Genomic DNA, 115,343 nt, shown 5'->3' on the forward strand with positions numbered 1-115,343 from the left:
CCGGCGCCCGCGGCTGCTCAAACCGTCCAAAATCAAACCGCAGGACTGAGATTGCACAAACGCAAGGCGTTGTTCAGCAGCCTGCTAGAGCCCTTGAACGAAGGCATCCAGAACAAATCCGATAAACAGGATCCAGCCGTATTTCCCGTTGGAACGGAACAGCTTCAGGCATTCATCCGGCTGGTCAATATCGAGCACCGCGATCTGCCAGTAGAGATGCGCCGCACCCAGTGCGATCCCGGCAAAGGCAAACGGCCCTGCATCAGCCAAAACCGCAGCAAGACCAAAGAGAAGCGTTGCCGCGAGGTAGAGCAGGACCAGCGCAATCTTCGTATGACCGCCAAACAGCAATGCCGTCGATTTTACCCCGACAAGAGCGTCGTCCTCCTTGTCCTGATGGGCGTAGATCGTGTCGTAGCCGATCGTCCAGCAGATGCCACCAATGTAGAGAAGAACGGGTGCCCAGCTGAGGGAACCGAATACGGCAGCCCATCCCATGAGCGCGCCCCAGGAAAAGGCGAGCCCGAGGAACAGCTGCGGCCAGTTCGTCACGCGCTTCATGAAGGGATAAATGGCAACCGGCAACAGCGACAGGACACCAAGTCCGATGGTGAACATGTTGAACTGCAGCAAAACTACCAAGCCAACCAGCGCCTGAAGGATCAGGAATATCTTCGCCTGCGAGCGGGTCACCTGCCCGGCAGGAATTGGCCGTGAGCGGGTGCGTTCCACCTTGCCGTCGATATCCTCGTCGACGATGTCATTGTAGGTACAGCCAGCCCCCCGCATAGCGACGGCCCCGATGAAGAAGAGCAGAAGGTGCCAAGGGTTGGGCCATGGCGCGCCTGAGGCAATGGCGGCAAGTGCCGCAGACCACAGGCAGGGCCAAAGCAAAAGCCACCAGCCGATCGGGCGTTCCCAGCGGGCAAGCCGCGCATAGGGTCTCGCCCATGCAGGCAGCCGCGTATCTACCCAATGACGCTTCACCGCGTCGGCGACTGGTCCGGTATCTTTCGTCGTGAACAGCATGTCTGCTCTTTACCGTGTCGTTTGTCCGGGTGCGAGTGTTTTTCGCGATATCCTGCCCGGACAGTCAAAGAGAGCATTCAGGCAAGCGCTATCGAAACCCGCCGGGTAATTGTCTCACACGGACCGGCATGCTAGACCGCGCGAGATCTTTCGGGGCCAAGCCCCGTCTCCTCTGACCCCAAGACATGATGGATCGAGAGAACCCCTGCCCATGAACATTCTTCTCATTGGCTCTGGTGGCCGCGAACATGCCCTTGCCTGGGCGCTGGCCAACTCCCCGCTGCTGACAAAACTCTATGTGGCTCCGGGCAATGCCGGCATGTCTGAGCTGGCGGAGCTTGTGTCGCTTGATGCCGCAGACCATGGCGGCGTCATAGACTTCTGCCAGACCAAGGGAATCGATTTTGTTGTTGTCGGGCCGGAAGCCCCGCTTGTGGCCGGTCTGGTGGACGACCTGACAGCTGCCGGAATCAAGGCATTTGGTCCTTCAAAGACCGCAGCTCAACTGGAAGGCTCGAAGTCCTTCACCAAGGCGATCTGCGATGCTGCAAACATTCCGACCGCGAAATACGGTCATTTCAAAAATGCGGCGGATGCCAAGGCGCATGTTGAGGCGCATGGTGCTCCGATTGTCGTGAAGGCTGATGGTCTGGCTGCCGGAAAAGGCGTTGTCGTCGCCATGGCCAAGGACGAGGCCCTTGCAGCCATTGATGCCTGTTTTGACGGCAGCTTTGGCGATGCAGGCGCCGAGGTTGTTCTGGAAGAATTTCTGGAAGGCGAGGAAGCAAGCTTCTTTGTCCTTGCCGACGGCAAAAACATTCTGCCATTGGCAACCGCACAGGACCACAAGCGCGCCTTCGATGGTGATCAGGGCCCCAATACCGGCGGGATGGGGGCCTACTCCCCTGCCCCGGTGATGACGGACGCACTCGTCGAGCAGACGCTGGAAGAGATCATCCGCCCGACCGTGGCCGAAATGGCCAGACGCGGAATGCCGTTCAAGGGCGTTCTATTTGCAGGTCTGATGATCACCGATGAAGGTCCGAAACTGATCGAATACAACACCCGCTTCGGGGATCCGGAATGCCAGGTTCTGATGATGCGCCTGAGGGACGATCTTCTGACACTGCTGATGGCCAGTGCCGATGGCACGCTCGACAAGGTCAGCGCCCGTTGGCGGCCCGAGACCGCCATGACCGTCGTACTTGCGGCGAACGGCTACCCCGGATCCTATGAAAAGGGAACGGAGATCAAGGGACTGAAGACGGCCTCCTCTGCGGATGGCGTTGAAATCTTCCATGCCGGAACCCGCAGCGACGGCGGCAGGCTCCTTGCAAATGGTGGCCGGGTCCTGAATGTGACTGCACTTGGTTCAACCGTCGCCGAGGCCCGAGACAAGGCCTATGACGCTGTTGCAAAGGTTGACTGGCCAGAAGGCTTCTGCCGGAAGGACATTGGCTGGCGAGCCCTGGCCCGCTGAGGGACAGCCTTGCGCATATGCTTTTTCCCATGCAACTCTCCGGGGCATCGCTTCGGGGAGTTTTTTCATGTCGACCGGACCACTGCCGGATCTCTTTCCCGGCTTTGAGAGCCACAGCATCGAGCTATCAGGAGGAAAACTCTATTGCCGAACGGTCGGTAACGGCCCCGCGCTTCTCCTGCTGCATGGCTATCCGCAATCCCATGTCATGTGGCACAAGGTGGCCGCGCCACTCGCCGAACATTTCACGCTTTATCTGGTGGATCTTCCCGGCTACGGACAGTCGGATATCCCGCCCCTTTCCGCCGATCATCACGCCTACTCAAAAAGGGCGATGGCAAAGGCGATGGTCGAGCTGATGCACCATTTCGGGCATGACGCTTTCTTTGTCGCAGGTCATGACAGAGGAGGACGTGTCGCCTACAGAATGGCGCTCGATTTCCCGGAAACTGTGCGACGCGTTGCCGTTATGGATATTTTGCCCACCTATGACTACTGGCAGAAGATGGATCGCACATTCGCCCTGAAGGTATATCACTGGGCCTTTTTGGCGCAGCCCGCTCCCTTTCCGGAAGGCCTCATCTCGGCCTCTCCGCGTCGTTATCTCGATCACACGCTTGCCAGCTGGACCGCGACCCGTGATCTTTCGGCGTTTTCAAACGAGGCGCTTGCGCATTACCGGCAGAATTTCTCCAGACCGGAGAGAGTTGCCGCGACCTGCGAGGACTATCGGGCCGGCGCAACCGTTGACTATGAAGATGATCGGGCTGATTTCGAAGCCGGTCGGAAAATTACGGCCCCGCTTTTGGCACTCTGGGGCGCCGCCGGCATAGCAAGCTCTGCCTCTACCCCGCTTGATACTTGGGCGAAATGGGCAATTTCTGTGGAAGGCACCGGAATTGACAGTGGCCACTTCCTGCCGGAAGAGGCACCAAGAGAAACGCTCTTAAATATGAAAAAGTTTTTTATTTCCAATACTTAGCAACACATGGCTGGAATGCGACACGTGATCCGCGGGCTTTGAGGATACCGGTTTGCGCGCGCATCGCTCCATTCCTCGGCAGAACCATCAATATCAAACCCTACGTTATTTCGTATAATCCGTCGCTCAGAACAAGAATATTCAAACGGTCCGGCCCCTCATCAAACAAGCGAATGGCACAACACTCCCTTTATTGATTCTCGATTTCTTATAGCGACACGATGGGCACCGCCCCTGAAGCGCAAGACACCCGGTTTACATGGAAGTATTATTCGCCATTTGTGAAACTAGCGTTGGACACTGAGTTTTACTGTTCTTGAAAGTGCAAAGTGATCAGTCGGCATATGGACAGTATGAACGTATTGGACAAGAACAAGGACCCCATCCGCAAACCCAATCGGGGGTTCAGCGAGCGACTGGACGCCGTTTTTGCCAGCTGGAGTGCCGACGGGCGCCAGATTTCCAAACCCTTGAAGGTAACCTTCATTGCCTTTCTGGTGGTCACGGTTCTGACCCTGACAGCGCAAAATGCGCTGAACGAATATCGCAACCTGTCCAAGCCGATCATAGCGACAACCTCTTCGGCCAAAACGCTTCTTGCGCATCAAAAACAGGTAGCAGCCCTCGGACTGGAGCAGGCCCTTCTGGGAATCTCGTCCGGCGGAACGCTGAAACAGGCCATGCTGACTGGCAACAGGATTGCGCTGACCGAAGCGGCCAACGTGCTCTACCGGGAACTTGCGATCTTTCACTCCATCTCGGAGCTATCGATCTACAATCCCGACCTGAACGTCGTCTACAGGGCCCACGAGCTTGATCTGGATGTGCGAGACAAGCCGGGATACCTGCTCAATCTGGCAAAGAAAATCGGCGTCACGACACGTGGCTTTGCCTTCGATGACAATGGCTTCCTGTCAATCACAGCCGTACGCCCCTGGATCGTGGATGGGCACATCATCGGCTACCTGAAACTTTCGCGAAAGGTTGACGAGGTTCTTGCGTTTATCGGCACCACCCTCAAGGCCCAGGTGATCAAGGTCTATCGTGAAGACAGTTTTCCTTTCGGAAGCGCTGCAGCCCTCGCGAAGGTTGGGTGGGCTCAGGCCGGACCTTATGTCTACAAGAACACCAGCCACCAGAGTCTGGCAGATGGTTTTGCAAGCTACCTTGCCAATTCCGATACCGAGAAAAGTCTCTTCGACCGGATCATGATCGATGATGGCCGCCTGAAGATTGCGCACCGACTGATCATTCCCCATGCTGACCGGACACAGCAGACCGCTGTTGTTTTGCTTCAGGACATGACCGAGGAGTTTGCCGCTTTTCTGCGCAGCTCTGCGCTGTCTCTGGCCGTCGGTTTCGTGCTTGCCTACGGGTTCTGGCTGATTTTCAATCGCCTGATCCTTGCCCTGCAGCAGCTGGTCGTCTCAACCCGTGCCCGACTGGAGCGGGAGGTGGAAGAAAACACCGAAGAACTTCAAGCCAGCCGAAACCGTTTGCAGGCCGCCCAGAAGATCGCGTCCATCGGTAGTTGGGAACTCGATCTCGTCAGCAAGCAGGTTCACTGGTCCGACGAGATGTACCAGATCGCCGGTCTGGACCCGAGGATGGACGGTAACACGGCTCAAATGCGGCTGTTCTCGCTGCTGCCCAAAGATACTGTCGAGCTGATCGAAACCTCGTTGAAACAGGCTGCAGACACATCCCGCGGGTTCGATTTCGAGCATGAGATCATCCGCCCGGATGGGTCCACCCGGCATATTCATGTTCGCGGGAATATACTCTCCGGAGAGTTTGGGGAGGCCACCAAGGTCTTTGCAACTTCGCACGACATAACCGAGTGGCACCGGGCCCAGCAACAAAACCTGATGCTCGCCGACATTCTGGAAGCCTCCATGAACGAGGTGTACCTGATTGATGCGGAAACCCTGACGATCGAATACGCCAATGCGTGCGGCCGCGAGAACCTTGGGTACACCATGGAAGAACTGGCCGAATGCACGGTTCAGGACATCAGCCCCGAAATGGGCCTCAACGACTTCAAGGCCCTTGTCCGGCCTCTGAGGGAAGGCAAGGACACCTATCTGAAGCACGAAGGTCATCAGCTGAGGAAGGATGGAAGCACCTATCCGGTCGAAGTCCGCTTCCAGAACTATCTCGAACATGACCGCGACCTCTTCGTGGCGATCGCCATTGATGTGACTGAACGCGCGGCCCGAGAGCAGGAAATTCGCCAAGCAAAGGAAGAGGCGGAACATATCGCCTACTACGATACGCTGACCCAACTGGCGAACAGGGCCTGTTGCCATAAGCAGGCAGCGGAGGTGTTCGCGCCTGGCCGCAAGGACAAGCCTGCCTTTCTCATCCACATGGATCTCGACAACTTCAAGCGGATCAACGACACGCTCGGGCATCTGGCCGGAGACCATTGCCTCGAACAATCCGGGCAGCGTTTGCGCGAAGTCTGCGAGGGATTGGCAACTGCCTATCGATGGGGCGGCGATGAGTTCGTGATCATTGCCAACAGTCCGGATGTCGACCCCGAGACTCTGTGCGAGCGAGCGCAATCCATCATGCGAGCTCCGATGGAGTTCGAGGGCAACCAGATCTGGCCGTCGGTCAGCATGGGCATAGCACGTTGCCCGGATGATGGAGACACATTCCCCACACTGCTCGTTCATGCCGACCTCGCGCTCTACAGCTCCAAGGAAAAGGGCAAAGATCGCTGGAGCTATTTCTCCAGTCACATGAAGATCCACAGTGATGCAGTGGCCGAAACGGAAAAGGAGCTGCGCCAGGCGATCAGCAACGACGAGTTCTTCCTCGTTTTCCAGCCGCAGGTGAACATCCGAACCCAAAGTGTCACCGGCGTGGAGGCGCTTGTGCGCTGGCGTCATCCGACAAAAGGGATTGTTGCTCCTGGCGCCTTCCTGCCGGTTGTCGAGAAGACCAATCTTGCGGCCCAGTTGGGTCAAGTGGTTCTGGACAAGGCTCTCTCAGCCGCGCGTGCCTGGACGGACCTTGGACACCGCTATGGCCGCATCGCAGTCAATATCTCGCCGTCCTATCTGGCTTCTGGCTCCCTGCTGGACGATTTTGCAAGCGCCATGAAAAAATATGGCATTGCACCTGCTCAAATAACGGCAGAAGTGTTGGAATCCGTGTTTCTGGATGACAAGAGTTCCGACAATTCCAAGGTTCTTGAAGAACTCCACAAGATGGGGGTTCATATCGAGCTGGATGACTTCGGCACGGGCTTCGCCTCACTCTCTCATGTGGCGGATCTGCCCATCAATGCCCTGAAGATCGACCGCACCTTTACCGCCCGGCTGCTCAACGATTTCAAGAAAGAGATCGTCGTGAACCAGCTGATCCACCTGGCGCGCGCACTTGATATCGGCGTGATTTGTGAGGGCGTGGAAACAGAGGCGCAGTTCCAACGCCTGCGCATGATGGGCAACTTCTCGGTACAGGGTTACCTGATCGCTCGCCCCATGGAATTTGACTCCATGTCCGATTGGCTGAAAGCCTCCTCAAGAAACGCCCTGTTTGTCATTTGAATTGCCGCAACGCCAACCTTATGTCAGGAACTGACCAACAGTTCCGCTTCAGCGCGCCACACCTTTTCCGGCGACGTTGAGGGATACCCACAAGGGGAGACATCTGGATGACAGCACCTCGTATCGGCTTGGCTCTGGGCGGAGGGGGTGCGCGCGGGATGTCTCACATTCCGGTTCTGGAGGCCTTTGACCAGCTTGGCATTCGCCCGCACGCCATTACCGGTACGTCCATCGGCTCGATCCTCGGCGCTGCCTATGCTGCCGGGCGCAGCGGTCAGGAGGTGCGCGAGATCGCGCTTGAACTCTTTGCAGATCGCAACGCTGTTCTTGCGTCCCTTTGGAAACTGCGCCCCAAGAAACTGACCGACATCTTCACTGGCAGCACCGTCACCTTCGACCCGCTGAAGGTGCTGGAGGCCTTTGTTGCCCATCACCTTCCCGAAACCTTTGAAGACCTCGAAGTTCCCTTCAAAGCCATCGCCACAGACTTTTATGGCTGTGAGGAGGTGGTGTTGGAGTCCGGCCCGTTGCTCCCGGCCATTGCGGCATCGATTGCCATTCCGGCGGTTTTTCGTCCGGTGAAGCGAAATGACCGGATCCTGATCGACGGAGGCGTGGCGAATCCTCTACCCTTCGACCGTCTTCCCGCAGACTGCGATATCATTGTCGCTGTGGATGTTGTTGGCGGGCCTGTTCCTCGGGCGGACCGTGAGGCACCGACGTCGCTCGACACCATTTTCGGTTCTTCCCAGATCCTGATGCAGAGCATTACACAACAAAAACTCAAGCAATCTGCCCCTGCCCTATTGCTGCGACCAGAAAATGACAATGTCCGCGTGCTGGATTTCCTGAAAACCCGACAGGTTCTGGAGAAGGCGGAAGACCTTCGACTCCTTACGATTCAACGACTTACCCAGCTCATCGCAGAGCTAGAAAAAAACAACTAGTAGAAAATAGTCATACCAGTATTTTTGTCTAATTCCTGAACGGTTATTAGTTGGATACTAGGAATTAAGTAAAATTTAATCATATGGAGTCAAAATCCATACATAAGAACGATGCGTGGATTTACTCATGACCAAAGGTTCGATTGACATCGAAGGGTGTCCGGTACCTGAGGAAGTCCTCGGTCAACTGATAAATGAAACACTTTCATCCGTGACCGAGAAGACCCGCAACATGCCGGAACACCAACGCAGTCGGCTCGCTGTATTTTGTTATCGCCGATCGCATCTCCGCCGCCTTGGCCTGGCCGTCGCGGCGAATTGCACACGAAGTGGCCTGATTGCTGAAGCAGGCCATGCCGGAGAAGTCCTGTACCAACAGGCTGCGAACCCTGAAGGAACGCTGGCAAGCGACACTTATCTGGGTAGCAGACACTACAAGAAACCGGTCTCCTTGCGACAGGTTTGACAGAATTGTTTCCCGGGACAGGATCCTCCTCCCACCTGTCCCCACCTGGCAACCGTTCCTGATTTAACGTATCGGATCGGTTGCCAATTCTTTATCTGCCGGTGAAACGACTGCGTTCTCCGCATTACTCTCCCAAACGTTTTCCCTTGCCAGCTCCCGTTTCCGCGCTACCCTTCTTCCGATTGGAAGCAAGTGGGAGGGATACCTCATGTCACTGCCGATTATGGACAGGCACTTTCGTCGCCTTGGCCTGCAATCTCTTCTGGCGATCGCCTTCGTTCTCCTCAGCCTACCAGCCCAGGCCGTGTGCCAACTGGTCGCCTCCCCCAATGAGCCCGTTCGCACACGTGTCTTCCTTGCGCCCAACGAAGTTCAAATCCGCTATATCGGGCATTCGACTTTCGAGCTGACCGCACCCGGCAACGTTCGCATTGCCACCGACTACAACGACACACACCGACCGCTGGAAACGCCGACTGTCGCGACGATGAATGGGGCACACAGCACCCATTTCAGTTTCAATCCGGAGGACGGCATCGAGCATGTTCTGCTCGGCTGGAACCCGGCGGGCGGTCCAATGGACCACGACCTCACTGTCGCAGATGTGCGTATTCGCAACATCCAGACCAACACCCGAAACTGGGAAGGCGAGACCCGGCGGCTTGGAAATTCGATCTTCATTTTTGAGGTTGCGGATTTGTGCATCGCCCATCTTGGGCACCTGCACCATCGGCTGACGCAGGAAGATCTGACCCGGCTCGGCCAGATCGACATCGTTTTTGCCGCCATCGACAATTCGTCAACCCTGCGGCTGGAGAGCCTGATCTCCGTTTTGGCGGACATTCGGCCCGCCATGGTCATTCCGATGCATTTCCATTTTCACGGGGCTCTGGAAGCCTTCACAGCCCGGACCGCTTCTGAAGGCTACAAGGTGGAAATGGCAAACGACTCAAGCGTCGTGGTTCGTCGGGATCGGCTCCCAACGGAAAAGACCGTCTACATCATGATGCCCAGGGGCGGGTGACAACCGAACGGTTTTCTATCCGCGCCAGCGAATGAACCGGACTTCACTGTCTCCGGCCTTGCGATCATCAACGATCTCGAATCCCTCGGGAAGTTCGACACTCACATCGGCCCGTTCTTCCAACACGCACAGCGCATTCGGCTTCAGCCAGTTTCCGGCAGCTGCGGAGGTGAGAGCCTTTTCTCCCATCCCCTTGCCATAGGGCGGGTCGGCGAAAACGAGATCAAAGGGCTCGATGGTTCCGGCACTGCCCATACGGGTCGCATCGCGGCGGAAGATCTTGGCGGCCCCGTTCAGGCCCAGCGTTTCCATATTACGACGGATTGCACCCCGAGCCTCGGTGCCTTCTTCAATGAAGGTGCAATGGCGCGCACCGCGGCTGACGGCTTCAAAGCCGAGAGCACCGCTTCCGGCGAAAAGATCAAGAACCCGAACGCCATCAAGATCAAAATCCAGCCCGTGGGCAAGGATGTTGAAGATCGTTTCGCGCAACCGGTCGCTGGTCGGGCGGGTGTCCTGTGTCTTGGGCGCGACGATTGCCGCGCCCTTGAATTGACCTGCAACTATTCTCACGAACGCCCCCGCGGACGCGATCCCCTTTCAGGGCGACCTTTGTCCGGGCGTCCCTTATCTGGACGTCCTTTGTCTGGGCGGCCCTTGCCGGGCCTGTCCGAGGACGACCGATCCCTTTGCGGGCGATCACCGGAAGGACGTCCGCCACCGGAGAATCCTCCAGCCGACCGACCGCCGCCCGGACCGTTCCTTTGTTCCCGACGCTCCGCGTCGCGCTTGTCCTGCTGCTTGTCCTCAACGAGGCCATCCTCGCTCCAGATCCGGCGAGCCGGGCGGCTGCGGAACGACCTCTCCTCGCCGCCAAAGCTACGGGTGTCTTCCCGGTCCCGGCGGAAGCCTGTTCCGGTACCACCATCGCGGCGGGGTTTGCCTGCGCCACCTTGACCGCCTGGCTTCTTGCGATTGACAGCGGCTTCGCCGTCGCGCTTGTCCAGCCAGCGCGCTTCAGAACTCTTGCCACCGCGATCATCCCGCGCTCCGGCAGGCTTCTTGCTGCGAGCCGGCTCTTCGGCCTTGGGCTGATGCAAAATCGGCGCATCGAAATCCGCGCCAGATTCTTCGGCCAACTTTTCACCCAACTGGTCGCGAAGGACACGGCCTCGGATTTCGCGGACATGGCCTTCCCCCAGATCCTGAAGCTGGAACGGGCCGAAGGACAGACGGATGAGGCGGTTCACAGTCAGCCCCAGATGTTCCAGAACCTTCTTGACCTCGCGGTTCTTGCCTTCGCGAAGGCCAACCGTCAGCCAGCAATTGTCGCCCTGCTCCTTGTCGAGCGTGGCTTCAATACCGGCATACAGAATGCCTTCGATTGCAACGCCGTCTGCCAACGTATCAAGATCAGCCTGCGTGACCTTGCCGAATGCCCGCACGCGATAACGACGCAACCATCCGGTCGCCGGCAATTCCAGCACACGGGCAAGCCCACCGTCATTGGTCAGCAGGAGCAAGCCTTCGGTATTGATGTCGAGACGACCGACTGTCAGAACCCGAGGCAGATCATCCGGCAACCGGTCAAAGACGGTCGGGCGGCCTTCAGGGTCCTTGTTCGTCGTCACCAGACCGCGCGGCTTGTGGTACAGCCACAGACGGGTGCGCTCACGCATCGGCAGCGGTGTTCCATCGACAAGCACAGTGTCTGTCGCACTTACAGTGACGGCGGGCGTGTCCAGTGTCTTTCCGTTGAGCACGACCCGCCCGGCCAGAACCCATGCCTCGGCCTCTCGGCGGGAACACAGCCCAACACGTGCCATTACCTTGGCAATACGCTCGCCCTCAAAGGCGCTGCCGGTATCAACCTGCGCGCCAGCCCGTGCCTCTTCGGCATACTGAGGCCGAGGGCCTGAACCCGTTGAGCGCTTCGGTTTGCCAGCAGGTTTGCCACCTGGGCGTCCACCCGGTTTTGCACCGGGCTTTCCGGCGAACTTCGAGCCGGGCTTGCCACCAGGGCGGCTGTCGGATTTCGGGCCTGCCTTGAAACCGGACCGGGGGCCGGATTTCGAACCGGAACCGCCTTCGGGTCGACGGCCTTTGGATGCAGGATCGGAGGAGCGCCCGCCAGCCCGCCGGGCCCGGTCGCCATTATTATTGTGCGATTTGGTCATGGGTAGCCTCATAGCAGAGGTAACGGGCCACGGGAATTGCGAAAAAACGGGAAAGAGCGCTTTGTTACGCCTCAAACGCATAACTGTGATATGGGACATCAGTTCCGACAACCTTGAGCCGATGTCCTGTCCTGAAATTCCATGCCGCGCGAAACTGAACAATTCGGCCAGTCCTTCATGGATTTGGCGCTTGAAGAGGCAAGGCTTGCCGCAGCTCGCGGAGAAGTTCCGGTTGGCGCAGTTCTGGTGAAAAACGGCCAGATTCTGGCGCGAGACGGCAACCGGACCCTGGAACTGAACGATCCCACTGCCCATGCGGAAGTGCAGGTCATTCGGTCGGCCTGCAAGGCGCTCGGATCCCAGCGGCTTCCGGATTGCGACCTTTATGTCACGCTGGAGCCCTGCCCGATGTGCGCAGGCGCCATCTCCTTCGCCCGAATCCGGCGGCTTTATTATGGTGCACGGGACGAGAAAGGCGGCGCGGTTGAGAATGGGACGCGGTTCTTCTGCCAGCCCACCTGTCACCATGCCCCCGATGTCTATTCCGGCTTCAGCGAACAGGCTGCAGGCGAGATTCTGAAGTCGTTCTTTTTGCAACGTCGATAGAAACGATAGGCGGCACCCCGCTTGACGATGCACTCACGCAACAGGTGTCCTGCATTCGTTCTGCAAACGGTGTGAATTGCTTGGGCGCACAGCAACTCCGGATCTATAAAACTCCATCGCACCCGTGACGCATCCCGTGGCGAAACCGACTGCACCTGGAGACAAGAATGCGCAAAATCTTACTGTCCCTTGCCCTTTGCCCGGTTCTCGTCACAACACCCGCCTCGGCAGCGGACCTTGCGCCGGAAGCAACTCCAATTGAGAATGTTCAGCTGTGCGATGCCTATGGCGATCGGTTCTACAAGCTGCCCGGGTCAGACACATGCCTGCGGGTTGGTGGCCGCCTTCGCACAGACTACCGGATCCGGAACTTCGGCAACAGGAACAGCGACTGGGGCACCCGCAGTCGAAACAATATTGAGCTGCGCGCCCGCGGATACCTTTATCTCGATAGCAGAACCCAGACAGAGTTCGGCTTGCTGCGGACCTTCACCAGCTTCTTCAGCACGGTCAATACAGGACAGCCGACCACCTCGACTGTCGAGTTCGCGTATATCCAGTTCGGAGGTCTGACGGCTGGCCGCATCCAGTCGCTCTTCGACTTCTGGACGGGTTTTGCTCCCAATGCGCAGCTGGAAACCTATTCGGATCGAAAGACCGATGTTCTTGCCTACACCCAGAGCCTCGGGAACGGATTTTCTGCAACGCTCTCTCTTGAAGACGCTCGCGGCCGCCGACAAGGGATCGCGGCGACCGGCACCGTGACCAGTGCATCTTATGCGGGGCTTCGGTTTCCCGATCTCGTTGGCACCATAAACCTCAAGCGCGACTGGGGTAGCGCGCAGATCATGGGTGTGTTGCATGATGTCTATCCCGAGAACTCGGGTGGCATCGGCGCAGATAGTCAACTGGGATGGGTGATCGGCGCTGGTATCAATCTTCAGGCAGGACAGCTGCTGAATGCAGGCAAAACTCGTGTTGTCCTTCAGGGCAGCTATACAGATGGCGCAAGTGGCTATGGCACGACAGGTTGGTACAGCCGCATCACCGATGCCGTCATCGTGGATGGCTCGGATCTGAAAACCACACGGACATGGAACATCTTCGGCGGTATCCGCCAACCGCTCACCAAGACGGTCACGCTCAATCTTGAAGCTGGCTATCATGACGTGGATGGTGGCACTGCAGCCTATGATTTCACCCAGTTTGACCTGACGCCAAACCTTGCATGGGAGCCTGTAAGTGGCCTTTATGTCGGAGCTGAGTTCCAGTATCGCGAACTTGACTTTGGCGCCGCCTCAGGCCTGCAAGATCGTAACGAGATGGTCGGGACGTTTCGGCTGCAACGAAACTTTTGACCTGCTAACTCCTTGAAACATGTGGCCCTTGCGCTGCTCCTCGCTTCAACTACGGCTGGAGACCTCTGACCAATAGGCCTTGACCCTGCTCCACAGGTCCCGTTTCCAGAGATCCTTGTGAGTTGCGCCGTCCATGATGACCAGTTTCTTCGGCTCGTTCGCGAATTCAAACAGGGCGCGTCCATGGGAAACCGGAATGACCTTGTCTTGCGTTCCATGCAGGATCAAGACCGGGCTTTTCACCGACCCAATGCGCTCACGGCTCAGGAACGGGTCCTTGATCATCAGGTCGACGGGCAGCCAGAAATAGCTCTGCTTTGCCATGTCGGAAACGGCCGTATACGGCGCTTCAAGAACAAGCAGGTCCACGTTCGCCCGCGCGGCAGCCACAGCCGTGGCAACTCCGGTTCCAAGGGATTCGCCATGTACGATCACCGGCCCACCCTTCGCCTTGAGCTGATCGTAAACCTCCAGTCCATCTTGAATGAAGGCCGCTTCAGAAGGGGCCCCCTCACTTCCCGGAAAGCCGCGATAGCCGACTGCCATCAGCCCATATCCATCGGCGAGGATCTGTGCAAATCGCCAGTCCCGCGTGGTCATGTTTTGCGCATTCCCGTGAAAGTAGAGAACGGTCGGCAGGCCTTCCGCCTGCGGCGGGGCCGACCAGATCATGAGCTTCGTTCCGTCGGAGGCGGTAAAGGTTCCAACTTCGACCGTCGCCAGCTCCGTTCCCTGCGGCGTCCCAACGTCACCAGACGGTTTGAAAATGAAGCTGCGCTGGAACGTATACATGTATCCGGCGGCCATGCCGTATCCAATCAGCAGCACAATCAGGAGAGACCGCAAGAAGCGCGGCATGAACCCGCCTGCGGAAGTATTGGCTGAGTTTGCAGTCATGGTTCTATCTTCTTCATGTCAATCGCAGGCACGGCATTGCCTCGTGGGTCTACTTCCGGCCAAACAGTTTCTCGATATCGTCCAGCTTCAACTCCACCCAGGTCGGGCGACCATGATTGCACTGTCCGGAAAGCGGTGTTGCCTCCATGTCGCGCAGGAGCTTGTCCATTTCTTCGACCCGCATGCGCCGTCCTGCGCGGATGGACCCGTGGCAGGCCATCGTAGCCGCAACATGATCCAGCTTTTCCTTCAACCCGCTTGCGGTCTCCCACTCGGCCAGCTCGTCAGCAAGGTTCAGCACCATGCCCCTGATATCCATGTCACCTAGGATGGCGGGCGTTTCGCGCACGGCAACTGCACCGGGCCCGAAAGCTTCCAGAACAAGCCCGACCTCTTCCAGTTCCCCGGCATGCTCGGTCAGCCGACCGACATCCTCTTCCGGCATCTCGATGATCTCGGGAATGAGAAGAAGCTGACGGGCAACCTCCCTTTTCGCGAGGCTCTCCTTCAGCTTTTCATAGACAAGCCGCTCATGGGCCGCATGCTGATCGACGATGACAACACCGTCCTCGGTCTGGGCGATGATGTAGGTCTCATGTACCTGGGCTCGAGCTGCACCAAGCGGCAGAGCCATTTTTTCAGGAGCCGCGTCACTAAGATGTGCGCGGGCATCGGCAGACGGAGAAACCAACCCCGCCAGCCCGTCCGCATAGGCAGGAGGCTCAAGGGTCGCCTGACCAGCCTCGCCAAACCCTGCCGGCACATGAGAAGAGCGATCAATGGGTCGGAAAGCGTCTTGTGACCAGGCTGAGCCACTGGTCGGCTGACGATAGGATGAGGTGGAGTATCCGGCTCCGGCAGCGGGCGGGCGCGGTGCAAACCCTTGAGCCCGGATGACATCCATCGCAGCAGCAGCATTGGACGTTGAGGATCGGTGTCCTGCCTGAACCAGCGCCTGCTTGATGGAGCCGACGAGAAGCCCACGCACCAGCTGACCGTCCCGGAAGCGGACGTCAGCCTTGGCCGGATGCACGTTCACATCCACAAGGGCAGGATCAAGATCCAGAAACAGAACCACGACCGGATGGCGGTCGCGCGCCAGAACATCAGCATAGGCTCCGCGCAATCCGGACAGCAGGAGCTTGTCTTTCACCGGACGCCCGTTGACGAAAAAGAACTGGTGCTGGGCATTGCCGCGATGGAATGTCGGCAGACCGGCAAAACCGGAGAGGCGCACCCCTTCCCGCTCCGCGTCGATTTCCATGGCATTGTCGACGAATTCCTTGCCAAGCACCTGAGCAATGCGAGCAAGATGCGGTTCATCACCCCGTGCAGCAGGCCAACTGGACGCCTGCCGATCACTTCCCGACAACGCAAATCCTATATGGGGATAGGCGAGTGCAATCCGGCGAACAATTTCGGTAATGGCTGCGGCTTCCGCGCGGTCGGATTTCAGAAATTTCAGGCGGGCGGGCGTTGCGAAAAAGAGGTCACGAACCTCGACCTGTGTCCCCTTGGTCCGTGCAGCTGGAATAACCGAGCTCTCCTTTCCGCCCTCAACACCAATTGCCCATGCATTGGTCTCGTCGGCATGCCTCGTCTGGATTGCAAGACGGGCAACGGAGCCGATGGACGGTAGCGCCTCACCGCGAAAGCCGAGCGTGCGGATATCAAAAAGGTCGTCATCGGAAATCTTGGAGGTGCAATGACGACGAATGGCCAGCTCCAGATCTTCCCGGCGCATGCCATTGCCATTGTCGGAAACCCGCATCAGGGTCTTGCCTCCGGCAGCGGTCACGATCTCGATGGAGGTGGCCCCTGCATCGACTGCGTTCTCGACAAGCTCCTTGATCACGCTCGCCGGGCGTTCGATCACCTCGCCCGCCGCAATCCGGTTGATGATGGCTTCGCCGAGTTGCCTGACCTGCATTTCCCGTCCTTCGGAGTTTCCCGGCGCTGATGTTTCCGTTATGGTCCGCCGCGTCGCAAGACGAATCTGACCCATCCTAACAGAACGACCGCCGCGAGTGTTCCCTTCATGACTGTCCAGACACCGCTCCTGATATCGGGGCTCAACGAAATCGCTTCCCAGTATTCCGCCGTTTTGTGCGACGTCTGGGGCGTGCTCCACAATGGTGTCGCGGCAATTCCGGGAGCCCATGAGGCGCTGACGGCATTCCGGCAGGAAACCGGTGGAAAGGTCGTTCTGATCACCAACGCGCCGCGTCCGGCACCGGAAATCCGCGAACAGCTGGCCCGTCTCGGGGTCGCTGATACGGCCTATGACGACATTGTCACCTCCGGCGACGTGACGCAGGAATTGCTGGCAGGTCAGGTGGGAAAATCGATGTATCACATCGGCCCTGATCGCGACTTGCCGCTTTATGACGGCATGGGCTTGAGCTTTTCGGGTGACACCGACGCGGAAGTCGTCAGCTGCACGGGTCTCTTTAACGACGAAAGCGAAACCCCGGACGACTATCGCGACCAGCTCGCCGCCCTCGTCAAACGGGGTGTTCCGATGATTTGCGCGAACCCGGACATTGTCGTGGAGCGCGGCGACAAGCTGATCTGGTGTGCCGGGGCTCTGGCACGCCTCTATGAAGATCTCGGCGGGACTGTTTCAATCCTCGGAAAGCCGCACGCCCCGATCTACGACGCCGCCCAGCGCCGATTGGCGAAGCTTGCGGGTGAGCCGGTCGATCCCACGAAGATTTTGGCAATTGGCGACGGCCTGCCCACAGATATTCGCGGCGCGGTGTCTCAGGATCTCGATGTGCTGTTCATCACCGCTGGCATTCATGCCTCGGACTTCGGCCCGACAGATGCTCCGGACGAGGCTCTCGTTAGACGCCGTCTTCTGGAGGAAGGACTAAGGGCCCGAGCCGCGATACCGCGCCTGGTCTGGTAGGAATACAAAAAGAAAAGCCGCCCAAATGGCGGCTTTTCCGTCCTCTGGACGACTGTGCGGGGTGGTCAGTCGAACAGTTTGTCGATGTCGTCCTGGGCGCTGCCCATAAGATCGTCCACGTCGTTCTGAGACACGCCCTCGCCGGAATGCTGCGGCCCGTGAAGAATGAGTTCGCGTTTGCGAACATCTTCCGCCGTTTCTTCCAGGTCTGCCTCGAACTCTTCCGGAATCCGCAAGCGGCTTACAAAAGCGGACACACGCTCATCAATGAAATTCAGCGTAGAAACCACTTTCGAAATCCGCTGGCCGGTGATGTCCTGGAACGTACAGGCCTCGAAAATCTCGATCATCTTGCCGCTGACAAGGGTCTGATAGGCTTCATGATCGCTCGTATCGGCGCTCATGATCTCCTCGGCAGCTTCCATGATTGTGTTGGTCGCGTCTTCGGTTGCCTCGACGATTGCGTCCAGCTCCCGCCCCGCGTCAGGAATTCGGTTGGACGTCATGTCATTGGCGCGAAGCTGGCAGATTTCCTCTTTCATGCTGGAAATCTCGCGCGCAATCGCCGTCAGCTCTTCGGTAACCGCAGGCTGCACCTTGGAGAGCAAATCATGCATCGAGCCTGACATGACTTCTGCCAGGTGCATCACGTCGGTGAGCGACACATCGCCACCGCGTTTCTTGTTTTCCTCCAGGAAATCAATCACGCGTGACACGCTGTTCTTGCTTATTTGGGCCACAGGCAACCCTTCCTTGCTGCAGGACATCCGCTCGGGATGCCGAACCATCGAATGGCTTGGGCGGAATAACCACCCATGTGTTCAAACGCCATCGAGAGACAGGCCGGGAGAAAGCGGACAGCCAGGCCCGCTTTGTACAAGGCCCGTTTGGTCTCTTAGTCGGAGAACACTGCTTCGATCTTGCCCTTCAGCGTCTGTGCATTGAACGGCTTCACGATGTAGTTGTTCACGCCGGCCTTCTTGGCGGCGATCACGTTCTCCGTCTTGGATTCGGCAGTCACCATGATGAACGGTGTCTTGCTCAATCCGGAATCTGCACGAACCTGCTTGAGCAGCTCGTATCCGGTCATTGGTTCCATGTTCCAATCGGAAATCACCAGACCGTATTTACGCTGTTTCATTTTTTCCAGCGCTTCAGTGCCGTCCGCCGCATCATCGATATCCTCAAAACCAAGCTGCTTGAGCAGGTTGCGGATAATCCGAATCATCGTCTTGTAGTCATCGACCACGAGGACCGGCATTTGAAGATCAAGGGCCATCGTCTACTCCATACTGTCAAGTTGCGCGGCCCTTGGCCTCGGGCCGTGGAGACGCGTTATGACTTTCAAAGGAGAGAGACACTTTCGTGTCCTCACCTCCCCACACTTGAAGCACACTACGCCCAGCACCTGAAAAGACCGTTAATAGCGAATTTTTTTTATTCACCCAAAGCACACTTGCTGATGAAGAACGCGTTGTTTAGCCTTCGCAGCGTCAGGAACAGGGGGATTAATACCAATGGCGATACTCGAATTGAGGAAACTTTGCTTTGAAGATCTTGAAGTCGGAATGAGCGAAAGAATCGTCAAACATGTAAGCTCCTCGGATGTAGTCGGCTTTGCGGAAGTATCCGGCGACAGAAACCCCATACATTTGTCCGAGCATTTCGCCGCGCGCACCCCGTTTAAAACTCGGATTGCCCACGGACTTTACACAGCCAGCCTCATTTCTGCTGTGCTCGGGACACGTCTTCCGGGCCCTGGAGCGATTTATCTCTCGCAAACACTCAACTTCAAGGCGCCTGTCAAGATTGGCGATGACGTAACGGTTGTGGTGCAAGTCGAAGAGCTAATGGAAAAAGGAAATCGCGCGCGTCTTTCCTGTATTTGCAGTGTTGAAGACACGCTTGTCCTTGAAGGCGAGGCGCTGGTTAAGGTGCCACGACGCGATGAAGACCGATCCGGCCTCTGATTCGAACGGGCATGGCTGCCGCTTTGTCGCGCAGCCATGCTTGACCTTTTGGTGTTGAGACGGCAGTTTCCCGGCGTTGAAAAAGAATGGGCCTCTGCCGGATCCCTTCCCCGCCGGGAAAGAATGCCTCAGGCAAGGGCCTTGCTGCCGACAAGGTCCACTTGATGCCGTTTTCCGCCCCGACCGACTTTCTCCATATCACCAGCCTCGACGACATGCCGAGCGAGCTCAAGGGTGGTGTGGTGGCCATCGGCAACTTCGATGGAGTGCATCGCGGCCATCAGGCAGTCCTCAACACGGCGCTGGAGACAGGCAGCACACTTGATGCGCCCGTCTACGCGATGAGCTTCGAGCCTCATCCGCGGAGCTTCTTCAACCCTGCCAATCCCGTATTCCGATTGACGCCTTCAGCACAAAAGGCTTCGGTTCTTGCTGCCTGCGGGCTGAACGGCATTGTGGAGCTGCCGTTTACAAAAGAATTTGCATCCATCGAAGCTGATCACTTCGTCGAGGATATCCTTCTTTCCAAGATGGGCATCCGACATGCCGTGACAGGATATGACTTTCATTTTGGCAAGGCTCGGGCAGGAACGCCCGATTTCCTGCGTCAGGCCGGACAAACTCATGATTTCGGCGTAACCATCGTTGCTCAGGAGACTGACGAAGGCACAGAAACGATTTCCTCGTCCCGCATCAGGGATTGTCTGAAAGCGGGAGAGATCACCCTCGCCAACGCGCTCCTCGGCTATCGCTGGTTCTTTGAATCCAAAGTCCAGCACGGCGACAAGCGCGGGCGCGATCTGGGTTATCCGACCGCCAACCTTCAGCTTGCCGAGAACTGCCCGCTGAAGCACGGCGTCTACGCCGTGCGGGTCGTCCTTGATGACGGCACCGTTTGTGACGGAGTTGCCAGCTACGGACGTCGGCCGATGTTCGACAATGGCGCACCGTTGTTCGAGGTGTTCCTTTTCGACTTCACCGGCGATCTTTATGGGCGCACACTCAAGGTTCACGTCGTTTCGCACTTGCGCGGCGAAGAAACCTTCGACAGCGTGGAAGCCCTGATTGCACAGATGAATCGGGACAGCGATGAGGCACGGGCAATTCTCGCCTCGCTCCACCCGCTCTCTGCGCTTGACCACACGCTGTTTCCGCAGTCCCTTGGCTGACCTGTAACCGGTTCGGGCGCATCGGGATCGCGACATCCGGAACCCGACACCATGCAAGCGCAAAAGATCGAACAAAACAATCTTGCTGCCGTTGGCTTGATGTCCGGCGCGATGCTGTTCATTCCCCTGATGGACATCATCGCCAAGTACCTGTCCACCAGCCTGCCGCCGCTTGAGATCACCTTCGGGCGATTTCTCTTTCAGCTGATTTTTGCGTCGATTGCAATTCTCGTTGTCGGCAATCGCAGCAAGCTGCTCGGCAACCGGCCGGTGATCAATCTCCTGCGCGGCACGCTTCTGGCTCTTGCCTCGCTGTTTTTCTTCACAGCCGTGAAATACATGTCCGTCGCAACCGCGATCTCGATCTTTTTCGTCGAACCCATGATCCTGACGGTTCTGGCCGTTGTGTTTTTGAAGGAGAAGATTGGTGCCCGCCGGATCGGCGCGATCCTTGTCGGGTTCATGGGCGCCTTGATCATTCTGCGCCCCAGCTTTGCAGAAGTAGGCCTGGTCAGTCTCATGCCACTTGTGACGGCGACCCTGTTTTCGGGCTACCTCCTGTTGAGCCGGATGTATGCCAGCTCTGATGGCCTTCTTCCCATTCAGTTCAGCGCCGGACTTGCCGGAACCGTGATCCTGGGGACGGCGCTCATGGTAACGACGTCTTTGGGATTGGAGGGTGCCGAGTTCCTATTGCCTGATCCTTGGCAGCTCGGTTTGCTCTGCATGATCGGAGCCATCTCCTATGTCGGACATGGCCTCGTGGTTCTGGCCTTCCAGCGCGGTGAGGCCGGCTTGCTTGCGCCGCTTCAATATCTTGAGATCGTCAGCGCAACGCTCTTCGGCTATCTCGTCTTTTCCGACTTTCCCGACGGTCTCACCTGGTTCGGCATCGGCTTGATCATCGCAAGCGGGCTTTATATTGCGCATCGCGAGCGGAAACAGTCTGACGCCTGATCAAAGCTCCGCTTGCGAATTGAAAAGGTGCAGCCGACGTTTTCAACCGGCGGCCAATCGCCCCTTTTGGAACAGCACCCGCTGCACCCCGATATAGGCGACAGCGCAAATCGCCAGGAATCCAACCGGAACACCTGTCCATTTTGTAGCACTGCTTCCTGCCGCCGTCAGAAGGACGCAAATGACCAGAAGAGACTTCTCATAGGGCCGCGCACCCTGTTTTTCTGTTTCCGCAAGCCAAAAGGCGATAGGCACAACCAAGAGCGTCAGATCATAAGAGAGCGCAAATGGCGTTGCGAGCAGGCTGAAAGGCACAAGCACCATGACCTTGTCCGCGTAGGAAGCCGAGCTGCGCCAAGCCCAGAAAACCAGAATGCCGGCACCAATTGCAACAAGCCCTTGAAGGATTTGGGCGGGGGCATGCGCAACACCCATGGTGCGCAATCCGGCATAGAAAGAGATCATTTTCTCCCACGGTACCCAGCCTTCCTGCAGCGTCTGCCCGGCCATAGGGATTTGTTCGATAAATGCCAGCCAGGTCTCCTGCCCGAAAACAAGATAGGACAGCCCGGCCAGCGCGAGTGTCGTGACGCCTGCCGATAAAATGGTTATCCAGCGCCGGTCTGCCAACAGGGCGATCGGTATCAGGACGCCCAACTGCGGCTTGACGGTCATCAGACCTATCAAGATGCCTGCAATGACGGCATGCCCCTGCCTGAGGCACAGAAGCGCAAAGCCCAGCAAAGCTGCAAGAAACATCGCATTCTGGCCATGGAACACGCAGTTCATTACGGGAGGAAAGGCGCAGAGCATCAATGCGATGAACCCACTTCCTGTCACCGCCCGGATCATCGCCCACAGGCACACGAGACCCAGACCATTGAACAGGAGAAAACTGACCGAAAAATCAGCCAGACCGAACGGCAAAATCCCCAGCAGGAAGGTCGGGGGATAGAAGAATGAGAAAAAGCTATCCGTCCCGGTCAGCTGATTTTGCAGCCTCTGAAACTCGGCCGTGTCAAAGGGAAGTTCCGGCCGCCCGGCAACGGCTTCTGCTGCTGCGGCCCAAAAGCTTAGGAAATCCGTCAACAACGGCTTTCCCGCACCCGGATTGAACGAGTTGGGAACGAGGAACAGCGCGGCCACGAACAGTCCGCTGGCAAAGAGGTAAAACAGGCTGGCAAAGCGAATGTGGCGCGCGGAAACCCAGTCCCCGGTTTTGAAAGTACTTTGCAGTCGCTGCGAGAAGTTGGATGAATTCATGAGAGGTGTTGGCTCGTAAAATTTTCCGATCTTCGTAGCGGAATGTCGTTACGAAAGGGTCAAGGACCTGCTTTCGGTGATAGTCAAACCTTGTCACACCAGCACCGCAGATCAGGCGTATCTGGAACTGCTGTCATTTCAGGTGCCTGACAGCGTTGGACGGCAGAAAGAGTGTTCGAACCATGTATCGACGGACTTTGCCGAAGGTAAGGGCTTTATTCCATCGCGCGACACTGCTAGTAAACGCGCCATGGATCGCTTCGATACACAGCTGAGCCTGCGAATTCTTGCAGGCATTCGAATTATCGGCCCGGCCGTCGGATAAGGCGCAGCTCATGCGCGCCGCCGAACGACCGGGACCCTTTCTGATGCCTGATGGGCTCCAGCCCATCCTCCTAATTCTTGATGATTGCGCGCCAGTTCGCGCCCACCTGAACGGATCCATTAAGCGATGACCGAGACGACGACCCGCGATTATTCCGAAACGTTGAACCTGCCCAAGACCGAGTTTCCGATGCGGGCTGGCCTACCCAAGAAAGAGCCGGAAATCCTCGCCAAATGGCAGGAGATGGATCTTTACAAGAAGCTGCGCGAGCAATCTGCAGGCCGAGACAAGTTCCTGCTGCATGATGGCCCTCCGTATGCCAATGGCAACATCCATATCGGCCATGCGCTGAACAAGACGCTCAAGAACATGGTCACCCGTTCCATGCAGATGCTGGGTTATGACAGCAACTATGTTCCGGGCTGGGATTGCCATGGCCTTCCAATCGAGTGGAAGATCGAGGAGCAATACCGCGCCAAGGGCAAGAACAAGGACGAAGTGCCGATCAACGAGTTCCGCAAGGAATGCCGTGAGTTCGCCGAGCACTGGATCAATGTTCAGCGCGAAGAGTTCAAGCGTCTGGGCATCGAAGGCGACTGGGACAACCCGTATCTGACCATGCGCTTTGAAAGCGAGGCGATCATCGCCAACGAGCTGATGAAGTTTGCCATGTCAGGCCAGCTTTATCGTGGCTCCAAGCCGGTCATGTGGTCGGTTGTCGAAAAGACCGCACTGGCTGAAGCCGAAATCGAGTATCACGATTACCAGTCCGACCAGATCTGGGTGAAATTCCCGATCGTGGAAGCAGGTGGCACCGATGAAGCTTCCACAGAGCAGCTTCTCGATGCGTCCGTGGTGATCTGGACGACCACACCGTGGACGATCCCCGGCAACCGCGCCGTCTGCTTCTCTTCCAGGATCAACTACGGACTTTATGAAGTCACGCAGGACGGCCTTCCGGAGGATAACTGGGTGCAGAAGGGCGACCTACTGATCCTCGCCGATGCGCTGGCCGCAGACGTGTTCAAGAACGCCCGCATCGAGGACTTCAGGCTTGTTCGGGCCGTTTCGGCCGATGAACTGGGCGCGGCCACCCTTGCCCACCCTTATCGGGAGCTGGACCTTGGCGGCTATCAGTTCGACGTGCCGCTGCTTGATGGTGACCATGTGACGGATGATGCAGGTACCGGCTTCGTTCACACGGCTCCGAGCCATGGCGCGGACGACTTTGAAATCTGGCTGTCCAGCACACGGCTTCTGGAAGACCGTGGCATCGATACGGCCATCCCCTTCACGGTTGCTGACGACGGCTTCTACACCAAGGACGCGCCCGGCCTTGAAGGCAATCAGGTCATCACCCACAAGGGTGAAAAAGGCAAGGCGAACAAGGCGAACATCGATCTTCTCAAGGATGCCGGTGCGCTTATCGGCCTTGGCCGCCTGAAACACCAGTATCCGCATTCCTGGCGTTCCAAGAAACCGATCATCTTCCGCAACACACCACAGTGGTTCGTTTATATGGACCGCGATCTTGCCAAGGATGGAGACACGCTACGCACCCGTGCGCTGAACGCCATCGACAACACGCGCTTCGTGCCGGCAGGTGGACAGAACCGCCTGCGATCCATGATCGAGAACCGTCCGGACTGGGTGCTGTCGCGCCAGCGTGCCTGGGGCGTGCCGATCAGTGTCTTCGTCAATCCCGAGACCGGTGAAGTCCTGAAGGATGAAGCGGTCAACAAGCGTATCCATGATGCCTTTGTGGCCGAGGGTGCCGACGCCTGGTTTGCGGACGGCGCGAAGGAGCGCTTCCTCGGGTCTGACCATGATCATGCCAAGTGGCACATGGTGATGGACATTCTCGATGTCTGGTTCGATTCCGGCTCCACGCACGCGTTCTGCATGGAGCAGCGTGAGGATCTGAACCCCAACCGGGCAGGTCTCGGCGGCAAGGACTATGTGCTCTATCTGGAAGGGTCCGACCAGCATCGCGGCTGGTTCCATTCCTCGCTTCTGGAAAGCTGTGGCACCCGCGGACATGCGCCGTATGATGCGGTCCTGACCCATGGCTTCACCATGGCTGAGGATGGTCGCAAGATGTCCAAGTCCCTTGGCAATCAGGTGTTCCCGCAGGACATCATCAAACAATATGGCGCGGATATCCTGCGCCTTTGGGTGGCTTCTACCGACTATTGGGAAGATCAGCGCCTTGGCGCGGAAATCATCAAGACCAATGTCGACAGCTACCGCAAGCTGCGCAACACGCTGCGCTGGATGCTGGGCTCTCTGGGCCATGCCACCGGTGAGGAAGTCGCGCTGAAGGACATGCCGGAACTGGAGCAGCTGATGCTTCACCGCCTGTCCGAGCTGGACGAGATGGTGCGCAAGGGCTACCGGGATTTCGACTACAAGAAGATCTTCCACCAGCTCTTCACGTTCATGACAGTGGAATTGTCAGCCTTCTATTTCGACATCCGCAAGGACGCGCTTTACTGCGATCCGCAGTCCTCTGTCCGCCGCAAGGCCTCGCTTCAGGTCATCGACAAGCTGTTCAACTGCCTTGTCACCTGGCTTGCCCCGATGCTGCCCTTCACGATGGAGGAAAGCTGGTGGGAGCGTACGGGAGGCGAAGGGTCCGTTCACCTGCAGCAGTTCCCTGACGTGCCTGCCGACTGGCGGAATCCGGAACTCGCGGCGAAGTGGGCCAAGATCAAGACGGTTCGCCGTGTAATCACCGGTGCGCTTGAGATCGAGCGCCGCGAAAAGCGGATCGGCTCGTCTCTCGAAGCCCATCCGGTTGTTCATGTGACCGATGCAGAGCTGATGGCCGCGCTGGAAGGCAAGGACATGGCCGATATCGCAATCACCAGCCAGCTGACATTGACGTCTGAAGCAGCGCCGCAGGGCGCGTTCTCGCTCGATGACACGCCGGGGGTTGCCGTTGTACCGGGCCTCGCCGAAGGACAGAAATGTGCCCGCTCGTGGAAGATCCTGCCGGAAGTTGGCACTGACACCGACTATCCGGACGTGACCTTGCGCGATGCGGACGCCATGCGGGAGTGGGATGCTGCCCACAAGGCCGCTTGAGCGATCAGGTGAACACTTCCGACCCAACCGGACCCGGCTCGAAAGGCTGGGTCTGGGGCCCCGTGAGCGGGCTTGTCCTGATCGTTGCCCTGATCGGTCTCGTGCTGGATCAGGGCAGCAAGCTCTGGCTGCTCTATTCGGTGGATCTCGGCAACACAGGCCCCTATCGCCTTCTGCCGGTGCTCGACATTGTGCTGGTCTGGAACCGGGGCATCTCCTACGGCCTGTTCCAGCAATATAACGATCTCGGTCGCTGGTTGCTGGCTGGACTGACCATTGTCGCAACGGTTGCCCTTTGGGTCTGGTCCGTGCGAATTCATGACCGGTTTGTCGGCCTTGCCTTAGCACTCATCATTGGTGGGGCGCTTGGAAATGGCATTGATCGTGTCTACCACGGTGCGGTGGTGGACTTTGTCTATTTCCATGTCGGAGACTTTTCCTGGTATGTCTTCAATCTTGCCGATGTCTGGATTGTCGCAGGTGTGATCGGTCTTTTGATCGACAGCTTCTTTCGCAGTCCCAATTCCGCCGTAAAATAGCGTTTCATTGCAATCCATGGTAAGGCCATGGTCGTGAAGAGTAAAAAGTAAGGGAGTCTGCGGTGCTGCGGACCGAGATAAAGACAATCAAGAACGTCGTTCTGATGCTCGCCTGCCTCGGACTGGCGGCCTGTCAGGCGGCAGATGGAACGTCCCAGGCACCTGACACGGCGCTGGTCAACAGTATCATGACAGGGCTTGGCGCGGTCGACCCGAATGAAAAGCCGATCGACTACAAGCCGCGAGCACCACTCGCCATGCCGTCGAAAATGGATGCCCTGCCTGCACCTGAAACGGCAGTTGCTGCAAACCAGCAGACCAACTGGCCAACCAAGGAAGTGAATCAGGAGTTCGAGGACCTGAAGAAGGTCTATGCCAAGTCGACCACCGGCAACGAGCGCCTGTCTTCCGAGCAGATGCGCGGTTTCACCATCAGCGGCGTTTCTTCAAAGCAGGACACCGCGCGTGACAAGCGCGAAGCCGAGCTCATCGAAGGTGCGGTCATGACCCGCGAGGAATTGAAGAGCGGCCACAAGCAGGTGACAACCGAGATCGACACCGCCAATAGCCTGCGGCGGCAATACCTGATTGATCCGCCAACCGCCTATAACGAGCCGTCTCCAGACGCCCCGATGCCCAACATCATCAAGGTTGAGAAGCAAAAGGGCGAAAAGTCGGCGCTCGACAACAATCTTGTCGATATGCGCTGCCTTGAAGAGACCGGCGGTGAGTGCCGCAGGTAGTCCAATCCGCCTGATAATCGAGATTCGAAGGGCTCCCTATTCGGGAGCCTTTTTTGTTGGCGGACTGCCTTGGCCGCTTTGATGGGCAAATGACAAACATTTAATGCAGGCTCGTCCCCAAATCGCCCTATATCTGGAAGACAGGTTGTTCTCCTCTTTCAACATCGTATTCGCACAAGCGAGGACAGATGCAGTTTTGCCTCCCCCAATCCCTTTCCAGAACAAGTACGGCCTTCGGTCTGGCGCTCGCCCTCACCGGCTTTGCGTTATCACCGAATGCAGCCTTTGCAAGGGATACAAGCACCCCTAGCCTTTTCGATGTCGCGGCACTGGAATTTGCTCCCGACCTTCGGCAGTTCACACTTGATAACGGACTTCAGATCGTTGTCATCCCGGATCACCGGGCTCCCGTGGCCACACATATGATCTGGTACAAGGTTGGCGCTGCCGATGAACCCGAAGGACAGTCTGGAGTTGCCCATTTTCTCGAGCATCTGATGTTCAAGGGCACGACAAAACACCCGGACGGCGAGTTTTCAAAGACCGTTGCGGAGATTGGCGGCCAGGAAAATGCCTTCACGAGCGCCGATTACACGGCCTATTTCCAGAAAGTCGGTAAGGAACACCTCGCCCTGATGATGGAGATGGAAGCAGACCGCATGCACAATCTCATCCTGACCGACGAGGTGGTCAAGCCGGAGCGCGACGTCGTGCTTGAGGAGCGCCGGTCCAGGGTCGACACCGAACCAGGAGCCCGGCTGGGTGAAGCCTTGAGCGCCATTACCTTCGTGAACCATCCTTACGGCTCCCCGATCATCGGATGGCGAAGCGAGATCGAAGCGCTCAATAAGGAGGCAGCGCTCGCCTTCTATGATCGTTTCTACACACCCAACAATGCAATCCTTGTCGTTGCAGGAGATGTTGAACCTGACGAGGTTCTGGACATGGCCCGCAACACCTATGGCAAGGTGCCGCGTCGGGCCGAGCCCGGCGTCCGCAGCCGCCCGGCTGAACCCCCGCTTGCCGGGTTGAGGCGGACCGAACTTCAGGATCCGCGCGTCACTCAGGAACAGATGTCGCAGATAAGGCTGGTGCCGAGCGATGCTACTGCCGCGGAGCGGGAAGCAGAAGCACTGGAACTGTTGTCCTACATTCTTGGCGGCACCTCAAACAGCCGTCTCTACAAGGCTCTTGTGCTTGACCAGAAGACAGCCCTTGGCGCAGGGAGCTACTATCAGAGTACAGCGCTCGACCACGGCCAGTTCGGTATTTATGCCTCTCCTCGCCCGGACGTTTCTCTTGAGGACATCGAACGCCAGGTCAATGCGGTCATCGATGACCTTTTGGATGGTGGCATTTCGGAAGAAGAGCTTGCCCGGGCCAAGCACAGCATGATCGCCTCGACAATCTACGCTCAGGACAGCCAAAGCTCGCTTGCCCGCATTTTCGGGACCGCACTCACCACGGGTCTCACGGTCAAGGATGTTCAATCCTGGCCCAAGCGCATTCAGGAGGTGACAGCGGATGACGTGATGTCCGTTGCCAAAACCTATCTGGTCAGGGATCCGGTCATCGGATACCTGCGCAAACCCGATAACGACCAAGCCGAAAAGAAGTCCTGATCCATGACCGTTCTTTCAAGAGAAACTCGGCATGCGGCAGCAAGCTTGCTGCTTGGCCTGTTTGCCCTTGTGCTGTTCACACCGCTTGCCAATGCGGTTGAGGTTCAGCGTGTGCTCAGCCCCGGAGGAATTGAGGCCTGGCTGGTGGAGGATCACACGGTTCCCATGATTGCCGCGAATTTCTCCTTCGCAGGGGGAACTGCGCAGGACCCCGAGGGACAGGAAGGACTGACCCGGCTTTTGTCCTCCACGCTGGATGAGGGCGCGGGTGACCTCCCGTCTGCTGCCTTCAAGACAAAAATGGAAGAACTTGCCATTTCGATCAGCTTCAGCGCGGACCGGGATCATTTTTACGGCAACCTTCGCACCCTGACCCCAACGCGAGACGAAGCCTTCGACCTTCTGCGCCTGTCTCTGTCCAGCCCCCGATTTGATCCGGAAGATCTGGAGCGCATCAAGGCCCAGATGCTGACCGGTATTCGGCGTCAGACGCAAGAGCCAGACGCCATTGCAGGCCGCGCTCTGGTCGAGAGCCTTTATCCAGGGCACACCTATGCCCGCGAGAGTGGCGGCACGGAAGAGAGCCTGCCTTTGCTCGGCAAGAACGAGCTGGAAGACTTGCGGAGCAAGATCCTGGCAAGAGATGGCCTGCGTGTCGGTGTGGTGGGTGCAATTGACGCTGCCACGCTGGCCGGTTTGCTGGACAAGACCTTTGGCGAACTGCCCGCCAAAGCAGACCTTGTTCCCGTACCGGACGTTACCCCGGTCATCGGCGAACGGATTGTCAGTGCATTTGATGTGCCGCAGACTACGATCCTGTTCGCGTTTGAAGGGCTGAAACAGGATGATCCCGACTTCCTGACAGCCTTCGTGATGAACCATATTCTAGGTGGCGGCACATTCACATCGTGGCTCTATGACGAAGTGAGAGAAAAGCGCGGTTTGACCTACAGTGTCGGCACCTATCTGGCTCCATATGACCACACGGCGCTCTTGATGGGCTCAGCTTCGACACGTCCTGATCGCGCCGACGAAGCCATCAGCGTCATTCAGGCCCAGTTGGAAAAAATGGCGAGCGAAGGACCGACACAGGACGAGCTGGAGAGCGCCAAGAAGTTCCTGACGGGCTCCTATGCACTGCGTTTCGACAGCTCAGGCAAGATCGCCAGCCAGTTGGTTGGACTGCAGAACAGTGATCTGGGCATCGACTATTTCGAGATCAGAAACTCGTTGGTCGAAGCGGTAACACTGGAAGACGTCCAGCGTGTTGCCAAACGCCTGCTCGCGGACAAGACGCCGACGATTGTCACCGTTGGTCCTGCGCAGGGACAGTAAGCTCTGAAGGGAATTGCTGGGGCAAATACAGATAAGGTTCGCTCCAGCATGCACCGCCCCCTCTGATCAGCAGGACGACACCTGAAACACGTCCGGCACCTTCTTACTTGACTTACGGCGAACCGTTTCACTTCGCCTGAAAACGCTCCAGACTCTTTCAAGCTACATAGATACGAAAAAGGCGGCTGTTCCAGCCGCCTTTTTTATGGTCTCGCGTAAACTTCTGTCTGGCTCTGTCCGAGGGATCTCGGACGCACCGACTATTCTGCAGCCCGCTGCCTGCGCGGCGCGGGGGCCGGAGCGCCCTGCAACACTTCGGCACGGACCGGGCGCGGCGGAGAAAACAGGTTTCCCTGCGCCAGCGAAACGTCGAAATCCAGCAGCTCAAGAACCTGGGATTCTGTCTCTACATGGTTCGGGATCAGTTCCATGCCGTAGCGATGGAGAAGGTCGCCAAAATCGGACGGATGGATATGACCGTGATGCGCATCACGGCGTCCGATCAGATAATCCGCATGCAGCTTGGCGTATTTGAAGCCCTGCTGCGCAAGGGTGCGGAAATCCATCTTCATGTCGGTGATGCCGTCGATGGAGAAGTGGAAGCCGAGATCGGACAGGGCCCGGAGGCTCTCCAGCTCAAGGGCACCCATTTCCGCAACATCGGTCTGACGGAACTCGAAAATCAGCACATCTGCGAAATTCCGGTTGTTGGAGACGAACTCCAGAAAACCGGGAAAGAACGTGTCATCCACCAGCGACAGCGCAGAGATGTTGCAAAACAGCGCCGAGTTCCGGTTTCGCGAGGTCAGTCGACGAATGACCTGAACGGACCGGAACAGAAGCAGATTGTCGATGCGGGCTATCAGGCCTGAGCGAATGGCCTCTGGCAGGAACACAGACGCTTCGATCAGCTCGCCCTGCGAGTCCCGCAGACGTGTGAAAGCTTCATAGAAACGAACCTGGCGCTGCGGCAGGGTCACAATCGGCTGCAGGTGCAGTTCAACACGATTTGCATTCAGCGCAGAATGAATAAGTTCCCGCATGGCGGGATCAGGAGCAGGTTTTCTCGGTGCACTCGGCTCAGGCGCTCTTACCGGCGGCGCTCCGAAATCATCTGACCGATCGGCCATCGGGTCGCGGTGACCCCGGTCTCGGGGAGATTGAGGCTGGAGGCGCGGCCCTGCCCGATCCTCCGAGTGAGGCACCCCATTGTCATATCGCGAGCGATCCGCCGCAAAGTCCTGGCGCGGCTCCGCGCCCCCGCCCCGATACGGCTGCTCCGAATAGTCGGACCCGCCGCGCCCGTGGCCCGGGCCATAGGTTGCCTCGTCATGCCGCGGACGATGATGCTCAAGACCGCGCTGGGGCTGTTGTTGTGGCGGGAAGGCCTGCGGCTCCCGGTAGGAAAGCTGCGGCGCGGTCTGCGCCGGAGGCAAGGCAGGCTGCTCGTCCATGCGGGTTTCAAGATCGGCCATGGCTTCGGCCATCTGTTTGACCAAGGTGCCAAGAACTTCCACTTCGGCGAACAGCGGGTCGATTTCGGATCGGGTCTTGCGCGGGAAGGTCGTCTCGACGCCGGTCAGGCGGCCTTCCAGATTGCCCATGTCCTCATCAAGATCTGCCAACCTGTCTTCCAGACGGTCTACGGCCTCTCCAACCGCGCTGCGGTCCCGGCTGCGGCCAATCAGGAGGTGAACGACAACCATCGTACACAGGAGGGCGAGCGAAAGGGACGCTGCTTCACCGAACGGTCGAGCGAACTGGAACATCATGATAGCCGCAATGGAGGCTGCGATGATGCCCATACAAATTACAATAAAAATGGTCGCGGTGCGCCCCATCGTCACTCAGCACTTTCGCCACGAATCAGATTGCCAGCATTAATAATGCCTTAAACAATTGCAGGTTCCGACTCTGCAGCGGCATTCTGGCCGGGAATGGTTGATTTGTCCCCGACAATAAGCCCTTCTTCGATAAAAATGACGATGTCCATACCAAGAACGTCGGGTTTATTTACTCTGTTTGCAAATACAACCGCGATTTACCCTTTTCAATCAACGCTTGGTGCATTAACGTTATGTTAACGGTCTATCTTCGTTTGCGCTTGGTAATCCCGACGTAATTATAAAGGGGGGCTAATAAAATGACCAAGGCTGGGCACGTCATTCACCTACCTCAAAAACGAGCCGGATCTGAGTCCATTCCATTGCCGGACACAGAATTCGAGAAGACCACTTCTTCTATTCCAGACGCCAAGGGCGAAACAACCGTCCAATCAGGCCCATCTGCTGACAAGCCCTGGGACCCAAGTCAGGGTGATCGCCGGAACTCGGCAACCCGGCCATGGGCCAATGTCCCGGTAGATCGCAGAAATGCGAGCCCGGCTTCCGAAGAGTCAGAAGACGCAAAACCCGACAATGAAGCCGTTCGAAATGCGCTGAAGAGCATTCTCGCCAGTGCTGAGTTCAAGTCGGTTCCGCAGCTGCGCGCTTTTCTGAACTACGTGGTTTGCGCCGTCCTCGATGACCGTGTCGAGGAAATCAAGGGTTACACAATCGCTGTCGAAGCGCTCGGACGCGACCCGTCCTTCAATCCGGTCACCGATCCGATTGTCCGGGTGGAAGCAGCGCGCCTGCGCCGCCGCCTCAGCGACTTCTACGAAGGCAGCGGCGCTGCAGAAGACTTGCGCATAACCATCCCCAAGGGAAGTTACGTGCCAGACATCAGCTTGCGCGATGGTCTTGTAACCATCTCCCAGAAGACTGAGACATTGTCAGTTCTCGCAGGGGATGCACGGCAAGAATCACTCGCAACCACAGATACTGTTTGTGAAGAACCGGCAAATCACTCTGGACAAACAATTGCCCGCCAAGCGGAAAATCGTCCAGGCATCGAAGCATTTCTGCATCGACACATCGTTTCGATCGCATGTCTTGCGAGTTTTTTGCTTGGGTTCGTAATCGGAAGAATCTAAGGAATTCCGCCATTTTTTGACATTTTCGGGTTGTCATTTGCTTTTGCCAAATTGCGAATGACAACCCTTTGTTTACCCTGTTCGGCGCAATAATCAGGCAGTTAGTCGACCGCTTCGATTCTCGATAATGCTGCTTGAGCGACGGGGGATGCCCAGAAATGGGAAGTAATTTGGGTCAAGGAAGACCCGTCAAAGTTCGTGTTCTGGATGCCTCCCACTCCGAGGCCAACCGCACAGCCGCAGTCAGTGCCAAGCTTGCTCTGGAATGCTCTGAACCGGTCATTTACACCGAGTCACACAGATGCCTTCAGGATCTCGCCGGGAAAACGACCGACGTTCTCATTCTTGATCTGGAGACGGTGGGCAGTGACGAAGGTTTGGAACCCTTCGCCGTCAGATGCCCCACAGCTGTGATTATCGCGGTTTCCTCGCAAGGTTCGGTATCTCGTGCAGTCTCGGCGATGCGCGCCGGTGCTCATGACTTCCTGACAAAGCCCTTCTCTCTGGACGCTCTGGCAAGCAAGGTGTCTTTCCAGCTCGACCAACGCCCTACCCTCAAGTCCGATCTTCTCACTGCTATCAGTTCCGCTCGCGCCACCGACAGCTCCGGCCTCATCGGTGAAGCTGCGAGTGACAACGGCGACTCTGAGGAAGTTCTTGGACTGTCCAAACTCATTGGCTCCTCTGCGGCGATCCAGCGGGTTTTCGAGCAGATCAAGCGCATGGCTCCGTCTCAGGCCCCTGTGTTCATCACCGGCGAGTCCGGCACGGGCAAGGAGCTTTGCGCCAATGCAATTCACGATCTGTCAGATCGTCAGGGTAAGCCCTTCGTCACCCTGAACTGTGCTGCCATTCCACGAGATCTCATTGAAAGCGAGATTTTCGGTTATGTGCGCGGCGCGTTCACCGGGGCTACCGACAATCGTGCGGGCGCAGCAGAACAGGCTGCCGGTGGCACGCTGTTTCTCGATGAAATCGGCGAAATGGATCTGATGCTGCAGAGCAAGCTGTTGCGTTTCCTGCAGACAGGGACCTTTCAGCGGCTGGGTGATACGGTTTCTCGCAAGGTCGATGCCCGCATCATCTGTGCGACAAACCGCGACCCTTTGGCGGAAATCTCCGCAGGCCGCTTCCGCGAGGACCTCTATTACCGCCTGCATGTTCTACCCATTCAGCTTCCACCGCTGCGTGAGCGCCGGGATGACATTGTCCCCTTGGCAACCTCTTTCCTTTTGAGATATTCCGCCGAAGAGGGGCGCGGGTTCCGGGGATTTGATGCAGATGCGGAAACAAGACTGGCCAGCTATCACTGGCCCGGAAACGTGCGCCAGCTGGAAAATACGATCCGCCAGATCGTCGTGATGAATGACGGAACATCCATCACCTTCGAGATGCTGCCGCTGATCATCAGAGATGCCTCCGCACGCGCGTCCCATTCGCTCATCGATATCTCCCGCGAGCGTGCCCGGCCGACAGCTGTCCAACGACCGTTCGGAACGATCGAGCCGCTGTGGGCGCAAGAAAAGAGAATAATAGAAGACGCGCTGAATGCATTTAACGGCAACATTGCCATGGCTGCTGCCGCGCTCGAAATAAGCCCGTCGACGATTTATAGAAAAAGACAGTCTTGGGAGTCCCGGACACTGGAACCCCTCGCGCATCTACAATAACTCAAGCATTTTCTTGTTTCTCCGGAAAAGCCAGTCTATACCGCCTTGAAGAACTAAGATCATGATTCCGCACCCTGTCTAACCCGGGGTGGGGCAAGGTGGGCTGGGCAATGGGCTACAAGAACTTGTTTTTGGGACTTCTGGCGTTGGGCGCCAGCACAACTCTTGCCTTTGCCGAGACCGCAACCACACCTTCTTTCGCAGCTCCTGCTGCGGCCTTGACCGAGGCGACCGAAGCTGCAACTGCGGCTTGGGAGGCAGCGCCCCTTGGCTTCTCAAAGACGCTGTTCGTTACGGCGCCGGCAGGTGGATATGGCCAATACGAACCCCGCGATGGTTCGGAATTCGCTGCAGATGAGATGCTTCACGTTTACGCCGAACCGGTTGCCTATGCGATTTCGGAACAGGACGGCACCTTCAGCTACGCATTGTCCGCAAATTTCCGCCTTTTGAACCCAACTGGACAGGTTTTGGCCGAGAGCGCAGATTTCGCATCCTTTTCCAAAAAGATACGCAGCGCCTCCCGCGAACTCTCCACGTCCTTGAGTTTCCAGTTCTCCGGTCTGCCGTCAGGCACCTACGCGCTTGAAGTGGAATTCAATGACACGATCGGCGGCAAGTCGGGGACGATCAACCTGCCGTTTTCTGTCGTGGAAGCTCCCGCTCAATAACGGACTTCAGCCAGGTGGCAGCGACAAGATTTCTGCCCCTTAGGCCGGTTTTCCGATGGCTGGAACATCATAAAAACCGCCAGATCGCCTTTCGTGACGAAATCAAGCGCCCAGAGTCGGAAATTGTCGTTTCCGACCATTGACAAAGCCCCTCACGGTTCATAAATCCAAGGCCGTTAGCACTCGCCACAAGGGAGTGCTAACAACGACGGGCAGAGGCCCGTGGTTTTGAACCCATATCATCATGCTTCGCACGCTGCCTATAATGGTGTGGGGCGTGCCCATGAGAGGATACAGTCAAATGGCATTTCGTCCGCTGCACGATCGTGTCGTTGTTCGCCGCGTAGGTTCCGAAGAGAAGACCGCTGGCGGCATCATCATTCCGGACACCGCTAAGGAAAAGCCGCAGGAAGGCGAAGTTGTTGCTGTTGGCAACGGCGCTCGCAAGGACTCTGGCGAGCTGATCCCGATCGATGTCAAAGAAGGCGACCGCGTTCTGTTCGGCAAGTGGTCCGGCACCGAAGTCAAGATCAACGGTGAAGACCTGCTGATCATGAAGGAATCCGACATCATGGGTGTGATCGCCTAATCGGCTCCCCTTTTGTCAATTCAAAGTTCCAATTCAAGATAAGTGAGACGAGAAAATGGCTGCTAAGGACGTAAAGTTCTCCGCTGATGCCCGTGATCGCATGATCCGTGGTGTCAACACACTCGCAAACGCTGTTAAGGTAACCCTCGGCCCGAAAGGCCGTAACGTTGTTCTCGACAAGGCCTTTGGCGCACCGCGCATCACCAAGGACGGTGTTTCCGTTGCCAAGGAAATCGAACTGGAAGACAAGTTCGAGAACATGGGCGCACAGATGGTGCGTGAAGTTGCCTCCAAGACCAACGACATTGCAGGCGACGGCACGACCACTGCAACCGTTCTGGCTCAGTCCATCGTCATCGAAGGCGCCAAGGCTGTTGCAGCCGGCATGAACCCGATGGACCTGAAGCGCGGCGTTGACCTTGCTGCTGCTGAAGCTGTCAAGGCCCTGGAAGCTGCTTCCAAGCCGATCACCACGTCTGCAGAAGTTGCTCAGGTTGGCACCATCTCCGCCAACGGCGACGAGCAGGTTGGCAAGGACATTGCCGAAGCCATGCAGAAGGTTGGCAACGAAGGTGTCATCACCGTCGAGGAAGCCAAGTCTCTGGAAACCGAACTGGAAGTCGTGGAAGGCATGCAGTTCGACCGTGGTTACCTGTCTCCGTACTTCGTGACCAACACCGAGAAGATGCTGGCTGACCTCGAAAAGCCGTTCATCCTCCTGCACGAGAAGAAGCTGTCCAACCTTCAGGCCATGCTTCCGATCCTCGAAGCTGTTGTTCAGTCTTCCCGTCCGCTGCTCATCATCGCTGAAGATGTTGAAGGCGAAGCTCTGGCAACTCTCGTTGTCAACAAGCTGCGCGGCGGCCTGAAGATTGCTGCTGTCAAGGCTCCGGGCTTCGGCGACCGCCGCAAAGCAATGCTCGAAGACATCGCGATCCTGACCGGCGGCACGGTGATCTCCGAAGACCTCGGTATCAAGCTCGAGAACGTCACCCTCGACATGCTCGGCACCGCCGAGAAGGTTTCCATCACCAAGGAAAACACCACCATTGTTGATGGTGCCGGCGAGAAGGCCGACATCGAAGGCCGCGTTGCCCAGATCAAGGCCCAGATCGAAGAAACCACTTCCGATTACGACCGCGAGAAGCTGCAAGAGCGCCTTGCAAAGCTCGCTGGCGGTGTTGCCGTGATCCGCGTTGGCGGTGCGACAGAAATCGAAGTGAAGGAAAAGAAGGACCGCGTTGACGACGCCCTGAACGCAACCCGCGCTGCGGTTGAAGAAGGCATCGTACCGGGTGGTGGCACCGCTCTCCTGCGCGCCAAGAAGGCTGTTGCCCAGCTGAAGTCCGATAACCCGGATATCGCTGCTGGCATCAAGATCGTTCTGCGTGCTCTGGAAGCTCCGATCCGCCAGATCGCTGAAAACGCTGGTGTCGAAGGCTCCATCGTTGTTGGCAAGATCCAGGAAAACGACGACGTCACTTTCGGCTTCAACGCTCAGACCGAACAGTTCGTCAACATGATCGAAGCTGGTATCATTGACCCGACCAAGGTTGTTCGTACTGCCCTGCAGGACGCAGCTTCCGTTGCCGGTCTCCTGATCACCACCGAAGCCATGGTTGCTGAACTGCCGAAAAAAGACGGTCCGGCAATGCCGGGCGGCGACATGGGCGGCATGGGCGGCATGGGCTTCTAAGAAGCCCATAAAGCAGCCCAATGCTTACGCTTTGAGGAAAGGGCGGCCTTCGGGTCGCCCTTTTTGTTTGGCGGCATAAATCGGAAATTTGTTCTGCTTGGTCCTATGAAAAAGGCGGCTTTCAAGCCGCCTTTCAATTTCAGTCGTCAAGGCAAGGTCAGTCCCGACTGGGAATATTGACGGCCTTTTCACTGGCCGGGCGCGACGCACAAACTTCAAACCAGCGCAGGACGTTTTTCCGGCTTCCGAGATCGACATGCTCCGAGGCTTCATAGAAACCCTGGATCGTGCGAACCCATGGCCAGGACGCCATGTCGGCGATTGTATAGTCTGCCCCCATGATGAAGTCCCTGTCCTCAAGGCGCTGGTCCAGAACACCCAGAAGACGCTTTACCTCGTCCCGGTAGCGTTCAAACGGACGGCGGTCTTCGTATTCCTTGCCCGCAAACTTGTGAAAGAAGCCAAGCTGGCCGGCCATCGGGCCAAAGCCGCCCATTTGCCACATGAGCCACTGGATCGTCTCGTAGCGTTCCGCGCCTTCCCTGGCGAGGAACTGGCCGGATTTGTCTGCGAGGTAAATCAGGATAGCACCGGACTCCCAAAGCGCCACAGGAGCTCCGTTCGGGCCGTTGGGGTCAATGATCGCCGGGATCTTGTTGTTCGGGTTCAGCGACAGGAACTCGGGAGATGTCTGATCGTTGGTCGCGAAATTCACCAGATGTGGCTCATAGGCGAGACCTGTTTCCTCCAGCATGGCCGATACCTTGATGCCATTGGGCGTCGGCAGGGAATAGAGCTGGATACGATCGGGATGTTGGGCGGGCCATTTCTTGGTGATCTTGAAAGTGTCGAGGGAGGACATGGTGTTCCTGTTGGGCTGGATATGAAGGCTGAGCAAGACACAATATGCCGCTCGGGCATCTGGAACATAAGGTCGGCATCGCAAATTTCAACCATCGTAAGATAACGATGAATTACCAGCAGGCTCAGTTTGAGGCCCCGCAGGGAGAAAGCTGTGATATAGAGCGGCTGTTTTTGGATCCACCATCACCGAACAAGGCCTGCCATGTCGACGAGCGTTGAAGAGCGTCTGGACACATTGGAAATCGAGTTGGCGCATGCCAATCACACGATCGATGAGCTGAATGCCGTTGTTGTCGATCAGGGACGCCAGATAGACAGGCTGACCCGCAAGCTCATCCAGATGACAAACCAGATCGAGGATTTGATTGAAAACTCGGTTTCCGCCCCGCCGATCCAGAAACCGCCGCATTATTAGGCGAGAGATGCAGCAGGTGAAGATTCAAGCGGGTTTGTTCCGTTTTCAATCGCGGGGTGGGCAAGTGGCTGTTGCGCTTCATTTAAAGGCATGGCATAAGCGCTCCATCATCAAGAGAAGGGCTGGCGCCCTCGCCAACCTGCCGACCGGGCAAGGTGGTCTCCGCACTCGGGATGTGGCTGAGCCAGTGGCACCAGCAACCAAGCGGTTTTCCTTACCAAGCGCCAGTTCTCCTCGGGCAACCGATGGAGGATTACATGTCTAGATTTGCAGCGGCTTTTGCCGAACCCGACACTGATTTTGACGAGGCGCTTCAGCCCCATAAGGTGCTGGCGCAAAGCCTTGGCGACGATGGCTGGATCGAGGCCGCAGAAAATTGCCTGCTGGCCAAGTTCGACACTATGAGAATTCTGGGCGGGCTGCCGGGCAACCTGCCGCCATTGTCCCGACAGGAGCTGATTACCCGGCTTTCAGAGCTTCTTGCCCTTTGGAATGACGGCTGCAGCTATGCAATTGACGAGCGGCTGTTTGCCGACGTGCTGGCGCGGCGGCGCGGCTGACATCCCGCAATACCCTGCGTTAATCCAGCCTTTGCGGAACTTCGCGCGGAACGGTGCGTGGACGCCCATCGTCATCGATGGCGACCATGGTGAACTTGGCCTCTGTCACCTTTTCCCGGCGACCATAACGATGACGCAAGGCCCAGGCCTCCAGCCAGATTTCCATCGAGCTGTTCCCGACCTTGGCAATGCTGGAGTAGACGCACAGCACATCGCCGACATGAACCGGCCGGATGAACTTCATCTTGTCGACAGCGATTGTGACGACACGACCGGCAGCGCGCTGACCGGCTGCGATCCCGCCCGCGAGGTCCATCTGCGAGAGCACCCAGCCGCCAAAAATGTCACCATTTGCATTGGTGTCGGCGGGCATGGCCATGGTTCTGAGGGTCAGGTCTCCCGAAGGGCTTTCATCGGTCAAGGCTGATTTCTCCTGTTGCCAATTCGTCAAAGCATATCGACTTGCAGAAACAGGAAAAAGCCATTCAGGAGAAGAATATGAGCATACCAACCATTATCCAGAGCGGCATCGGAGCCGCGACCCAGATCAGGAAGGCCGGAAGATAGGTCCAGATCGACCATTTGCGGTTCATGACAGACCTCCTGCGGACACGGCATTGCCAACCTCCCACAGGGTCATGCCGATGACCGAAATTATGCCGACAATGATGGCGAGCCTGGCATGGGAGACAAGCACCCTACCCGCCCCCTTGAGAGGAGGCACAGATTGAGATCGTCCATCAAGATACATGGACGTCATCATGGTGAGGAACCCGGCGAACCAGAAGATCACGAGGATCTCCGCCACAAGCACAATTCCTTCAAGCATTGGCCTGCTCCGTTTCCTTGAGATCCTGTACCAAACCATCCGGTAGTCTGGCGCCTGCGGTTCCAAGGCACGCAAACCAGAGACTTTGGGCAATGCGCTCAGCGTAAGTGATGATTTCCTGCGCCAAGTGAGGCGTAAACAGGTCATGCGCGACGCTTCGGAACACTTTCAGCCATTCGGTAAAATCCTCGCTGACCAGCTCCGTCTGCTTTTGGTGCGCTGGAACCGGGCGCCCCGAATAGGTCCGGTTCTTCAGCAGGACCGACTGCCAGAAGAGGTTCATCTTACCGAGATGCTCCTCCCAGCGACCGTCCAGGCGTCGATTGAAGATTTCTCCAAGTCGCTGGTGTTCGCGAACAGTCGCGTAAAAGGTCGACACCAGAACCGAGATTGTTTGCGGGTCGATGACCTCAAATCGGCTTACGGGTTCATCGGGGGTCATATTGCCTGCAATACCTGTGCGGGGCATCGCGCTCTCCAAACATTCATTTCATTTGCATCTTTTATATGCCATTGCGCACCCCTAAAATCAACATTTGATATGAATGTTTTTTGGATGACCCATGCGCCTCAGCCAAGCGAGTGACTTTGCCCTACGGATCCTCATCTTTCTGGGGCAAACAAAAGAGCCACAGACTGTGGACCTCCTGACGGAGGCGCTACACCTGTCAAAGTCGCATGTGATGAAACTTGTGGCGCAGCTGGCCAAGCTGGAGCTGATCGAGACAACGCGCGGCCGCGGCGGCGGCATCCGCCTGAGGGCCGACCCGAAGACGATCCGCCTGGGGGACGTTGTCCGCTCCTTTGAAAATGACCTTGGTGTTGTGGCCTGCCTGAAGGACGGCCCGGTGACTTGCGTCTTCCTGCCCAGATGCGCCTTGAAAAATGCGATGGCAGGGGCTGCGGACGCGTTTCTGGATCACCTCAATCGGCAAACCCTTGACGATATCCTGCTCGGCACACAAGTGGTCGAAGCCTGAATTTCCTCAGTTCAGGTAGATATCCCGCTCCACCAGCGTCTGAAAGAACTGACCACTGGACAGCACTTCCCTGTGCGCCTCACGGATCGCGATTTTTTCGCGCGGCTCCTCGCGCCTCAGGCGATCATCCGCCTTTCCGGGGATGGAGGCCACAAAAGCCATGTCACCAAGGCCGTTGAAATGGCTTTTCATCCTATTCTGCAGAACGTCAACATCGGGGATGGGTGGCATTGAAGGCCCTTTTGACACCACCTTCAATCCGGCCTTGCGAGCAAGTCGCGTCAACCTGCCCTCCACCAGTCTTGACCCATCGGGTGAAATCAACGACGGCGGCTGTCGGTACTCCTGAGCCCCGATCGCCTTGATCACCAGTCGGGCTACCGGACCATGGGCCAGCAATCCGTCACGGACTGCAACGAAGTCTGGCTCGCGCTCCATAAGGTCCGTGAAGCGCTGCAGCTGCGCTTCGACCTCTTCGCTCAAGAGATCGTCCGGTAACAGGCGGAAGAAGGCACGTCTCGCCCATTTGGAAGGCGCCGGCATGGTCTCGCCATAAGTCTGCACCATGCGACCACTCACAGGCGTTACCCGGTCTCCGCTGAGCGCGATGGTTACACCGACCAGCCCCCGGGAGCCGACAGTGTCGGCTATTTCCTGCATGGGCTTGTATTCTCGCGACCAAAGAGGGCTTGCCGCCAGACACCCGACGGCGCTCAGGCGTCCATCGGCGAGCAACTCGCGCAAGGTGCGGTCCACGCCGAAGGCGACGCCATAGTCCAGCGCTCCGAGAATGACCCGCTTCATGCCCCCGATCTGCCCCCCTGCTTTCGGAACTATATTCCTTGCGCAAAGCGAGCGAAGTTTCAAGGTTACGCAACGTATGAAATAGATCGATACTTAATATGGTTCGGCCACACGACCGATCTGACACCGAGCTGCCCAGAAAAGGACTAATCCTCGATTGGAGACTTTTTCAGTCCCGCGACTTCATAGACCCGAATGTCTTCCAGAAACGCACCTTCGACCGTCCTAGGTAGTGTTGCAAACAAATGCACGTGCTCGAAATAGGTCCGCAGATGATCGGACCGGTCACGTCGCGCTTCGGTGACATACAGTCCGAAGGCCTGCCCACCTTCAATCACCGGATCAGGCATCATCACATAGCGGAGCCGCTCGGTGATCTGAATGACCGGTCGCTTGTCCTTCTGGAGATAGTCAAGCTGGGCGTTGAGCCCGTACCCGGTGGTAAGAATGTAACTGGCACCCGTATCAACCGCGATGCGCTCCAGCTTGCGACCGATCTCTTCCCAGCCCCTCAGCTGGAATGTCGAGTCCTTGCGTGCAAGGCTGCCGGTCAATGGCGACACAGCGTGAAGCTGAACAATGACGGCCACAAGAACTCCAACCACGACACCGGCCAGTCCGAGTCCTTTCCAGACCGCCCCGTCTTCCCTTCCCCCGACAAAGAGAGCCGCCATCAAGGCGAAGGCCGGAAACAGGGGAGCGGGCCAATTGCCCTGAACCCGCGCGGTCAGGGAGTGGTAAGCGAGATAGAGGACAAAGGGCAGAACCGTGAGCACCAACAAGGAAGCGGCGTTGTCCTTGTGAAGCGCCCGCTTTCCAAGGATGCCTGCACCTGCAATCGCCAGAATGGCAATCAGCGGATTGACCAGACCAAGCACAGCCCCCATGAACTCGAAGATGTATTTCGTGGTGTAGCCACCGGCGCTGACCCGGCCAAACTGCTTGTGAAAGCTCGCCCAGTCGTGAATGTGGTTCCAGTAGAGCACCGGAGAGAAACAGGCGATGGCAATCAGCCCGCCAACCCAAAGCTGCCAGGACAGGAACCAGCGGCGGTTTTCCGGCACCCACAACAGCCACAAGACAATCCCTGCTCCAAGGAACAGGACGGAGTATTTGGAGGCAAGCCCGAGGCCTGCAAACAGGCCGATCGCCAGCCACCAATTGGCGTTTCTGGATGTGCTGAGTTCAGCAAGCGTCCAAAGGCTCAAGCCCCAGAAGAAGACCGATGGAGCATCCGGCGTTGCCAGAATGCCGCCGACACCGACCAGAACGCTGGTGTTGAAGAAGAGCACAGCCCATCCTGCAACCTCTTCGTCAAACAGGATGCGCGCTGTCCGCCACAAGACAAACGAGCCAACGGCGGAAGAGAGAACCACCACCACACGGGCGGCAAAAATGGTGTCTCCAAAGACCTGCTGCCCCGCCCAGATCCACCAGCCGATCATCGGCGGGTGATCGTAATAGGAAAGCGCCGGATAGAGCCCCCAAAGCCGATAATAGGCCTCGTCCTCCACGAAATAGGCGAACCCGGCAGCAAGCAGCTTTGCCGCAGTCAGCAGGAGGACAAGTGCAGCCAGAAAACGCGGCTGCAGGTAGATCGGCATGGCTTTTGTCATTCGTGGACCCGGTCAGCTCTTGCGCCAGGTCAGCGCGCTGCTGGCGGCATAGTTCCAGACTGCGCCCATGATCGCACCGGCGGCACCGGCGAACCACCAATAGCTCGGATCGGAATAGATCAGGTTCGCGACACCGACATTTGCCAGAACCCCCACAGAACAGACCGCATAAAAGGTCAGAAGACCGACAATCACACCCAGACCGGTCAAACGCCGATCCCGATAGGTGAGCTGATTGTTCAGGAAGAAGTTGGACGTCATCGCCACGAAGGACGCGCCGGTCTGTGCGAGATTGAACTCCAGGCCAGCCATATCGAGGAAGAGTTTCAGCGCCAGAAGGTGAACGAAGAGACCGCTGGCTCCAACCAGACCGAACATCAGGAAGCGGACAGAAACCACGTTGCCGAAATATTTGGCCATCAGCAGGCCGAAATAGTCGAGTGTCACCAGCGTATCGAGCTTGCTCTCGCCGTGAAGGCGCTCCTTGAAGGTGAAGGGCAGTTCCTTGATCCGCAGCGTACCGCCCGCACTCGACACCAGATCCAGCAGGATCTTGAACCCTTGCGAGGAGAGTTTCGGCGCCAATTCTTCCGCCTTGTCGCGGCGGATCATGAAGAAGCCGCTCATCGGGTCGGTGAGGGAGACATTCAAAAGCTTCTGGGCAAGGCCATTTGCGATGTTGGAGCCCCAGGCGCGTACTTTCGAGAGCCCCTCGCCCACGGTTCCGCCTTCCACCTTGCGGCTGGCAACGGCAAGGTCATAGTTGCCGGAGCGCAGTTCTGCCAGCATTTGGGGCAGCAGCGTCTCGTCATGCTGCAGGTCGGCATCCATGACAGCGACGAAAGGAGCTGAACTGGCGAGCATGCCTTCAATGCAGGCTCCTGAAAGGCCTCTGCGGCCAATACGGCGGATGACGCGAACCTGAGGATCGGACGCCGCGATCTTGCGACTTACATCAGTCGTTCCGTCCGGTGAATTGTCATCAACGATGATGGCTTCCCAGCGAACGCCTTCCAGCGTCTTTCGCAGGAGTTCCAGAACCAGCGGGATATTTGCCGCCTCGTTGAAGGTCGGCAGGATTACGGACAATTCGGCAGCCTGAGACAGGCCCTGATTAACGGCCTTGTCCGGTGCGGCGGTGATGGTATCGGTCGGCTGATCCATGGGAACGTCTGCTGCTTCTTGCCCGGTCTTCATCAAGCTTCGGGAACTTCCAAAAGTGCGCGGACCATAGCCGTCTTTGGGGCAATTGCAAGGCAAGCCTGCCTTGCCCTTGAAGGCCGTTTCGTCTAGGACAGCGCGGAACTCTTTCGGCTTGATCCGCAGTTCTGCTAAGAAGCGTTTCATTCCGCAACGACTTTGCCGGGAAAATCAGGGTACATGGCCAAAAAACCAAACAAACTCAAAGCCCGCCTGCCGCGCGGTTTTGTGGATCGCAGTGCAGACGACATCCGCGCGACGGATGAGATGATCGGCAAGATTCGTGCTGTTTACGAGCAGTATGGTTTTGACCCGGTCGAGACCCCTGCGTTTGAGTACACAGACTGCCTTGGCAAGTTCCTGCCCGATACGGATCGCCCGAATGCCGGTGTCTTTTCCGTTCAGGACGATGACGAGCAGTGGATGAGCCTGCGCTATGACCTGACCGCGCCGCTTGCCCGTCATGTCTCGGAAAACATCAACGAGATCCAGCTGCCCTACCGCACCTACCGCGCGGGCTGGGTGTTCCGGAACGAAAAGCCGGGGCCGGGCCGCTTCCGCCAGTTCATGCAGTTTGACGCCGACACGGTTGGCGCACCGGGCGTTCAGGCGGACGCGGAAATGTGCATGATGATGGCTGACACGATGGAAGCCCTCGGCATGGCACGGGGCCAATATGTGATCCGCGTCAACAACCGCAAGGTTCTCGACGGTGTTCTGGAAGCCATCGGCCTTGGCGGCGAAGAAAACGCCGAGCGTCGCCTGACTGTCCTTCGCGCCATCGACAAGCTGGACAAGTTCGGCCTTGAAGGCGTGCGTCTTTTGCTTGGCGAAGGTCGCAAGGACGACAGCGGCGACTTTACAAAGGGCGCTGGACTGCCGGTCGAAGCGCAGGACAAGATCATCGGCTTCATTTCTGGCGAGGCACAGCTCGATAACGAAGGCCAGACTGAGCTCGACACGATGGCTGGCATCTTTGCGACCTGTGGCTACGAAGCCGACCGCATCAAGATCGACCCGTCCGTCGTCCGCGGTCTGGAATACTATACTGGCCCCGTCTACGAGGCCGAGTTGCTGTTTGATGTGACCAATGAAAAGGGCGAAGTCGTCCAGTTCGGCTCCGTTGGTGGCGGCGGGCGGTATGACGGTCTCGTCAAGCGCTTCACGGGCCGCGATGTTCCGGCAACCGGCTTTTCCATCGGCGTCTCCCGCCTGATGACGGCGCTGAAGAACCTCGGCAAGCTGCAGACAAGCGAGGTTGTCGCGCCGGTTCTCGTCACCGTCATGGATGGCGATACAGAAGCTCTTGGCCGCTATCAGAAGATGGTTCAGGAGCTTCGGCAGGCCGGTATTCGCGCCGAGATGTATCAGGGCAACTGGAAGAAGTTCGGCAACCAGCTGAAATATGCTGACCGCCGCAACTGCCCGATTGCGATCATTCAGGGATCCGACGAATTCGAGGCCGGCGAAATTCAGGTGAAGGACTTGATTGAAGGCAAGCGCCTGTCAGCCGAAATCACCGACAACGTGACCTGGCGCGAAAGCCGTCCGGCGCAATTGACCGTCAAACGGGACGCACTGGTGGAAACCGTGCGCGCCCTGTTGGACAGTCAGGCAGACGACCGGGCACAGGCTGAGAAGGCTTAAAATTAGGATGCAAGGCGAAGGGAAGGCAAAGATGCCGACAAATGAGCAGATCGACAAGGTGATGGCGCTGTTTCAGGTTGTCGGCCATCATCCCGTGTCGCCGCCCATCCTTCAGCCTGCAGACATCTTTCTGGACCTGACCGGCGAGGACATTCGCCGCCGCCTGTACCTGACCACCGGGGCAAACGGCGTTGATCTTTGCTTGCGTCCGGATTTCACTATCCCGGTTTGCCGTGCGCATCTGGAAGCCGCCGACATGTCGGTGCCAACGGCCTACAGCTATCATGGCCCGGTGTTCCGCCAGCGTTCCGATGGTCTGGGCGAAATACCGCAGATCGGCGCGGAGAGCTTTGGCCGTGATGATCGAAATGCGGCGGATGCCGACATGCTCGCGCTCTCCGTCAAGGCGCTGGACGAATTTGGCGCGCCAGCATCGGATATCCGCATTGGCGATGAAGGCCTGTTCGTGGCAGTGCTCTCAGGACTTGATCTTCCAACCGTCTGGCAGCGCCGCCTGCGCGATCTTTTTGGCGAAGGGCGGAAGCTGGACGATGCGCTGGAGCGCCTGAGCGGAACGGTGGCCTCCACCTCTGCCCTTGATGACAAGCGGCTCGGGTTTCTGGCAGCCCTTGAAGGGGCGGATCCGGAAGCGGCCCAGTCCATGGTGGAAGGGCTTCTCTCCATCGCGGGCATTTCAACCGTTGCTGGCCGCAGCGCGTCCGAAATCGCCGAACGCTTTCTGGAGCAGGCAGCCCTGACCAGCGGAACCAGCGACACCAAGGCCGCAGCCGATGTGCTGAAGGCCTATCTTGCGCTCAACACGTCGGTCGACAAGGCAGTGGATGTTCTCTCCGGCTTTGCCAGGACACACAAACTGGACATTGCTGACGCCCTCGCGGTCTTCAAGGACCGGCTAGACGCCATCAAGGTGCGCGGGCTGGATTTGTCTGCCATCACATTCAGTGCAGGCTTTGGCCGCAGGCTCGACTATTACACGGGCTTTATCTTTGAGATTTATGGCGCGGGCGGACGCGAGGCAGGCCAGCTCGTTGGCGGTGGACGCTATGACCGGCTGTTGAACCTGCTCGGCGCGGAAGCGGAAATTCCGGCGATCGGGTTCTCCATCTGGCTCGACAGGATTTCCGGCGCACGGGAGGCAAGCCAATGACCAAACTGACCATTGCTGTTCCCTCCAAGGGCCGCTTGCAGGAAAACACCCACGATTTCTTTGGCCGCGCAGGCCTTAAGGTCGTACAGCCGGGCGGTGCGAGAAACTATCAAGGCGCACTCAAGGGCGTCGACAATGTCGACATCGCCTTCCTGTCGGCTTCCGAGATTGCCCGTGCGCTTGCCATTGGCGAGGCGCATTTCGGCATCACCGGGCTGGATCTGGTCCACGAAAGCATTTCCGATCCGGACGCCAGCGTCCACCTGATCACGCCACTTGGCTTTGGCTATGCCGACGTGGTTGTTGCCGTTCCCAAGGCGTGGATCGATGTCGACACTATGGCCGACCTCGGCGACGTGGCGTCCGATTTCCGCAGCCGTCATGGCCGCCGCCTGCGCGTTGCGACCAAATATGTGACGCTCACCCGGGCGTTCTTTGCCGAACACGGCATCGCTGACTACCGGATCGTGGAAAGCGCCGGGGCAACGGAAGGCGCACCGGCCGCGGACACGGCGGAGCTGATCGTCGACATCACGACAACAGGTTCGACGCTGGAAGCCAACAACCTGAAGATCCTCAATGATGGCGTGATCCTGAAAAGCCAGGCGCATCTTGTTGCCTCGCGCACGGCAAATTGGGATGACGAAGCCCTGTCTGCTGCGCGTTCGGTGCTGGACCGCGTGTCTGCCGAGGAAGCGGCGCGCAATTCCCGACGGATCAAGGCGACGGTCTCCGATGCCTCTGCCGCCATTGCTGCCCTTTCGGCGGAAGGGGCTGAGTTCCCCTTCGAAAGCCGGACAGACCGGACGCTTGAGCTGCTTTGCCCGAAAGCTAATGTGGCCGCCTGTGCAGATATCCTCATTGCCCACGGCGCAGAAACTGCCACCGTCGATGCGGTCGAGTATGTGTTCCGAAAGGAAAATGCCCTGTTTGACCCGCTGAAAGAGCGGTTGGGGAAGTAGGGAGAGGTTTGCGGCCCCAAGCGCTGCCCTCCGACCAAACCCGTCCGTTGTCGTCCGCGACTTGATCGGGGACTGGCGAGCCCGGCTATGGGCCGTACGCACAGACCCTTAAGTTCGGGGCTCCCCGATCCCGGATCTTCGCTTCGCTGCGTCCGGGATGACAAAGGAGAGTTCCGGGAAGTTACATCTTCTGCGCGTCGGGTCTGGAGACGAGACAGAGGTCTTCAAAAAAAGCAGCTCCGGGACGGACTGAACGAAGGACGTCAGAGGCATTGCCGTTTTGACCCCTTAGTCATCCAGTTATTGTCCTGCAACTTGTCGGGTCTCTCCGTCCCCTCCCCCTTGTGGGGAGGGCAAGGGTGGGGGTGAGAAACCTCAACCAAATCGGGTCATTTGGTGGGCTGAGATATACCCCCACCCCTAACCCCTCCCCACAAGGGGGGAGGGGAACTTTCCAACCCAACAAGCCGCTTACCATGATGAGCTCTGCGCGGTTATCTCCTACCTCGCTCACACGGGCCTCTTAACCCCCGCCCTCACCTTCTCGACTTCCGCCCGGCACTTGCAGCCTTCAAGGTGGTCGTTGACGAGCCCCATGGCCTGCATGAAGGCATAAACGGTTGTAGGGCCCACGAAGCTCCAGCCGCGTTTTTTCAGGTCCTTTGAGAGCGCTGTGCTTTCCGGCGTGCTGCCGAGGGTTTTGGCCGCGGCGAAATCCAGCACTTTTGGACGGTTTTCCGGCTTCGGCTCCCAACTCCAGAAATAGGCTGCAAGCGAGCCGAATTCCTTGCGCAGCTCAATTGCCCGTTTGGCATTGTTGATGGTGGATTCGATCTTCTTGCGGTGGCGGACAATCCCGGCATCTGCAAGGCATGCCTCGATTTCTTTCTCCCCATAGAGAGCGACCTTCTCGAAATCAAAGCCGGAAAAGGCCTTCCGGAACCCATCCCGTTTTCTCAGAATGGTCAGCCACGACAAGCCGGACTGGAACCCTTCAAGGCAGATCTTTTCAAACAGGCGGATGTCGTCCGTAACCGGTCGCCCCCATTCCGTATCGTGATAGACCCGATAGTCTTCAAGGCCCTGATGCCACCAGCATGTATGGATACCGGATTCATCGGTGATGAGCCCGGTTAGCGGATCGCGGACAGCGGCGGGTTTGTCAGTCATAGCCTGAAACTTTCTCAAATATTCTTGTTTTGTTCCTATTCGAAAATTTCCGTATCGGCAAGTTCAAACGGAAACGGCTCCGTTTCCGGAGCCGTCTGAAATCTCGATATCGGGTGACGATCAGGCGAACAGGGCGTCGATATCGTCCTGTGTCGCAACATCCATGTCGGTCTCCAGAGACGGACCATTGAGCAGGGCTTCGTCGCCGGTACGATTGTCGCGCTTGGTGACCTCCATGGACTTGAAGGTCTCGATGCCGCCCCAGATGTCCATCATCTCGGTGATGCGGTCCTCGATAAAGCGAAGGGTGCCGACCACCTTGTTGATGCGTTGGCCTGTCAGATCCTGGAAGTTACAGGCTTCAAAAATCTGGACAATCTTTTCCTGGATGTCACTGGCCATGTCCTTCTCGCGGCCATCCAGATGCGCGGAAAGCGTGTTGGCGGTCTCGTCAATGAATTCGGCGGCAGACAGGATTGTTTCCGTTGCCCCTTCGGTGCCGCTTACAACGGCATCCAGTTCATTTGTCACGCGCTGCATTTCGTCACCGTCCGAACCGGTCGTATGATGCAGCGTGGCAATTTCTTTCTTCGTCTGCGCGATGGCCTCGTAGATCGTATCCAGTTCAGCCTTCAGCTTTGCCGCCTCGGAGAGTTCCTTCTTGAACTCGTCAACGAGTTTGGCACTCATTTCTTCCTGGGTCATCCCCGGAGCCTGCTGCCCACCGCCCTGACCTACGCCGGCCATGATGAGCTTGCGCAGAGCCGCCATTTCACCCATCAATTGCTGGTGACGGCGCTCTTCGACATGCTTCGGGTCGTCATGCGCTTCGTTCTTCAAGCGCATTGCGTGTTCCGCCCGGAAGGATCTCTTGATTGCGGACATACTATCTCCCGTCACTATCGTACAAATGGGCGCGCCCTTAATTGCCCAAGACCTCCAGTTAAACCGCTATTTTTAAATTTTTCGTTTCGCGGAAGAAAATAATGCCCATGTACCCATGCGGAAAATTGCCAATCAAACGCTCATATTTTCAGTTTGCACTCCTTAGTAAACCATTGTCTGGTCAATTCGTGAAACTATGTCTAATAATCTTGCCTGAGAGATGCCTATCCGGCCAATAAAAACGGACCACGACAGAAATACAGTATGCGGGCAATTACTTCGATTCTCTATGTCCTGGTGTGTCTCCTCATGACGGCTCGCGCTCAGGCTGCGGGCGCATTCTCCACCGACGAACTGCTGACGGGCTTTGAGAAAACGGTGTTCGGGCTGGAATACCGGGCGTGGAGTTGGCAACCCTACACGGTCAAGAAATACACCACTCCCGTGCGCTTCTCGGTCCATAATCTTGCCCAGACCGACCGCAGACCCGTGGTCAATGGCTTCATCCGTGAGATCAACCGCAAGATTCGCGGATTGAACGCGCGCATGGCCTCCTCCCCCGGTGAAGCCAATTTCGAAGTCTTCGTCGTGGACCGCCATCAGTATGCCGATGTCATCCGCAGGGACATTTACAGGGATGCGAAAGCGGACGCACCCGGCAGGTGTCTGGTGCGGGTCGTGTCAGGCAAGGACGGCATCAAACGCTCGTCTGCGGTGATCGTGTCGGATGAGGGCGAATTTCTGTTCAGGCGCTGCCTCGTTGAGGAAGTCCTTCAGGGACTCGGGCCGATGAATGACGACAAGGCCCTCACCCATTCCGTGTTTAATGACACGTCACGCCACAGCCGCTTCACCGTGTTCGATCAGGTCCTGCTGAACATGCTGTATGACGCCCGCGTGAAGCCGGGAATGTCCTTCCAGCAGATCCAGACGATCCTTCCAATTGTGGCGAGAGATGCCCTCAAGAGGGTCCGCTGACACTCAAATTCGAGTCTCCGCGCACCACTTTACCGCCCCAACCGGTTTCGTCAGCGGTTTTCCGCGCCAAGGAACAATAACTTCCCGCCAATTCGAATTAACCATGAAATATTCCTGTTTCCGGGAACTTGCCGAGTGCTTGCGCGAGATCGGGCGGATCGATTTACGTATTTTCAATCAAGTTTTCAAAGACCTTGATAACCATACGTTCGAAAAGAACACATGGTCGCCAATTTATTTACATAGTCGGTAAAATCCGAATGTATTATGCCCCGATCTGGTACTCGGTTATTTCCGGACTGGGGAGATGAATTGTGAAGCGTACATCTTTTAAGGCGCCACGGCTCGGCATCTTGCCCGGCATGGTGGTTGCCGTCATTGCGGGCCTTGGCGGACTGATTTCGACCGCATCGGCTGGGCAGGTGGCTCCGCCGCCGCTCGTGCTTAGCCCAAATCTGGCGGAACCGTGGGTTCTGCAACTGCAGCCGAACAGGCAGCAGGTCATCCATCGGCAGACGACCGCTCCGCGTCAGGCGCGCCAGCAAACCTGGCAACAGCCGGCAAGGGTTCAACAACCGGCCCGTGTACAGCAGGCTTCTGTCGGCAACCCGGCTCCGCAGCCTCGCAGACAGATTGACCCGATCTACTTGCCGACCATCGTGGACTACCATGGCCCGCACAAGCCGGGCACTGTCGTCATCGACACCGAACAGAAGTTCCTGTTCCTGGTCCAGAAAGACGGAACAGCCCGCCGTTATGGGGTTGGCGTTGGCAAGCCGGGCTTTGAGTGGGCCGGCACGCACAAGGTGACCCGCAAGTCCGAATGGCCGGATTGGCGCCCGCCTGCGGAAATGCGCAAGCGCCGTCCCGATTTGCCGACCTTCATGCCGGGCGGTCCGGAAAATCCGCTAGGGGCTCGCGCGCTTTATCTCGGCTCCACCCTCTATCGCATTCACGGCTCCAATCAGCCGTGGACTATCGGACAGGCCGTCTCTTCCGGCTGCATCCGCATGCGCAACGAGGATGTGACCGACCTTTATGATCGTGTTCCGGTTGGAGCAACCGTTCACGTGCTCTGATCTGATCAGGCGCTGTCTCCGATTACCAACGGATCGGCGCCTGAACTCTCCCTTTCGTGGGCAATCGCTTTATTCCAGTCGGTTGCGACGGAACCTCAACCAAGAATAACAGTCTGAGGCGTCAGACAAAATAGGACTGGAACAAGGCCCTCCATTGGGTCTTGTCTCCAGTCCACTCACTTTCATCCGCTTTCATCACGTGGATATTCTCATCAAGGACCCCGCCATGGCGGTCGGGATGGCTGACGATGAGATATTCGCACTGCCTGTCGAGAAAATTGTCGACCGCTTTCATAAGCCGTTCCAATTGACTTTGGTTGAATTTGATACAAGCCATCTCAGTTTCGAAAGCAACATCCGACAGATTGTTCTGGCTGTTCGAGATCACAAAGATCACCCGCTCGACTTCAGAAAGCCCGATAAACTTCTCCCGCAGATAACCGAACTTCGAGTGTTCTCTTTCGAAAAATCGATCGATATCTGGCGGCATATCCGCTTCCCGAAAGTGATGCAGGAAGCGAATTCCATACGGCATCCATGTCGGACATCCGGGCCCAGGTCGGATTGAATCCCTAGTAAACAACTGAAATCCATCACAAAATAAATCAGCCAGTCCGGAAATAGGGGAAATCAGACCATCAAAAAAATGGCGCGTGGGCTCGAACGTCTGATCAAGCAACCCACTGAACGTATCGACATGGGTTCGGATCTGACGCGAGCTCTGGCAGGACATGCCAAGACTGACAATTGCCGTTGATCCGCTTTGAGCGGACATGCCGCAACTCCTTATGCCGTTTCAAAAAGACCTCCTTCAAATAAGGCTTCCGGCAATGGACCACCATAGGCCCAATCAATAAGTTCCACAGTGTGCACAATTGGAATATCCGTCCCCAGTCCGATCTGGGTCATGCAGCCGATATTCCCCGTGGCAATCAAATCCGGCTTCGTCTTTTCGATATTGGCAACCTTTCGGGCTCTCAGCTTTCCCGCAATCTCCGGCTGAAGAATGTTGTAGGTGCCAGCTGATCCGCAGCATAAATGGCCTTCAGGAACGTCCTTCACTTCAAACCCCGCCGCTTTCAGCAGCTTCTTCGGCTGCAGGGTGATCTTCTGTCCATGCTGCATGGAACAGGCGGAATGATAGGCGACGACCAGTCCCGCACCGACGGAGGATGGTCCAAGATCGGCCGTTGCAAGAAATTCCGTAACGTCCTTCGCCAGAGCAGAAACGCGGGCCGCCTTCTGCGCGTAGTTCGGATCATCACGCAGCATGAACCCATAGTCCTTGATGGTCGTGCCACAGCCTGATGCGGTGATCAGGATCGCATCCAGTCCGCCATTCTCCAGCTCGCGGGTCCATGCATCCACGTTGCGCCGGGCGTTTACAAGAGAGGCATCTTCCTGCCCCATGTGATGCACCAGTGCGCCGCAGCACCCCTCGCCTTTTGGCAGAACCACTTCATATCCCGTGCGCGTGAGAAGCCGCACTGTTGCCTCGTTGATCCCCGGATTGAGAACCGGTTGGGCACAGCCGGTCAAAAGCGCAACCCGCCCCTTTCGAGCCGATGATGCGGCCGCAAGGACATCGCCGCTTTTCAGGCGAGAGGGGGATGGAGCCTTGCCGGGCGCAAGCTCCAGCATTGCGCCCAGCTTTGCGAACGGTCCTCCAGCCTTTTTGAACAGAAAGGCAAACGGTCTTGCATAAAAGGCCAGCGCAAGAGCTGCCCGAAAGCGAGCCGGAAACGGCAGGACAGTTGCAAGCACCTGCCGCATAACACGCTCCATGAAGGGCCGCTTGTAGGTCTTTTCGATATGTGCCCGGGCATGATCCACCAGATGCATGTAGTGAACACCGGAAGGGCAAGTGGTCATGCAGGACAGACAGGAAAGACAGCGGTCTATGTGTTTGACCACCCTCTTGTCCGCAGGCCGGTCATTTTCCAGCATGTCCTTGATCAGGTAGATCCGGCCTCGTGGACTGTCGAGCTCATCGCCCAGCAATGTGAACGTCGGGCAAGTGGCCGTACAGAACCCGCAGTGAACGCATTTGCGCAGGATCTTCTCGGATTCAGCAAGGTGGCTGTCCTTCAGTTGCTCGGCTGTGAAGTTCGTTTGCATTTGCGGTTACCCGGACTTGCGTGATCGCGCTGAACTGGAAAACGGAGAGCTGTAAAATGGTCTAGATAGACGAATACATGCGCCCCGGATTGAGAATGCCCTTGGGATCGAACTGATGCTTCAGGCGTGAGGACAAGGCGACCAAAGCGGCCGGCTGCGGCTCGAAGACGTCCACGGACGAACGCACCGGTGCATCCGCACGCACCAAGGTTGCGTGCCCTCCGCCTGCGGACACAACCGCCTTGCGAATTTCATCCACATGCGGTGCGCCGTCCGGGCAGGAAAGCCACACCAAACCGCCGCTCCAGTCATAGAAGAGAGTTGCGCCGAACTGTTCGCGCACAATCTTGCCAAATACCGCGCCCGATGCAGGAGCAAGGGAAACCTTCCAGACAGGATCCTGAGTGCCTGCAAGCGGCAAAACATCCCGGATAGACTTCCAAAGGACTTCCGACGCGGCATCAGCGACCGATTGCGCTGCCCCATAGGGCTTCAGGAGCTGTTGAAGTGCCTTTACCCGATAGGCGACTGAGGCAGAAAAACCTTCGAGCCGCAAAACGGTTCGTGCAGTGCCTTCACTGACACTGGCCGGCAGGTGCGCTGCTCCCGAGACTTCCGCCGACGACCCCATGGCCTTGCACATGGCAGCAATCGCCTCTTCGTCAGAAAGGTTCTCAAGGATCAGGCTCGTGCTGGTTTCCGGTTTCGGATTTACCTTCAACGTGATTTCGGTCGCGACGGAAAGCGTTCCCCAGGAACCGCAGAGCGCGCGCGGCAGATCATAGCCGGTCACATTCTTCACGACCTTGCCGCCTGACTTGAAGAGTTCACCTCGTCCGGACACCGCCTCAAGTCCCAGAACATGATCGCGCGCTGCCCCCGCCTTGATCCGACGCGGCCCGGACAGGTTGGCGCCCAGAACTCCGCCAATCGTGCCTTCTCCCGGCTCTCGACCCAGCAGCGGCCCCATGTCCATTGGTTCGAAAGACAGTTCCTGCCCATTGCCGGCGACAAGTTGTTCTATCTCGCGGATCGGCGTGCCTGCCCGAACGGTCAAAACAAGTTCGGCCGGTTCATAGGTTTCCACTCCGGACAGGCCGGACAGATCAAGGACATGCGCGCTCTGAACGGGACGACCCAGTGAGCGTTTCGATCCCTGTCCAACAATTTCCAGCGGTTGCTCCTCGGCCGCCGCCCAACCCACCGCCTCGCAGACGTCTTTCGCGTCCCTCGGCTTCAAATTCGCATCCATTGCCTCTCCCCGCCTGATGCCGAATGGATCAGGTTGCAATACTCAAAACCTTGGAATGTCCGGAAAGGGCAATTGCCCCTTGTGAACATGCATCTTGCCCAGTTCGGCGCAGCGATGCAGCACCGGGAACACCTTGCCCGGGTTCAAGAGGTGCTTTTCGTCGAAGGCGCATTTCACCCGCTGTTGCTGCTTGAGATCCTCTTCGGAGAACATCTCCGGCATGAGATCGCGCTTTTCGATACCCACACCATGTTCACCGGTCAGAACGCCGCCGACCTTCACGCACAGGCGAAGGATATCAGCCCCGAAGGCCTCGCATGCCTCCAGTTCGCCCGGCTTGTTGGCGTCATAAAGAATAAGCGGGTGCAGGTTTCCGTCCCCGGCGTGAAAGACGTTCGCCACCCTCAACCCGTATTTTTCCGACAAGTCTCGCATGCCCGCCAGAACCCGTGGCAACTCGCGCCGGGGGATCGTTCCATCCATACACAAATAGTCCGGCGAGATCCGGCCAACTGCCGGAAAGGCCGCCTTTCGACCGGCCCAGAACACCATACGTTCTTCTTCGCTTTCGGAAATGCGCAGATGGCTGGCGTTGTTTTCCCGGGCAATGGTCGCAACACGCTCCATGAGATAATCGACCTCGGCCTCCGGGCCGTCGAGTTCGACAATCAGAAGCGCCTCGACATCCCTCGGGTAGCCAGCATTGACGAAATCCTCTGCCGCATGGATGGCGGGCTTGTCCATCATCTCCATGCCGCCGGGAATGATGCCTGCCCCGATAATGTCAGCCACGCATTTGCCGCCCTCCTCGCTGGTCGGAAATCCGATCAGCAGCGCTCGTGCGGTTTCCGGCTTTTGCAGGATGCGAACGGTGACTTCGGTCACCACACCCAATAGACCTTCAGAACCCGTCATCAACGCCAGAAAGTCGTATCCCTCACTATCCAGATGCTTTCCGCCGATCCGGATGACCTCTCCGGTGATCAGAACCATTTCCAGACCAAGAACGTTGTTGGTGGTGAGGCCATATTTGAGGCAGTGCACCCCGCCGGAGTTCTCGGCGATATTCCCGCCGATCGAACAGGCGATCTGGGACGAGGGGTCGGGGGCGTAATAAAAGCCTTCATGCTCCACGGCTCGGGTAATACCAAGATTTGTCACTCCGGGCTGAACGACAACTGCCCGGTTGGCATAGTCGATATCCAGCACCCGGTTGAATTTCATCATCGACAGGAGCACGCCGTCGGCCAGCGGCAAGGCGCCACCCGAGAGCGACGTCCCCGCCCCTCGGGGAACCACCTTCACATCATTGTCGTGACAGTATTTCAGAACCGCAGAGACCTGCTCCACCGTTTCAGGCAGAACAACAATCAGAGGCATCTGCCGATAGGCAGTCAGCGCATCCGTCTCATAGGGCCGCATGGCGATTTCGTCATGAATGACACCATCGCCCGGCACAATGGCCTGGAGGGCTTTCACGATTTCAGCCCTGCGCGCGATTACATCCGCGTCCGGTTTGGGCATCGCGATAGCCGTCATGCTGGCTCTCCCTTTTTTGTTCCTGTCCGGTGATCCGAACGCTCTTGTTGGACGTAGGGTGTCATTAACCAGACCAATAGGAAACCCTCGCCCTTGATAAGTTTGCCAAATTTTTGGTTCCGGTTGTACACGGCAAATCACTCAACAGTAGTTCCCGAGCGTTGAAAATGAGCAATCTGACTGACATGGAGATCTTTGCGAGGGTCGTGGGCGCAGGCAGCATGTCTGCTGCGGGCAGAGAGATGGACCTTTCCCCTGCCGTTGTCTCTAAACGCATCCGCCGTCTTGAAGACAAATTGGGCACGCGGCTGCTGCAACGAACCACCCGGCAGATTGCCATGACAGAGGCCGGACAGGGCTTCTACGAGCGGGTGATTGCCATCCTCGCATCGGTGGAGGAAGCAGAGGAATTCGTTACTCAAGGATCAGCACAGGCACGCGGGACACTGAAAGTCGCTGCTTCCACCTCCTTTGGGCGGCTTCATATCGCGCCGCATCTCGGCAAGTTCCTTGCCACCAACCCGGATATGAATGTCAGTCTCGACCTCAGTGACGATTTCGTCGACATCGTCGGCGAAGGGTACGATCTGGCCATCCGTATTGCCGAATTGTCCGATTCCAGTCTTGTGGCGCGGCGTCTTGCCCCGGTTCACCGCGTTCTGGTTGCCTCGCCCGACTATCTTGCAAGACACGGCATGCCGCGTTCCATCCCAGACCTGATGGAGAATCACGTGACGCTTGCCGCGCTCAATCAGGATCCGTGGAAACTAGTCGGACCTCATGGGCTGGAAGCTGTCAAAACCAATGCGCCGATACGCACGAACTCAAGCGAAGTCGTGCGGGAGTGCCTGCTCGCAGGCATGGGGGTCGCGCTGAGGTCGAGCTGGGACATTGGCCCTGAACTCAGGGAAGGCAAGCTTCGTCTGGTGCTGCCGGAATATCGAGCCTCAAAGGATGTCGGGCTTTACGCGGTCTATCCTTCACGTCAGTTTCTTCCGGCAAAAGTGCGCGTGTTCATCGACTTTCTAGCATCACTTTACGGCTCCTCCCCGTATTGGGATGCCAGGCTGGACCTTTGGCTTGCACCGCCACGAAGGGCCAAGGCAAGCTGATCTCAAACTGTGCCTCTTTTCCGAATGCACCGCCATGAACAGACAACCAGTTTGGCAAATTTCGCTAACGATGGCGCAGATTTGAAGGGACTGCGACCTCTGTACACCTTGTATCTGCCATAAATTTCTTGTTGTCTGGCGTCAGTGTGCCTGAGCGGCATCACGAAAAGAGGGAGAACTACATGCGGCGTATGCTGATGATTGCCGGAGCAGCCATGCTGGCGCTGACGGCTCATGCCAACGCAGAGGGCGATGCTGCCAAGGGCGAAAAAGTCTTCAAGAAGTGCAAGGCCTGCCACGATGTTGGCGAAGGCGCAAAGAACAAGGTCGGTCCGCAGCTGAACGGCGTTGTTGGTCGTGCCTGGGGTACCGCAGAAGGCTTCAAGTATTCCCCGGCCCTGATGGGCATGGCGGAAGGCAAGACCTGGACAGCTGAAGAACTGGACGCTTTCCTGACCAAGCCGAAGGACTACATCCCCAAAACCAAGATGGCGTTTGCGGGCCTGAAAAAGGACGACGATCGCGCCGACGTGATCGCGTATCTGGCACAGTTCCAGTAAGCGCAATATACGAACAACGTTTTGGAGGCCGGATTTCCGGCCTCTTTTCATGTCTGCTCACTGCTCAGAAATCTGCATCATCTCCACTGTCTGCATGATGCTTGCGTATCCTGCGGACCATGTACCAGATAACAGCCACGACAACAGGCACTGCCAAGCCTGTGGTGACGCCCGCGTCCGGAACCGGCAATCCGCCGCCCTTGGCCGCCTTGGCCAGATAGCCGATCAGGCCAACCACATAGTAGCTGACCGCCGCAACCGACAGTCCTTCGACCGTTTGCTGCAAACGCAGCTGGATTCTGGCGCGCCGGTTCATGGACTGAAGCAGGCTGCGGTTTTGCTGTTCCAGATCGACATCCACGCGGGTCCGCAGCAAGGTTGTAGCCCGCGCCAGCTTTTCCGACAGGTCCCGCTGCCGGTCCTGCACAGACTGGCAAGTCCGCATGGCCGGAGCCAATCGTCGACTGAGGAACGACGAGAGGCTCAAACCGCCTGACGAGGGTTTATCTTCAAGAGCGCTCAGACGCGCGTTGACGATCTCGTAGTACGCTCGGCTGGCACCGAACCGGAACGCACTTTCCGCAGCACTTGCCTCAAGCGCCGTTGCAAGGCTCGACAACTGGTCCAACAAGGTCCTGTTGGCGTCCAGTCCCGAGTTCTCCTGCATTTTCTGCGTCAACTCAAAGAGCTGGATTTCGAATTGCCCGATCAGCGGCTGCAGGCGGTTGGCTTCGAACAGGCCGAGAAGCGCAAGCGTTCGGTAGGTTTCGATCTCCAGAAGCCTCTGCGCCACCGCCCCGCACTGGATGGCGGACATGCTCTCGTTCAAGATGACATAGCGTGTCAGGCCGTCGCCATCTGGCCTGAAATCCGTAGCTGCCGTGCCTCCCCCGTGCTCGACCTTGAAAACGGTCAAGCTCGCCGGATCATAATGCTTGCGCCAACTCTCATTGGCCGAGGGTGAAACCAGATCAAGGCGACAGGCGCTCAACAGTGGGCCGGGGGCGCGAAAGGCCGTTTTGAACGGATGGTTCGAGGGCAGCGGGCCAAAGGGTTCATTGCCTTCCAGCGGCCCATCCCAAATGTAAGTGATGAACTCCGCATGCCGTTCCCAGCTCAGCGTGCCACCTGCAAAAGGCAGGGTGTGATAGCGGGCCCTGTCACCTGGCCCGGCTGCGCCCTGACTTCGGCAGAACTCGGAGAACCATGCGTGATCTGCATTCGCCTCTTCCGTACTCGTGGTGAAGGCATAGAGCAGCACAACACGCGGCCCGGAAAGCGGGCGAAAGGGCCTTGCATGGATTTCACCCAGCACGGCCTCCCTCAGCGGATGTGTCCTGAAAGACGGCAAGCCTGAGGCTGCCGGTGTGCCTGCATCATTCATCGGAAATTTCCATCGCCCGTCCGCGAAAGCCAAACAGTGCCAAAAGTGGCGCGCTTTGCAAGCAAACATCCGGCAGGCGAACGTAAAGGAAGCAATCTGCGACGACCTACCGCACCAGAACGCTCCATGAGAATTGGATAATTTAATTGACCAATTTTTGTGTTTGGTTCATACAATGCCCCTCAAGACATGACGCAACGTATTTCGGAGCATTCGGACCGTGTTCGAGAAAGTGCCCCATCAACGCACGGCAGAGGCGGCTGCGCACCAGATCGAAGGCTTGATCCTGAACGGTGTGCTGCGCCCCGGTGACCGGCTTCCGGCCGAGCGGGATCTGGCCGAACGGATGGACGTGTCCCGACCGGTCCTGCGCGAAGCGCTGAAGTCGCTCGAAACGCGAGAACTGATTGCCAGCCGTCATGGCGGGGGAACATATGTGGCCGACGTCATCGGTCCGATTTTTTCACCTCCGGTTATTGCCCTGATGGAGCGTCACCCCGAGGCGGTTGCCGACTTTCTGGAGTTTCGCCGGGATATCGAGGGAATAGCCGCATTTCATGCGGCTGAGCGCGCCACCGAGGCCGACCGTGCAATCCTGACTGCCATTGTCGACCAGATGCAGCAGGCTTATGACGCCGATGATGCAAGGCGAGAGGTGGAACTTGATGTGGAGTTTCACCATGCCGTTGGCGAGGCAGCGCACAACATGATCCTGCTTCATGCTTTGCGGTCCTGCTACCGACTTCTGGAAAACGGCATCCTCTACAATCGCAAGCGGCTCTACAATCACCCGCTGGCCCGCAACAAGGTTCTGGAGCAGCACGTGGAGATTACCCGATGCATCTGCGCCGGACTGCCACAGGAAGCCAAGACAGCCTCCGAAGCTCACATCGACTACGTGAAACAGTCGCTTGAAGAAGCCGCGCGTCTGGAAAATCGAAACGCCGTTTCGGAATTGCGTCTGAAACACCGCCCGTCCAATCCATCCTGAACTGGTTCAGTTCCCTTACCACCTGAGGAATAACCATGCCCGTCATCACAGAAATCAACGACCTTCAGGTTCTCGCAAAACGGCGGGTCCCGAAGATGTTTTATGACTATGCCGACACCGGTTCCTGGACGCAGAGCACCTACAAGGACAATGAGGCCGCTTTCCAGCGCCAGAAGCTCCGCCAACGTGTCGCCGTGAACATCGACAATCGCAGCGTCAAGACCACGATGATTGGCGAAGATGTGTCGATGCCGGTGGCTTTGGCCCCGGTCGGCATGACGGGCATGCAGCATGCCGATGGCGAAATACTCGCCGCACAGGCAGCTGAGGAATTTGGCGTGCCCTTCACGCTGACCACGATGAGTATCTGCTCGATCGAGGATGTGGCGGAACACACCAAGAAGCCCTTCTGGTTCCAGCTCTACGTCATGCGAGACCGGGGCTTCTCGGAATCCCTGATGAAGCGGGCGCATGTTGCCGGATGCTCCGCGCTGGTTCTCACGCTGGATCTGCAGGTTCTCGGGCAGCGCCACCGCGACCTGAAGAACGGCCTTTCTGCCCCGCCCAAGCCGAAGCCGCATGTCCTGCTGGACCTTGCGCTCAAGCCGCGCTGGTGCTGGAACATGCTTTGGACCAAGCGGCGTCAGTTCGGCAATATCGTTGGCCATGTCTCGGGCGTTGAAGATATGTCCTCACTGGCGGAGTGGACCAACAGCCAGTTCGATCCGACCCTCGACTGGTCCTCCGTTGAATGGGTAAAGAAGCACTGGGATCGCAAGCTGATCCTGAAAGGCATCAACGACGTGGAAGACGCCAAGATCGCGGTCGAGACCGGTGCCGATGCCATCGTCGTTTCCAACCATGGTGGACGACAGCTCGATGGCGCAGCAGCAAGCTATGATGTGCTTGGCGAGATTGTTGATGCCGTCGGTGACAAGATCGAGGTTTACATGGATGGCGGCATTCGCTCCGGTCAGGACATCTTCAAGGCCGTAGCCATGGGTGCAAAGAGCACGTTTATCGGGCGGTCCTACATCTATGGCCTTGGTGCCATGGGCAAACCGGGCGTCACGAAGGCCCTCGAGATCATGCGCAAGGAACTGGATGTGACCATGGGCCTTTGCGGTGAAACCGACATCCACAATGTCGGTCGCCACAATCTTCGTTGATCAAAGAAGTCCTGCCCAGGCCCGGGCGATCTCCCGCCCGGCCTGATCGGACTTCGCAGCGTTGAGAGCCACTTCGTCCTCAAGTCGCTCCGGCCAATCGGGGCGCATTTGAGAGATGGAGGTCTGAAAGGTTCTGGTCCAATCACGAACCACGGCTTCGCTCGCCTCGAAGTGAAACTGGATGGCATAAGTTGTCCTGCCAACACGAAACGCCTGAATGGGCGTTTGTTGGCTGGACGCCAGATGAACGGCCTCCGCAGGCAGCTCCACCGTATCGGAATGCCAGTGGAATAAGGGCGAGCCTTCGCCGATCTTGCCGACAACCGGATCTTCCCTGCCTTCACCTGTCGCGCTGACCTTGTGCCAGCCAAATTCGACAGGCCGACCAAGGATATTTCCGCCGCCAAGCGCCCGTGCAATCAATTGGGAACCAAGACAAATGCCCAGGATCGGCTTGTTCTGGTCATGGGTCCGGCGGATAAGTGTACAGACATCAGGCAGGAACGGGTGCGTCTCGTCTGCCAATGCCGATTGCTCGCCCCCCAGAACGATCAGGCCGCGGCAGTCCTCGATATCCTCCGGCACCCTTTCACCGGCATGCGCGGCGATTGTCCTGATGGCAATTCCCCGCTCCTCAAGTGCCTCGCCCACGAGACCCAGCGGAGTGCCGGGATAGTTTTCGATCACCAGAACGCGCATTCAATTCCCTTTTCTTTGATCGGGCAAAGCCACATGATCAGGATTATCCAACTCGGTCGGCGAGGGAAAGAATTTCATGCGCTCACGGCAGCCCTTGCAAAACCGGGTCGCCCCGGATGGGACACTTGTGGCGGTTCCAGAGCGTGGACTGTTCATGGGCAACCGGGGCGGCAAGATCCATGCATCCGATAGCCGGAAGCTGACATCACGACGCTGGGCTTCGCGGCAATGGATTTGTTGTGTCACGTGTTTCAAGAACCGCCAACGGGAAGTTATGGGCTCCGGCTATACCGAACTTTTCTTTCTGGACGAGGTCACAGCGTTGGCCGCCGGACACCGGCCTTGTTTCGAATGTCGGCGGGCGGATGCCCTTGCCTTTCAGAAGGCATTTGCCAGATCCTTCGATTACAGCGCTCCGCCAAAAGCTGATGAAATGGACCGCGTTCTTCACAAGGAACGGTTGAGCGGCAGGGAGAAGCGAATTTTTCAAGCGCCGCTAAAGAGCCTTGCAGATGGAACCATGGTCCGGATCGACGGCATCGCTCACGCTCTGTCGAAGACAGCCTTACTGCCCTGGTCCTTTTCCGGGTACGAGGCCCCGCGCACTCTTCCCTGCCCGGACGTGGTCGATGTTCTCACGCCGCCGACGATCTGCAGAGTGCTGGCGGAAGGCTACCAGCCAGTCTGGCATGAGAGCTCTGCGCGGCATACGATTTGAGTGCCGCCCACCAAACACAAAAATTGATAGTTTGATCAAGAACTATCATTTGCATGAATTGGCGTTCGCGATCAGATTGAGTTCCGCTTTCAATTTTTCAGGTATCCCAATGTCCGTCTCAGCCGCCGCGCCCGCAGACCGCGCGCCTTCCCTGTCCACCGTGGATCTGGGGCTATACGCCACGACCGTCTTTGCGTGGGGGTTCAGCTGGATTGCCATGAAGGGGCAAGTTGTCGGGGCGGCGCCTGAAGTGTCGGTGTTCTGGCGGTTTGTGCTGGCGGCGCTGGTCATGCTTGGCTGGAGCCTTGGTCGTGGCCACTCGCTGAAGTTTCCGCTCAGGGATCATCTGAAGTTCGTCGGGCTTGGAGCGCTGATTTTCTCGACCAACTTCACGCTGTTCTATTACGGTGCCCAGCACCTCCCTTCGGGACTGCTGGCCGTGGTTTTCTCGGTAGCCTCGGTGTTCAACATCGTGCTGGCGCTCATTTTGTTCGGCCAGCGCCCGACGGCGCAAATGGTTCTGGCAGGCCTGCTCGGCGTGACAGGTATTGCCTTCATGTTCTGGCCGGAAATCATGGGGGCCGAGATCAATCATGAAGCGGCCTATGGCCTTGGCTTGTGCATTTTGGGCACATTGTCCTTTTGTCTGGGCAACATGCTGTCTGCCAAGACCCAGCGGTCCGGCATTGCCGTCACACCCGCAACGACATGGGGCATGATTTACGGAGCGACGCTGATCGGATTGTTCAGTCTGTTTCGGGGCCAGAGTTTTGCCGTGGAGCTGACACCGGCCTATGTCGGCAGCCTTGTCTATTTGGCCGTCATTGCATCCGTGATTGCCTTTGCATCCTATCTGACCCTTCTCGGGCGGATCGGATCGGCCAAGGCTGGATACGCGACCGTCATCTTTCCGGTCATTGCCCTCGCCATTTCAACGGTTGTCGAAGGCTATCACTGGACGCCGCTTGCCATAGCAGGCGTGATGCTGGTGCTGTTCGGCAACGTCCTGATGCTGCGCCGATAGTCACGGCGCAAGCTCTCAAGATTATTCGGCGGCGATCGGGGTCGACACGTTCCCGATTGCTGCAATGACGTGATTGCAAAGTGCGTCATGCATCGGCAGGCGGGCATGATCCGACCGCAGCATGGCAATGTCACAATAGGGCAGCGCCGGAAATCCGTCGCGGTCATCCAGGATGCGCATGCCTTCGCGGATGGCGCTTTCGGGAAACACCGACACGGCCAGTCCGGCCTGAACGGCCCCGACAAGGGCAGCCGCGCTCGGGCTGGTATACGAAACGGTGTATCTGCGGCCCACCCGATCCAGCGCATCCATCGACATGCGGCGCCAGCAACAGTTTGCCGGCCCCAGCGCCAATCGCACGACTTCTGCCGTATGAGCGCAGTGGCGCGAGGACGTCACCCAGTAAAGCTGCTCGCGGCGGATGATTTCGCCGGGAACATCGGAAGCATCTCCCGATGTGATGATGGCAACGTCAATGCTTCCTTCGCGCACGCGTTCACGCAGCAAGTAGCTGGCATTGCATTCGACAATCACCTCGATGGACGGATTCAGATGATTGAACGCGGCCAGAACCTGAGGGATGAGGCGGTCGGCATAATCGTCCGGGGCGCCAAACTTGACGACCCCGACATCCTGCGCCGCATTGAAGGCGGACAGGGTTTCATCATTCAACAGGATCATCCGGCGAGCATATTCCACCAGCCGCAGGCCGTCTTCCGTCAGGCGGGACTGGCGTCCGTCCTTGGCAAAAATCGGCTTGCCGACCCGCTCTTCCAGACGGCGCATCTGCATGGAAACTGCGGACTGGGTCTTGTGAACCGTCTCGCCTGCCTTTGTGAAGCTTCCCAGTTCAGCAATTGCGAGAAATGTTCTCAGCTGATCGATATCCAGAACCTGAGCCATGCGCGGCCATCCTCCAATCGCTTGTTGGCGCATCGCGCCTTGAAACTACGTCCCTACTCTGCCGCCTGCGGAACCGACAGGTTGTCGAGTGAGGAAATGATGTGCTCGACAAGAGCTTCCGTCACGCGGCTATGCTTGTTCCAGGAGCGCATCACCCCGATTTCGCAGTCCGGCAATTTGGGAAAGCCGTCGGCTTCACATAAGACACGCATGCCGGGGCGCAAAGCCGATTCCGGCAGAACCGAAACGGCCAGACCAGCCAGAACGGCGGCCCCGACCGCCGTGGAATTCCAGCTGGAATACAGCAGGCGGCTGGGCCGTTGAACCTTGTCCAGAGCTTCCATCGCCGCCTTGCGCCAATCGCAAGTGGCTCGCCCCAACGCCAGCGGCAAGGGATCTTCCATGTCGACGGCATGGCGTGCCGAGGCGACCCAGAGAAGGGGTTCGCGCCGGATGACCTCCACCCCCTTGCGCCCCCTGCTTTGCACGTGGGTGATGATGGCAACATCCAGCTCGCCATCCCCAAGCTCCTTCACCAGATTGGGCGTCGGGGCACAGACCACACTCACTTCGGCCTTGGGGTTGGATCTGGAGAACCGCGCGAGGATTTCCGGCAAGAACCTGTCTGCATAATCGTCGGGTGTGCCAAGACGAACAACCCCGGCCAACTCGCTTTCATCAAAGGCCGCGAGTGTTTCATCATTCAGCCGAACAAGCCTGCGGGCAAAATGCAGCAGGCGCTCGCCGTCCTCCGTCAGGCGGGACAGGCGTCCGTCGCGAACGAACAGGGCCTTGCCGACACGATCTTCGAGACGACGCATCTGCATGGAAACTGCCGATTGCGTCTTGCACACGACGTCGGCGGCCTTGGTGAAGCTGCCCGTTTCAGCGATGGCCACAAAGGTTCTAAGCTGGTCCAGATCGAGCACAAACACACCCATCAACAATTGGAATGTTTTTGATATAAAACATTCGTTTGAATAATGCCAGCTGTTCCTTCAGTCTCAATATCAAGACGTTGTCGTCCCTGACAACCAATCACCAAAGATGATTGGTTGCATAACAAACATTCACTGGTGTTATGAAAGATTTTTTGGCACCGTGACAACGTTCCAAGCAGGACAGGCGCCCCACACTGGAGGCGCAAGGCATGTCGCCGGGTTTATATCCGTCGGCAAACAGGAGACTATTGGCATGACATATACAGCAAGCACCCTTTCGGTTTCAGGGCTCGCCGCCGTGGTTCTTCAGGTATGGCGCAGCTTTAAAAATCGCCGCGCGATGACCCGCCTTTCCTCGCTGACGGACGCACAGCTCAAGGATATCGGCTTGACCCGTGGAGATCTTGGCGCAGCACGGCGCCTGCCGTTTACGGCGGACCCGTCAGCGGCCCTGACCGAACTTGCCAGCGAACGCTATCTGGCCGCTCAGGTCGACAAGATCGCCAGCACAGATATCCGGAGCTCTCATCGCCTGATCGAGGCGAACTCGAATTCCGCACTCCCAGACTTGGCCTGTTGCCCGATGGCAGCTGCCTGACCCTCTGCATTATGCAGCCCCTGTCGGCATTTCCCGCTGACACCTAACTGGCCCGCTTCCCAAGGCGGGCCTTTTTTTATTCTGATGCCTTGCCAGCGGCCATTCCATCGGCCGCCTTTTGAAAAAGCTCCTCGAAAGCCTTGAACTGGTTCGCCTGCAGATCCTTGCCCATGGCCATCCAGTCTGACACGAGACGGTCGGCCGCAGCAGCGCCATCGCCAGCGGCTTGTGTATCCTCTTCTTCAGACGCGTCCTGCATTTCGGGTTCTGGCTGGGCAGGCTGCTCTGCGGATTTGATCTCGTCGGCCTGCACCGGCATCAGACCGGACCAGAAGGACATCATCGCCTTCTGGTATTCACCAATCATGTCTGCCGCTGTTGGAGCAGGCTTCGGACGCCCGCGTGCAAAACCTCGGAGAAACGCGTCCAGAAGATCCTGAGCCGGTTCATTGAGGTAAGGACGCACTTGCTTGCCCATTGCCAGCGTAGCGGCAACGGGCATCATCTCGGTGATGGCTTCCTGCTGGAGACCGGTGGCGGATGCAATCTGGCTGGCAACCTGTTTCCTGATTTCTTCCGGCCCGAAGAACAGGTTCATCGGATTGGCAGCTGTCTCCCCGGAAGAAGAAGCAGCCCACGCGGAAGGATCGATACCCTTGGCCCCGAATTGCTGCACGCCCGCCTGTGCGGCGGCAAACAGCTGGGACATCGCCGCGCCAAGATCGGCATCCTTCCAGCCGAAGCGGCGGTTCATGTCCTCTGCAACATCATTCAGGTTGAACGGAAAGGTCGTTCCCGGCTGATCTGTCATGAAGAAACCCTTCCCGCTACCTGCCTTGCGAAAATCAACGTATGCGTGTGCATGATTGACCCAAACAGGGTTCGGGTCAATTCACCAACAGGCCATGTTGCCAAGACTTTTCGTCGCCCGGCAACACCGGAAAATCAGTAGGCGTATTCGCGGAACAGGTTGTCGAGGTCGCCGTTCCAGCTGCCGTTATAACGCTTCAGAAGAACATCGGCCGGGCACATGCCAGCGGCAAGCCCTTCTTCTACCGGTGCCAGATGCACCCGCTCATCCAGATCCCCGTCGCTCATGCGGGCACGGCGCTTCAGGCCTTCCTTGGAGAGGGCCACCACCTCGCGTGCCACATCCAGCAGCGTTCCATTCCTGAACGGTGTCTGGAGCGCGGTCTTGGGAACTTCAGCCCGAAGGGCAGCGCGTTCTTCAACTGTCCAGTCCTTGACCAGCTGCCAGGCCTGATCCAGCACGCCCTGATCATAAAGAAGACCAACCCAGAGCGCAGGCAAGGCACAGATCCGGCGCCAGGGGCCGCCATCTGCCCCGCGCATCTCGATGTATTTCTTCAGGCGGACATCCGGGAAGAGCGTCGACAGGTGATTGTTCCAGTCACCCACATTCGGGCGGGCGTCCGGAACCTTGCCTTCAAGCGCGCCATTCATGAACTGACGGAATGTCGTATCGGTGGCATCGAAGTAGCGATCACCACGCTTGACGAAATACATCGGCACGTCGATCGCCCACTCGACATAACGCTCGAAACCAAAACCGTCCTCGAAGGCAAACGGCATGTCGCCGGTGCGGTCGGCGTCCGTATCCGTCCAGATATGGCCACGGAAAGACTTGAAGCCGTTCGGCTTGCCTTCGGTGAAGGGGGAATTTGCAAAGATCGCAGTCGCCAGCGGCTGAAGTGCCAGACCGACACGCATCTTTTGCACCATGTCGGCTTCCGACGAGAAGTCGAGATTCACCTGAATGGTGGAGGTGCGGAACATCATGTCGAGGCCAAGGCTCCCGACCTTCGGCATGTAACGCGCCATGATTTCATAGCGGGATTTCGGCATGACCGGTACTTCGTCTCGCCGCCAGTTCGGCGTCATGCCAACGCCCAGAAATCCGATGCCCAGCGGATCGGCGACCTGACGGACATGGGCCAAATGTGCATTGGCTTCACGGCATGTCAGATGAAGATTGTCGAGTGGCGCACCGGAAAGTTCGAACTGCCCGCCCGGCTCGATGGAAATGGCACCGCCGCCCTTGGGATCCGCAAGGCCGATGATGTTGCCTGCATCCTCGATGCGATCCCAGCCGAGGATCTTTTCCATGCCTTCCAATACGGCACGCACGCCCTTGTCGCCGTGATAGGGGATCGGGGAGCGATCAGCTACATAAAACCCGAACTTTTCGTGCTCGGTTCCGATCCGAAACTTGTCTGCAGGTTTGCAGCCTTCCGCAAGGGTCGCAGCCAGCTCTGCAACGCTTTCAATAGGTGTCGAATCGACTGTATCGCGGGCCATACAGGCTTCCTCCAAGTATTTGCGACTGAACCTTACAAGGGGGAAACAGCCGGTACAACGCAGCCAATCCGGTTAGTTCCGGCGCGTAATCAAGTCCAAGCCATTTAGGACCGGGAGAAAGGAATTACCAGAGGGTATTTTCGGGTCGTCAGAAAAACCGGATAGTTCCGGTCATAAATTTCCCGTTAGTTGACCCGGAAGATGTCCACAGGGGCCTGCCGACCACGCAATTCCGTACTGCCGATATGCAGGTATTCTTCGCCATCGGGCAGTTGGGAAATGGTGTCCGCACTTGCCAGAATGATGGTCTTTGCCGTGGGGTCGACCGACTTTCCGTATTCCTGCAGTCGCGCGGCCACATTCACCGCATCACCAATGACAGTGTAGTTGACCCGGTCTGACGAACCGATATTTCCGACCACCACCTTGCCGGAGTGAACACCAATGCGAACCCGCATGTCGCCGTCGGGGTGATCTTCAATGGCCTTGGCAAGAGCGCGAACCGAGGCAATTGCCTGTGCTGCGTGATCGGGCTGATGAGTCGGCGCACCCCAGAAAGCCATCACGCCATCTCCAAGGAACTTGTCGATCGTGCCTTTTTGCGCCACCACCTGCCGGGAGACTGTCTCGAAATAGTCTGCAAGGAATGATGCTGTCTCTTCGGCAGACAAATTGGCAGCGCGACCGGTAAACCCGGCAAGATCGGTAAAGACGATCGTCATTTCGCGCGTTTCGATGGCTCTTGTCCCCGTCATGCCCTCGGCAACCAAATTCTGTACGAGCTGCCGCGGCACATAGCGGGAAAAGGCGTTGAGGGCCCCGGCCGCGCTGTTAAATGCGCTGTTCACCTCGTCCAACTCCGCCAGTCGGGAACGGCCAAGCGGTGTAACCTTGTCAAACTCAAGGTTCTTCATGTGGGCTGCCGCATCCGCCAGCCGGTCAAGTGGCCGGCCGATCACCCGCCCAAGCAGGAAAGACAACAGCGCGCCGATGGCCAGCGCGATAACGGCGACGATGATGATGATCCGCGACTGATCCAGCGTCGAGCCGAACACATGCGCCTGATAAATCGCGCCATAGATCCAGCCTGCTGCAGGGCCATCCTTCACTTCATCATAGACGGTTGCATACATGCGCTCGCCGAACGGAAACACCTGGCCCTTGATTTCGGCCCGCATTTCGTGGGCACCGCCAGCTTTTGTCCAGATGGCGGATAACGGGCTTTGCGGAAAATCGCCAAGACCCGGCAAGGGCTGGTCTGCGGACGGTTGAAATCCACTTGCCTTCACATCTGCAAAACTGATGACCTGATCTCGTCCGGCAAGCAGAAATGCGCCGATCTCCTGACCTTCCGCCATGCGGTCCGCGAGCCCCGTGAAGACCGAAAGCGGGTAAGCCGCAACAACGGACTGGCCGTCTGACAGGGAAACCCTGGCGACCAGTCCTGCGCCTCCCAGTTCCACCACCGGGCGGAACTGCCCCCATTCAACAGTGCCCTCACGCCCTGCTGACGTTTCCTCAGAAAAGGACAAGGTGGTTCCAACCGGCAGAAGGGCCGAATAGGTTCTTGTTATGGCTTGCCGGGCAGCAGGTGCCTGCTCTGACAAAGCCAGCCCGATTGACTGCAGGAGGCCGGTCTGCTCCTGAAAGAACCCGGACAGAATGGTCTCGTAGCGGCTGAGATTTGCGTTCGCCTGCTGGATGAGCAGCTTGCCCGCCACGTTGCGGTTGGCGGACGAAACATAGGTGATTATGGCGCCGCAGATGACCACAAGAACAAGCGAGAACACCAACCCTATGGCTGCGCCCACCGAAAGCCGGAACCGTCTGGTTGTTTCCCCTCCGCTACTGCTGGAGGAGTGTCTTGACCCGGAAACCGGAATGGCCTGATCTGGTGGGAGGATGTCCTGCGTCAATACTCATGTCCAATCCCCGACAGTTGTCTGGATGACCGCAAGGGCGGCAACCGCAGCCGTGTCGGCGCGCAATATTCTCGGCCCGAGCGGAATCGGGACTACAAAATCCAAGTCGCGCAACATTGCCCGCTCCTCAACCGAAAATCCACCCTCGGGCCCAATCAGGAATGCAAGTTGCGCCGGACGTTTTTCCGCCAGCTCTGCCAGCTTGACCAATGGATTGGTTGTTTCGGAACTTTCGTCACAAAACAGGATTATCCGCTCCGGATGGGTCTGGGGCCATGATGTGAGCAGGGCCTTGAGCGGCTGCGGCTCGACGACGGATGGAACCGACAGGACGCCGCATTGCTCCGCAGCTTCGATCACATTCGCTTCCATTCGCTCCAGATTAACCCGGTTCGACTGCGTGTGCTGGGTCATGACGGGCCGCAAACTGCCCACGCCCATCTCCACGGCCTTTTGCACCATGTAGTCCAGCCGGGCATGTTTGAGAGGGGCAAAAAGATAGAGAAGGTCGTTGACCTTCGTCTGTTCCCGCGTCTGCTCGACCAGCTCCAGCGTACAGGCCTTGCGTCCGGTTGCCCGGATTTCCGCAAGCCATTCGCCGTTTTTGCCGTCAAAGGCCAGCACCTTGTCGCCATCCTTGAGGCGAAGGACGTTGAGAAGATAGTTGGCCTGACCGCGGTCAACCTCGATCCGGGCCCCTTCCGCCAGAATATGGCGCAGAAAAAGCCGCTGCATGTTGAATTCGTAATTTGGCATGGGCGCAGTTTGATGTGACGGCTGTGGCATTTCAATGACGATGGGGTTCGGCCTTAAAACTGTCCCCCGCATTTGCGAAGGGGACCAGCTGCCCGACTTGACCCTTGCAGATCAAGGCGGCACCTTGCAGCTAGAAGAGCAGGAATCAGACCTTGGCCGACCCCCAATCGAATGTGGCGGAATTCTCCGTTTCGGAAATCTCCTTTTCCATCAAGAAGACGATGGAAGACGCATTCGGCTATGTGCGGGTGCGCGGCGAACTGGGCCGCATTTCCCGCCCCGGTTCCGGTCACATCTATCTGGACCTGAAGGACGATCGCTCAGTCCTGTCGGGTGTCATCTGGAAGGGCGCGGCATCCAAGCTGAAGATCCAGCCGGAACAGGGGCTGGAGGTCATCGCCACGGGCAAGATCACCACCTTCCCCGGACAGTCGAAATACCAGATGGTGATTGACGCTCTGGAGCCTGCAGGTGCCGGTGCGCTGATGGCGCTTCTGGAAGAACGCAAGAAGAAGCTTGCCGCCGAGGGCCTCTTTGCCGCGGAACGCAAAAAGCAGCTTCCCGGCATGCCTCGCGTCATCGGGGTTGTCACCTCACCGACCGGCGCGGTTATCCGCGACATCCTTCACCGGATTGGCGACCGGTTTCCGCTCCACGTTCTCGTCTGGCCCGTTCGGGTTCAGGGCGAGACGTCAGGGGCGGAAGTTGCGAACGGCATTCGCGGCTTCAATGCCCTGCAACCGGGCGGAGACATTCCCCGCCCCGATCTCATCATCGTTGCCCGAGGCGGCGGCAGCATCGAGGATCTGTGGGGTTTCAATGACGAAGCGGTGGTGCGTGCGGCCGCAGCCAGCGACATTCCACTGATCTCCGCCGTTGGCCACGAGACCGACTGGACGCTGATCGATCTTGCCGCAGACCTCCGCGCTCCGACGCCGACAGGTGCCGCCGAGATCGCCGTTCCGGTCAAGGCAGACCTGATGGCGACGGTGGACGATCTGTCTCGCCGTCTTGCCTCTGGCCTCAATCGCCTGATTTCCAATCGCCGGACTGAATTGCGAGCAGCCGGAGCTGCCCTTCCCGCCTCGCGCGACCTGCTGGCCCTGCCACGCCAACGCTTCGACACCGCTGCGGGCAGTCTGGAACGGGCCCTTATCGTCAACACGCGCAGCCATCGCAGCGCGTTTGACGGTATCTCCGCAAGGCTGTCTCCCATCGTGCTCAGCCGCGGCATCGGGCTTGCAAAGGATCGGCTGACAACGCTTGACGACAGGCAGATACGCGCCTTGCGCGTTGCCGTCCAATCTCGCCGCCAGGCCCATGACGCTATTGCAGCCCGCCTGACACCAGACCGGCTGCGGCACCAATCTGCACTTGGCCGGGAGCGACTGGCGGCTCTTTCAGAACGTATGAACCGGGCTTACGGGAACAGGCTGCAGACCGAAAAGGCCCGTTTGCACGGCCTTGAAAAGCTGCTCAACTCCCTCTCTTACAAGGAGGTGCTGTCTCGCGGCTACGCGGTCATTCGCGATGAAAGCGGCGACCCAATGCGCAGCGTTGCCAGCGTTGCTTCCGGCGCACGCATTTCAGTTGAACTCTCCGATGGTTCCTTTGACGCCATGGCCCTGGGTGATGAGGCTGTCCAGCCGCCCAAACCCAAGTCGGCGGCCAAGCTAAAAAAATCCTCTGGAGGGTCAAAACCTGCGTCTCAAGGCAGTCTATTCTGATCTGCAGGTCCTTCCGCTGTTGCTTGAAGAAGTTGCCAAAGTGGCAGCAGGATAAAATCTGACTTTTCAGGGAAAGCACCTGTTCACCACGTCAGTTCGCGTGATTGAAAGAGCCTATCCGTAAAGTACCTGATGATTTCGCATCGGGGATACTCGGCAACATGGCATATAATGAATCCATCGGTTCATCGGGCGCCCCACCCGTCAGCGGACACCTGCGGGATCTTCTGCTGCTGGTTTTCAGTTTTGACGGGCGCATGGGACGACAGACCTACTGGCTCCTCTGGGCGGGCCTTACCGCCGTGAAGTGCCTGTCATTTTTGGGGCTTCTCTGGATGTATACCATCGTGAAGTCGGAGGAGGTTCCACCGCACCTTGCAGATCTCGGCTACATTGGCGGCCTGTTGCTCGTGCTTGTCATGTTCTTCGCCCTGATCGGGCGCGCCTCGATTGAAGCCCGGCGAAATCATGACAGAGGCCAGTCTGCACTCTTGCTGGCTCTGATCTTTGTCCCTGTCCTGGGACCTTTCTTCTATTTGTATCTGTTCGTGGCCAACGGTTTTTTGGCAGGAACACCAGAACCCAACGCGTATGGATGAAAACCACCCTCCACAGAATGGTCGTAAGACTGGTCTTTTTTCAAAGTGAGTCCCGGCGCACCAGCGCAACATATTCCTTTGAGTTACTCTTCAAATCCGCCACACCCCCCAAATATAACTTATGGTTACTTATTTACTTCCACATGACAAACCGTCACCATTCACAGACTAGTTCCATTAATACTTATTTCACCAGTATTTTTTACGCGAATATAAAATCTCATTGCTACATTTTCGAATGATTTTATTTTAGTGAGAGAAAAGACCACCCATGGAAAAGAAACAATTTGGACGCCGCGGGCCGGAGCAGCAAGCAAGATCAAGCGGCTCCTTTACGGCAAATTCAGCCTACACTTCTTCAACCCCGGCCATGAGCCCGTCCGGCCTCTCGGCAGGTGATTTCGATGCCCTCGACTTTGCCAGCAACGCCAGTGTCGGCTCACCCCGGGGCGTTATTTGGCTTCTGTTCGGATTTGACGGTCGCCTTGGACGCGGAGCCTACTGGATGATCGGCATCCCGCGCTTTATTGTTCATTTCGTTGTAGCTGCAGTACTTTTCACCAAACACCCGGAAATTCTGACCGGATCGCTGATGGACTTCGGCATGTTCCTGTTCGGAGCTACCGAAGGCCTTTATTATCTTGCGCCTCTCGTTCCATTGACTGTTTGTTATTGGTCTTTGGAAAGCCGCAGAATTCACGATCGTGGGCACTCCGCTCTTTGGCTCATGCTATTGTTCATGCCGATTGTGAATTTGGTTTACGGCGTTTACCTCTTCGTGGCCAACGGCTTCTTTGCCGGAACGCCCGGAAGAAACGAATTCGGATAAGTCACAGACCTCCACCAGAGGTGGAGGTTTGTAACGCTGCGCTTGGGCCACTAGAAGTGGCTTTGTCGGGGTTTAATAGCTGGGCTTGAACATATCTGCAAAGTCAGAGGCCTTATCCTGCTTTTCCTGATTGCGGATATAGCGTCTGACGACCTGCTCATTGTAGCCCGTGGTTGATACGAAGTATCCGCGTGCCCAAAAGTGATACCCCTTATAGCGGCGTTTCTTGGCATAGCGGTTCGCCACGTACAGCGCGGTTTTCCCTTTCAAGAACCCCACAATATGCGCCACCGAGTATTTCGGAGGGATCGAGATCAGCATATGTACGTGGTCGGGCATCAGGTGCCCTTCCTCAATATGGCAGCCCTTTTGGCTCGCCAGTTTCACAAATTGGTCGCGCAACTCGGTGCGCAAATCTCCGTAAAGCCGCTTCGTGCGGCACTTGCTGCCAAATACAACGTGGTATTTGCAGTCCCAAGTGCTGTGTGATAGGTGATTTTCATCCATAAAAACCTCCATGCTTGATCGGTGCCACTGCAATGGCCCAAGCGTGGAGGTCTCTTTCCCACAATGTAGAACTTGTCCAGTCCTCCACCGAAGGTGGAGGTTTAATGCTATGCAAGAAAAAACCGCCGCTCGATTGAGCGGCGGTTTTGCATTTGGGGTGACCTTCAGGTTTATCCCATCAGGGACGGCAAGAAGGTGATGATCGACGGGAAGGCCAGAAGCCCCGCAATCGTCAGAACATCCGCAACGAAGAATGGCACACAGCCGCGGAAGACTTCCTGAACCGGAATGTCTGGACGAACACCGGCGACGACGAAGCAGTTCAGTCCTATGGGCGGCGTTATCAAACAGAGCTCCGCCATCTTGACCACCAGAATACCGAACCAGATCGCACAGGCCTCACCCGACAGGCCAAAGGCGCTGTCTGCAGCCGAGACCGTTTCCCCGCCATTGAGAGCCATGACCGCCGGATAGACGACTGGCAGCGTCAGGATCAGCATGCCGATTGCATCCATGAACATGCCCAGCACCGCATAGGCAAGCAGGATCATCACCAGAACCATCCACGGCGAGAATTCCAGACCAACGATGAACGCCTTGAAGGCGTCCGGCAAGCCTGCAAAGCCGAGGAACCGGACATAGACCAGCACACCCCAGATGAGCGTGAAGATCATGACCGTCAGCTTTGCCGTCTCATGCAGCGCCTGACCAAGCTGCTTGGGCTTCATGCCTTTCAGGAAGGCCACGCAGAGAACGACAAAGGCGCCCAGCGAGCCCGCTTCGGTCGGTGTCGCCAGACCGAAAAAGAAGGAGCAAAAAATGATGCCCACGACCGCAATGATCGGGAAAGTGCCGGGCAGGGACTCGATCTTTTCGCTCCAGCTGTAGGATCGGGTCGGCGGTGCATCTCCCTTCCACATCGCAATGATCACGATAATCCCGACATAGATCAGCGCTGAGAACACCCCCGGCAGGAAACCGGCAATCAGCAACTTGCCGACAGACTGCTCCACCAAAATGGCGTAGATCACGAGAATGGCCGAGGGCGGGATCAGGGACGCCAGGGTTCCACCAGCAGCGACAACCGCGGCGGACATGCGCTTGGAATATCCGGCTTCCAGCATTTCCGGGATCGCAACGCGGGCAAAGACTGCTGCCGTTGCCACGGACGCGCCGGAGACAGCCGCAAAGCCTGCGGTTGAAAACACGGTACCCACCGCCATACCGCCGGGCAACCAGCCGAGCCATCGCTTGGCTGCCTCGAAGAGCTTCTTTGTGAACCCCGCATAAAAGGCCAGAAAGCCGATGAGGATGAAGGTCGGCAGGACCGAAAGGGCATACGTGACAGATTTTGAGTGCGGTATGGTGCCCGCCATCTTCACCGCCGTCATGAAGCCACGTTCAAAACCCTGCATGAGGGAGAAGTGGATGATCAGGCCGACTACTCCGGTAAGGGCAGCGGCAAAGGCCACACGGACACCGATGATAACAAGGACGAGCAGGACGCCCGTCATCATCAAACCTACTTCAAACGGAGTCATTTGCGGTCTCCTTCAGCTGCTTCGTCGCCGAAGGCTTCCTCGATTTCATGCTTGGCCGCTTCGGCCGCATCGTGAATGACCGGAACACCAACAGGGGTGGCCTCCGGATTGGCCACAAGGCGAGCGTATCCATAGGCCTGCAGCAGGAGGCGCAGAAACAACAGGCTCAGCGCGACAGGAACAATCAGCTTCGAAGGCCAGGTTTCCAGACCGATGTCCATCGTGCTGTCACCGAAGGTCCATGCGCGCTCGAAATGGAACCACGAGCCGTAGACGAGAAGTCCAACCACGAAAGTCACGAGAAGAACGCCAACCAGTTCGCAGATCCAGAGTGCCCTGCCCGAGAGCTGACCGAGCACGATTTCCATGCGGATATGCCCACCGACCCGCTGGCAATAGGCAACACCTGCAAAGGCGAAAATCGCCATGGCCTGTTCGGTGATGTCGATGAAACCCGGAATGGGAATGTTAAGGAGCAACCTGCCCAGAACCTGTGCGACAGCGAGCAGCATCAAGGCGAGGATGCTGAAGGCGGCAGCCAGGTTGAAGGCGTTTTCGATATGGGCAAGAGCCCCATCGAACTTGATATAGTTGCCCGATCCGCCCGGATCGGGTCGGTCTGCAAAGCCATGCATTGTCATGAATTTCTAGCCCCGGAAAGACGTTCCCCGGCGTTTTGGCGCCGGGGAGATCGTCATTTGGTTTCAGGCAGCAACGCCTCAGCCCTTGATCTTGGCACGGACCATGTCGAGCAGTTCCTGAGCAGGCAGGCCCTTTGCGGTCTGCTCTTCAACCCAGGACGCCCAGATCGGCCCGGCCTTCTCGCCAAACGCAGCAAGTTCCGCATCTGAGAATTCGACCTGAACAATGCCGCGCTCTTCCAGGGTCGGCCACCACTTTTCATAGACCTTGTCGTAGGTCGCAAGGTAATGGGCAAGCGCCGGTTCAACAGCTGAATCAAGTGCTGCACGGAAGTCATCCGGCAGGGCTGCGTAGGCGTCCATGTTCACGACAACCGGGCACTGAACGGTGCCGGGGTTGAGGTTCTTGGTCCACCAGTTCGCCACTTCAACGGTCTTGAAGGACAGGTGCGCGTGCGGGGCAAAGCTCGCTGCACGAACAGTGCCGGAGTCGATCGCCTGATAGGTTTCGGAGGCCGTTACCGAGGTCGGAACTGCGCCTACAGCTTCCATGGCCTTACCGAGACCGCCCAGCGCGCGAACGCGCATGCCGTTGAAATCGGCAATAGTGGTCGGTACATCACCCTTGCCCGCAAAGTTGTACTGCGGCATCGGCGACGGCATCAGCAGCTTTGCGTTCCAACGCGCCAGATCCTTCTGGACAGCCGGATGGTCGTACACAGCCTTGGAAACCGCAACTTCGGTCTGAAGGTCGGAAACGCCGAGGAACGGCAGCTCAAGCACAGTCAGGCTGGGGTTCTTGTCTTCATGATAAGACGCACAGAACTGGGCCATTTCGAAGGCGCCGATGGAAATACCGTCGAGGTTTTCGCGCGACTTGGAGAGGGCCTCTCCGTAATGCATCTTGATTTCGAACTTGCCGCCGGTCTTGGCAGAGACTTCTTCCGCGAGCTTTTCGACATGCTCGGTAAAGGCCCGGCGCTTGCCCCACAGGGACACGTTCCAGGTCACATCAGCTGCGAAGGTTTCAGTTGCAAAGACAAGTCCAAGGACCACTGCAGAGGCTGCAGTGGCGTGTTTAAGAGTGAACATACGTATCCTCCCAGATCGTTCATCGCTCTTATGCGGCGTCCGGAGCGCTCAAGAACATGACCGCTCTCGCCGAATGCTCCAACCATTGCAGGACGCGTGCCAAACGCCAAAAGAATTAACTTTTGCAACGCCGTGAAAGGCTTAACGGCTAGTGAACTCAAAGCCGGGATATAGAAGCGGCAAGAATCCGCCGACACCCTCGCCCAATAGGCAAGATTCCGCCGATCAGTCGACTGTTTCTTCCACACCCGCCTGAGACCGGCTCAGGCCATGGCGGGCCATCTTCTCATTGAGTGTCCGGCGCGGCAGCCCCAGTTCCTCCATAACGAGGTTGATCCGCCCCTGGTGCCGTTTGAGCGCATTGTCGATGACCGTTTTCTCGTAGGCGTCCATCAGCTCGCGCAAGGTGCCATCTCCAGCCCCTTGCGGCTCCCCACCGCGCCCGGCCACCAGCGTTGCCAGTGGCTGGCCGCCGACACCGGCATTGAGGACAAACCGTTCGGCGGCGTTTCTGAGCTCCCGAACATTCCCGGGCCACTCATAGGTGCGCAGGAAAGCTTCATCCTGCCCGCTCAACAAGGGCCGCTCCATTTCATATTGCGCAGAGAACCGGTTCAGGAATGTATCGAACAAGAGCTGCACGTCGTTGCCGCGCTCGCGCAGCGGCGGGACGATGATCTCGATGGTGTTCAGGCGAAACAGCAAGTCCTCACGCAAACGCTGATCTGTGACCGCCTTGCGCGGATCTTCGTTGGCAGCACTGACCAGCCTAATGTCGACCGGAACCGGACGCCTGCCGCCGATCCTGTCCACTTCCTTTTCCTGCAGCACCCGTAGAAGTTTTGGTTGGAGAGAAATCGGCATCGAGACAATTTCATCCAGAAAGAACACTCCGCCGTCGGCCTGCTCAATCCGTCCGGCGCGGGTTCTGTCGGCTCCGGTGAAGGCACCGGCTTCATGACCAAACAGTTCCGCTTCAACCATGCTTTCGGCAAGGGCTGCCGCATTGACGGCAACAAAAGGCTTGTCCTTGCGTTTGCTGAACGCATGAAGCGCCTGGGCAATCACTTCCTTGCCGGTTCCCGTTTCCCCCGTGATCAGGACTGCTGCGTCGGTCTTGGCGAAATGCAGAAGTCGTTCCCGGAGCGTCTTCATGACCGGGCTGTTGCCGAGTAATCGACTCTCCAGCGTGGAACTGTCCTTCAGGGACTTTTGCAGCGCGCGGTTTTCGAGAACCAACTGGCGTTTTTCGATCGCCCGCTGCACCACTTCCGCGATCCTGTCCGGATCGAATGGCTTTTCGACAAAGTCGTATGCTCCCAGACGCATGGCGTCGACGGCCATGGGAACATCTCCGTGACCGGTGATCAGGATGACCGGGATTTCCGAATCCACCACGCCGATGCGCTGCATCAGCTTGAGGCCATCCTCGCCCTGCAACATGACATCACTGACGACACAGCCGGGAAAGTCCGGGGTTATTCTGGAGATGGCTTCGTTCGCCGTTTCCGTTTCGATCGGGTGGAACCCGGCCAACCCCATCCATTGGCGAAGGGCTGCCCGCATGGACGGATCATCATCGACAACAAGCACCGGCGTGATTGTGGATCCGTCAGTCATTCGGCAGGCACCTTTTCATCGCTTTCGATCTGTTCCACCGGACATATTCGATCCGGCGCCGCCGGAAGGCTCAACACAAACTCCGCACCACCCATTTCGCTTTCCATCACGTCAAGGGTTCCACCAAGGTCCTCGGCAATTCGCATGGAAATGGACAGCCCGAGCCCCAGCCCTCCCGAACTCAGTTTGGTCGTGAAGAACGGATCAAATATCCGCGCCCGGTCTTCTTTCGAGATCCCCGATCCGTTGTCGGCAATAGAAACCTGCACCCGATCCCCGTCAAGAACCGCCGTCAGCGAGACTTCTCCCTGCCCCGTTTCCAGATGAGCCTGATTGGCCGCGTCGGCAGCGTTCTTGAGAAGATTCAGCAAGACCTGTTCGACACGATATCTGGCCGTATCAAGAGCAAGCGGTGTGTGGGGACAGCTGACGGACAGATTGACACCAGTCTCGTCAAAACGCGGACGGGCGATCTTGACCGAATCCCAGACGCATTCGCGCAGATCCACCCGCTCGATCCGGCTTTCCGCAGGTCGCGCAAAGCGTTTCAGTTCCTGAGTGAGATTGGCCATACGATCCTGAAGACCATCGATTTCATCCAGGTTCTCACGGGCGGCTGCGAGGTTGTCTCGCTCGAGAAACTTTCGGGTGCCCGCCACAAACATTCGAAGAGCTGCCAGCGGCTGGTTCAACTCATGTGCCACGGCTGCCGACATTTGGCCGACGGCTGCAAGACGGCTTGATCGGGCGAGCCCTTCCTGCGCGCGAATGAGTTCACTTTCCACTCGCCTACGCTCCTCGACCTCATCGGTCAGGCGCGTGTTCAAGGCTTTCAGTTCCGCCGACTCCTGCCGAAGAATGGCTGAGGCCCGTCTCAGCGCCCGTCCCCGGAGAAACAGGACGGCGACCGCATAAAGCAAGGCCAGCCCCAAGGCTGAGATCCAGACCGGCGTTTGCGCTCCGCTGACTTCCTTTTCCGGCACCAGATAATGAAGCTTCCAGCCCAGCAATCCGACGAAGGCCGCGTTGTGCCTATAGGTGACACCATCAATGCGCAAAAGACGCGGATCACCGGAGGTCTCTTCGGCCAGCGAGCGGAGGGTGTTGCCCGTATATTGTCTGGCGGCACTAATCTCCTCCAGAACAGCCGGGGCCAGCTGCTCTGTCGTTCGATAACGCCACGCAGCAACGCTGGACAGGAAGACAACCCCGTTTTCGTCGGTGACATAGACCGTTTCCCCGCCTTCACGCCAGGTTCTCTCGAGAACCTTCGTATCGACCTTGACCACGGCTACGCCACGCGGTTCTCCCACCACCGGTGTCGGTCGTGCCAGAAAAAGGCCCGGCAATCCTGTTGTCATGCCGACAGCAAAATACTGCCCCTCCTCGCCGCGGATCGCGGACTTGAAATACGGCCTGAAACCGTAGTTACGACCGATAAGAGAGAGCTCACTTCGCCAGTTACTGGCGGCAACCGTGTCACCCTTCAGGTCCATGACAAAGAGTTGCGACGCGCCTGAATTGGTCGCCATTTCCTCAAGGAACAGGTTGGCGACCTCCGTCTCGGACGGATCGTCCAACGCCATGATTGCCCTTGGATCACGAGCGATCATGTAGGGCAGATAGCGATACTTCTCGTAGACACCGAGGATGGTTTGCCGATAGAGCGTCAATCGTTCTGCTGCCATCCGGTCGCTGGCAACCTCGGCCCGGCTCACGGCAAGATGAGCCACGAGAGCCGTAACGGTTCCGAGCAGGAGAAGCGGCAGGGCAAGCAGAAACAGACGCTTATTCATGCAAACTATATCGCCGGTTTTTGTCCCAACGGCAAATCCTGATCCACACAGCGCAAAGTTTGCAACCTGCGAAGACTGGTCGTCTTTCCGCTCTGGACAGGGCTTGGTGCGCGCCGGTAACTTGCCGCCAATCAACGAGCAGGAGCAACCTGAATGGATTTTCAACCCACTGAAGAACAGGCGATGATCCAGGAAACCGCCCTCAGGTTTTCCGAGAGCATGCTGGAGCCGAATGCGGAAGCACTCGATCAGGGGGACGGGCGGGATATCCTTTTGGGCAACCTGCGCACCCTGGCCGAAAACGGCTTCATGGGACTCAGCGTTTCCGCCGACTACGGGGGCACGGAAGCAGGCAGTGTTGCCTTTGCCCTTGCCATTGAAGCACTTGCCCGCGGCTGCGCATCGACTGCCGTCACCGTTTCGGTGTCAAACATGGTGGGCGAGGTCATTCAGGCGGTTGGCTCGCAAGAACAAAAGACCGCTTATCTTCCCAAGCTTACTGACGGGACCTATTCGGCTGGCGCATTTTGCCTGACGGAATCCGGTGCCGGTTCTGATCCTTCAGCACTGAAAACGCGGGCTGTGAAGGATGGCGATCACTACATCCTCAACGGGTCCAAACTCTACATTTCCTCCGGCGAATATGCCGGTGTGTTTGTCGTTTGGGCTGTGACGGACCCGGACGCCCCGCGTGGGAAAGGGATCTCCTGCTTTCTTGTAGAGGCAGGAACTCCGGGGCTGGTGATTGCCAAGGCGGAAAAGAAAATGGGCCAGACCGGTTCAGCCACAAACGAAGTCGTCTTTCAGGATTGCCGTATTCCGGCATCTGCCCTGATGGGCAGGGAAAATGACGGCTTCCGTGTTGCAGTCGCGGAACTTGCAGGCGGGCGGATCGGCATCGCGTCTCTCAGCCTCGGCATTGCGCGAAAGGCCATGGATACGGCCAAGGCCTATGTGAAGGAGCGGCACCAATTCGGCAAACCTCTGGCCGACATGCAGGGCATTCAGTGGATGATCGCCGACCGCGAAACCGAACTGGAAGCTGCCCGACTTCTTATCCTGCAGGCCGCACAACTCAAGGATCGCGGCGAACCGTTTGCAAAGGCAGCCTCAATGGCGAAGCTGTTTGCCTCGGAAGCCGCCCAGCGCGCCACCTATACGGCGCTGCAGCTGCATGGCGGCGCGGGCTATATCAAGGATTATCCGCTGGAGCGATATGCGCGCGATGCCCGCATCACAACGATCTATGAAGGCACATCCGAGATCCAGTGTATGATCATCGCCCGCGAAGTATTGGCGGCAATTTAGGCTGTGTGGACGAATTGGCGGCCCTGTTTGCATCTGCTCACGATTTGATTGGCATCAAAGCTCTTTGCAACCAGACACCCTAGTTTGTGGAAAGGACACTGAATGCGCTGGCCTTCAAGGCCGCGCTGCCCAAGGAGATGTGTGATGCCGATCAAGGATATTCTCTCAGTTGTCGATCTCGCCGGCGATCAGCCGGCCAGCAAATACGCTCTGGAACTCGGCCTGCGTTACGACGCGCACGTCACGGGTTTGTCGATTGCCTTCGAGCCGGTGGTTCCGGCCTTTGCGGCGGCTCCCATGCCGGTTGACTATCTGCAAGTTGCGCATGAACAGGCTGTTGGCGCTGCAAAGGCGGCACAGGCCGATTTTGAGGAACTTGCCCGCCGGGCCGGTGGCAGATCGGAAAGCCGGATGACCGAACTTCTGACCGGTGGTCCGCTGGATGGTGTCATCCATCATTTCCGCACGACCGATCTTGTGGTTATGGGCCAGACAAACCCTGACAACCCCGAACCAATGCGCGAACTTCTGATCGAGACCGTGCTTTTTGAAAGCGGCGTTCCGGTTCTGCTGGTGCCGTATATCGGCGTAAAAGCGGTTGAACCTGAAAACGTTCTGGTCGGATGGGACGGCAGCGTCACGGCCACTCGGGCTATTCACGCAGCCCTGCCAATCCTGGCGCGTGCGAAGAAGATTACCGTTCTGGTCATTGAGAAGAAGGCTCGCGCAGGTGTGCAGCCGGGAGCCGATCTGGCGACCTATCTTGCGCGCCATGGCCTGAATGTCACTTTGGACGTCATCACCAAGCCCCAAACCGGCATTGGCGACACTGTGCTCAACTATGTTGCCGACAATGGCAATGACATGATCGTCATGGGTGGATATGGCCACAGCCGGATGCGTGAATTCCTGTTTGGTGGCGCGACACGCGAAATTCTGGAAGCCATGACTGTCCCCGTTCTGATGGCACACTGAGAGCAAGCTCCTCATTGTCACAGTGCTGCCACGGGCATGCGATCAATTGGCAAGGCCACCAATATCAGGTTGGTCATCTTCATGCTAATTGAACGCATGCCCTTTTCGCCTCAATGAGACCGTCGTGACCATTCGCAATCTGGATGCCTTTTTCGCTCCAAACTCAATCGCCATCATAGGCCCGTCCCGGCACTCCAGCCGCTTCACCGAGCGGCTTCTTGAAGGCTTGCCCCGCAGCCTGCAGAAGATTTCCTCCATCCATCTCGTTGGAATTTCCGCCCCAAAGGGCAGCGGGTACGAAACATGCTCCGACCATCGGCAACTGCCGGAAAACATCGGCCTGGTTGTCTATCTCGGCTCTGAACTGCAGGCCCCGGCGGTTTTCGAGAGCCTTGCCAGGCGCGGCACACGCGCGATCCTTATCCCGTCACCGGGCTTCGAGACCTGGCCGGAACATGTGTTGCAGGCCTGCCGGGAAGCCGCGCGACCTGCCAGCTTGCGCCTTATCGGACCGGGTAGTCTGGGCTATTGTGTTCCGGCAACCGGCCTGAACACCCTTTTGAGTGCTGTTCCCGCCGATCCCGGCGACATTGCCTTCATCTCCCGCTCGGGCGCGGTTCTCAATGCGACCCTTTCCTGGGCGAAACAGAACAAGACCGGCTTTTCCGCCGTTGTCTCGCTGGGCACCCGCATGGATGTCGATATCGGCGACCTGATAGATCACTTCGCACAGGACTATCGTACCCGGTCGATCCTCCTGCATGTGGAAGGCATTTCCGCGCCGCGGAAGTTCCTGTCCGCCGCACGCGCGGCTGCTCGCAGCAAACCGGTGATCATTATCCGCTCCGGGCGCAGCCGCGATGTGACATCCAGCGGGCGAACCCATGCCGGAAAACTCGCAACGCCGGACCTTGTCTATGACGCCGTGTTCCGGCGCACAGGCGTCATGCGGGTTGCCGATCTGGACGAAATGTTCGAGGCGGTGGAGACGCTATCGCGTGTTCGCATCCCCCAATGCAAAGCCCTTGCCGTCGTCTCCAACGGGCGAAGCCTTGCCAGCCTTGCTGCCGATGCCATCGTGGACCGGGGCGGAGCGTTGGCACAGTTGAGTGAAGAAACCAGCCGGGCCATTGCTCCTTTTTGCCGAAATGGTGGCGACACACCATCTTCTGCTCAAACTGCAGCAGCCCTCGTTCTGACCGAAGACATTCCCAATCAGGCCTTGTGCGACGTGCTGAAGACCGTGCTGAAAGATCCTGCCGTCGACGGTGTTCTGGCCCTTCAGGCGGGCACGGCCTTTACCTCGCTGTCCTCTTTTGGCGATGCAATTGCCGAAGCCGCAAAGGCAGACAAGCGCCGAACCGGTCGGAAGAAAGCGATTGTCGTCGGTCTTGTCGGCGGCAGTCCGCAGGACCGGACTGCGCTCGATGAAGCCCGTATTCCCAGCTATACGAGTCCTGCCGAGGCCGTGCGCAGCATCATGTATCTTGCCCGCGACGCCCAGTCGCGGGACTTCCTGATGGCGGCTCCGCCGAGCTTGCCGGTCGATTTCTCACCCGATGCCAAGACGGCACGCGCGATTGTCGACAAGGCCATGGCCAGCGGCCAGAAGTGGCTGTCTCCGGAAGAGGTTTGCGCCATTCTTGCAGCCTATCAGATACCGATTATCGAAACCCGGCTTGCAACGAGTCCCGAGGAAGCGGCCGAGTTGTCGCGCGGGATATTTCAAAGAAGCCGGCACTGCGTGGTGAAGCTCATTTCGCCTGACCTGCCGTTCAAGTCAAAATTCGATGGCGTGAGGCTCGGTGTTGAATCCCCTGCTGCGGTTCAGGAAGCCGCGCAAGAACTGATTTCCAAGACACAGGCAGCGTTTCCGGCCGCAACGATCGCCGGGGTCAGCGTTCATCCCATGCTGGAAGACCGCCACGGGGTGGAACTCTACATGGGACTGGCGGACACGCCGATTTTCGGCCCCGTAATGGTATTTGGTCATGGCGGCACGGCGGTCGAGGACAGTCTGGACATCTCGCTGGAGCTGCCCCCGCTGGACCTCAATCTCGCGGAGGCGCTGATTGATCGCACCCGCATCGTCCGGCTGCTGAATGGCGGCGAAACACGGCCGCGCCTTGACCGGGAAGCCGTTGCCCAGACGCTGGTAAAACTGTCGCAGATCACCATCGACATTCCGGAGATTCTGGAACTCGATATCAATCCGATTGTGGTGCGCAAGGAGGGCATTCTGGCGCTGGACGCCCGGATGACGCTTGGCACGCCGACGCAGCACCCGGGGCGCACCGGAGCCTCGCGCCTTGCAATTGCCCCCTACCCCAGCGAATGGGAGCAGACGCTGACGCTGAAAGACGGGCAAACCGTCTTCACCCGTCCGGTGCGTCCGGAAGACGAGGATCTGTTCAAGGCGTTTTTCGAGCAGGTTTCAGCCGAAGACCTTCGCCTTCGTTTCTTTGCGCCTGTTCGCGATTTCAATCGAAAGTTCCTCGCGCGGCTAACCCAGCTGGACTACGCCCGCGCCATGGCCTTTGCTGCCATTGATCCGAAATCCGGCGAGCTTCTGGGTGTGGTGCGGCTCCACGCGGACCCGGACCACAAGACCGGCGAATATGCGGTGATGGTTCGCTCGGACCTGAAAGGGGTCGGTCTCGGGCTGGCACTGATGAAGCTGATCATTCACTACGCCAAGGCTGACGGCATAGAGACAATCCGCGGCGAGGTGCTCAAGGAGAACACCAACATGCTCTCCATGTGCGAGGCTCTCGGGTTCGACGTCCATACGTCGCCCGGCGACCCCGGCATTGCCGAAGTCATCCTGCCGGTCGGTCAGGCTGCACGCGAAGCCTGACCGCCAAGTCGCGCTGCTTGTCTTGGAGCACGTCTCGTTTTTACTGAATCACTCGACGCGCTCTAAAAATTTGATTTGTCGCGTTTCCTGACGACGAACCGGTATCCACTTCGCCTGGAACGGCTTTAAGCCTTCAACTGGGCCTGCGCCCGGATTTGCGAAAGGGACGCTGCAGGCGTGATGGCTTCCGGATCAATCTTCAGGTGAAGGAGAGCCGGCTGGCCTGATGCAAGTGCCCGCTCCATGGCCGGACCGAAGGCATCTGTCGTCTCCACGGTTTCGGCAAAGGCGCCATAGGAACGGGCCAGAGCAGCAAAGTCCGGGTTCTTGAGCTCGGTTGCCGAAATACGAGCCGGATAGGTCCGCTCCTGATGCATGCGGATGGTGCCGTACATGCCATTGTCGACCACCACGACAATGATATTCGCGCCATCCTGACAGGCCGTGCCGAATTCCTGAATGGTCATCTGCAAACAGCCGTCGCCAGCAAAGCAGACCACGGGGCGGTTCGGGAAGGCCAGTTTGGCGGCAATGGCTGCCGGAAGGCCGTAGCCCATCGAGCCGGAAGTAGGGGCTGCCTGACTTCCGAACGTGCGGAACCGATGGAACCGGTGCACCCAGGTCGCATAATTGCCAGCGCCATTGGTGAAGATGGTGTCTTCAGGCATGTTGCCTTCAATCCAGTCCATGACACCTGCCATCTGCAGGGAACCCGGCGTCTGTGGGCGGGCAGCGGACCAGGCGAGATAATCCTCGTGCGCCTCTGCAACGGCGCTGCCACGATTTGTTCCGGCAGGTGCTGCAAGTGCGGCCAAAGCCTTGGCGAAGGCAACCGGGCTGGCGTGGATCGGCAATGCGGCTCGATAGACCCGGCCCAGTTCCTCCGCATCGGGATGAACATGGACAAGCGGCTGTTTCGGCTGGGGAATATCAAGCAGCGTATAGGACTGACTCGGCATTTCGGACAGTCGCCCACCGACCAGCAGCACCAGATCCGACTGGCGAACACGTTCGGCCAGCTTCGGATTGATGCCGATTCCGACATCACCGGCATAGTTCGGATGAAGGTGATCAAACAGCATCTGACGGCGGAAGGAACAGGCAACCGGAAGATCAAACGTTTCCGCAAACCGGGTGAAGTTGGCTACGGCTTCCTCTGTCCAGCGGCTTCCACCCAAAATGGCAATAGGTCTTTGCGCTGTCGCCAGACGCTCTGCCAGATCCGCCATCTGATCGGCACCTGGGTGGGTTTCCAGCTGGGTCCAGGCAGCGGGCTGGGAAACGGTTGCTGTCTCCACCAGCATATCTTCCGGCAAGGCCAGAACGACCGGGCCCGGACGACCGGATGTGGCAACGTGGTAGGCGCGCGACAGGAATTCCGGCACACGGTCCGCCTGATCGATTTCGGCAACCCATTTCGCCATTCCGCCGAACATCTGGCGGTAGTTCACCTCCTGAAAGGCCTCGCGCTCGCGCATGGATTGTTCGATCTGGCCAATGAACAGGATCATGGGCGTGGAGTCCTGCGCAGCTACATGGATGCCGGCAGCCGCATTCGTGGCGCCGGGACCGCGTGTCACCATGCAGATGCCGGGCTTGCCGGTCAGCTTGCCATGGGCTTCGGCCATCATGGCGGCGCCGCCTTCCTGACGGCACACCGTTACCGGGATACGGGCATCATGGAGCGCATCGAGAACGGCGAGATAACTCTCGCCCGGAACACAGAAAACCCGCTCGGCCCCGTGTTTCTCCAACGCATCCACCAGCAACTGGCCACCGGTTCTTTCCTGCGCGTTCATTCCATCACTCTCCAAACCTGATATCACCCAAAAGGATCTACCCTTTCGTATATCGCAGTTTCCCAAGGACTTGGAGAGTTCACCCCACGTTATTTGGCAATGAGATCATTTCGATATGGAATGAAAAAGCCGCGACCGAGGCCGCGGCTATCTTCCTGTCATGTCCCTGTATCCTGCTGGGCTCAAACAGGCTGCACGGTCACGACCTGGAAAGTGTGAAGGTCGCCATCCTCATCCTTGATGGACACATATTCACCGGGGAGAAAGGCATGGGCACCGAAACGATATCCTGCTTCATCATCATCCTCGCCCTCGATGTCATAGTGGAACGCCCAAGACCCGCCCGGACGATGGATCAGGTGGCCGAGTTCGTCTTCCTCGTTTCCCCAGAAGCGGCGCACACGACAATGCTCCCGCTCCTTTTTCCAGATCGCAGCATCAATATGTCCGGTTTCGTCCAGTGGGGCGGTGAATTCATAGCCGTGACGGGCAGACCCTTGCGGGTGCTCTTTGGTTCTCGCCAGATTAAGCCGGATTTTCCTGAGGGCTTTCAGATCGCTCATGACCTGCTTCCTTTCCGTTGTCTTCTCCAGACTGGCACAGGGCAGAATTCCTACATTGAGGGAAATCAAACCACTGGGTACAACTTGATGCCTCACTGCAAGCGCAGGGTGTGATACCAACCTCAAGAGATAAGAAGCAGGCGGATCGCGTGGGATGACGACACAGAACGAAGTCTTCGAGTTCCTGATGAGACTGCCATCGGACAATCCCGAACAGCCCGAGGTTGTCAGGATAGATACCGGCGCGAATGTGATTTTCCTGTGCGGCTCGAAGGCATTCAAGGTCAAGCGGGCAGTCAAATACCCGTTTCTGGATTACTCCACCCTCGCCTTGCGCAAAGAGGCCTGCCACCGAGAATTTCGGCTGAACACACCAAACGCCCCGCAACTCTATCTCGGCGCACGGCCTGTCACCCGATCACCAGATGGGCAACTGGCTCTGGATGGCCAAGGCCCTGTGGTTGAATGGGTTGTCGAGATGAACAGGTTCGACAGCAACAAGGAACTGGAAATTCTGGCGGAACACGAAAGCCTCTCGCCCGAACTGGCCGATGATCTCGCCGTCATGATGGCAAATGCCCATGACCGCGCACCGCCCATGGACGCCGGGCGCTTTGTCGATGAGCTTCGCAAATACCTCTCCCAGAATGACGACGCCTTTGCCGATGCCGGTGACATTTTCCCCGTTGATCAGGCCAAAGCCTTGTCGGAACGGGCCAGTGCCGTTTTGGCCGAAATTGAACCCATCATTCTAAGGCGCGGCAAGGCAGGCCTTGTGCGACTTTGCCATGGCGATGCCCACACACGAAACATCGTGCTGCTGGACGGAAAACCGGTGCTCTTTGATGCAGTGGAGTTCTCCGATGACATCGCCACCTGCGATCTCCTCTATGACCTTGCCTATCTTTTGATGGATCTTTGGGCACTTGGTCAAAAGGCTGCTGCCAATCGCGTTTTCAATCGATATCTGGACAGGACTGCAAGACCGGAAGATCTGGAAGGCCTTGCCACCCTTCCCTTTTATCTGATGATGCGGGCAGCGCTTCGAGCGAAGATTTCGGCGGCCAATTCTTCCTTTCAGGCGAAGGACGCGGACAGGGACAGACTGGTCCGTGATGCAAAATCCTATTTCCAGCTGGCACAGGATTTCCTGAGCGAAACCCGCCCGATGTTTGTCGCCATCGGCGGCTTTTCGGGGACGGGAAAAACCACCACCGCCTATGGACTTGCTCCCGAGCTTGGCCCCGCGCCGGGTGCCCGGGTGCTGCGAACCGACGTGGAACGCAAGGTGTCTCTTGGGTTGGCGGAAACAGACCCGGCGCCTCCGGAAGCCTACACCCGTGAGCGGTCCGATGCGGTTTATGTCGCACTTGAAAAAAAGGCACGCGCAGTGCTCGCGGCCGGTCAGTCAGTGATTTTCGATGGCGTTCTCGGCGCCCCTGCGGAGCGCGATCGGCTGGAGCAGATCGCGACACATGCCGACGTGCCCTTTGCTGGGATCTGGCTGGAGGTCCCGATCGAAATCGCCAAGGAACGCGTTTCCAAACGCGAGAATGATGCGTCGGATGCAACACCGGAGGTCATCGACTTTCAGGCGACGTTCGATATCGAACCGCTCCACTGGCCGAGGGTTTCTGCCGGAGAAACACCACAGGCCACTCTTGCTGAAGTTCGGAAACACACAGCCTAGAGTATTTCCAGGCGAAGTGGATACCGGTTCGCCGTCAGGAAATGCGTCAAATCAAATATTTAGGGCACGTCGAGTGATTCAGTGAATGCGAGACGTGCTCTAGAGCCCGGATGCCCTGAGCAGGGCGGCGCAGACAGCCGCCACGACCACCGCAACAAAGTCGCGTTTCAACACCGCCATCACCAGAGCGGCCATCGCAAGCGCCATCATGGTGGAAAGCCCGCCTTTCAGGGCAATCGGCAGAATGGTGGAGACAATGATCGCCCCCGGCAGTGCCTCAAGAGCCCGGCGCACACGCGGTGTCAGGGGCACCTGCCCCATGATCCAGTAGCCGCATGCCCGCATGGCATAGGTTACTGCCGTCATGCCAAGGACAGCGACGATGAACATCCAGTCTGCAGGAATGAGCGGTTCACTCATCGAACATCGCTCCCGCAATGGCTCCGGATATCGCCCCGGTGAGAATGCCCCAGTAGCCGCCGGTCAGATACCAGGTTCCGATGGAGACAACGGCCGCCGTCAACCAACTGACGGTTTGACGTTTGCCCTTCCAGAGCGGCACCAGCATGGCAACGAAAAACGCAGGCAGGACAACATCGAGGCCCCATGCGGCAGGATCTGCGATCGCATTTCCCGCCATGTAACCGGGGATCACCGACAACGCCCACATCACCCACAGAAACAGACCGCTTCCGAGATAAATGCCCCAGTCGCGCTCGCCCTTGCCGTATTCCCGCAAGGATAGCAGCCAGTTGATGTCTGTCAGGAAGTAGAGCGAGGGATAGGTTTGCCAGGCGGGCACACTTCCCAGCCAGGGCCGGAGGCTCGCCCCCAGAAGCAGCATGCGCATGTTGACTGCCGCCGTGACCCCGATCATCGCCAGCATGATCCCGTAGGTCAGCTGCGACTGGTAGATCTCCATGGCAACAAACTGGGACGCACCGGCAAACACCATGGAATTGATCAGGAACGTCTCGAAAAGTGTGAGCCCCTTTTGGGCGCAGACAGTTCCAAACACCGCACCGAACACCATTGACGCGGGCAGGATAGGCAAACTGAGCCGAATGCCCCTGAGGCATCCGGCAAGGGACAGGGTTGCGGGTTCTGCGTTCATGACACCATCTGCCGGAGCTCACGTCCGGACCGGAAAAACCTTTGCCGGGCAAGCCGATGCGTTCGGCCCGCCTCGGGTCGGCTTCTCCTTACCCCCTGTCGACCCATCAGCACAAATCATCATATTTGATAGACCCATCACCAACGGTTGTGGCGCAAGGTCACAACAGGACGTCGTACAGCATGCGAAGGCCGGTGAACCCGAGGAAGATCGCAAAGACAAGCTTGAGCTTGGACGGATCAATCGTGTGGGCAATCTTGGCGCCCAAAGGAGCCGACAAGGTGGACGCCGGGATGATCAGCAGGAAGCCGATCATGTTCACATAGCCCAGGGAAAAGGGCGGACGGTTTTCAACACCCCAGCCGAAATAGATCGACATCAAGGTTCCGGGAACCGCGATGATCAGCCCAATGGCTGCCGCAGTGCCAACGGCCTTGCGGATGGGGTAGTTGAACAGCGTCAATATCGGAACTCCAAGAGTTCCCCCGCCGATGCCCATCATGACGGAAATTCCGCCGATCATCACGCCTAGGGTTTCGCGGATCGGGGTTCCGGGAAGCTTTTCCGCCAAGGCTGCGCCATCCTTGCGGAAAAGCATGTTGGCCGCGACCGCGAGAGCCACCACACCAAAGACCACAGTCAAGGCGCCGCCGGAAATATTGCCGGCCAGTGTCGCGCCGCCGATGACGCCGAGCGCAATAGCCCACCACCAGGTTTTCAGCAAATCCATGTCCACGGCACCACGTTTCCAGTGGGCCCTTGCGGATGAGGCGCCGGTTGCAAGGATCGTGGCGAGCGAAGTTCCGACCGCCACATGCATGAGGACGGTCGGATCCACCTTGAGGAACGTGAACATGTAATAGAGCACGGGGACAATGACGATGCCGCCTCCGACACCCAGTAGCCCCGCGATAATGCCCGCAACGACACCGGTTGCCAGCAAAGCCGCCGCCAGAATTGCCAGCGACAGCAGACTGATATCTTCCATGTTCCACGCCTTGTCTGGTTGATCGGCGGAACGATAGGTCGCCCTTTCCAGAATTACCAGTACGGATCAGCGAGTGCCGGTTCGCCTGGACGCAAAAACTTCAACCGTAAATGTGCCCTACCCCTTTGCCAGGCTTCACATCGAAGTGATTGTTCCGTGTCCCCGCTTAGCGCTGTAATGCATTGAAAGTAAAACAGAACAGACTTAGATCCGACCGGCGCTGCAAAAGCTTGAGACAACTGACTGGTATCGGCAATTCGAGGCGTTCTTCCCAAGGGTTCAACAGATCCTCGCAAGCTACCCTCTCCAACCGAAAGTCCGCAAAAAGGATAAGACATGTACATTCTCTATATTGAACAGGGGTGTCCCTACGGTGAACGCGTCATGGCATTCATGAGGAAGAACAATATCCGTGCGGAACTGCGGGACCGCGACACAAAGAACTACGAGCAGGAACTGATTGCGCGCGGCGGCAAACGGCAGACCCCGTACCTTGTCGACGAAGAGACCGGGGTGGAGATGTACGAATCTGCCGATATCATCGCGTATCTGAAGAAGAAACTGAACATCGCCTGAGCATCTGCCCTCAAGACGACAAAGAATGCAGGAGGCCTACATGCCCATTCCGATCAGCAGGAAACCCAGCGGCTATTTCCATGGCTCGCGCGATGCCAAGGTTCAAATCGAGGCATTTATCGACATTCAGTGCCCACATTCCAAGCTCGCATGGCCATCCCTTATCGCGCTCAAGGAACACTACACGAAGGGCGAAATCGGTCTTGCGGTTCACCTGATCACCTTGAGCAATCACCGTCAGGCATGGGACGTGAGCAAGGGCATTTTTGCTCTGGCCGGTGACAACGACGAGACGTTTTTTGCCTTCGCAAGCTATCTCTATGCCCGTCAGGCCGACTACTACAACGGCCCGTTCAGGGACAAGACCCATCAGGACCTGTTGAACCTGATTGCGGATTTTGCGGATGACTTTTCCGGCTTTGACCGCAAAGAAATGCTGAAACGGATCGAAACGGGCGAGGTCTATACGGATGCGCGCACGCCGATTCGCTTTGCCTCAACAAAAGGTGTCTGGGCGACGCCGACATTCTTTCTGAATGGCTCTGATCTGGTCGGCAAATTCTCCGAGGAGCCGACACTGGACGAGTGGAGAGCGGTGGTCGACCCACTCCTCTAAGCATTCCTGTGCCCCTTGGGTGCCCCCCGGGAGCGTATCAGCTCGAGAGGCCTTAAGGCTCAAGGTTCGAACACGCAAAGGGTAGCCAAGGCGGGTAAGACCGATAACAATGGTGGCGACGTCAGCATGACCGGGATACGGGCTGTGCTGGCGTTTCTCTTTGTGACGTTGTTATCTGAAAGCTCATGACGCGCTTTATTCTGGCAGCCTATACGTTCAATCAATTCGTCGCACCCTACCAAAGCCCGCGCATCAAGGGGTTTCGGGACAGGGAGCCTGCGGCCTTTGCCGCGATCGAAGACGCACCGGGCTTCATTGCACGGTCCGGTTATGACAGCGAGCCCGGCCCGGCTAGCTGGGGCACTCAAGTCTTTCCGAAATACTGGGAAGACAATGGCGATGGCTTTGCCCCGTCAACGCTCTCCCTTTGGGAGACCCCTGAAGCCTTGATGGCTACGACCTTTCATGGTCGGCATGGAGAAGCCTACAGAAAAGGCAGTGAGTGGCATGCCCACCCAGCGCCCTGGCCAAACTATGTTCTTTGGTGGGTGAACGAAAGTCATCGCCCTGATTGGGCGGAAGCAGTCCAACGGCTCGAACATCTGGGAGACCACGGGCCAACCCCAAAGGCCTTTACATTCAAGGCGCTGTTTAATTCCTCCGGCGGCACAAGCAAGGCCGATACCGCACTCATGCGCAAACTGGCTGCATCCGACGGGTGAAGCGGTCGCACAGGAGGGGAAAGTCTAAAAATCAGGGAGAAATGGTACAGACGAGTGGATTCGAACCACCGACCTTCGGAGCCACAATCCGACGCTCTAACCAACTGAGCTACGTCTGCCTGTATCGAAGTGGCGCGGAACATAAGAGCGTTCCGCCTCGATTGCAAGCCGTTTTCTAAACAGATTGCTTTCGTTCCACAAGAGCCAATTTTGCCAAAAACAAATGACCAGTGGATGAAAAAACGCCCCACAAAAGATGCGGGGCGTTTCAAGCTTTTTCCTGCCGGAAAACCCGGCGTCAGGATTAGTTGACCTTGAGATCCTTGAAGGACTTCTCAACTGCTTCCTTGACCGGAGCAGAAACGTCGGTGCCCAGCTTCTGAGCCAGTTCCTGCATTTCCTTGGTCTGGGTGCTGAGGACATCAAACTGCTTGCGAGCGAAAGATGTCTGCAGCTCAACGGCTTCAGCAACAGTCTTCACACCCATCAGGTCCTTCAGGAAGGAGAAGGTTGCGTCGACGTTGGTGCGAGCTGCATCAACGGCCTTGTGGTTGAACTCGACAACGCCCTGACGGGACGTTTCGAAAGTGTCTTCCATCAGGTCGGTCGCGTCTTCAGCAGCGTTCTTGACCTTAGCATAGGCTTCACGAGCCTGTTCGATGGACTTCTCGGTTGCTTCACGGAAAGCAGCCGGAACTTCCATCTTCGGCATTGCAAATGCTTCGAAATCCGGGAAGGCAGCAGCCTTTGCAGCCTTGGAAGCGGTCTTTGCGGCCTTCGGGGCAGTCTTTGCTGCCGGTGTTACTGTCTCAGTCATGATCTCATCTCCAAAAATTACCGGACGCGATCAATCGAATTCATCTACCGCCTCGGGAGGTCGGCGGGCTGTCGTCATCCGCAACGTCAATATAGGAAATGATGTTGTGCATTGCAACATTATTTTGCGCTGCACAAAATATTTTATTCGGACGCCCAACAAAATCAAAAAGCCGCAGGTCTATTCCCGCGACTTTTCAACACCTTATCACTTATGACTTGGTTGCCTTACCTGCATCCTGCGCAGCTTTCACTGCCCGATCAGACAGGTCCCGGGACTGCTCGCCGAGGGCTTCCATCTGTTTGCGCATGAAATCCTGTTGCAGTGCCACAACCTGCTCCATGTCGGTTGCCTTGACCAGCGAACGAGCGAAATTGAAGGCAGCATCGATATGCTCTTCGGCATAGGAGAGGCTCTTGCGTTGCATGTCCCCTGCGCCGGACTGGACAGCAGAAGCGCTTTCTTCCGCCTGCGCCACAGCCTTTTGAGTAACACTCATGAATTCGTCAAAGGCCTTGCGCGCCTGATCAACGCTTTTCTCGGCCATGTCCCGCATTTGCTCTGGGACTTCGAAGCCGGTTTTGTCTACTGCCATGAGGAAACCTTCCTGATTGAAATAAAACACGGGCTTGAGATTTCACGCGTCTGCCCGCCTCACTTTGCTATCACGTCAGGCGGGCCTGCGGCAAATAACAAGGGGACACCGCGCAAAGGGATTAACCACGCTTTCATTCTAAAGGGGTTAAACAAGGCGTTTACATGGACGCCGAGGCAGATTCTCTGCTATTAATAAGTTGTTTACTATCAGGTGATGCACGCGGTGCCTAAAGTAGTCGACCAGTCGCTCAGAGTAATGTGGAGCTGAAGAATGGGTTTGTACGTTTCCAACTTTCTGGAACTCAGCCTCAGACCCGACCTAGTTTCCCTTGCAGACTCCCAACAGGCAGCCTGGGTTTTTTCGGATGACGGTTCACAGGTTCTGTGGGCCAACGCGGCGGGCGCAGCTTTTTTCAAAGTCGGCAGCCTGAACGCGCTGGAGGCATATCAGGGGCTTGCAAGGTCCCCGGCCCGGCAGCATCTGACACGAATTGCCACAAGCGGCTCGACCGAACGCCCGAGCCTTGACCGACTGCGATTCTACAAGGGGCTGCAGGTTGTTCTGCTCACCTGCCAGTGCAAGCGACTGGAACTGGCAGACGGCAAGAATGCCGCGCTTGTCATTGTCCCTGACACGTCTCACGCGGTTGCCGGCAATCCGCTAACGGCTTTCCTGACCCTGATCAGCGGCAATGACGAGACAGCCGTGCTGCTGGACAGCTCGCGCATGGTGGCAGCGAAGGTTGGAGCGCTGGAGGATCTGCCCGACTTCTGGCCAACTGCGCGCGGAAACGCCGTCGAAGACACAAACATTCTGGTGGAAGGCAATCTTCACGAAGCCCGGCTTGGTGGCCTTGAAGATGGCCGAAGCCTCGTCATTCTCAAGAACACCCCGAAAACTGCCGGGATCAGCGAAGAGAGCGAAACCCTCCCGCCAGTGCTGGAAACGCTTCCTGTGGCGGCAGTTGTTGCCCCGCTGATTGAAGAGAGTACTTCTGACGCCACAGATGTGCCCCTCGAAGGGACAGCCGAACAGGCGCTTGGCGTTGTTGAAGACGCTGCTGCTCAGCAGGATCAGACAGATCTGGAAGACTATCTTGATACGGTTTCGCCAGATGAATCCGTCCTTCCGTTTGCCGAGGATGCGGACGAAGCAGTGGCCGAGGCAGCGGCTACAGGCGAAGCTGAGCCAGCCGACATTGTTTCCTATACAGCTCATCCAACCAGCGACCTGAATCTGGAGGCCGACGAAGAAACGCCGGAGCCTGTGGACTTGATGGAGGCTGAGGCTGAGGCTGAGGCTGAGGCTGAGGCTGAGGCTGAGGCTGAGGCTGAGGCTGAGGCTGAGGCTGAGGCTGAGGAAATATCGCTGCAGAGCGACGAACTGCCAAGCGATTCGCAAGCCGAAGAGGCAATTGACGCCCCGGTGTCTGGTGAACCAGAGGCGTCCGCCTCCCCGGCGGAAGCCGAAGCGGCCCCGCTCATCACCGAAGTTGACGGCTTTCGGTTCCAGCAAAAGCGCCGTCCGGTCCGCTTCGCGTGGAAGATGGACCTTGATCAGCGTTTCACGTTCATTTCCGATGAATTCGCCCAGACGCTTGGAGCCGGCACCACCGATATTGTCGGAAAGACATGGGCGGAGGTTCGCGAGCAATATGGCGTGGATGGGCGAGCGAAGATCGCTCAGGCGCTTGACCGTCGGGACACCTGGTCTGGCAAGACCGTTTACTGGCCGGTGACCGGAGCAGCCCTGCGCGTGCCGGTCGACATGGCGGCCCTTCCGGCCTTCAACCGGGAGCGCCAGTTTGAAGGATATCGCGGGTTTGGCGTTTGCCGCACTGCCGACGCAAAAGAAGACCCGGATGGCATTTTCCAACCCGGACCTCATCTGCTTGATGCGTCCACGGTCGCCAACGAAACCGTTGAGCCTTCTGTTGTTGATGAGCCGGAGGCCGCCGAAGCAACCAGCAACCTCGCTGCTGCCGTGCCTGTTGCGGCCGCTGCAGTGCTGGCAACGGCGGGCGTGAGCGCGCTTGCAGGCGAGGCGCAGGAGACTGGTGAAGGGCCATTCGAGGAAAGCGAGAGCCCGGCAGAATTTGACACGGGTTCCGAGCCCTCCACCGAGGACACCTCCCTCGAATTTGCATCCGATGACGACGCACCGCATCAGGAACCGGAAACAGCTGAAGATGATCTTGCTGCGTCCGCGGACGAGGATAACGAGACAGTTGCGGCTGAGGCGCCAGACCAACCTGAAGAGAGCGACCGATTTGTCAGCAACGCGCTTGCAGGTGAATCCGATCTGATTGCGAGCGTCCTTGGCGGTGTGCCGGACACACCGATCGCATCCTCTTTCACCGAGAAGGCTGCAGAAGCCGTCGGCGAGATGGTTGAGGACGCGGAGGAGATTTCAGAAACTGTCGAAGAGGCGGTGCTTGACGAGGCCGAGACAGTTACTGAAACGCTGGACGATGCTGCGGAGACCGCCAAGACCGAGGTTACCGAAGCTGTCAACGATGTCCTTGGTTTCACCGATCAGGATGAAACTGCGGAGACCGAGGCGGCTGAGCTTGAACCGGGCGATTTTGCAGATGCGGAAAGCGAAGAAGAAACTTCGGCCGATGCCGATCCGGTCGTGACGGAGGCTGCATCCGAAAACCCCTGGATTGCGAACGTTCAGTCTGATGCCGAACCCGACGCGATTGATGAGCCGGAAATTGACACAGGCGAAACCGCGGCGGCAGAAGAATTTCTTTCCGATGAAGCTGATGAAACTGGTGTCGAGGACGAACCGGACCATGCGCAAGACGCCGGCTTGCCCCCTGTCGATGCCCCGGACGAGCCTGCCCTGACGGACGAGGCGCGGGAGGAGGAAGACGCAATCGGCGCTGATACAGATCTGGTTGAAGAGCACGCCATCGCGCCGGAAACGGAAGAGATAGCGACGGCCGCTGAAGAACCTGCTGACATTGCAGCCACCGAAGACGTCGTTCAGCCGCAAAAGGACAAGGCTCTTGGTGGCAACACATGGCTTGCTTCCCAGGCTGCAGCCCTGATCGGGCAGCTTTCATCCGATCGCAAGACGGGGCAGTCCGAGTTTGTCGCAGAGACTGACGAGACTGCAGAAGCACCTGTAGACGAACCGGAAGTCTTGGAAGCTGCAGCGTTTTCCGATGCCGACGATGCAGGTGCCGAGAGCGCTGTCGACGACGCGCAAGAAGACATAACGCCTCTTGAAGACGAAGGGGAAGAGCTGGCACCCCTCACTGAGAGTGCTGATACCGTTGACGCTACGGAGACAGCCGTCGATGAAGCTGACCTGACACCCGGGACTGAAAATCAGACAGCGCCTGATGCCTCGGTTGAGCAGATTTTCTCCGCCGAAGCTAAGGAAGAAATCGAAGGCATAAACGGTAACAAGCCCCTTGGCCACAAGGACATTGAAAGCGCGGTCAAGTCGCTCGCCAAGTCATTCGACGCCAAGAAAAAGGGCAAGCTTTCCCTGTTCCCGGAAGCTGATGCTGAAACCGAGATCAAGACTCCCGCTCCGTCCTCTTCGGAGGATGACGACGATGTCGTGAAGTCGGAAGTTGCAGCGACTGGCGACGAGGAGCTTGATTTCTTCGCCGAAACGGCAGCCCACAAGGAAACGGACGAAGAAACGTCCGATGCTCCGGCGCCGGACGACACTCCAACAGGGACCGTTATCCCGCTTGTCGGGGCTCGACCGCGTCTTGTGCCGGTTGATACCTCCAACCTGTCCCGGCCTGACCTCGCCGCGTTCAAGAAGATTGCTGAGGCGCTCGGCGCGCGATTTGAAGGTGACTTGCCCGGCTTTGATGACATGGAGTTCTTCGAGGAAGATGCATTGCTTCCTGCGGAAACCGTTCAATCCGGCCCGATCGATCCCGACCTTCTCGACAGGCTACCGATCGGAATCGCGATTGCACGTGACCGGGACGTTCTGTTTGCCAACGAAACCCTCCTCTCCGTTCTCGGATATCGCTCCCACAAGCACCTGACCGAAGCGGGCGGACTTGAAGCGATCTTTGCAGATGAAGCGGAAGACAGTTTCCCGGATGCGGACGGCATGGAAGGAACTGTCGACGGAGCCCTGAAAGCGCGCCTTGCCAATGGCGGGTTACTGCCGGTGGATGCACGCATGCATTCCGTTCCCTGGAACGGCGGCCGCGGCCTCATGATTTCCATTGTCCCGCGCCCAAATGCCGGATCGGCAGCCGGGGATGCAAAGACGGCTGCTGAATTGCAGTCCGCGCAAGATCAGATCGCCGAGCTGGACACGATCCTTGAAACAGCAACAGATGGCGTTCTGGTGCTCGACCGGCACGGCTCGATCCTGAAGGCCAACCGGTCTGCAGAAGCTCTTTTCAATGCCCACCGGACAGAAATGATCGGTGCGCCACTGGTGGATTATCTGGCCCCCGAGAGCCACCGTGCGGCCAGCGACTATCTCGATGGCCTTGTGCGCAATGGCGTTGCCAGCGTGCTCAATGACGGGCGCGAGGTGCTGGGCCTCCTTAAATCCGGCGGCCTCATTCCGTTGTTCATGACCATCGGTCGCATTGGGCACGAAGGGCAGGAGCGCAAGTTCTGCGCGGTCCTGCGCGACATCACCCAGTGGAAGACCGCGGAAGAGGAACTGACCAAAGCCAAGCGTCAGGCCGAAAACGCGAACTCGCAGAAGTCGGACTTCCTGGCCAAGATCAGCCACGAGATCCGGACCCCGCTCAATGCCATTATCGGCTTTTCGGAAGTGATGATGGATGAGCGCTTCGGCGAGATCGGCAACGAGCGCTACAAGGAATACCTGAAGGACATTCGCACCTCCGGCTCGCACATCATGAGCCTGATCAACGACCTTCTCGACCTGTCCAAGATCGAGGCCGGCAAGCTGGACCTTCAGTTCTCTGCCGTATCGATCAAGGATATCGTCAATGAATGCGTGGCGATCATGCAGCCGCAGGCGAACCGCGAAAGGGTGATCATCCGCGCCAGCCTGCCGGATTCTGTTCCGAATGTGGTCGCCGATGCCCGCTCCATTCGCCAGATCGTGCTGAATCTCCTGTCCAACGCCATCAAGTTCAACAAGTCCGGAGGACAAGCGATTGTCTCCACCGCCTTTGAGGACAATGGCGAGGTGGTGTTGCGTGTCCGCGATACCGGTGTTGGCATGAGCGCGAAGGATCTTGGCGCTGCCCTTGAACCCTTCCGCCAACTTCATACCGCCCGGCATGGCAGCGGCACCGGCCTTGGCCTGCCCCTGACAAAGGCTCTCGTTGAAGCAAACCGTGCCTCGTTCCGGATCGACTCCACCCCCAATCAGGGCACACTGGTGGAAATCAGCTTCCCTACACAGCGGGTTCTGGCGGAATAGACTTGAGACTTCCGATCTAGAAACAAAGCGCGATGGCCAGTCATGGCCATGGCGCTTTGTCGCATGTAATCGCGTGAATATCTCGAATTCAGCCGGTTTCCTGCAGTTTCTGACGATTGCTGCGAATATTTTTTTCCCTACCCTGCCCAAACATTCCGCTGCGACACGCTTCGTTTCAATCGGAAAAACCTGAACCTAAGATGCTGATTTTAGGTTCGAATTCGCTTCTTTACTGGAGGGAAATACTCATGTTAGTTTTGAATCATTCTAAACTATTGAAAACAAAGAACTTATTGACTTAGCGCGGTGTTCGAACCATATTCCGCCTGCCGAGACCATCAGGTTTTGGAAATGAGACGGGACCAACAATCCTGCACTAGGAGATTCAAATGCGTTCTACTGCACGTGCCGTATCCGGCCTGTTCATGCTCGCAGCCGCGGCTTCGGCCAGCGCACCGGCTTTGGCCGACGGCGAAGTGAACATCTATTCCTATCGTCAACCGTTCCTGATCCAGCCGCTGCTGGATGCCTTCACACAGGAAACTGGCGTCAAGGCAAACGTGATTTTTGCCGACAAGGGTCTTGGCGAGCGTATCGCCGCTGAAGGCGAAAACTCCCCGGCAGACGTTCTGCTGACCGTTGACATTGGCCGCCTCGACGGCGCCAAGCAGCTCGGCATCACCCAGCCGGTTGTCTCCGATGTCGTAAACGGTAACATTCCGGCCCAGTTCCGTGACCCGGAAGGTCACTGGGTTGGCCTGACCAACCGCGCACGCATCATTTATGCTTCCAAGGATCGCGTCCAGCAGGACACCATCACTTATGAAGAACTGGCTGATCCGAAGTGGCGCGGCAAGATCTGCACCCGTTCCGGCCAGCACGTTTACACCATCGGCCTGATCGCTTCCATGATTGCACAGCATGGCGAAGCAAAGACCGAAGAGTGGCTGGCAGGCGTCCGTGACAACCTCGCCCACAAGCCGACCGGCAATGACCGCGCACAGGTAAAGTCCATCTTCGCTGGTGAATGCGATATCGCCATTGGCAACACCTACTACATGGGCAAGATGGAAACCAACGACAAGGAACCGGAGCAGAAGGAATGGGCCAAGTCCGTCCGCATTCTGTTCCCGAATGCCGAAGACCGTGGAACCCACGTGAACATCGCCGGTATCGTTCTTGCCAAGCATGCTCCGAACAAGGACAACGCGGTCAAGCTGATCGAGTTCCTGTCCAGCGGCAATGCCCAGCACATCTATGCCGAGACCAATTTCGAATATCCGGTCACCCCGGGCGTGGAAGTCTCCGAGCGCGTGAAGAGCTGGGGCGAACTGAAGCCGGACACGGTTTCGCTTGCAGAAGTTGCCAAGCACCGCAAGACCGCCAGCGAGCTGGTCGACAAGGTTGGCTTCGACAACGGTCCGTCCAGCTAATCAGACCTGACGCACATTTGGAAAGGCGCTGCTTATCGCGGCGCCTTTTCAGCCATCGGGGCCCTCCCGTAGCCGTAAGACAGACCGAGACCTGAGAGGCACGCTGGTGACGTTCAACCAGACACAGTCGGGATCCGAAAAACGCTGGAAGTGGAGCGCCGGTCTCCTGTCCGGCGTTATCCTTTTTCCGCTCCTTGCCTTGGCCTGGATCGCCATGTCTCCGGTGGGGGACATTTGGGGTCACCTTCTCAGCACCGTACTGCCCGGTTCGTTCGCAACAACCATTCTCCTGATGGCGGGTGTCGGCATCATCACCATCGCCATCGGTGTCCTGACCGCCTGGCTCGTGACGATGTGCGACTTTCCCGGTCGTCGTTATCTCGACTGGGCCCTCCTCATTCCGCTTGCAGTTCCTACCTATATTGTCGCCTTCGCCTATGTTGAGGTCTTTGACTATACGGGGCCCGTACAAAGTCTGATCCGCTGGCTGTTCGGCTTCCAATCGGCGAGAGATTACTGGTTTCCCGAGATCCGTTCCCTGGGTGGCGCCATTTTCGTCATGAGCATGGTGCTCTACCCTTATGTCTACCTGACGACCCGTGCCAGTTTCCTGATTCAGTCGGCGAGCCTTCTGGATGTATCCCGAACGCTCGGCGCAACGCCGGTCTCCCTTTTCTTTCGCGTCGCACTGCCGCTTTCGCGGCCTGCCATTGCAATTGGCGCGTCTCTGGCGCTGATGGAATGCCTGAATGATATCGGGGCCGTGACATTTTTCGGCGTTCGGACGCTGACCTTCTCGGTTTATGATATCTGGCTGAACCGCTCGAGCCTTGCCGCTGCATCCCAGCTCTCGCTTGCCATGCTTTTGATGGTCTTTGCACTGCTCTGGCTTGAGCGTCAGGGCCGCAAGCGCCAGAAGTTCCATTCCACTGCAGCCGCGAAGCACAAGACGCCATTACGCTTCGAGCTTTCGACCGGCTGGGGCATTACGGCCCTTGTGGCCTGTCTTGTGCCGATTGTCCTTGGCTTCGTGGTGCCCGCGCTGTTGCTTGCGGATCAGGCCAGCAGGCGTCTGGAAGACATCTTTTCCGAGACCTTCGTCACGACCGTCAAGAACACCCTCGCCCTTGCAAGCGTAGCGTCTGTCGTCACTGTTGCAGTGAGTGTCATCCTTGCCTATGCCCTGCGCCTTCGTCCGGGCAACAAGCTTCGCTCAGCGGTCCGTTTTGCCTCGGTTGGCTATGCCGTTCCAGGCACGGTTCTGGCCATCGGCATCCTGATCCCGCTCGCCACCCTCGACAATTTCATTTCCTCCCAAACCAAGGCGTGGCTCGGCTTCGGCACGGGCTTGCTGCTTTCGGGCAGCGGTGTAGGCATCATCTATGCCTATGTCATCCGTTTCCTCGCAGTGTCCTATGGCCAGATCGAAAGCGGACTGGGAAAAATCTCCCCGCATCTCGACATGGCCGCACGCACACTGGGGCGGACCGAGACAAAGACACTCCTGCAGATCCACCTGCCGATCCTGAAACCGGTCCTCCTGTCTGCCTTGTTGCTGACCTTTGTTGACTGCATGAAGGAACTTCCCGCAACGATCCTGCTGCGCCCGTTCAACTTCGAGACATTGGCAACAACCGTCTTTTCAGCAGCATCGCGAGAGGCGTTTGGAGAAGCTGCCCTGCCCTCTCTTGCGATTGTTCTCGTCGGGCTGTTGCCGGTGATCTTTCTGGCGCGGACAAGTGCCTCTACCTTCCGAACCAAAACGTCCAACCGCAAGGGACCAACGGCAGCTGCCGTCTCGGCCTGATCAATCCGGAACAGGTATTGGGCAAAGAAAAAGGGCACCCGCCGGTTTCGGCAGGTGCCCTTCCTGTTTTGTCCAAGTGATCCGGTGATCAGACCAGCGTTGCTTCCGTAGAGCCCCGCACGTCCGCTTCACTGACGCCAGAGGCCAGTTCAACGATCTTCAGTCCGCCCTCGACGACGTCAAACACACCGAGATTGGTGATGATGCGATCCACGCACTTCACGCCGGTCAGCGGGAGGCTGCAGTTCTTCAGGAGCTTCGGATCGCCTGCCTTTGAGGTGTGGTCCATGATGACAACGACGCGCTTGACGCCGGCCACCAGATCCATCGCGCCGCCCATGCCCTTGACCATCTTGCCCGGGATCATCCAGTTGGCGAGATCGCCTTCCTGAGAGACTTCCATCGCGCCGAGGATCGACAGATCAATGTGTCCGCCACGGATCATGCCGAAGCTGTCTGCAGAGGAGAAATAGCTCGTCTGCGGCAGTTCGGTGATCGTCTGCTTGCCCGCGTTGATGAGGTCGGCGTCAACTTCGTCTTCCGTCGGGAACGGGCCCATGCCCAGCATGCCGTTCTCGGACTGGAGGGCGACGTGAATGCCTTCCGGGATATAATTGGAAACCAGCGTCGGGATACCGATGCCGAGGTTCACATAGAACCCGTCTTCAAGTTCTTTCGCAGCCCGCTGGGCCATCTCGTCACGTGTCCATGCCATGATGATGTCTCCCGTCTCAGGCTTCGCGAGTGGTGCGCTTTTCAATGCGCTTTTCAAAAGTGCCGACAACAATGCGGTCGACGAAGATACCCGGCGTATGGATCTGATCCGGATCGAGTTCGCCGGTTTCAACCAACTCCTCGACTTCCACCACGGTGGTCTTGCCGGCAGTTGCCATCATCGGATTGAAGTTGCGCGCCGTCTTGCGATAGATCAGGTTGCCTTCCTTGTCGGCTTTCCAGGCCTTCACAAGCGATACATCGGCAACCAGACCGGTTTCCATGATGTAGGTTTCGCCGTTGAAGTCCTTGTGCTCCTTGCCTTCGGCAATCAGCGTGCCCACACCGGTCTTGGTGTAGAAGCCCGGAATGCCCGCACCACCGGCGCGAATGCGCTCTGCCAGCGTTCCCTGAGGATTGAATTCAAGCTCAAGTTCACCGTTGAGATACTGCTTTTCGAAAGTCGCGTTCTCGCCAACATAGGACGACACCATCTTCTTGATCTGGCGTGTCTGCAGCAGCAGGCCGAGGCCGAAGTCGTCAACGCCGGCATTGTTCGAAATGGCCGTAATGTTCTTGGCGCCGGAATCGCGAAGAGCGACGATCAGGTTCTCCGGAATGCCGCACAATCCAAACCCTCCCGCCATGACGGTCATGCCGTCAAAGGCAAGGCCTTCCAGCGCGGACACCGCGTCCGGATAAATCTTATTCATACCAATCTCCCGAAGATTACATAGGCCGGTTGCAACGCAACATGGCCTCTCGCCAAATCGCCGTCAAGGGCCGTTTTCAGCGGTTTCGTGCAAAGCGGAAGGCACAGGCTCGCCCACCCGCGTCAACCTTGTTGGACGGTTTTCAACCGACTGGGATGTCAGTATTTGCAAGAGCAGGTGGAAACGGCTTAATAGATCAGGCGCAGCAGCGCAAAACGCTGGGGAATCAATGCGGCAGGACAATCCGCCGGAAAAGGACCGTCAAGAGTAGCGAAGGTGTATCAGCTCCTATCAACCATATTCAAGCTGAGCTTTTTCTCGCTTCTTCTGGGCGCGGGCCTGTCTGCGGTCAACATTTCCGCTGCAGACCTGCTTGCGCAGGTCGGCCTGACACCGGAGCGAATGTGGGAGCTTGTCCAGATCGGGATCAACTGGGCCGTGCCAAACATCCTGCTTGGCTCTCTGATCGTGGTGCCCGTCTGGATCGTGATTTATCTCTTCCGGCCGCCGAGCGGTTAGACCGCCCGGCAATCCGTTTCATTCAATGTGCGCCAAAGGCGGCACGCTCGTCCCGCTCACGCTGCGCCTGCTGGCGTTTGGTCACCAGAGAAGCGGCAATCACGCCAATCGTCACGAAACCGACAAGGATCGTGCAAACCGCGTTGATTTCCGGCGTAACGCCGAGGCGGACCTGCGAATAGATCTTCATCGGCAGCGTGGTCGCCCCTGGCCCCGTCGTGAAGCTGGCAATGACCAGATCATCGAGAGACAGGGTGAAAGCGAGCATCCATCCGGCGATCACACCGGGGAAGATGATCGGCAGAGTGATCTGGAAGAAGGTCCGCGCAGGCGGGCATCCCAGATCTTCCGCGGCTTCTTCGATGCTCTTGTCAAAGCCCACGAGGCGCGACTGCACGACGACGGCCACATAGCACATGGCAAATGTCGTATGGGCCAGCATGACGGTCCAGAAACCGCGTGTCTGGTCCATGGCAACGAAGAGCAGCAGCAGGGAAAGGCCCAATATGACTTCGGGCATCACCAGCGGAGCGAAGACCATGCCGGAAAACAGCGAGCGGCCGACAAAGCGACCGGAGCGAACCAGCACGAGAGCGGCCATCGTTCCGAACACCGTCGCCAGCGTTGCTGACATGAACGCCACGCGGAGCGTCACCCAAAAGGCATCCAGAAGCTGCTGATTGTGCAGCAGCTCAGCATACCACTTGGTGGAGAAGCCACCCCAGACTGTCACCAGACGGGATTCGTTGAACGAAAACACGACCAGCAGCACGATCGGCAGGTAGAGGAACGAGAATCCCAGGACCAGCGACGTGACATTGAACCAGGTAGGACCGCTTCTCATCCGTCTCTCTCCGACATTTTCTGCTGCTGGTTCTGGAAAAGAACAATCGGGATCACGAGGATCAGCAACAGGATGACTGCAACTGCCGATGAGACCGGCCAATCGCGGTTGTTGAAGAACTCGACCCACAAGGTCTTGCCAATCATCAGCGTATCGGAGCCGCCAAGCAGATCCGGGATCACGAATTCACCCACTGCCGGAATGAAGACCAGGAAACACCCTGCGATCATGCCCGGGATGGACAGCGGCAGGGTGATTTTCCAGAAGGCCAGCCATGGCGGGCAACCGAGGTCTTCGGCCGCTTCCAGCAATGTCTCGTCCAGCTTTTCCAGGCTGGCATAAAGCGGCAGCACCAGAAATGGCAGGTAGGAATAGACGATGCCGATATAGACCGCGATATTGGTGTTCAGGATCACCAACGGCTCGTCGATCACGCCGAGGGCAAGCAGCAGCTGGTTCAACAACCCTTCATTCTTGAGAATGCCGATCCACGCATAGACGCGGATCAGAAAGCTTGTCCAGAACGGCAGGATGACCAGCATCAAGAGCGTCGGACGCCACTTTTTCGGCGTCCGAGCCATGCCATAGGCGATCGGGTAGCCGACCAGCAGCGTGATGAACGTCGAGATACCGGCGATCATCACACTCGAGAGGTAGGACTTCCAGTAAAGATCGTCCTCAGTCAGGAACAGGTAATTCTCAACCGAGAATTCCTTCAGATCTTCAATCAGATTGTCCAGCCCGAGCCCAAGGTCAAACGTCGGAAAATACGGCGGAATGGCAATGGCGACCTGAGACAGGGAGATCTTGAAGACGATGAAGAACGGCGCAAGAAAGAACAGGAATAGCCAGAAGTAGGGCACCGCAATCAGCGCCCAGCCTCCAAGGCTGCGTTTCGGGATAGAGTTTCCGGATGCACTCGCCATGTCCGTCCCCTTATCCCGTCAAGATGACGCCGGCATCCCCATCCCATGACAGGGTAACCTTGTCATCCCAGGAGATCGGCTGCTCAACGGTGCGTGCAACATTGGCAACGGTCGAGCGCATGCTGGTGTCGCCAATCTTGTTATGGAAGATCGACATGTCGCCAAGATAGGCGATGTCCCAGACCAGCGCATTGGCCGTGTTCGGCGTACCGGCAGTGGCTTCGCCAACCGACATGCGAACCTTCTCCGGCCGAATGGCATACCAGACCGTATCGCCGACGGACGCATCGGTTTCCTGACCGCTGTCGATGACATAATCGCCATGAACCGCTTTCAGGCGGGTTCCGGTTGCAGAGCGCTCCTGAACCTTTGCCTCGATGAGATTCACATCACCGATGAAGTCCGCAACGAACAGGGAATTCGGGCTTTCGTAGATTTCACCCGGGGTAGCGACCTGCACGATCTTGCCGGAATTCATCACGGCAATGCGGTCGGCAACCGTCATGGCTTCTTCCTGATCGTGGGTCACAATCAGGAAGGTCACCTTCAGCTCTTCCTGAAGATTCATCAACTCGAACTGGGTTTCCTCGCGCAGCTTGCGATCAAGTGCCCCGAGCGGCTCATCCAGCAGCAGCACCTTTGGCCGCTTTGCAAGCGAACGAGCCAGAGCAACACGCTGGCGCTGGCCACCGGACAGCTGGTGAGGCTTGCGCTTTGCGAAGGTCTCCAGCTTGGTCATCCGCAGCATTTCAGCGACGCGATCAGCAATCTGATCCTTCGGCATGTTATCCTGCTTCAAGCCGAAAGCGATATTTGCTTCCACATTCATGTGCGGGAACAGAGCGTAGGACTGGAACATCATGTTCACGGGCCGACGATAAGGCGGCACCCCCGCAAGGCTCTGGCCATCCAGAAAGATCTCGCCCTCGGTCGGAGTTTCGAACCCGGCCAGCATGCGCATCATCGTGGTCTTGCCGCAGCCCGAACCGCCGAGCAGGGCAAAAAACTCGCGCTCATAGATCTTCAGGCTGAGATTGTCGACAGCGGTGAAGTCGCCGAAGCGTTTCGTGACGTTTTTGAATTCGATGAAAGGAACTGCTTCCGGATCATCCCATGGCGCAAACGAGCGCCGCACCGGTCCAATCGGTTTCTTGGCCAAGGTACACCCCCCTATTAATCCCCGGCAGGAGGAAATCGGCCCGACATCAAGCCGGGCCGAGTTCGATTTTTTTACTGACCGCTCTTCACGTCGGTCCAGGTCCGGGTCACCGTACGATTAATGCGCGGGCCATAGGCTGTTACCGTGTAGAGCTTGTTGACGGTTTCCTCGGTCGGATAGATCGCCGTGTCGCCGATGACGTCCTCATTCAGGAGGGCCTGGGACGCCTTGTTGCCGTTCGCGTAGTAGACGTAGTTGGACGCCTTCGCCATCACATCCGGACGCATGATGTAGTTCAGGAACTCATGCGCTTCCGCCTTGTTCGGCGCATCAGCCGGGATTGCCATCTGGTCGAACCACATCAGAGCACCCTCCTTGGGGATGGAATACTCGACGGTAACGCCATTGTCGGCTTCCGCTGCACGGTCACGCGCCTGCAGAACGTCGCCGGACCAGCCCACGGCCAGACAGATGTCACCGTTGGCCAGAGCGTTGATGTATTCGGAAGAGTGGAACTTCTGGATATAGGGGCGTACGCTTTTCAGCAGTTCGCCAGCCTTTTCGATGTCACCCTTTTCCTTGCTGTCCGGATCAAGGCCCAGATAGTTGAGCGCAGCCGGGATCAGTTCAGTCGGAGCGTCGAGAACAAACACGCCGCAATCCTTGAGCTTTGAGATGTTCTCTTCCTTGAAGACAATATCCCAGCTGTTCACCGGTGCGTTTTCACCAAGTGCGGCCTTCACCTTCTCGACATTATAACCAATGCCCGTGGTGCCCCACATATAGTTGATGGAATAGGCGTTGCCCGGATCGTATTTCTCGACGCGTGCCTCGATCTCCTTCCACATGTTGGAGATGTTGGACAGCTTGTCTTTCTCAAGCTTGGAGAAGACACCCGCCTCGATCTGGCGGGACAGGAAAGTTCCGGTTGGAACTACGACATCGTAGCCGGTTCCGCCGGCAAGAAGCTTGGTTTCGAGGATTTCGTTGCTGTCAAAGACGTCATAGACGACCTTGATGCCGGTTTCCTTGGTGAAATCCTCAAGGATTGTCTCGTCGATATAGTCCGACCAGTTGAAGACGTTAACCACTCGGTCCTGCGCCTGTGCTGCACCGGCCATCAGACCGACGGCTGCTACTCCCACCAAAAGACTCTTCAACATTTCCATTCACTCCAGTCCGGAAGGTTTCAGTTCGACACCTTGTTTTACATGCTCTTTATCTTGTTCTTTCGACAGCGCAAACGCTCATCGTGATCGCCACCCTGACATTCCAACAACCTTCTCGTCAAACAACATTCGGCCTCCCTTTCCGAATGGTGCAGACCAGTTAAGGTCCTGAAATCAGTCATCAAAGATAGGTTTGCCGCTCCAATGAGGAAATTTCACGGCCAAACTCGTTGAGTTCCTCTCTCTTGATCGCGGTCAGCACCTTGTGCATCTCTTCGCCCACGGCTTCCTTCATGCGAGGAGAGGCCTGAAATGCATCGATTGCCTCATCCATCCAGGGCGTCAGACGCTTGTGCTTTTTCTCGTAGGCGTTGCCGATCACTGGCTCGGGTGGCGACTTCTCCGCCCGCAAGCCTTCAAGCATGCCCGCCAGAATGCCGGTCAAAACGAGATAGGGATTGGCGTCAGCACCTGCGATGCGATGTTCGATTCGCGCAGCCTCGGGGCTGCTCGCCGGAACCCGGAGGGCAACCGACCGGTTATCGAACCCCCAGCAGATAGATGTGGGCGCGTAGGAGCCCGGCTGCATGCGGCGGAAGCCGTTGAAAGTCGACGTAAACAGAAGCAGTGCTTCCGGCATGGTCTCCAGAAGACCGTTGATCGCATGACCGATACGCTCAGCACCCGTTTCGGGATGCGAGAAGATGTTTTCGCCGTCTTTTTCCATGGAGACATGGACATGCATGCCATTGCCCGGCCATTCCACAAATGGCTTGGCCATGAAGGATGCCTTGAGCTGATGCTTGCGCGCAACGCCCGCAACGAGGCGGCGGAGAAGGACAACATCGTCGGCAGCCAGAAGCGGGTTGCGGCGATGGTGGAGGTTCAATTCAAACTGTCCGGGAGCTGCTTCGGAAACGGCAGCATCCGCCGGAATACCTTGCTCATCACACGCCCGGCGCAGATCATCGACCACAGGAAGCAGCGCTTCCAGATCGGAGAGCGCGTACATGTTTTGACGAGCCGGTCCAAGATGCGTTGAGAAGAGCGGCTTGGGCTGTTCCGTCCAGTCGCCATCGCTTTCCTCAAACAGATAGAATTCCAGTTCGAAGGCGCAGGTGGCGGTGACGCCGAATTCGTCGTGGATCCGGTCGATCATGCGCTTCAGCACATGGCGCGGATCAATCAGAAACGGCACGCCCTCACGGTCATACATGGACAGAAGGACTTGCGCGGTCTTTCTTTCGACCCAGGGAACCAGTTTCAGGGATTCAGGAACGGGCCAGCAGAGGCCGTCCTTGTCGCCGGTCTCGATGTGGAGTTCGGTCGACTCCACTTCCCGGCCCCACACATCAAGCCCGAACAGCGAAAAAGGAAAGGCCACTCCCTGCTCGAACACTTTTTCCAACGCGCTGCCCGGAAGCCACTTCCCGCGCAGGACCCCATTGGTATCGGGCAACACGACTTCGAGCGTGTCCAGATCCGGATGTTCTGCCAGAAACGCCTCGAAGGCCTTTTGCCAGCCCGGCTCCGCAGGGTGTTCCGGATCATGATGCGGCAGATCGACCATCGACAATTTGTTTTCCATCCCAAAGCTGATCGCTTTTCACGATTTTCGTTTTCAGAAAGTTTCATGCCTGAAGTAGCAATTGAAACATTCCTAAAAATGTGATCACTTTCTACAAGGGCTGTCAAGCTGTATCGACCGAACACGGCCCTTCGCCCTTGAACGCAACAGGTCCAGGCATTTGAAAGGCTCGACAGCGGTGGCAGTTTCTCCCTCTCGCCTTGACACTCCGGAACCCAAGCCACGCAACACGGCGCGACAGCAGGTTGACGAAGCAATTCGCACGGCCCTGCTGACGGGTCGTTTCATTCCCGGCAAGGCCGTCACCTTGCGTGGACTTGCCCTTGAACTGGGCGTCAGCCCCATGCCGGTTCGGGAGGTAATCCAGCGACTGGCCGCGGAAAACGCGCTGGAAATCCGGCAAAATGGCCGCGTTCAGGTTCCGCAAATGACGCCCCAGAGATTTGACGAAATCCTGAAGGCACGCCTCCTGCTGGAACCGGAACTGGCAGACATGGCCCTGCCCCTGCTCACCAAGGCTGACGCGAATGCTCTTGAAGAGATCGACAGCAAGATCGACGCCAGTCTTGGCACGGGAGATGCCGAGAGTTACATGCGCTATAACAGGGACTTCCACTTCCGCATTTACCGCAGCTCACGGTCTGAAATCCTGCTTCCACTGGCAGACAGTCTCTGGCTTCAGTTTGCTCCCTACATGCGAACGGTCTATGGCCGCGTCGGCACGGTCAATCTGGTCGACCAGCACAAGGAAGCAGTCCGCGCGATCCGCAATCATGATGCGACAGCCCTGAGACTGGCCATTTCAAAGGATATTGAGGACGGAATGGGTATTCTCGGCCGGGCTGGCTTACTCGATCAGTAAGGGTCGAAAACAGTCTGGATGTTGATACTTG

General features: G+C 57.7%; 103 protein-coding genes, 1 tRNA gene and 1 riboswitch. Of the genes, 53 read left to right on the forward strand and 51 right to left on the reverse strand.

The window, feature by feature from the left end; genetic code table 11:
- Positions 1-84: 84 nt before the first annotated feature.
- A complete protein-coding gene (ubiA, locus tag F0155_RS11420; RefSeq protein WP_150524651.1) occupies positions 85-1,029 on the reverse strand; it encodes a 4-hydroxybenzoate octaprenyltransferase in 945 nt (314 codons plus the stop codon).
- Positions 1,030-1,240: 211 nt separating this feature from the next.
- Between ubiA and purD the strand changes: the two genes are divergently transcribed.
- The 6 genes from purD to F0155_RS11450 all read left to right on the forward strand — a co-directional run bounded on the left by purD (position 1,241) and on the right by F0155_RS11450 (position 9,488).
- Positions 1,241-2,509, forward strand: a complete 1,269-nt coding sequence (purD, locus tag F0155_RS11425; RefSeq protein ID WP_150524652.1) for a phosphoribosylamine--glycine ligase — start codon at positions 1,241-1,243, stop codon at positions 2,507-2,509.
- A 67-nt stretch (positions 2,510-2,576) separates the two neighbouring features.
- Complete coding sequence (locus tag F0155_RS11430) at positions 2,577-3,491, forward strand: alpha/beta fold hydrolase (protein WP_150524653.1); 915 nt, start codon at positions 2,577-2,579, stop codon at positions 3,489-3,491.
- A gap of 353 nt (positions 3,492-3,844) precedes the next feature.
- Positions 3,845-7,051 (forward strand): putative bifunctional diguanylate cyclase/phosphodiesterase, encoded by a 3,207-nt coding sequence (locus F0155_RS11435; protein ID WP_161599796.1) that lies wholly within the window; start codon positions 3,845-3,847, stop codon positions 7,049-7,051.
- A gap of 107 nt (positions 7,052-7,158) precedes the next feature.
- Positions 7,159-7,998, forward strand: coding sequence for a patatin-like phospholipase family protein (locus tag F0155_RS11440; protein WP_150524655.1), 840 nt, complete (start codon positions 7,159-7,161; stop codon positions 7,996-7,998).
- Positions 7,999-8,125: 127 nt separating this feature from the next.
- Entirely contained in the window at positions 8,126-8,464 is a 339-nt protein-coding gene (locus F0155_RS11445) for a hypothetical protein (RefSeq protein ID WP_204934447.1), read from the forward strand.
- A 208-nt stretch (positions 8,465-8,672) separates the two neighbouring features.
- Positions 8,673-9,488, forward strand: coding sequence for an MBL fold metallo-hydrolase (locus F0155_RS11450; protein WP_204934449.1), 816 nt, complete (start codon positions 8,673-8,675; stop codon positions 9,486-9,488).
- A 15-nt stretch (positions 9,489-9,503) separates the two neighbouring features.
- Here the strand turns inward: F0155_RS11450 and rsmD are convergent, their stop codons facing one another.
- Complete coding sequence (gene rsmD, locus F0155_RS11455) at positions 9,504-10,061, reverse strand: 16S rRNA (guanine(966)-N(2))-methyltransferase RsmD (protein ID WP_150524656.1); 558 nt, start codon at positions 10,059-10,061, stop codon at positions 9,504-9,506.
- Positions 10,058-11,665, reverse strand: a complete 1,608-nt coding sequence (locus F0155_RS11460) for a pseudouridine synthase (RefSeq protein ID WP_204934451.1) — start codon at positions 11,663-11,665, stop codon at positions 10,058-10,060. Before F0155_RS11460 ends, rsmD begins: the two co-directional genes overlap by 4 nt.
- Positions 11,666-11,806: 141 nt before the next feature.
- On the opposite strand from F0155_RS11460, the gene F0155_RS11465 reads away from it, so the two are divergent.
- Together F0155_RS11465 and F0155_RS11470 are read left to right on the forward strand one after the other, a co-directional pair.
- A complete protein-coding gene (locus F0155_RS11465) occupies positions 11,807-12,271 on the forward strand; it encodes a nucleoside deaminase (protein ID WP_244303508.1) in 465 nt (154 codons plus the stop codon).
- 167 nt (positions 12,272-12,438) lie between these two features.
- Positions 12,439-13,629 carry a porin gene (locus F0155_RS11470; RefSeq protein ID WP_150524657.1) on the forward strand — a complete coding sequence of 397 codons (1,191 nt, stop codon included), beginning with the start codon at positions 12,439-12,441 and terminating at the stop codon, positions 13,627-13,629.
- 45 nt (positions 13,630-13,674) lie between these two features.
- Here the strand turns inward: F0155_RS11470 and F0155_RS11475 are convergent, their stop codons facing one another.
- Together F0155_RS11475 and mutL are read right to left on the reverse strand one after the other, a co-directional pair.
- The gene (locus F0155_RS11475; RefSeq protein WP_208999240.1) at positions 13,675-14,526 is read right to left on the reverse strand and encodes an alpha/beta hydrolase; all 852 of its coding nucleotides are present in this window, start codon (positions 14,524-14,526) and stop codon (positions 13,675-13,677) included.
- Positions 14,527-14,575: 49 nt separating this feature from the next.
- Positions 14,576-16,456, reverse strand: coding sequence for a DNA mismatch repair endonuclease MutL (gene mutL / locus F0155_RS11480; RefSeq protein ID WP_150524658.1), 1,881 nt, complete (start codon positions 16,454-16,456; stop codon positions 14,576-14,578).
- 108 nt (positions 16,457-16,564) lie between these two features.
- Between mutL and F0155_RS11485 the strand changes: the two genes are divergently transcribed.
- Complete coding sequence (locus F0155_RS11485) at positions 16,565-17,437, forward strand: TIGR01459 family HAD-type hydrolase (protein WP_150524659.1); 873 nt, start codon at positions 16,565-16,567, stop codon at positions 17,435-17,437.
- A gap of 65 nt (positions 17,438-17,502) precedes the next feature.
- Here the strand turns inward: F0155_RS11485 and F0155_RS11490 are convergent, their stop codons facing one another.
- Together F0155_RS11490 and F0155_RS11495 are read right to left on the reverse strand one after the other, a co-directional pair.
- Positions 17,503-18,153 (reverse strand): protein phosphatase CheZ, encoded by a 651-nt coding sequence (locus tag F0155_RS11490; protein WP_208999241.1) that lies wholly within the window; start codon positions 18,151-18,153, stop codon positions 17,503-17,505.
- 179 nt (positions 18,154-18,332) lie between these two features.
- Positions 18,333-18,716, reverse strand: a complete 384-nt coding sequence (locus F0155_RS11495) for a response regulator (protein WP_150524660.1) — start codon at positions 18,714-18,716, stop codon at positions 18,333-18,335.
- Positions 18,717-18,954: 238 nt separating this feature from the next.
- Here F0155_RS11495 and F0155_RS11500 point away from each other — a divergent pair, with 238 nt between their 5' ends.
- The 3 genes from F0155_RS11500 (at position 18,955) to F0155_RS11510 (ending at position 21,533) form a co-directional block, all read left to right on the forward strand.
- Positions 18,955-19,407, forward strand: coding sequence for a MaoC family dehydratase (locus tag F0155_RS11500; protein WP_150524661.1), 453 nt, complete (start codon positions 18,955-18,957; stop codon positions 19,405-19,407).
- Positions 19,408-19,571: 164 nt separating this feature from the next.
- Positions 19,572-20,576, forward strand: a complete 1,005-nt coding sequence (locus F0155_RS11505; protein ID WP_150524819.1) for a bifunctional riboflavin kinase/FAD synthetase — start codon at positions 19,572-19,574, stop codon at positions 20,574-20,576.
- 51 nt (positions 20,577-20,627) lie between these two features.
- Positions 20,628-21,533, forward strand: coding sequence for a DMT family transporter (locus F0155_RS11510; RefSeq protein ID WP_150524662.1), 906 nt, complete (start codon positions 20,628-20,630; stop codon positions 21,531-21,533).
- A gap of 42 nt (positions 21,534-21,575) precedes the next feature.
- Here F0155_RS11510 and F0155_RS11515 read toward each other — a convergent pair whose 3' ends face one another.
- Positions 21,576-22,796 (reverse strand): glycosyltransferase family 87 protein, encoded by a 1,221-nt coding sequence (locus tag F0155_RS11515; protein ID WP_150524663.1) that lies wholly within the window; start codon positions 22,794-22,796, stop codon positions 21,576-21,578.
- Between the two features lie 76 nt (positions 22,797-22,872).
- Here F0155_RS11515 and F0155_RS11520 point away from each other — a divergent pair, with 76 nt between their 5' ends.
- The 6 genes from F0155_RS11520 (at position 22,873) to F0155_RS11545 (ending at position 30,447) form a co-directional block, all read left to right on the forward strand.
- Complete coding sequence (locus F0155_RS11520) at positions 22,873-23,121, forward strand: hypothetical protein (protein ID WP_150524664.1); 249 nt, start codon at positions 22,873-22,875, stop codon at positions 23,119-23,121.
- Positions 23,122-23,247: 126 nt separating this feature from the next.
- On the forward strand, positions 23,248-26,208 hold the full coding sequence (ileS, locus tag F0155_RS11525; protein WP_150524665.1) for an isoleucine--tRNA ligase: 2,961 nt from the start codon (positions 23,248-23,250) through the stop codon (positions 26,206-26,208).
- A gap of 8 nt (positions 26,209-26,216) precedes the next feature.
- Positions 26,217-26,747, forward strand: coding sequence for a signal peptidase II (gene lspA, locus F0155_RS11530; protein WP_150524666.1), 531 nt, complete (start codon positions 26,217-26,219; stop codon positions 26,745-26,747).
- 62 nt (positions 26,748-26,809) lie between these two features.
- Positions 26,810-27,490: a hypothetical protein gene (locus F0155_RS11535; RefSeq protein WP_150524667.1), complete on the forward strand. Its 681-nt coding sequence runs from the start codon at positions 26,810-26,812 to the stop codon at positions 27,488-27,490.
- 188 nt (positions 27,491-27,678) lie between these two features.
- Positions 27,679-29,112, forward strand: a complete 1,434-nt coding sequence (locus F0155_RS11540; RefSeq protein WP_150524668.1) for a M16 family metallopeptidase — start codon at positions 27,679-27,681, stop codon at positions 29,110-29,112.
- Between the two features lie 3 nt (positions 29,113-29,115).
- Entirely contained in the window at positions 29,116-30,447 is a 1,332-nt protein-coding gene (locus F0155_RS11545) for a M16 family metallopeptidase (protein WP_150524669.1), read from the forward strand.
- 260 nt (positions 30,448-30,707) lie between these two features.
- Here the strand turns inward: F0155_RS11545 and F0155_RS11550 are convergent, their stop codons facing one another.
- Complete coding sequence (locus tag F0155_RS11550; protein ID WP_208999242.1) at positions 30,708-32,252, reverse strand: EAL domain-containing protein; 1,545 nt, start codon at positions 32,250-32,252, stop codon at positions 30,708-30,710.
- Positions 32,253-32,590: 338 nt separating this feature from the next.
- Here F0155_RS11550 and F0155_RS11555 point away from each other — a divergent pair, with 338 nt between their 5' ends.
- The 5 genes from F0155_RS11555 to groL all read left to right on the forward strand — a co-directional run bounded on the left by F0155_RS11555 (position 32,591) and on the right by groL (position 38,047).
- Positions 32,591-33,421, forward strand: a complete 831-nt coding sequence (locus tag F0155_RS11555) for a hypothetical protein (protein WP_150524671.1) — start codon at positions 32,591-32,593, stop codon at positions 33,419-33,421.
- A gap of 158 nt (positions 33,422-33,579) precedes the next feature.
- Positions 33,580-35,091: a sigma-54-dependent transcriptional regulator gene (locus F0155_RS11560; RefSeq protein WP_150524672.1), complete on the forward strand. Its 1,512-nt coding sequence runs from the start codon at positions 33,580-33,582 to the stop codon at positions 35,089-35,091.
- A gap of 110 nt (positions 35,092-35,201) precedes the next feature.
- Positions 35,202-35,762, forward strand: a complete 561-nt coding sequence (locus tag F0155_RS11565; RefSeq protein WP_150524673.1) for a hypothetical protein — start codon at positions 35,202-35,204, stop codon at positions 35,760-35,762.
- Between the two features lie 301 nt (positions 35,763-36,063).
- Positions 36,064-36,351, forward strand: a complete 288-nt coding sequence (gene groES / locus F0155_RS11570; RefSeq protein WP_150524674.1) for a co-chaperone GroES — start codon at positions 36,064-36,066, stop codon at positions 36,349-36,351.
- Positions 36,352-36,406: 55 nt separating this feature from the next.
- Positions 36,407-38,047, forward strand: coding sequence for a chaperonin GroEL (groL, locus tag F0155_RS11575; RefSeq protein WP_150524675.1), 1,641 nt, complete (start codon positions 36,407-36,409; stop codon positions 38,045-38,047).
- Positions 38,048-38,204: 157 nt separating this feature from the next.
- Here the strand turns inward: groL and F0155_RS11580 are convergent, their stop codons facing one another.
- Positions 38,205-38,909, reverse strand: a complete 705-nt coding sequence (locus F0155_RS11580) for a glutathione S-transferase N-terminal domain-containing protein (RefSeq protein WP_150524676.1) — start codon at positions 38,907-38,909, stop codon at positions 38,205-38,207.
- Positions 38,910-39,113: 204 nt separating this feature from the next.
- On the opposite strand from F0155_RS11580, the gene F0155_RS11585 reads away from it, so the two are divergent.
- Positions 39,114-39,326: a SlyX family protein gene (locus tag F0155_RS11585; RefSeq protein ID WP_150524677.1), complete on the forward strand. Its 213-nt coding sequence runs from the start codon at positions 39,114-39,116 to the stop codon at positions 39,324-39,326.
- Positions 39,327-39,428: 102 nt separating this feature from the next.
- Positions 39,429-39,540: riboswitch (SAM-I-IV-variant riboswitch) on the forward strand.
- A gap of 43 nt (positions 39,541-39,583) precedes the next feature.
- The gene (locus F0155_RS11590; RefSeq protein ID WP_150524678.1) at positions 39,584-39,886 is read left to right on the forward strand and encodes a hypothetical protein; all 303 of its coding nucleotides are present in this window, start codon (positions 39,584-39,586) and stop codon (positions 39,884-39,886) included.
- A 19-nt stretch (positions 39,887-39,905) separates the two neighbouring features.
- On the opposite strand, the gene F0155_RS11595 is transcribed toward F0155_RS11590, so the two are convergent.
- The 3 genes from F0155_RS11595 to F0155_RS11605 form a co-directional block, all read right to left on the reverse strand.
- Positions 39,906-40,265, reverse strand: coding sequence for an acyl-CoA thioesterase (locus tag F0155_RS11595; protein WP_150524820.1), 360 nt, complete (start codon positions 40,263-40,265; stop codon positions 39,906-39,908).
- Positions 40,266-40,475: 210 nt separating this feature from the next.
- A complete protein-coding gene (locus tag F0155_RS11600; RefSeq protein WP_150524679.1) occupies positions 40,476-40,715 on the reverse strand; it encodes a hypothetical protein in 240 nt (79 codons plus the stop codon).
- Positions 40,708-41,184, reverse strand: coding sequence for a group III truncated hemoglobin (locus F0155_RS11605; RefSeq protein ID WP_150524680.1), 477 nt, complete (start codon positions 41,182-41,184; stop codon positions 40,708-40,710). The genes F0155_RS11600 and F0155_RS11605 overlap by 8 nt, the downstream gene beginning before the upstream one ends.
- 94 nt (positions 41,185-41,278) lie before the next feature.
- Between F0155_RS11605 and F0155_RS11610 the strand changes: the two genes are divergently transcribed.
- Positions 41,279-41,695 (forward strand): RrF2 family transcriptional regulator, encoded by a 417-nt coding sequence (locus F0155_RS11610; protein ID WP_150524681.1) that lies wholly within the window; start codon positions 41,279-41,281, stop codon positions 41,693-41,695.
- Between the two features lie 6 nt (positions 41,696-41,701).
- On the opposite strand, the gene F0155_RS11615 is transcribed toward F0155_RS11610, so the two are convergent.
- The 3 genes from F0155_RS11615 to F0155_RS11625 form a co-directional block, all read right to left on the reverse strand.
- Complete coding sequence (locus tag F0155_RS11615; protein WP_150524682.1) at positions 41,702-42,499, reverse strand: ChbG/HpnK family deacetylase; 798 nt, start codon at positions 42,497-42,499, stop codon at positions 41,702-41,704.
- A gap of 146 nt (positions 42,500-42,645) precedes the next feature.
- Positions 42,646-44,115: an ArnT family glycosyltransferase gene (locus F0155_RS11620; protein WP_150524683.1), complete on the reverse strand. Its 1,470-nt coding sequence runs from the start codon at positions 44,113-44,115 to the stop codon at positions 42,646-42,648.
- Between the two features lie 12 nt (positions 44,116-44,127).
- Complete coding sequence (locus tag F0155_RS11625) at positions 44,128-45,279, reverse strand: glycosyltransferase (RefSeq protein ID WP_150524821.1); 1,152 nt, start codon at positions 45,277-45,279, stop codon at positions 44,128-44,130.
- A gap of 216 nt (positions 45,280-45,495) precedes the next feature.
- Between F0155_RS11625 and hisS the strand changes: the two genes are divergently transcribed.
- The 3 genes from hisS to hisG are packed head-to-tail and all read left to right on the forward strand — an operon-like array spanning position 45,496 to position 49,092.
- Positions 45,496-46,962 (forward strand): histidine--tRNA ligase, encoded by a 1,467-nt coding sequence (gene hisS, locus F0155_RS11630; protein WP_150524684.1) that lies wholly within the window; start codon positions 45,496-45,498, stop codon positions 46,960-46,962.
- A 31-nt stretch (positions 46,963-46,993) separates the two neighbouring features.
- Positions 46,994-48,130 carry an ATP phosphoribosyltransferase regulatory subunit gene (locus tag F0155_RS11635; RefSeq protein WP_150524685.1) on the forward strand — a complete coding sequence of 379 codons (1,137 nt, stop codon included), beginning with the start codon at positions 46,994-46,996 and terminating at the stop codon, positions 48,128-48,130.
- Positions 48,127-49,092: an ATP phosphoribosyltransferase gene (gene hisG, locus F0155_RS11640; protein ID WP_150524686.1), complete on the forward strand. Its 966-nt coding sequence runs from the start codon at positions 48,127-48,129 to the stop codon at positions 49,090-49,092. Before F0155_RS11635 ends, hisG begins: the two co-directional genes overlap by 4 nt.
- Positions 49,093-49,602: 510 nt before the next feature.
- Here the strand turns inward: hisG and F0155_RS11645 are convergent.
- Together F0155_RS11645 and F0155_RS11650 are read right to left on the reverse strand one after the other, a co-directional pair.
- Positions 49,603-50,262 carry a DNA-3-methyladenine glycosylase I gene (locus tag F0155_RS11645; RefSeq protein ID WP_150524687.1) on the reverse strand — a complete coding sequence of 220 codons (660 nt, stop codon included), beginning with the start codon at positions 50,260-50,262 and terminating at the stop codon, positions 49,603-49,605.
- 120 nt (positions 50,263-50,382) lie between these two features.
- Entirely contained in the window at positions 50,383-51,147 is a 765-nt protein-coding gene (locus tag F0155_RS11650) for a protein phosphatase CheZ (RefSeq protein WP_150524688.1), read from the reverse strand.
- A gap of 309 nt (positions 51,148-51,456) precedes the next feature.
- Here F0155_RS11650 and F0155_RS11655 point away from each other — a divergent pair, with 309 nt between their 5' ends.
- Together F0155_RS11655 and F0155_RS11660 are read left to right on the forward strand one after the other, a co-directional pair.
- Entirely contained in the window at positions 51,457-52,125 is a 669-nt protein-coding gene (locus F0155_RS11655; protein WP_208999243.1) for a DUF2927 domain-containing protein, read from the forward strand.
- A gap of 362 nt (positions 52,126-52,487) precedes the next feature.
- Positions 52,488-53,204 carry a L,D-transpeptidase gene (locus F0155_RS11660; protein ID WP_150524822.1) on the forward strand — a complete coding sequence of 239 codons (717 nt, stop codon included), beginning with the start codon at positions 52,488-52,490 and terminating at the stop codon, positions 53,202-53,204.
- A gap of 121 nt (positions 53,205-53,325) precedes the next feature.
- On the opposite strand, the gene F0155_RS11665 is transcribed toward F0155_RS11660, so the two are convergent.
- The 4 genes from F0155_RS11665 to F0155_RS11680 all read right to left on the reverse strand — a co-directional run bounded on the left by F0155_RS11665 (position 53,326) and on the right by F0155_RS11680 (position 58,113).
- Positions 53,326-53,979, reverse strand: a complete 654-nt coding sequence (locus tag F0155_RS11665; protein WP_150524690.1) for a hypothetical protein — start codon at positions 53,977-53,979, stop codon at positions 53,326-53,328.
- A gap of 11 nt (positions 53,980-53,990) precedes the next feature.
- A complete protein-coding gene (glcF, locus tag F0155_RS11670; protein ID WP_150524691.1) occupies positions 53,991-55,322 on the reverse strand; it encodes a glycolate oxidase subunit GlcF in 1,332 nt (443 codons plus the stop codon).
- A 61-nt stretch (positions 55,323-55,383) separates the two neighbouring features.
- Entirely contained in the window at positions 55,384-56,574 is a 1,191-nt protein-coding gene (glcE, locus tag F0155_RS11675; protein WP_150524692.1) for a glycolate oxidase subunit GlcE, read from the reverse strand.
- A 42-nt stretch (positions 56,575-56,616) separates the two neighbouring features.
- Positions 56,617-58,113, reverse strand: coding sequence for an FAD-linked oxidase C-terminal domain-containing protein (locus tag F0155_RS11680; protein ID WP_150524693.1), 1,497 nt, complete (start codon positions 58,111-58,113; stop codon positions 56,617-56,619).
- Positions 58,114-58,280: 167 nt separating this feature from the next.
- Here F0155_RS11680 and F0155_RS11685 point away from each other — a divergent pair, with 167 nt between their 5' ends.
- Together F0155_RS11685 and F0155_RS11690 are read left to right on the forward strand one after the other, a co-directional pair.
- Positions 58,281-59,225, forward strand: coding sequence for a LysR family transcriptional regulator (locus tag F0155_RS11685; RefSeq protein ID WP_150524694.1), 945 nt, complete (start codon positions 58,281-58,283; stop codon positions 59,223-59,225).
- Positions 59,226-59,407: 182 nt separating this feature from the next.
- Positions 59,408-59,785: a c-type cytochrome gene (locus F0155_RS11690; RefSeq protein ID WP_150524695.1), complete on the forward strand. Its 378-nt coding sequence runs from the start codon at positions 59,408-59,410 to the stop codon at positions 59,783-59,785.
- Between the two features lie 64 nt (positions 59,786-59,849).
- Here F0155_RS11690 and F0155_RS11695 read toward each other — a convergent pair whose 3' ends face one another.
- Entirely contained in the window at positions 59,850-61,169 is a 1,320-nt protein-coding gene (locus tag F0155_RS11695) for a DUF3422 family protein (protein ID WP_150524696.1), read from the reverse strand.
- Positions 61,170-61,380: 211 nt separating this feature from the next.
- Here F0155_RS11695 and F0155_RS11700 point away from each other — a divergent pair, with 211 nt between their 5' ends.
- Positions 61,381-62,160, forward strand: coding sequence for a FadR/GntR family transcriptional regulator (locus tag F0155_RS11700; RefSeq protein ID WP_208999249.1), 780 nt, complete (start codon positions 61,381-61,383; stop codon positions 62,158-62,160).
- Positions 62,161-62,195: 35 nt separating this feature from the next.
- Positions 62,196-63,329: an alpha-hydroxy acid oxidase gene (locus F0155_RS11705; protein ID WP_150524698.1), complete on the forward strand. Its 1,134-nt coding sequence runs from the start codon at positions 62,196-62,198 to the stop codon at positions 63,327-63,329.
- Here the strand turns inward: F0155_RS11705 and F0155_RS11710 are convergent, their stop codons facing one another.
- On the reverse strand, positions 63,330-64,028 hold the full coding sequence (locus F0155_RS11710) for a type 1 glutamine amidotransferase (protein ID WP_150524699.1): 699 nt from the start codon (positions 64,026-64,028) through the stop codon (positions 63,330-63,332).
- Positions 64,029-64,104: 76 nt separating this feature from the next.
- Between F0155_RS11710 and F0155_RS11715 the strand changes: the two genes are divergently transcribed.
- Together F0155_RS11715 and F0155_RS11720 are read left to right on the forward strand one after the other, a co-directional pair.
- Complete coding sequence (locus F0155_RS11715) at positions 64,105-64,746, forward strand: hypothetical protein (protein WP_150524700.1); 642 nt, start codon at positions 64,105-64,107, stop codon at positions 64,744-64,746.
- Positions 64,747-64,855: 109 nt separating this feature from the next.
- Entirely contained in the window at positions 64,856-65,770 is a 915-nt protein-coding gene (locus F0155_RS11720; RefSeq protein ID WP_150524701.1) for a DMT family transporter, read from the forward strand.
- 21 nt (positions 65,771-65,791) lie between these two features.
- Here the strand turns inward: F0155_RS11720 and F0155_RS11725 are convergent, their stop codons facing one another.
- Complete coding sequence (locus F0155_RS11725) at positions 65,792-66,673, reverse strand: LysR substrate-binding domain-containing protein (RefSeq protein WP_150524702.1); 882 nt, start codon at positions 66,671-66,673, stop codon at positions 65,792-65,794.
- Between the two features lie 53 nt (positions 66,674-66,726).
- Positions 66,727-67,614 (reverse strand): LysR substrate-binding domain-containing protein, encoded by an 888-nt coding sequence (locus F0155_RS11730; RefSeq protein WP_192913805.1) that lies wholly within the window; start codon positions 67,612-67,614, stop codon positions 66,727-66,729.
- Positions 67,615-67,867: 253 nt separating this feature from the next.
- On the opposite strand from F0155_RS11730, the gene F0155_RS11735 reads away from it, so the two are divergent.
- Positions 67,868-68,212, forward strand: a complete 345-nt coding sequence (locus tag F0155_RS11735) for a DUF1127 domain-containing protein (protein WP_161599797.1) — start codon at positions 67,868-67,870, stop codon at positions 68,210-68,212.
- Between the two features lie 76 nt (positions 68,213-68,288).
- Here F0155_RS11735 and F0155_RS11740 read toward each other — a convergent pair whose 3' ends face one another.
- From F0155_RS11740 to F0155_RS11755, 4 genes are all read right to left on the reverse strand, one after another.
- Positions 68,289-69,023 carry a hypothetical protein gene (locus tag F0155_RS11740; RefSeq protein WP_150524704.1) on the reverse strand — a complete coding sequence of 245 codons (735 nt, stop codon included), beginning with the start codon at positions 69,021-69,023 and terminating at the stop codon, positions 68,289-68,291.
- Between the two features lie 134 nt (positions 69,024-69,157).
- Positions 69,158-70,531, reverse strand: coding sequence for a glutamate--cysteine ligase (locus F0155_RS11745; protein WP_150524705.1), 1,374 nt, complete (start codon positions 70,529-70,531; stop codon positions 69,158-69,160).
- A 185-nt stretch (positions 70,532-70,716) separates the two neighbouring features.
- The gene (locus tag F0155_RS11750; protein ID WP_150524706.1) at positions 70,717-72,447 is read right to left on the reverse strand and encodes an adenylate/guanylate cyclase domain-containing protein; all 1,731 of its coding nucleotides are present in this window, start codon (positions 72,445-72,447) and stop codon (positions 70,717-70,719) included.
- Between the two features lie 3 nt (positions 72,448-72,450).
- Positions 72,451-73,209, reverse strand: coding sequence for a 16S rRNA (uracil(1498)-N(3))-methyltransferase (locus tag F0155_RS11755; RefSeq protein WP_150524707.1), 759 nt, complete (start codon positions 73,207-73,209; stop codon positions 72,451-72,453).
- A gap of 152 nt (positions 73,210-73,361) precedes the next feature.
- Here F0155_RS11755 and xseA point away from each other — a divergent pair, with 152 nt between their 5' ends.
- The 3 genes from xseA to F0155_RS11770 all read left to right on the forward strand — a co-directional run bounded on the left by xseA (position 73,362) and on the right by F0155_RS11770 (position 76,364).
- The gene (xseA, locus tag F0155_RS11760) at positions 73,362-74,936 is read left to right on the forward strand and encodes an exodeoxyribonuclease VII large subunit (RefSeq protein ID WP_150524708.1); all 1,575 of its coding nucleotides are present in this window, start codon (positions 73,362-73,364) and stop codon (positions 74,934-74,936) included.
- A gap of 161 nt (positions 74,937-75,097) precedes the next feature.
- The gene (locus tag F0155_RS11765) at positions 75,098-75,535 is read left to right on the forward strand and encodes a DUF805 domain-containing protein (protein ID WP_150524709.1); all 438 of its coding nucleotides are present in this window, start codon (positions 75,098-75,100) and stop codon (positions 75,533-75,535) included.
- Between the two features lie 271 nt (positions 75,536-75,806).
- Complete coding sequence (locus tag F0155_RS11770) at positions 75,807-76,364, forward strand: DUF805 domain-containing protein (RefSeq protein WP_150524710.1); 558 nt, start codon at positions 75,807-75,809, stop codon at positions 76,362-76,364.
- Between the two features lie 72 nt (positions 76,365-76,436).
- Here F0155_RS11770 and tnpA read toward each other — a convergent pair whose 3' ends face one another.
- The 6 genes from tnpA to F0155_RS11800 all read right to left on the reverse strand — a co-directional run bounded on the left by tnpA (position 76,437) and on the right by F0155_RS11800 (position 83,561).
- Entirely contained in the window at positions 76,437-76,871 is a 435-nt protein-coding gene (gene tnpA / locus F0155_RS11775) for an IS200/IS605 family transposase (RefSeq protein WP_150524711.1), read from the reverse strand.
- A gap of 170 nt (positions 76,872-77,041) precedes the next feature.
- Positions 77,042-78,412 (reverse strand): TRAP transporter large permease, encoded by a 1,371-nt coding sequence (locus F0155_RS11780; RefSeq protein WP_150524712.1) that lies wholly within the window; start codon positions 78,410-78,412, stop codon positions 77,042-77,044.
- Positions 78,409-79,053 carry a TRAP transporter small permease subunit gene (locus F0155_RS11785; protein WP_150524713.1) on the reverse strand — a complete coding sequence of 215 codons (645 nt, stop codon included), beginning with the start codon at positions 79,051-79,053 and terminating at the stop codon, positions 78,409-78,411. Before F0155_RS11785 ends, F0155_RS11780 begins: the two co-directional genes overlap by 4 nt.
- A 78-nt stretch (positions 79,054-79,131) precedes the next feature.
- Positions 79,132-80,145 (reverse strand): C4-dicarboxylate TRAP transporter substrate-binding protein, encoded by a 1,014-nt coding sequence (locus F0155_RS11790; RefSeq protein ID WP_150524714.1) that lies wholly within the window; start codon positions 80,143-80,145, stop codon positions 79,132-79,134.
- Between the two features lie 225 nt (positions 80,146-80,370).
- On the reverse strand, positions 80,371-81,765 hold the full coding sequence (locus tag F0155_RS11795) for a sigma-54-dependent transcriptional regulator (RefSeq protein ID WP_150524715.1): 1,395 nt from the start codon (positions 81,763-81,765) through the stop codon (positions 80,371-80,373).
- A complete protein-coding gene (locus tag F0155_RS11800; RefSeq protein WP_150524716.1) occupies positions 81,762-83,561 on the reverse strand; it encodes a sensor histidine kinase in 1,800 nt (599 codons plus the stop codon). Before F0155_RS11800 ends, F0155_RS11795 begins: the two co-directional genes overlap by 4 nt.
- A 153-nt stretch (positions 83,562-83,714) precedes the next feature.
- Here F0155_RS11800 and F0155_RS11805 point away from each other — a divergent pair, with 153 nt between their 5' ends.
- From F0155_RS11805 to F0155_RS11815, 3 genes are all read left to right on the forward strand, one after another.
- A complete protein-coding gene (locus tag F0155_RS11805) occupies positions 83,715-84,869 on the forward strand; it encodes an acyl-CoA dehydrogenase family protein (RefSeq protein WP_150524717.1) in 1,155 nt (384 codons plus the stop codon).
- Between the two features lie 144 nt (positions 84,870-85,013).
- Complete coding sequence (locus F0155_RS11810; RefSeq protein WP_150524718.1) at positions 85,014-85,844, forward strand: universal stress protein; 831 nt, start codon at positions 85,014-85,016, stop codon at positions 85,842-85,844.
- Positions 85,845-85,968: 124 nt separating this feature from the next.
- On the forward strand, positions 85,969-88,701 hold the full coding sequence (locus tag F0155_RS11815; RefSeq protein WP_150524719.1) for a bifunctional acetate--CoA ligase family protein/GNAT family N-acetyltransferase: 2,733 nt from the start codon (positions 85,969-85,971) through the stop codon (positions 88,699-88,701).
- Positions 88,702-88,826: 125 nt separating this feature from the next.
- Here F0155_RS11815 and F0155_RS11820 read toward each other — a convergent pair whose 3' ends face one another.
- Both F0155_RS11820 and F0155_RS11825 read right to left on the reverse strand, forming a co-directional pair.
- Entirely contained in the window at positions 88,827-90,500 is a 1,674-nt protein-coding gene (locus tag F0155_RS11820) for a thiamine pyrophosphate-binding protein (RefSeq protein ID WP_150524720.1), read from the reverse strand.
- Positions 90,501-90,682: 182 nt separating this feature from the next.
- Positions 90,683-91,063, reverse strand: a complete 381-nt coding sequence (locus tag F0155_RS11825; protein ID WP_150524721.1) for a hypothetical protein — start codon at positions 91,061-91,063, stop codon at positions 90,683-90,685.
- Positions 91,064-91,217: 154 nt separating this feature from the next.
- Between F0155_RS11825 and F0155_RS11830 the strand changes: the two genes are divergently transcribed.
- Positions 91,218-92,753 (forward strand): P-loop nucleotide/nucleoside kinase family protein, encoded by a 1,536-nt coding sequence (locus tag F0155_RS11830; protein ID WP_208999244.1) that lies wholly within the window; start codon positions 91,218-91,220, stop codon positions 92,751-92,753.
- Between the two features lie 99 nt (positions 92,754-92,852).
- Here F0155_RS11830 and F0155_RS11835 read toward each other — a convergent pair whose 3' ends face one another.
- The 3 genes from F0155_RS11835 to F0155_RS11845 all read right to left on the reverse strand — a co-directional run bounded on the left by F0155_RS11835 (position 92,853) and on the right by F0155_RS11845 (position 94,855).
- Complete coding sequence (locus F0155_RS11835) at positions 92,853-93,173, reverse strand: AzlD family protein (RefSeq protein ID WP_150524722.1); 321 nt, start codon at positions 93,171-93,173, stop codon at positions 92,853-92,855.
- Positions 93,166-93,867, reverse strand: a complete 702-nt coding sequence (locus F0155_RS11840; RefSeq protein WP_150524723.1) for an AzlC family ABC transporter permease — start codon at positions 93,865-93,867, stop codon at positions 93,166-93,168. The genes F0155_RS11835 and F0155_RS11840 overlap by 8 nt, the downstream gene beginning before the upstream one ends.
- 160 nt (positions 93,868-94,027) lie before the next feature.
- The gene (locus F0155_RS11845; RefSeq protein WP_150524724.1) at positions 94,028-94,855 is read right to left on the reverse strand and encodes a sulfite exporter TauE/SafE family protein; all 828 of its coding nucleotides are present in this window, start codon (positions 94,853-94,855) and stop codon (positions 94,028-94,030) included.
- Between the two features lie 336 nt (positions 94,856-95,191).
- Between F0155_RS11845 and F0155_RS11850 the strand changes: the two genes are divergently transcribed.
- The 3 genes from F0155_RS11850 (at position 95,192) to F0155_RS11860 (ending at position 96,769) form a co-directional block, all read left to right on the forward strand.
- Positions 95,192-95,431 carry a glutathione S-transferase N-terminal domain-containing protein gene (locus F0155_RS11850; protein WP_150524725.1) on the forward strand — a complete coding sequence of 80 codons (240 nt, stop codon included), beginning with the start codon at positions 95,192-95,194 and terminating at the stop codon, positions 95,429-95,431.
- A 40-nt stretch (positions 95,432-95,471) separates the two neighbouring features.
- The gene (locus F0155_RS11855; protein ID WP_150524726.1) at positions 95,472-96,047 is read left to right on the forward strand and encodes a DsbA family protein; all 576 of its coding nucleotides are present in this window, start codon (positions 95,472-95,474) and stop codon (positions 96,045-96,047) included.
- A 185-nt stretch (positions 96,048-96,232) separates the two neighbouring features.
- Positions 96,233-96,769 (forward strand): DUF3291 domain-containing protein, encoded by a 537-nt coding sequence (locus F0155_RS11860; protein WP_150524727.1) that lies wholly within the window; start codon positions 96,233-96,235, stop codon positions 96,767-96,769.
- A 42-nt stretch (positions 96,770-96,811) separates the two neighbouring features.
- Here F0155_RS11860 and F0155_RS11865 read toward each other — a convergent pair.
- The 3 genes from F0155_RS11865 to F0155_RS11875 all read right to left on the reverse strand — a co-directional run bounded on the left by F0155_RS11865 (position 96,812) and on the right by F0155_RS11875 (position 98,181).
- Positions 96,812-96,888: transfer RNA gene (locus F0155_RS11865), tRNA-His, on the reverse strand.
- A 185-nt stretch (positions 96,889-97,073) separates the two neighbouring features.
- Positions 97,074-97,586 carry a phasin gene (locus F0155_RS11870; RefSeq protein ID WP_150524728.1) on the reverse strand — a complete coding sequence of 171 codons (513 nt, stop codon included), beginning with the start codon at positions 97,584-97,586 and terminating at the stop codon, positions 97,074-97,076.
- 211 nt (positions 97,587-97,797) lie between these two features.
- Positions 97,798-98,181 (reverse strand): phasin family protein, encoded by a 384-nt coding sequence (locus F0155_RS11875; RefSeq protein WP_150524729.1) that lies wholly within the window; start codon positions 98,179-98,181, stop codon positions 97,798-97,800.
- Between the two features lie 273 nt (positions 98,182-98,454).
- Between F0155_RS11875 and F0155_RS11880 the strand changes: the two genes are divergently transcribed.
- From F0155_RS11880 to F0155_RS11890, 3 genes are all read left to right on the forward strand, one after another.
- Positions 98,455-103,578, forward strand: a complete 5,124-nt coding sequence (locus F0155_RS11880; RefSeq protein WP_208999245.1) for a PAS domain-containing sensor histidine kinase — start codon at positions 98,455-98,457, stop codon at positions 103,576-103,578.
- Positions 103,579-104,003: 425 nt separating this feature from the next.
- A complete protein-coding gene (locus F0155_RS11885) occupies positions 104,004-105,011 on the forward strand; it encodes a Fe(3+) ABC transporter substrate-binding protein (protein WP_425299922.1) in 1,008 nt (335 codons plus the stop codon).
- A 106-nt stretch (positions 105,012-105,117) separates the two neighbouring features.
- Positions 105,118-106,818 carry an ABC transporter permease gene (locus tag F0155_RS11890; protein WP_150524731.1) on the forward strand — a complete coding sequence of 567 codons (1,701 nt, stop codon included), beginning with the start codon at positions 105,118-105,120 and terminating at the stop codon, positions 106,816-106,818.
- 88 nt (positions 106,819-106,906) lie between these two features.
- Here F0155_RS11890 and F0155_RS11895 read toward each other — a convergent pair whose 3' ends face one another.
- On the reverse strand, positions 106,907-107,533 hold the full coding sequence (locus F0155_RS11895) for a CoA transferase subunit B (RefSeq protein WP_150524732.1): 627 nt from the start codon (positions 107,531-107,533) through the stop codon (positions 106,907-106,909).
- Between the two features lie 16 nt (positions 107,534-107,549).
- Complete coding sequence (locus F0155_RS11900) at positions 107,550-108,245, reverse strand: CoA transferase subunit A (protein WP_150524733.1); 696 nt, start codon at positions 108,243-108,245, stop codon at positions 107,550-107,552.
- Between the two features lie 276 nt (positions 108,246-108,521).
- On the opposite strand from F0155_RS11900, the gene F0155_RS11905 reads away from it, so the two are divergent.
- Positions 108,522-108,764 (forward strand): DUF6460 domain-containing protein, encoded by a 243-nt coding sequence (locus F0155_RS11905; RefSeq protein WP_150524734.1) that lies wholly within the window; start codon positions 108,522-108,524, stop codon positions 108,762-108,764.
- A gap of 22 nt (positions 108,765-108,786) precedes the next feature.
- On the opposite strand, the gene F0155_RS11910 is transcribed toward F0155_RS11905, so the two are convergent.
- The 5 genes from F0155_RS11910 to F0155_RS11930 all read right to left on the reverse strand — a co-directional run bounded on the left by F0155_RS11910 (position 108,787) and on the right by F0155_RS11930 (position 114,432).
- Complete coding sequence (locus F0155_RS11910) at positions 108,787-109,608, reverse strand: ABC transporter permease (protein WP_150524735.1); 822 nt, start codon at positions 109,606-109,608, stop codon at positions 108,787-108,789.
- Positions 109,605-110,534, reverse strand: coding sequence for an ABC transporter permease subunit (locus F0155_RS11915; protein ID WP_150524736.1), 930 nt, complete (start codon positions 110,532-110,534; stop codon positions 109,605-109,607). The genes F0155_RS11910 and F0155_RS11915 overlap by 4 nt, the downstream gene beginning before the upstream one ends.
- 10 nt (positions 110,535-110,544) lie before the next feature.
- Complete coding sequence (locus F0155_RS11920; RefSeq protein ID WP_150524737.1) at positions 110,545-111,693, reverse strand: ABC transporter ATP-binding protein; 1,149 nt, start codon at positions 111,691-111,693, stop codon at positions 110,545-110,547.
- Positions 111,694-111,764: 71 nt separating this feature from the next.
- Positions 111,765-112,856 carry a polyamine ABC transporter substrate-binding protein gene (locus tag F0155_RS11925; protein WP_150524738.1) on the reverse strand — a complete coding sequence of 364 codons (1,092 nt, stop codon included), beginning with the start codon at positions 112,854-112,856 and terminating at the stop codon, positions 111,765-111,767.
- 187 nt (positions 112,857-113,043) lie between these two features.
- On the reverse strand, positions 113,044-114,432 hold the full coding sequence (locus tag F0155_RS11930; RefSeq protein WP_150524826.1) for a glutamine synthetase family protein: 1,389 nt from the start codon (positions 114,430-114,432) through the stop codon (positions 113,044-113,046).
- A gap of 178 nt (positions 114,433-114,610) precedes the next feature.
- Between F0155_RS11930 and F0155_RS11935 the strand changes: the two genes are divergently transcribed.
- Positions 114,611-115,312, forward strand: a complete 702-nt coding sequence (locus F0155_RS11935) for a GntR family transcriptional regulator (protein ID WP_208999246.1) — start codon at positions 114,611-114,613, stop codon at positions 115,310-115,312.
- Positions 115,313-115,343 lie beyond the last annotated feature (31 nt).

The sequence above is a fragment of the Roseibium sediminis genome (assembly GCF_008711325.1).
GTDB classification, from domain to species: Bacteria; Pseudomonadota; Alphaproteobacteria; order Rhizobiales; family Stappiaceae; genus Roseibium; species Roseibium sediminis.

Coding starts and splice junctions, on each gene's coding strand:
- ubiA (WP_150524651.1), bottom strand. CDS start 1,029: ATGCTGTTCACGACGAAAGATACCGGACCAGTCGCCGACGCGGTGAAG.
- purD (WP_150524652.1), top strand. CDS start 1,241: ATGAACATTCTTCTCATTGGCTCTGGTGGCCGCGAACATGCCCTTGCC.
- F0155_RS11430 (WP_150524653.1), top strand. CDS start 2,577: ATGTCGACCGGACCACTGCCGGATCTCTTTCCCGGCTTTGAGAGCCAC.
- F0155_RS11435 (WP_161599796.1), top strand. CDS start 3,845: ATGAACGTATTGGACAAGAACAAGGACCCCATCCGCAAACCCAATCGG.
- F0155_RS11440 (WP_150524655.1), top strand. CDS start 7,159: ATGACAGCACCTCGTATCGGCTTGGCTCTGGGCGGAGGGGGTGCGCGC.
- F0155_RS11445 (WP_204934447.1), top strand. CDS start 8,126: ATGACCAAAGGTTCGATTGACATCGAAGGGTGTCCGGTACCTGAGGAA.
- F0155_RS11450 (WP_204934449.1), top strand. CDS start 8,673: ATGTCACTGCCGATTATGGACAGGCACTTTCGTCGCCTTGGCCTGCAA.
- F0155_RS11460 (WP_204934451.1), bottom strand. CDS start 11,665: ATGACCAAATCGCACAATAATAATGGCGACCGGGCCCGGCGGGCTGGC.
- F0155_RS11465 (WP_244303508.1), top strand. CDS start 11,807: ATGCCGCGCGAAACTGAACAATTCGGCCAGTCCTTCATGGATTTGGCG.
- F0155_RS11470 (WP_150524657.1), top strand. CDS start 12,439: ATGCGCAAAATCTTACTGTCCCTTGCCCTTTGCCCGGTTCTCGTCACA.
- F0155_RS11475 (WP_208999240.1), bottom strand. CDS start 14,526: ATGACTGCAAACTCAGCCAATACTTCCGCAGGCGGGTTCATGCCGCGC.
- mutL (WP_150524658.1), bottom strand. CDS start 16,456: ATGCAGGTCAGGCAACTCGGCGAAGCCATCATCAACCGGATTGCGGCG.
- F0155_RS11485 (WP_150524659.1), top strand. CDS start 16,565: ATGACTGTCCAGACACCGCTCCTGATATCGGGGCTCAACGAAATCGCT.
- F0155_RS11495 (WP_150524660.1), bottom strand. CDS start 18,716: ATGGCCCTTGATCTTCAAATGCCGGTCCTCGTGGTCGATGACTACAAG.
- F0155_RS11500 (WP_150524661.1), top strand. CDS start 18,955: ATGGCGATACTCGAATTGAGGAAACTTTGCTTTGAAGATCTTGAAGTC.
- F0155_RS11505 (WP_150524819.1), top strand. CDS start 19,572: ATGCCGTTTTCCGCCCCGACCGACTTTCTCCATATCACCAGCCTCGAC.
- F0155_RS11510 (WP_150524662.1), top strand. CDS start 20,628: ATGCAAGCGCAAAAGATCGAACAAAACAATCTTGCTGCCGTTGGCTTG.
- F0155_RS11515 (WP_150524663.1), bottom strand. CDS start 22,796: ATGAATTCATCCAACTTCTCGCAGCGACTGCAAAGTACTTTCAAAACC.
- ileS (WP_150524665.1), top strand. CDS start 23,248: ATGACCGAGACGACGACCCGCGATTATTCCGAAACGTTGAACCTGCCC.
- F0155_RS11540 (WP_150524668.1), top strand. CDS start 27,679: ATGCAGTTTTGCCTCCCCCAATCCCTTTCCAGAACAAGTACGGCCTTC.
- F0155_RS11545 (WP_150524669.1), top strand. CDS start 29,116: ATGACCGTTCTTTCAAGAGAAACTCGGCATGCGGCAGCAAGCTTGCTG.
- F0155_RS11550 (WP_208999242.1), bottom strand. CDS start 32,252: ATGGGCATCATCGCAGCCTCCATTGCGGCTATCATGATGTTCCAGTTC.
- F0155_RS11555 (WP_150524671.1), top strand. CDS start 32,591: ATGACCAAGGCTGGGCACGTCATTCACCTACCTCAAAAACGAGCCGGA.
- F0155_RS11560 (WP_150524672.1), top strand. CDS start 33,580: ATGGGAAGTAATTTGGGTCAAGGAAGACCCGTCAAAGTTCGTGTTCTG.
- F0155_RS11565 (WP_150524673.1), top strand. CDS start 35,202: ATGGGCTACAAGAACTTGTTTTTGGGACTTCTGGCGTTGGGCGCCAGC.
- groES (WP_150524674.1), top strand. CDS start 36,064: ATGGCATTTCGTCCGCTGCACGATCGTGTCGTTGTTCGCCGCGTAGGT.
- groL (WP_150524675.1), top strand. CDS start 36,407: ATGGCTGCTAAGGACGTAAAGTTCTCCGCTGATGCCCGTGATCGCATG.
- F0155_RS11580 (WP_150524676.1), bottom strand. CDS start 38,909: ATGTCCTCCCTCGACACTTTCAAGATCACCAAGAAATGGCCCGCCCAA.
- F0155_RS11585 (WP_150524677.1), top strand. CDS start 39,114: ATGTCGACGAGCGTTGAAGAGCGTCTGGACACATTGGAAATCGAGTTG.
- F0155_RS11590 (WP_150524678.1), top strand. CDS start 39,584: ATGTCTAGATTTGCAGCGGCTTTTGCCGAACCCGACACTGATTTTGAC.
- F0155_RS11595 (WP_150524820.1), bottom strand. CDS start 40,265: ATGGCCATGCCCGCCGACACCAATGCAAATGGTGACATTTTTGGCGGC.
- F0155_RS11600 (WP_150524679.1), bottom strand. CDS start 40,715: ATGCTTGAAGGAATTGTGCTTGTGGCGGAGATCCTCGTGATCTTCTGG.
- F0155_RS11605 (WP_150524680.1), bottom strand. CDS start 41,184: ATGCCCCGCACAGGTATTGCAGGCAATATGACCCCCGATGAACCCGTA.
- F0155_RS11610 (WP_150524681.1), top strand. CDS start 41,279: ATGCGCCTCAGCCAAGCGAGTGACTTTGCCCTACGGATCCTCATCTTT.
- F0155_RS11615 (WP_150524682.1), bottom strand. CDS start 42,499: ATGAAGCGGGTCATTCTCGGAGCGCTGGACTATGGCGTCGCCTTCGGC.
- F0155_RS11620 (WP_150524683.1), bottom strand. CDS start 44,115: ATGACAAAAGCCATGCCGATCTACCTGCAGCCGCGTTTTCTGGCTGCA.
- F0155_RS11625 (WP_150524821.1), bottom strand. CDS start 45,279: ATGGATCAGCCGACCGATACCATCACCGCCGCACCGGACAAGGCCGTT.
- hisS (WP_150524684.1), top strand. CDS start 45,496: ATGGCCAAAAAACCAAACAAACTCAAAGCCCGCCTGCCGCGCGGTTTT.
- F0155_RS11635 (WP_150524685.1), top strand. CDS start 46,994: ATGCCGACAAATGAGCAGATCGACAAGGTGATGGCGCTGTTTCAGGTT.
- hisG (WP_150524686.1), top strand. CDS start 48,127: ATGACCAAACTGACCATTGCTGTTCCCTCCAAGGGCCGCTTGCAGGAA.
- F0155_RS11645 (WP_150524687.1), bottom strand. CDS start 50,262: ATGACTGACAAACCCGCCGCTGTCCGCGATCCGCTAACCGGGCTCATC.
- F0155_RS11650 (WP_150524688.1), bottom strand. CDS start 51,147: ATGTCCGCAATCAAGAGATCCTTCCGGGCGGAACACGCAATGCGCTTG.
- F0155_RS11655 (WP_208999243.1), top strand. CDS start 51,457: ATGACGGCTCGCGCTCAGGCTGCGGGCGCATTCTCCACCGACGAACTG.
- F0155_RS11660 (WP_150524822.1), top strand. CDS start 52,488: ATGGTGGTTGCCGTCATTGCGGGCCTTGGCGGACTGATTTCGACCGCA.
- F0155_RS11665 (WP_150524690.1), bottom strand. CDS start 53,979: ATGTCCGCTCAAAGCGGATCAACGGCAATTGTCAGTCTTGGCATGTCC.
- glcF (WP_150524691.1), bottom strand. CDS start 55,322: ATGCAAACGAACTTCACAGCCGAGCAACTGAAGGACAGCCACCTTGCT.
- glcE (WP_150524692.1), bottom strand. CDS start 56,574: ATGGATGCGAATTTGAAGCCGAGGGACGCGAAAGACGTCTGCGAGGCG.
- F0155_RS11680 (WP_150524693.1), bottom strand. CDS start 58,113: ATGACGGCTATCGCGATGCCCAAACCGGACGCGGATGTAATCGCGCGC.
- F0155_RS11685 (WP_150524694.1), top strand. CDS start 58,281: ATGAGCAATCTGACTGACATGGAGATCTTTGCGAGGGTCGTGGGCGCA.
- F0155_RS11690 (WP_150524695.1), top strand. CDS start 59,408: ATGCGGCGTATGCTGATGATTGCCGGAGCAGCCATGCTGGCGCTGACG.
- F0155_RS11695 (WP_150524696.1), bottom strand. CDS start 61,169: ATGAATGATGCAGGCACACCGGCAGCCTCAGGCTTGCCGTCTTTCAGG.
- F0155_RS11705 (WP_150524698.1), top strand. CDS start 62,196: ATGCCCGTCATCACAGAAATCAACGACCTTCAGGTTCTCGCAAAACGG.
- F0155_RS11710 (WP_150524699.1), bottom strand. CDS start 64,028: ATGCGCGTTCTGGTGATCGAAAACTATCCCGGCACTCCGCTGGGTCTC.
- F0155_RS11715 (WP_150524700.1), top strand. CDS start 64,105: ATGCGCTCACGGCAGCCCTTGCAAAACCGGGTCGCCCCGGATGGGACA.
- F0155_RS11720 (WP_150524701.1), top strand. CDS start 64,856: ATGTCCGTCTCAGCCGCCGCGCCCGCAGACCGCGCGCCTTCCCTGTCC.
- F0155_RS11725 (WP_150524702.1), bottom strand. CDS start 66,673: ATGGCTCAGGTTCTGGATATCGATCAGCTGAGAACATTTCTCGCAATT.
- F0155_RS11730 (WP_192913805.1), bottom strand. CDS start 67,614: ATGGGTGTGTTTGTGCTCGATCTGGACCAGCTTAGAACCTTTGTGGCC.
- F0155_RS11735 (WP_161599797.1), top strand. CDS start 67,868: ATGACATATACAGCAAGCACCCTTTCGGTTTCAGGGCTCGCCGCCGTG.
- F0155_RS11740 (WP_150524704.1), bottom strand. CDS start 69,023: ATGACAGATCAGCCGGGAACGACCTTTCCGTTCAACCTGAATGATGTT.
- F0155_RS11745 (WP_150524705.1), bottom strand. CDS start 70,531: ATGGCCCGCGATACAGTCGATTCGACACCTATTGAAAGCGTTGCAGAG.
- F0155_RS11755 (WP_150524707.1), bottom strand. CDS start 73,209: ATGCCAAATTACGAATTCAACATGCAGCGGCTTTTTCTGCGCCATATT.
- F0155_RS11765 (WP_150524709.1), top strand. CDS start 75,098: ATGGCATATAATGAATCCATCGGTTCATCGGGCGCCCCACCCGTCAGC.
- F0155_RS11770 (WP_150524710.1), top strand. CDS start 75,807: ATGGAAAAGAAACAATTTGGACGCCGCGGGCCGGAGCAGCAAGCAAGA.
- tnpA (WP_150524711.1), bottom strand. CDS start 76,871: ATGGATGAAAATCACCTATCACACAGCACTTGGGACTGCAAATACCAC.
- F0155_RS11780 (WP_150524712.1), bottom strand. CDS start 78,412: ATGACTCCGTTTGAAGTAGGTTTGATGATGACGGGCGTCCTGCTCGTC.
- F0155_RS11785 (WP_150524713.1), bottom strand. CDS start 79,053: ATGACAATGCATGGCTTTGCAGACCGACCCGATCCGGGCGGATCGGGC.
- F0155_RS11790 (WP_150524714.1), bottom strand. CDS start 80,145: ATGTTCACTCTTAAACACGCCACTGCAGCCTCTGCAGTGGTCCTTGGA.
- F0155_RS11795 (WP_150524715.1), bottom strand. CDS start 81,765: ATGACTGACGGATCCACAATCACGCCGGTGCTTGTTGTCGATGATGAT.
- F0155_RS11800 (WP_150524716.1), bottom strand. CDS start 83,561: ATGAATAAGCGTCTGTTTCTGCTTGCCCTGCCGCTTCTCCTGCTCGGA.
- F0155_RS11805 (WP_150524717.1), top strand. CDS start 83,715: ATGGATTTTCAACCCACTGAAGAACAGGCGATGATCCAGGAAACCGCC.
- F0155_RS11810 (WP_150524718.1), top strand. CDS start 85,014: ATGCCGATCAAGGATATTCTCTCAGTTGTCGATCTCGCCGGCGATCAG.
- F0155_RS11820 (WP_150524720.1), bottom strand. CDS start 90,500: ATGAACGCGCAGGAAAGAACCGGTGGCCAGTTGCTGGTGGATGCGTTG.
- F0155_RS11825 (WP_150524721.1), bottom strand. CDS start 91,063: ATGAGCGATCTGAAAGCCCTCAGGAAAATCCGGCTTAATCTGGCGAGA.
- F0155_RS11830 (WP_208999244.1), top strand. CDS start 91,218: ATGACGACACAGAACGAAGTCTTCGAGTTCCTGATGAGACTGCCATCG.
- F0155_RS11835 (WP_150524722.1), bottom strand. CDS start 93,173: ATGAGTGAACCGCTCATTCCTGCAGACTGGATGTTCATCGTCGCTGTC.
- F0155_RS11840 (WP_150524723.1), bottom strand. CDS start 93,867: ATGAACGCAGAACCCGCAACCCTGTCCCTTGCCGGATGCCTCAGGGGC.
- F0155_RS11845 (WP_150524724.1), bottom strand. CDS start 94,855: ATGGAAGATATCAGTCTGCTGTCGCTGGCAATTCTGGCGGCGGCTTTG.
- F0155_RS11850 (WP_150524725.1), top strand. CDS start 95,192: ATGTACATTCTCTATATTGAACAGGGGTGTCCCTACGGTGAACGCGTC.
- F0155_RS11855 (WP_150524726.1), top strand. CDS start 95,472: ATGCCCATTCCGATCAGCAGGAAACCCAGCGGCTATTTCCATGGCTCG.
- F0155_RS11860 (WP_150524727.1), top strand. CDS start 96,233: ATGACGCGCTTTATTCTGGCAGCCTATACGTTCAATCAATTCGTCGCA.
- F0155_RS11870 (WP_150524728.1), bottom strand. CDS start 97,586: ATGACTGAGACAGTAACACCGGCAGCAAAGACTGCCCCGAAGGCCGCA.
- F0155_RS11875 (WP_150524729.1), bottom strand. CDS start 98,181: ATGGCAGTAGACAAAACCGGCTTCGAAGTCCCAGAGCAAATGCGGGAC.
- F0155_RS11880 (WP_208999245.1), top strand. CDS start 98,455: ATGGGTTTGTACGTTTCCAACTTTCTGGAACTCAGCCTCAGACCCGAC.
- F0155_RS11885 (WP_425299922.1), top strand. CDS start 104,004: ATGCTCGCAGCCGCGGCTTCGGCCAGCGCACCGGCTTTGGCCGACGGC.
- F0155_RS11895 (WP_150524732.1), bottom strand. CDS start 107,533: ATGGCATGGACACGTGACGAGATGGCCCAGCGGGCTGCGAAAGAACTT.
- F0155_RS11900 (WP_150524733.1), bottom strand. CDS start 108,245: ATGAATAAGATTTATCCGGACGCGGTGTCCGCGCTGGAAGGCCTTGCC.
- F0155_RS11910 (WP_150524735.1), bottom strand. CDS start 109,608: ATGAGAAGCGGTCCTACCTGGTTCAATGTCACGTCGCTGGTCCTGGGA.
- F0155_RS11915 (WP_150524736.1), bottom strand. CDS start 110,534: ATGGCGAGTGCATCCGGAAACTCTATCCCGAAACGCAGCCTTGGAGGC.
- F0155_RS11925 (WP_150524738.1), bottom strand. CDS start 112,856: ATGTTGAAGAGTCTTTTGGTGGGAGTAGCAGCCGTCGGTCTGATGGCC.
- F0155_RS11930 (WP_150524826.1), bottom strand. CDS start 114,432: ATGGTCGATCTGCCGCATCATGATCCGGAACACCCTGCGGAGCCGGGC.